The 113,946-nt window shown below is 70.1% G+C and carries 108 protein-coding genes, 1 tRNA gene, 1 pseudogene and 2 CRISPR repeat arrays (1 of these 112 only partly in view); of the genes and pseudogenes, 59 read left to right on the top strand and 51 right to left on the bottom strand.

Annotation, left to right across the window (positions count from 1 at the left end):
* On the top strand, positions 1–462 hold the 3' portion of the coding sequence (gene kstR / locus IEY17_RS19620) for a cholesterol catabolism transcriptional regulator KstR (RefSeq protein WP_188989932.1). The gene continues 147 nt to the left of window position 1, outside the view; the window shows 462 of its 609 coding nt (coding positions 148–609); the start codon falls outside the window, past its left edge; it ends in the stop codon at positions 460–462.
* 228 nt (positions 463–690) lie between these two features.
* Here kstR and IEY17_RS19615 read toward each other — a convergent pair whose 3' ends face one another.
* From IEY17_RS19615 to IEY17_RS19605, 3 genes are all read right to left on the bottom strand, one after another.
* Entirely contained in the window at positions 691–957 is a 267-nt protein-coding gene (locus tag IEY17_RS19615) for a hypothetical protein (protein WP_229680325.1), read from the bottom strand.
* Positions 958–1,159: 202 nt separating this feature from the next.
* Positions 1,160–6,181: a tetratricopeptide repeat protein gene (locus IEY17_RS19610; RefSeq protein WP_188989877.1), complete on the bottom strand. Its 5,022-nt coding sequence runs from the start codon at positions 6,179–6,181 to the stop codon at positions 1,160–1,162.
* A gap of 244 nt (positions 6,182–6,425) precedes the next feature.
* Complete coding sequence (locus IEY17_RS19605) at positions 6,426–7,613, bottom strand: lysozyme (RefSeq protein WP_188989875.1); 1,188 nt, start codon at positions 7,611–7,613, stop codon at positions 6,426–6,428.
* Between the two features lie 301 nt (positions 7,614–7,914).
* Here IEY17_RS19605 and IEY17_RS19600 point away from each other — a divergent pair, with 301 nt between their 5' ends.
* Complete coding sequence (locus IEY17_RS19600) at positions 7,915–10,296, top strand: Tex family protein (RefSeq protein ID WP_188989873.1); 2,382 nt, start codon at positions 7,915–7,917, stop codon at positions 10,294–10,296.
* Between the two features lie 61 nt (positions 10,297–10,357).
* Here the strand turns inward: IEY17_RS19600 and IEY17_RS19595 are convergent, their stop codons facing one another.
* Both IEY17_RS19595 and IEY17_RS19590 read right to left on the bottom strand, forming a co-directional pair.
* Complete coding sequence (locus IEY17_RS19595; protein WP_188989871.1) at positions 10,358–10,555, bottom strand: DUF397 domain-containing protein; 198 nt, start codon at positions 10,553–10,555, stop codon at positions 10,358–10,360.
* Positions 10,555–11,409: a helix-turn-helix domain-containing protein gene (locus IEY17_RS19590; protein WP_188989868.1), complete on the bottom strand. Its 855-nt coding sequence runs from the start codon at positions 11,407–11,409 to the stop codon at positions 10,555–10,557. The genes IEY17_RS19595 and IEY17_RS19590 overlap by 1 nt, the downstream gene beginning before the upstream one ends.
* A gap of 135 nt (positions 11,410–11,544) precedes the next feature.
* Here IEY17_RS19590 and IEY17_RS19585 point away from each other — a divergent pair, with 135 nt between their 5' ends.
* Genes IEY17_RS19585 through IEY17_RS19575 form a run of 3 tightly spaced genes read left to right on the top strand, consistent with a single transcriptional unit; the run spans position 11,545 to position 12,262 of the window.
* Entirely contained in the window at positions 11,545–11,784 is a 240-nt protein-coding gene (locus IEY17_RS19585; RefSeq protein WP_188989866.1) for an HC3 family zinc finger protein, read from the top strand.
* The gene (locus IEY17_RS19580; protein WP_188989864.1) at positions 11,781–11,966 is read left to right on the top strand and encodes a hypothetical protein; all 186 of its coding nucleotides are present in this window, start codon (positions 11,781–11,783) and stop codon (positions 11,964–11,966) included. Before IEY17_RS19585 ends, IEY17_RS19580 begins: the two co-directional genes overlap by 4 nt.
* Positions 11,966–12,262: a hypothetical protein gene (locus tag IEY17_RS19575; protein WP_188989862.1), complete on the top strand. Its 297-nt coding sequence runs from the start codon at positions 11,966–11,968 to the stop codon at positions 12,260–12,262. Before IEY17_RS19580 ends, IEY17_RS19575 begins: the two co-directional genes overlap by 1 nt.
* Positions 12,263–12,460: 198 nt before the next feature.
* Here IEY17_RS19575 and IEY17_RS19570 read toward each other — a convergent pair whose 3' ends face one another.
* Positions 12,461–13,282: a class I SAM-dependent methyltransferase gene (locus IEY17_RS19570; RefSeq protein WP_188989860.1), complete on the bottom strand. Its 822-nt coding sequence runs from the start codon at positions 13,280–13,282 to the stop codon at positions 12,461–12,463.
* Between the two features lie 53 nt (positions 13,283–13,335).
* On the opposite strand from IEY17_RS19570, the gene IEY17_RS19565 reads away from it, so the two are divergent.
* Positions 13,336–13,935 carry a TetR/AcrR family transcriptional regulator gene (locus IEY17_RS19565; protein ID WP_188989858.1) on the top strand — a complete coding sequence of 200 codons (600 nt, stop codon included), beginning with the start codon at positions 13,336–13,338 and terminating at the stop codon, positions 13,933–13,935.
* A 101-nt stretch (positions 13,936–14,036) separates the two neighbouring features.
* On the opposite strand, the gene IEY17_RS19560 is transcribed toward IEY17_RS19565, so the two are convergent.
* The 4 genes from IEY17_RS19560 to IEY17_RS19545 form a co-directional block, all read right to left on the bottom strand.
* Entirely contained in the window at positions 14,037–14,399 is a 363-nt protein-coding gene (locus tag IEY17_RS19560; RefSeq protein ID WP_229680324.1) for a winged helix-turn-helix transcriptional regulator, read from the bottom strand.
* A 195-nt stretch (positions 14,400–14,594) separates the two neighbouring features.
* Positions 14,595–16,118: a tripartite tricarboxylate transporter permease gene (locus IEY17_RS19555; protein WP_188989856.1), complete on the bottom strand. Its 1,524-nt coding sequence runs from the start codon at positions 16,116–16,118 to the stop codon at positions 14,595–14,597.
* A gap of 1 nt (position 16,119) precedes the next feature.
* Positions 16,120–16,656, bottom strand: coding sequence for a tripartite tricarboxylate transporter TctB family protein (locus IEY17_RS19550; RefSeq protein WP_188989855.1), 537 nt, complete (start codon positions 16,654–16,656; stop codon positions 16,120–16,122).
* Positions 16,653–17,639 (bottom strand): Bug family tripartite tricarboxylate transporter substrate binding protein, encoded by a 987-nt coding sequence (locus IEY17_RS19545; protein WP_188989853.1) that lies wholly within the window; start codon positions 17,637–17,639, stop codon positions 16,653–16,655. The genes IEY17_RS19550 and IEY17_RS19545 overlap by 4 nt, the downstream gene beginning before the upstream one ends.
* Positions 17,640–18,021: 382 nt before the next feature.
* Between IEY17_RS19545 and IEY17_RS19540 the strand changes: the two genes are divergently transcribed.
* The 5 genes from IEY17_RS19540 (at position 18,022) to IEY17_RS19520 (ending at position 22,774) form a co-directional block, all read left to right on the top strand.
* Positions 18,022–18,225: a hypothetical protein gene (locus tag IEY17_RS19540; RefSeq protein WP_188989851.1), complete on the top strand. Its 204-nt coding sequence runs from the start codon at positions 18,022–18,024 to the stop codon at positions 18,223–18,225.
* Between the two features lie 126 nt (positions 18,226–18,351).
* Complete coding sequence (locus tag IEY17_RS19535) at positions 18,352–19,929, top strand: sensor histidine kinase (RefSeq protein WP_373289908.1); 1,578 nt, start codon at positions 18,352–18,354, stop codon at positions 19,927–19,929.
* On the top strand, positions 19,926–20,615 hold the full coding sequence (locus IEY17_RS19530) for a response regulator (RefSeq protein ID WP_188989849.1): 690 nt from the start codon (positions 19,926–19,928) through the stop codon (positions 20,613–20,615). The genes IEY17_RS19535 and IEY17_RS19530 overlap by 4 nt, the downstream gene beginning before the upstream one ends.
* Positions 20,616–20,764: 149 nt before the next feature.
* Positions 20,765–21,562, top strand: coding sequence for an SAM-dependent methyltransferase (locus IEY17_RS19525; RefSeq protein ID WP_188989848.1), 798 nt, complete (start codon positions 20,765–20,767; stop codon positions 21,560–21,562).
* Between the two features lie 105 nt (positions 21,563–21,667).
* The gene (locus IEY17_RS19520) at positions 21,668–22,774 is read left to right on the top strand and encodes an acyltransferase family protein (RefSeq protein WP_229680323.1); all 1,107 of its coding nucleotides are present in this window, start codon (positions 21,668–21,670) and stop codon (positions 22,772–22,774) included.
* A 90-nt stretch (positions 22,775–22,864) separates the two neighbouring features.
* Here the strand turns inward: IEY17_RS19520 and IEY17_RS19515 are convergent, their stop codons facing one another.
* The 3 genes from IEY17_RS19515 to IEY17_RS19505 form a co-directional block, all read right to left on the bottom strand.
* On the bottom strand, positions 22,865–24,232 hold the full coding sequence (locus IEY17_RS19515; protein ID WP_188989844.1) for a S28 family serine protease: 1,368 nt from the start codon (positions 24,230–24,232) through the stop codon (positions 22,865–22,867).
* A gap of 199 nt (positions 24,233–24,431) precedes the next feature.
* The gene (locus IEY17_RS19510; RefSeq protein ID WP_188989842.1) at positions 24,432–25,382 is read right to left on the bottom strand and encodes a coiled-coil domain-containing protein; all 951 of its coding nucleotides are present in this window, start codon (positions 25,380–25,382) and stop codon (positions 24,432–24,434) included.
* 264 nt (positions 25,383–25,646) lie between these two features.
* Positions 25,647–26,222 (bottom strand): TetR/AcrR family transcriptional regulator, encoded by a 576-nt coding sequence (locus tag IEY17_RS19505; protein WP_188989840.1) that lies wholly within the window; start codon positions 26,220–26,222, stop codon positions 25,647–25,649.
* A 442-nt stretch (positions 26,223–26,664) separates the two neighbouring features.
* On the opposite strand from IEY17_RS19505, the gene IEY17_RS19500 reads away from it, so the two are divergent.
* From IEY17_RS19500 to IEY17_RS19490, 3 genes are all read left to right on the top strand, one after another.
* A complete protein-coding gene (locus IEY17_RS19500; RefSeq protein ID WP_188989838.1) occupies positions 26,665–28,158 on the top strand; it encodes an aldehyde dehydrogenase family protein in 1,494 nt (497 codons plus the stop codon).
* A 168-nt stretch (positions 28,159–28,326) separates the two neighbouring features.
* Positions 28,327–29,877 (top strand): APC family permease, encoded by a 1,551-nt coding sequence (locus tag IEY17_RS19495; protein WP_188989836.1) that lies wholly within the window; start codon positions 28,327–28,329, stop codon positions 29,875–29,877.
* Between the two features lie 17 nt (positions 29,878–29,894).
* Positions 29,895–31,445 carry a GMC family oxidoreductase gene (locus IEY17_RS19490; RefSeq protein WP_188989834.1) on the top strand — a complete coding sequence of 517 codons (1,551 nt, stop codon included), beginning with the start codon at positions 29,895–29,897 and terminating at the stop codon, positions 31,443–31,445.
* A 121-nt stretch (positions 31,446–31,566) separates the two neighbouring features.
* On the opposite strand, the gene IEY17_RS19485 is transcribed toward IEY17_RS19490, so the two are convergent.
* From IEY17_RS19485 to IEY17_RS19465, 5 genes are all read right to left on the bottom strand, one after another.
* The gene (locus IEY17_RS19485) at positions 31,567–32,001 is read right to left on the bottom strand and encodes a hypothetical protein (protein WP_188989832.1); all 435 of its coding nucleotides are present in this window, start codon (positions 31,999–32,001) and stop codon (positions 31,567–31,569) included.
* A complete protein-coding gene (locus IEY17_RS19480) occupies positions 31,998–32,471 on the bottom strand; it encodes a hypothetical protein (protein WP_188989830.1) in 474 nt (157 codons plus the stop codon). The genes IEY17_RS19485 and IEY17_RS19480 overlap by 4 nt, the downstream gene beginning before the upstream one ends.
* A 66-nt stretch (positions 32,472–32,537) precedes the next feature.
* A complete protein-coding gene (locus tag IEY17_RS19475; protein WP_188989828.1) occupies positions 32,538–33,434 on the bottom strand; it encodes a WXG100 family type VII secretion target in 897 nt (298 codons plus the stop codon).
* On the bottom strand, positions 33,431–33,775 hold the full coding sequence (locus IEY17_RS19470) for a type VII secretion target (RefSeq protein ID WP_188989825.1): 345 nt from the start codon (positions 33,773–33,775) through the stop codon (positions 33,431–33,433). Before IEY17_RS19470 ends, IEY17_RS19475 begins: the two co-directional genes overlap by 4 nt.
* 138 nt (positions 33,776–33,913) lie before the next feature.
* Positions 33,914–34,456, bottom strand: coding sequence for a DinB family protein (locus IEY17_RS19465; protein WP_188989823.1), 543 nt, complete (start codon positions 34,454–34,456; stop codon positions 33,914–33,916).
* A gap of 193 nt (positions 34,457–34,649) precedes the next feature.
* On the opposite strand from IEY17_RS19465, the gene IEY17_RS19460 reads away from it, so the two are divergent.
* The 6 genes from IEY17_RS19460 to IEY17_RS19435 all read left to right on the top strand — a co-directional run bounded on the left by IEY17_RS19460 (position 34,650) and on the right by IEY17_RS19435 (position 40,600).
* Complete coding sequence (locus tag IEY17_RS19460; protein WP_188989821.1) at positions 34,650–35,696, top strand: phosphotransferase family protein; 1,047 nt, start codon at positions 34,650–34,652, stop codon at positions 35,694–35,696.
* A 69-nt stretch (positions 35,697–35,765) separates the two neighbouring features.
* A complete protein-coding gene (locus IEY17_RS19455; RefSeq protein ID WP_188989819.1) occupies positions 35,766–36,977 on the top strand; it encodes an acyl-CoA dehydrogenase family protein in 1,212 nt (403 codons plus the stop codon).
* A 70-nt stretch (positions 36,978–37,047) separates the two neighbouring features.
* On the top strand, positions 37,048–37,803 hold the full coding sequence (gene fabG, locus IEY17_RS19450; RefSeq protein WP_229680322.1) for a 3-oxoacyl-ACP reductase FabG: 756 nt from the start codon (positions 37,048–37,050) through the stop codon (positions 37,801–37,803).
* Positions 37,803–39,017: an acyl-CoA dehydrogenase family protein gene (locus IEY17_RS19445; RefSeq protein ID WP_188989815.1), complete on the top strand. Its 1,215-nt coding sequence runs from the start codon at positions 37,803–37,805 to the stop codon at positions 39,015–39,017. The genes fabG and IEY17_RS19445 overlap by 1 nt, the downstream gene beginning before the upstream one ends.
* Positions 39,014–40,129 carry an acyl-CoA dehydrogenase family protein gene (locus IEY17_RS19440; protein ID WP_188989813.1) on the top strand — a complete coding sequence of 372 codons (1,116 nt, stop codon included), beginning with the start codon at positions 39,014–39,016 and terminating at the stop codon, positions 40,127–40,129. Before IEY17_RS19445 ends, IEY17_RS19440 begins: the two co-directional genes overlap by 4 nt.
* 18 nt (positions 40,130–40,147) lie before the next feature.
* Entirely contained in the window at positions 40,148–40,600 is a 453-nt protein-coding gene (locus tag IEY17_RS19435; protein ID WP_188989811.1) for a MaoC family dehydratase, read from the top strand.
* Positions 40,601–40,654: 54 nt separating this feature from the next.
* On the opposite strand, the gene IEY17_RS19430 is transcribed toward IEY17_RS19435, so the two are convergent.
* The 5 genes from IEY17_RS19430 to IEY17_RS19410 all read right to left on the bottom strand — a co-directional run bounded on the left by IEY17_RS19430 (position 40,655) and on the right by IEY17_RS19410 (position 44,946).
* The gene (locus IEY17_RS19430; RefSeq protein WP_188989809.1) at positions 40,655–40,975 is read right to left on the bottom strand and encodes a nucleotide pyrophosphohydrolase; all 321 of its coding nucleotides are present in this window, start codon (positions 40,973–40,975) and stop codon (positions 40,655–40,657) included.
* A 52-nt stretch (positions 40,976–41,027) separates the two neighbouring features.
* Positions 41,028–42,584: an AbgT family transporter gene (locus tag IEY17_RS19425; RefSeq protein ID WP_188989807.1), complete on the bottom strand. Its 1,557-nt coding sequence runs from the start codon at positions 42,582–42,584 to the stop codon at positions 41,028–41,030.
* 137 nt (positions 42,585–42,721) lie between these two features.
* Positions 42,722–43,345 (bottom strand): TetR/AcrR family transcriptional regulator, encoded by a 624-nt coding sequence (locus IEY17_RS19420; protein ID WP_188989806.1) that lies wholly within the window; start codon positions 43,343–43,345, stop codon positions 42,722–42,724.
* Positions 43,346–43,424: 79 nt separating this feature from the next.
* Complete coding sequence (locus IEY17_RS19415) at positions 43,425–44,198, bottom strand: SDR family oxidoreductase (RefSeq protein WP_229680321.1); 774 nt, start codon at positions 44,196–44,198, stop codon at positions 43,425–43,427.
* Entirely contained in the window at positions 44,191–44,946 is a 756-nt protein-coding gene (locus IEY17_RS19410) for an SDR family oxidoreductase (RefSeq protein ID WP_188989802.1), read from the bottom strand. The genes IEY17_RS19415 and IEY17_RS19410 overlap by 8 nt, the downstream gene beginning before the upstream one ends.
* A gap of 373 nt (positions 44,947–45,319) precedes the next feature.
* Between IEY17_RS19410 and IEY17_RS19405 the strand changes: the two genes are divergently transcribed.
* The 3 genes from IEY17_RS19405 to IEY17_RS19395 all read left to right on the top strand — a co-directional run bounded on the left by IEY17_RS19405 (position 45,320) and on the right by IEY17_RS19395 (position 47,763).
* A complete protein-coding gene (locus IEY17_RS19405; RefSeq protein ID WP_188989800.1) occupies positions 45,320–46,309 on the top strand; it encodes a chitinase in 990 nt (329 codons plus the stop codon).
* A 172-nt stretch (positions 46,310–46,481) separates the two neighbouring features.
* Positions 46,482–47,066 (top strand): DNA-binding protein, encoded by a 585-nt coding sequence (locus IEY17_RS19400; RefSeq protein WP_188989798.1) that lies wholly within the window; start codon positions 46,482–46,484, stop codon positions 47,064–47,066.
* A gap of 40 nt (positions 47,067–47,106) precedes the next feature.
* Positions 47,107–47,763 (top strand): RES family NAD+ phosphorylase, encoded by a 657-nt coding sequence (locus tag IEY17_RS19395; RefSeq protein ID WP_188989796.1) that lies wholly within the window; start codon positions 47,107–47,109, stop codon positions 47,761–47,763.
* A gap of 63 nt (positions 47,764–47,826) precedes the next feature.
* Here IEY17_RS19395 and IEY17_RS19390 read toward each other — a convergent pair whose 3' ends face one another.
* Positions 47,827–48,810, bottom strand: a complete 984-nt coding sequence (locus tag IEY17_RS19390; protein ID WP_188989924.1) for a TerC family protein — start codon at positions 48,808–48,810, stop codon at positions 47,827–47,829.
* Between the two features lie 558 nt (positions 48,811–49,368).
* Between IEY17_RS19390 and IEY17_RS19385 the strand changes: the two genes are divergently transcribed.
* Both IEY17_RS19385 and IEY17_RS19380 read left to right on the top strand, forming a co-directional pair.
* Positions 49,369–52,167 (top strand): alpha/beta fold hydrolase, encoded by a 2,799-nt coding sequence (locus IEY17_RS19385; protein WP_188989794.1) that lies wholly within the window; start codon positions 49,369–49,371, stop codon positions 52,165–52,167.
* A 70-nt stretch (positions 52,168–52,237) separates the two neighbouring features.
* Positions 52,238–53,170, top strand: a complete 933-nt coding sequence (locus IEY17_RS19380; RefSeq protein ID WP_373289907.1) for an ABC transporter permease — start codon at positions 52,238–52,240, stop codon at positions 53,168–53,170.
* A gap of 22 nt (positions 53,171–53,192) precedes the next feature.
* On the opposite strand, the gene IEY17_RS19375 is transcribed toward IEY17_RS19380, so the two are convergent.
* From IEY17_RS19375 to uvrB, 3 genes are all read right to left on the bottom strand, one after another.
* A complete protein-coding gene (locus IEY17_RS19375) occupies positions 53,193–53,510 on the bottom strand; it encodes a hypothetical protein (RefSeq protein ID WP_188989793.1) in 318 nt (105 codons plus the stop codon).
* Positions 53,511–53,693: 183 nt separating this feature from the next.
* Entirely contained in the window at positions 53,694–54,134 is a 441-nt protein-coding gene (locus IEY17_RS19370) for a VOC family protein (protein WP_188989791.1), read from the bottom strand.
* A gap of 212 nt (positions 54,135–54,346) precedes the next feature.
* Positions 54,347–56,503 carry an excinuclease ABC subunit UvrB gene (uvrB, locus tag IEY17_RS19365; RefSeq protein WP_308424008.1) on the bottom strand — a complete coding sequence of 719 codons (2,157 nt, stop codon included), beginning with the start codon at positions 56,501–56,503 and terminating at the stop codon, positions 54,347–54,349.
* 109 nt (positions 56,504–56,612) lie between these two features.
* Between uvrB and IEY17_RS19360 the strand changes: the two genes are divergently transcribed.
* Positions 56,613–57,044, top strand: coding sequence for an SPW repeat protein (locus IEY17_RS19360; RefSeq protein ID WP_188989789.1), 432 nt, complete (start codon positions 56,613–56,615; stop codon positions 57,042–57,044).
* A gap of 126 nt (positions 57,045–57,170) precedes the next feature.
* Positions 57,171–57,743 (top strand): ribonuclease FAU-1 family protein, encoded by a 573-nt coding sequence (locus tag IEY17_RS19355; RefSeq protein ID WP_188989787.1) that lies wholly within the window; start codon positions 57,171–57,173, stop codon positions 57,741–57,743.
* A gap of 36 nt (positions 57,744–57,779) precedes the next feature.
* Here IEY17_RS19355 and coaE read toward each other — a convergent pair whose 3' ends face one another.
* On the bottom strand, positions 57,780–58,970 hold the full coding sequence (gene coaE, locus IEY17_RS19350; protein ID WP_188989785.1) for a dephospho-CoA kinase: 1,191 nt from the start codon (positions 58,968–58,970) through the stop codon (positions 57,780–57,782).
* Positions 58,971–59,060: 90 nt separating this feature from the next.
* On the bottom strand, positions 59,061–60,551 hold the full coding sequence (gene rpsA / locus IEY17_RS19345) for a 30S ribosomal protein S1 (protein ID WP_188989783.1): 1,491 nt from the start codon (positions 60,549–60,551) through the stop codon (positions 59,061–59,063).
* 270 nt (positions 60,552–60,821) lie between these two features.
* Here rpsA and IEY17_RS19340 point away from each other — a divergent pair, with 270 nt between their 5' ends.
* The 4 genes from IEY17_RS19340 to IEY17_RS19325 all read left to right on the top strand — a co-directional run bounded on the left by IEY17_RS19340 (position 60,822) and on the right by IEY17_RS19325 (position 65,390).
* The gene (locus IEY17_RS19340) at positions 60,822–61,679 is read left to right on the top strand and encodes a class I SAM-dependent methyltransferase (protein ID WP_188989780.1); all 858 of its coding nucleotides are present in this window, start codon (positions 60,822–60,824) and stop codon (positions 61,677–61,679) included.
* Positions 61,680–61,740: 61 nt separating this feature from the next.
* Positions 61,741–62,673 carry a GNAT family N-acetyltransferase gene (locus IEY17_RS19335; RefSeq protein WP_188989778.1) on the top strand — a complete coding sequence of 311 codons (933 nt, stop codon included), beginning with the start codon at positions 61,741–61,743 and terminating at the stop codon, positions 62,671–62,673.
* A gap of 45 nt (positions 62,674–62,718) precedes the next feature.
* Positions 62,719–63,369, top strand: a complete 651-nt coding sequence (locus IEY17_RS19330) for an ATP-binding cassette domain-containing protein (protein ID WP_188989776.1) — start codon at positions 62,719–62,721, stop codon at positions 63,367–63,369.
* Positions 63,366–65,390 (top strand): YhgE/Pip domain-containing protein, encoded by a 2,025-nt coding sequence (locus IEY17_RS19325; protein WP_188989774.1) that lies wholly within the window; start codon positions 63,366–63,368, stop codon positions 65,388–65,390. Before IEY17_RS19330 ends, IEY17_RS19325 begins: the two co-directional genes overlap by 4 nt.
* 56 nt (positions 65,391–65,446) lie before the next feature.
* Here the strand turns inward: IEY17_RS19325 and IEY17_RS19320 are convergent, their stop codons facing one another.
* The 5 genes and pseudogenes from IEY17_RS19320 to polA form a co-directional block, all read right to left on the bottom strand.
* Positions 65,447–66,823, bottom strand: a complete 1,377-nt coding sequence (locus IEY17_RS19320; protein WP_188989772.1) for a hypothetical protein — start codon at positions 66,821–66,823, stop codon at positions 65,447–65,449.
* Between the two features lie 212 nt (positions 66,824–67,035).
* On the bottom strand, positions 67,036–67,662 hold the full coding sequence (locus IEY17_RS19315) for a hypothetical protein (protein WP_229680334.1): 627 nt from the start codon (positions 67,660–67,662) through the stop codon (positions 67,036–67,038).
* Positions 67,663–67,702: 40 nt separating this feature from the next.
* Positions 67,703–67,849, bottom strand: a pseudogene (locus IEY17_RS25535) (MerR family DNA-binding transcriptional regulator); the annotation flags it as partial.
* A 43-nt stretch (positions 67,850–67,892) separates the two neighbouring features.
* On the bottom strand, positions 67,893–68,312 hold the full coding sequence (locus IEY17_RS19310; protein WP_188989770.1) for a VOC family protein: 420 nt from the start codon (positions 68,310–68,312) through the stop codon (positions 67,893–67,895).
* 232 nt (positions 68,313–68,544) lie between these two features.
* Positions 68,545–71,238: a DNA polymerase I gene (gene polA / locus IEY17_RS19305; protein WP_188989768.1), complete on the bottom strand. Its 2,694-nt coding sequence runs from the start codon at positions 71,236–71,238 to the stop codon at positions 68,545–68,547.
* Positions 71,239–71,327: 89 nt separating this feature from the next.
* On the opposite strand from polA, the gene IEY17_RS19300 reads away from it, so the two are divergent.
* Positions 71,328–71,750: a PaaI family thioesterase gene (locus IEY17_RS19300; RefSeq protein ID WP_188989766.1), complete on the top strand. Its 423-nt coding sequence runs from the start codon at positions 71,328–71,330 to the stop codon at positions 71,748–71,750.
* Here the strand turns inward: IEY17_RS19300 and IEY17_RS19295 are convergent, their stop codons facing one another.
* Positions 71,751–72,362 (bottom strand): ANTAR domain-containing response regulator, encoded by a 612-nt coding sequence (locus IEY17_RS19295; protein ID WP_188989764.1) that lies wholly within the window; start codon positions 72,360–72,362, stop codon positions 71,751–71,753.
* Positions 72,363–72,744: 382 nt separating this feature from the next.
* Here IEY17_RS19295 and IEY17_RS19290 point away from each other — a divergent pair.
* Positions 72,745–72,818 (top strand) — tRNA-Leu (locus IEY17_RS19290).
* Between the two features lie 87 nt (positions 72,819–72,905).
* A CRISPR array of direct repeats spans positions 72,906–73,486; the repeat unit is 30 nt; unit sequence CGGACCACCTCCACGTGCGTGGAGAGCACG.
* A 287-nt stretch (positions 73,487–73,773) separates the two neighbouring features.
* On the opposite strand, the gene IEY17_RS19285 is transcribed toward IEY17_RS19290, so the two are convergent.
* The 6 genes from IEY17_RS19285 to IEY17_RS19260 all read right to left on the bottom strand — a co-directional run bounded on the left by IEY17_RS19285 (position 73,774) and on the right by IEY17_RS19260 (position 76,434).
* The gene (locus IEY17_RS19285) at positions 73,774–74,100 is read right to left on the bottom strand and encodes a colicin immunity domain-containing protein (RefSeq protein WP_188989762.1); all 327 of its coding nucleotides are present in this window, start codon (positions 74,098–74,100) and stop codon (positions 73,774–73,776) included.
* The gene (locus IEY17_RS19280) at positions 74,066–74,719 is read right to left on the bottom strand and encodes a colicin D domain-containing protein (RefSeq protein WP_188989760.1); all 654 of its coding nucleotides are present in this window, start codon (positions 74,717–74,719) and stop codon (positions 74,066–74,068) included. The genes IEY17_RS19285 and IEY17_RS19280 overlap by 35 nt, the downstream gene beginning before the upstream one ends.
* Positions 74,635–75,375 (bottom strand): WXG100 family type VII secretion target, encoded by a 741-nt coding sequence (locus IEY17_RS19275; protein WP_188989758.1) that lies wholly within the window; start codon positions 75,373–75,375, stop codon positions 74,635–74,637. The genes IEY17_RS19280 and IEY17_RS19275 overlap by 85 nt, the downstream gene beginning before the upstream one ends.
* A 66-nt stretch (positions 75,376–75,441) precedes the next feature.
* Entirely contained in the window at positions 75,442–75,732 is a 291-nt protein-coding gene (locus tag IEY17_RS19270) for a WXG100 family type VII secretion target (RefSeq protein WP_229680320.1), read from the bottom strand.
* A 176-nt stretch (positions 75,733–75,908) separates the two neighbouring features.
* Positions 75,909–76,226, bottom strand: a complete 318-nt coding sequence (locus tag IEY17_RS26140) for a molybdopterin-dependent oxidoreductase (RefSeq protein ID WP_373289903.1) — start codon at positions 76,224–76,226, stop codon at positions 75,909–75,911.
* 55 nt (positions 76,227–76,281) lie between these two features.
* On the bottom strand, positions 76,282–76,434 hold the full coding sequence (locus tag IEY17_RS19260; protein WP_188989939.1) for a hypothetical protein: 153 nt from the start codon (positions 76,432–76,434) through the stop codon (positions 76,282–76,284).
* Between the two features lie 937 nt (positions 76,435–77,371).
* Between IEY17_RS19260 and IEY17_RS26135 the strand changes: the two genes are divergently transcribed.
* The 12 genes from IEY17_RS26135 to IEY17_RS19200 all read left to right on the top strand — a co-directional run bounded on the left by IEY17_RS26135 (position 77,372) and on the right by IEY17_RS19200 (position 88,673).
* Complete coding sequence (locus IEY17_RS26135) at positions 77,372–77,632, top strand: HD domain-containing protein (RefSeq protein ID WP_373289902.1); 261 nt, start codon at positions 77,372–77,374, stop codon at positions 77,630–77,632.
* Between the two features lie 220 nt (positions 77,633–77,852).
* Positions 77,853–80,222 (top strand): CRISPR-associated helicase Cas3', encoded by a 2,370-nt coding sequence (gene cas3, locus IEY17_RS19250; protein WP_188989754.1) that lies wholly within the window; start codon positions 77,853–77,855, stop codon positions 80,220–80,222.
* On the top strand, positions 80,219–80,569 hold the full coding sequence (locus IEY17_RS19245; RefSeq protein ID WP_188989752.1) for a hypothetical protein: 351 nt from the start codon (positions 80,219–80,221) through the stop codon (positions 80,567–80,569). The genes cas3 and IEY17_RS19245 overlap by 4 nt, the downstream gene beginning before the upstream one ends.
* A complete protein-coding gene (gene casA / locus IEY17_RS19240) occupies positions 80,566–82,182 on the top strand; it encodes a type I-E CRISPR-associated protein Cse1/CasA (RefSeq protein ID WP_188989750.1) in 1,617 nt (538 codons plus the stop codon). Before IEY17_RS19245 ends, casA begins: the two co-directional genes overlap by 4 nt.
* Positions 82,183–82,193: 11 nt before the next feature.
* Positions 82,194–82,787 (top strand): type I-E CRISPR-associated protein Cse2/CasB, encoded by a 594-nt coding sequence (gene casB, locus IEY17_RS19235; protein ID WP_188989748.1) that lies wholly within the window; start codon positions 82,194–82,196, stop codon positions 82,785–82,787.
* Positions 82,784–83,989, top strand: coding sequence for a type I-E CRISPR-associated protein Cas7/Cse4/CasC (gene cas7e, locus IEY17_RS19230; protein WP_188989746.1), 1,206 nt, complete (start codon positions 82,784–82,786; stop codon positions 83,987–83,989). The genes casB and cas7e overlap by 4 nt, the downstream gene beginning before the upstream one ends.
* Positions 83,986–84,732, top strand: coding sequence for a type I-E CRISPR-associated protein Cas5/CasD (gene cas5e / locus IEY17_RS19225; RefSeq protein ID WP_188989744.1), 747 nt, complete (start codon positions 83,986–83,988; stop codon positions 84,730–84,732). Before cas7e ends, cas5e begins: the two co-directional genes overlap by 4 nt.
* Positions 84,723–85,412: a type I-E CRISPR-associated protein Cas6/Cse3/CasE gene (gene cas6e, locus IEY17_RS19220; protein ID WP_188989742.1), complete on the top strand. Its 690-nt coding sequence runs from the start codon at positions 84,723–84,725 to the stop codon at positions 85,410–85,412. The genes cas5e and cas6e overlap by 10 nt, the downstream gene beginning before the upstream one ends.
* Positions 85,413–85,486: 74 nt before the next feature.
* Positions 85,487–85,756: a type I-E CRISPR-associated endoribonuclease Cas2 gene (locus IEY17_RS19215; protein ID WP_188989741.1), complete on the top strand. Its 270-nt coding sequence runs from the start codon at positions 85,487–85,489 to the stop codon at positions 85,754–85,756.
* Between the two features lie 18 nt (positions 85,757–85,774).
* Positions 85,775–86,107: a CRISPR direct-repeat array (repeat unit 28 nt; unit sequence GTCCTCTCCACGCACGTGGAGGTGTTCC).
* 305 nt (positions 86,108–86,412) lie between these two features.
* Positions 86,413–87,444 (top strand): AI-2E family transporter, encoded by a 1,032-nt coding sequence (locus tag IEY17_RS19210; RefSeq protein ID WP_229680319.1) that lies wholly within the window; start codon positions 86,413–86,415, stop codon positions 87,442–87,444.
* A 127-nt stretch (positions 87,445–87,571) separates the two neighbouring features.
* Positions 87,572–87,904 carry a carboxymuconolactone decarboxylase family protein gene (locus IEY17_RS19205; RefSeq protein ID WP_229680318.1) on the top strand — a complete coding sequence of 111 codons (333 nt, stop codon included), beginning with the start codon at positions 87,572–87,574 and terminating at the stop codon, positions 87,902–87,904.
* A 169-nt stretch (positions 87,905–88,073) separates the two neighbouring features.
* Positions 88,074–88,673 carry a COG4315 family predicted lipoprotein gene (locus tag IEY17_RS19200; protein WP_229680317.1) on the top strand — a complete coding sequence of 200 codons (600 nt, stop codon included), beginning with the start codon at positions 88,074–88,076 and terminating at the stop codon, positions 88,671–88,673.
* Between the two features lie 19 nt (positions 88,674–88,692).
* Here the strand turns inward: IEY17_RS19200 and IEY17_RS19195 are convergent, their stop codons facing one another.
* Positions 88,693–89,103 (bottom strand): DUF7144 family membrane protein, encoded by a 411-nt coding sequence (locus tag IEY17_RS19195; protein WP_188989737.1) that lies wholly within the window; start codon positions 89,101–89,103, stop codon positions 88,693–88,695.
* Positions 89,104–89,171: 68 nt separating this feature from the next.
* Between IEY17_RS19195 and IEY17_RS19190 the strand changes: the two genes are divergently transcribed.
* Entirely contained in the window at positions 89,172–89,930 is a 759-nt protein-coding gene (locus IEY17_RS19190; RefSeq protein ID WP_229680316.1) for a DedA family protein, read from the top strand.
* A gap of 121 nt (positions 89,931–90,051) precedes the next feature.
* On the opposite strand, the gene IEY17_RS19185 is transcribed toward IEY17_RS19190, so the two are convergent.
* The 5 genes from IEY17_RS19185 to IEY17_RS19165 form a co-directional block, all read right to left on the bottom strand.
* The gene (locus IEY17_RS19185; protein ID WP_188989736.1) at positions 90,052–91,062 is read right to left on the bottom strand and encodes an aldo/keto reductase; all 1,011 of its coding nucleotides are present in this window, start codon (positions 91,060–91,062) and stop codon (positions 90,052–90,054) included.
* Between the two features lie 318 nt (positions 91,063–91,380).
* Entirely contained in the window at positions 91,381–92,178 is a 798-nt protein-coding gene (locus IEY17_RS19180; RefSeq protein WP_188989734.1) for an SDR family oxidoreductase, read from the bottom strand.
* Positions 92,179–92,237: 59 nt separating this feature from the next.
* Entirely contained in the window at positions 92,238–93,002 is a 765-nt protein-coding gene (locus IEY17_RS19175; RefSeq protein WP_188989732.1) for an SDR family NAD(P)-dependent oxidoreductase, read from the bottom strand.
* Positions 92,995–94,332 carry an MFS transporter gene (locus IEY17_RS19170; RefSeq protein ID WP_188989730.1) on the bottom strand — a complete coding sequence of 446 codons (1,338 nt, stop codon included), beginning with the start codon at positions 94,330–94,332 and terminating at the stop codon, positions 92,995–92,997. Before IEY17_RS19170 ends, IEY17_RS19175 begins: the two co-directional genes overlap by 8 nt.
* Before the next feature lie 34 nt (positions 94,333–94,366).
* Entirely contained in the window at positions 94,367–95,458 is a 1,092-nt protein-coding gene (locus IEY17_RS19165) for a zinc-dependent alcohol dehydrogenase (protein WP_188989728.1), read from the bottom strand.
* Between the two features lie 159 nt (positions 95,459–95,617).
* On the opposite strand from IEY17_RS19165, the gene IEY17_RS19160 reads away from it, so the two are divergent.
* From IEY17_RS19160 to IEY17_RS19130, 7 genes are all read left to right on the top strand, one after another.
* Complete coding sequence (locus tag IEY17_RS19160; RefSeq protein ID WP_188989726.1) at positions 95,618–96,412, top strand: IclR family transcriptional regulator; 795 nt, start codon at positions 95,618–95,620, stop codon at positions 96,410–96,412.
* Between the two features lie 75 nt (positions 96,413–96,487).
* A complete protein-coding gene (locus IEY17_RS19155) occupies positions 96,488–97,336 on the top strand; it encodes a transketolase (protein WP_229680315.1) in 849 nt (282 codons plus the stop codon).
* Positions 97,333–98,349: a transketolase family protein gene (locus IEY17_RS19150; RefSeq protein WP_188989722.1), complete on the top strand. Its 1,017-nt coding sequence runs from the start codon at positions 97,333–97,335 to the stop codon at positions 98,347–98,349. Before IEY17_RS19155 ends, IEY17_RS19150 begins: the two co-directional genes overlap by 4 nt.
* Positions 98,350–98,527: 178 nt before the next feature.
* Positions 98,528–98,992, top strand: a complete 465-nt coding sequence (locus IEY17_RS19145) for a MarR family winged helix-turn-helix transcriptional regulator (RefSeq protein ID WP_188989720.1) — start codon at positions 98,528–98,530, stop codon at positions 98,990–98,992.
* Between the two features lie 105 nt (positions 98,993–99,097).
* Positions 99,098–99,397, top strand: a complete 300-nt coding sequence (locus IEY17_RS19140; RefSeq protein WP_188989718.1) for a hypothetical protein — start codon at positions 99,098–99,100, stop codon at positions 99,395–99,397.
* Positions 99,398–99,731: 334 nt separating this feature from the next.
* Positions 99,732–100,178, top strand: a complete 447-nt coding sequence (locus IEY17_RS19135) for a hypothetical protein (RefSeq protein WP_188989716.1) — start codon at positions 99,732–99,734, stop codon at positions 100,176–100,178.
* A 56-nt stretch (positions 100,179–100,234) separates the two neighbouring features.
* The gene (locus tag IEY17_RS19130; protein ID WP_188989714.1) at positions 100,235–100,900 is read left to right on the top strand and encodes a winged helix-turn-helix domain-containing protein; all 666 of its coding nucleotides are present in this window, start codon (positions 100,235–100,237) and stop codon (positions 100,898–100,900) included.
* A gap of 22 nt (positions 100,901–100,922) precedes the next feature.
* On the opposite strand, the gene IEY17_RS19125 is transcribed toward IEY17_RS19130, so the two are convergent.
* The 4 genes from IEY17_RS19125 to IEY17_RS19110 are packed head-to-tail and all read right to left on the bottom strand — an operon-like array spanning position 100,923 to position 106,361.
* A complete protein-coding gene (locus IEY17_RS19125) occupies positions 100,923–102,584 on the bottom strand; it encodes a right-handed parallel beta-helix repeat-containing protein (protein WP_188989712.1) in 1,662 nt (553 codons plus the stop codon).
* Positions 102,584–103,297: a helix-turn-helix transcriptional regulator gene (locus IEY17_RS19120; RefSeq protein WP_188989710.1), complete on the bottom strand. Its 714-nt coding sequence runs from the start codon at positions 103,295–103,297 to the stop codon at positions 102,584–102,586. Before IEY17_RS19120 ends, IEY17_RS19125 begins: the two co-directional genes overlap by 1 nt.
* Positions 103,294–104,574, bottom strand: a complete 1,281-nt coding sequence (locus IEY17_RS19115; RefSeq protein ID WP_188989708.1) for a hypothetical protein — start codon at positions 104,572–104,574, stop codon at positions 103,294–103,296. The genes IEY17_RS19120 and IEY17_RS19115 overlap by 4 nt, the downstream gene beginning before the upstream one ends.
* An 11-nt stretch (positions 104,575–104,585) precedes the next feature.
* A complete protein-coding gene (locus IEY17_RS19110) occupies positions 104,586–106,361 on the bottom strand; it encodes an AfsR/SARP family transcriptional regulator (protein WP_188989706.1) in 1,776 nt (591 codons plus the stop codon).
* A 34-nt stretch (positions 106,362–106,395) separates the two neighbouring features.
* On the opposite strand from IEY17_RS19110, the gene IEY17_RS19105 reads away from it, so the two are divergent.
* The 6 genes from IEY17_RS19105 (at position 106,396) to IEY17_RS19080 (ending at position 113,879) form a co-directional block, all read left to right on the top strand.
* Positions 106,396–107,082 carry a response regulator transcription factor gene (locus tag IEY17_RS19105; RefSeq protein WP_188989704.1) on the top strand — a complete coding sequence of 229 codons (687 nt, stop codon included), beginning with the start codon at positions 106,396–106,398 and terminating at the stop codon, positions 107,080–107,082.
* Positions 107,079–108,326 carry a sensor histidine kinase gene (locus IEY17_RS19100; protein ID WP_188989702.1) on the top strand — a complete coding sequence of 416 codons (1,248 nt, stop codon included), beginning with the start codon at positions 107,079–107,081 and terminating at the stop codon, positions 108,324–108,326. The genes IEY17_RS19105 and IEY17_RS19100 overlap by 4 nt, the downstream gene beginning before the upstream one ends.
* 81 nt (positions 108,327–108,407) lie before the next feature.
* Positions 108,408–110,297 carry a fibronectin type III domain-containing protein gene (locus IEY17_RS19095; protein WP_229680314.1) on the top strand — a complete coding sequence of 630 codons (1,890 nt, stop codon included), beginning with the start codon at positions 108,408–108,410 and terminating at the stop codon, positions 110,295–110,297.
* Entirely contained in the window at positions 110,282–111,253 is a 972-nt protein-coding gene (locus tag IEY17_RS19090; protein WP_188989698.1) for an AAA family ATPase, read from the top strand. Before IEY17_RS19095 ends, IEY17_RS19090 begins: the two co-directional genes overlap by 16 nt.
* Entirely contained in the window at positions 111,250–112,392 is a 1,143-nt protein-coding gene (locus tag IEY17_RS19085; protein WP_308424007.1) for a DUF58 domain-containing protein, read from the top strand. Before IEY17_RS19090 ends, IEY17_RS19085 begins: the two co-directional genes overlap by 4 nt.
* A complete protein-coding gene (locus IEY17_RS19080) occupies positions 112,389–113,879 on the top strand; it encodes a transglutaminase TgpA family protein (RefSeq protein WP_188989696.1) in 1,491 nt (496 codons plus the stop codon). Before IEY17_RS19085 ends, IEY17_RS19080 begins: the two co-directional genes overlap by 4 nt.
* Positions 113,880–113,946: the final 67 nt, after the last annotated feature.

Raw genomic sequence — 113,946 nt, 5'->3', positions numbered from 1 at the left:
GTGGCCGAGAGGGCCGAGGTCGCACTGGGCACGCTCTACCGCTACTTCCCGTCCAAGATCCACCTGCTGGTGACGGCCCTGGCCAGGGAGTTCGAGCGGGCCCAGGAGAAGCTGGGCCGCACCAGGATTCCCGGTGAAACCCCTTACGAGCGGGTCATGTTCGTGCTCAACCGCACGACCCGGACGATGCAGCGCAGTCCGCAGCTGACCGAGGCGATGACGCGGGCGTTCATGTTCGCCGACACCTCGGCGGCGGCCGAGGTCGACACGGTGGCGGCACTGGTGGAGCGGTTGTTCACCAACGCCATGACTGACGGCGAGCCCACCGACGAGCAGCAGGCGATCGCCCGGGTGATCGGTGACGTGTGGCTGTCCAACCTGGTCGCCTGGGTGACCCGCCGGGCGTCGGCGTCGGACGTCTCGAACCGCCTGGAGCTCGCCGTCCGCCTGCTGCTCGCCTGACGGTCGAGCTGTCCTCTTTGGACGAATCGGGACCGGACACCGTGGTCACATCCCGAGACTGAGAAACCTCCCGACCCCAAGATTTTCTTCAAGTTGGGAACTTTCTGGGATCCCGAGTTTGCCCAGAGTTGGGAGTTGGGATCTGCCAGGTTCAGGGACGCTGGTTTCGCCGTGTCGGGGCAACGAAAAGCGGCGCCCTGCGAGGGGCGCCGCTGCGGACAGGGAGAATCAGCTGTCGGCGAGCTGCCGGTCGACCTGGTCAGCGAACGACCGCAGGCCGTCCAGCAGCGCCGAGTACTCGCCGCAATCGCGGCTTTGCTGCAGCCAGTGGCGCAGCATCGCGACCTCGTGACGGACTCGCGAAACCTCCGCGTAGTCGGTGACGTCCAGGCCGTCGACCTCCCAGCGCAGGGTCTGGGCGGATTCCAGTGCGGTGAGCACTGGGAACAGTGGCGTGTCCACGGGACTGCGCAGCTGGGGCGTGGTGTGGGGCAAGTGGCTCTCCAACCGTTTCGCTCAAGGACTCATCCTCCCGAAGGTCGGTGACTCTCCGTATTCACCACCTCCCGGACTGCGACCAGCATGCCCGCGCGCGACGCCCCGCCGCCTGGGCCTTTGGTCCCAACTTCGAGGGACCAGCGAGCGTTTCCGTGACTCGCAGTCGTCGAGCACCGCCGCAACGGAACGTGGGGGGCGGTCACCCCAGCTCGGCCAGCAACCGGCTCGCCTGCTCCGCGAACGACGGGTCCTGGGTCCGCACGGCGCGGTCGAGCAGTTCGCGCGCCTGCTCGATCTCCCCGCGCCGGTAGCGGATTTCGCCGACCCGGTAGGCCGCCTCGGCGACCAGCTCCGGGTCGTCGGTGCGGGCCAGGGTGTACTCGTAGTGCTCCAGCGCCTCCGCGTACTCCTCGCGCCAGTAGTGCAGCTCGGCGAGGTGCGCGGCGGCCAGCGCCGCGGTGGGGTGGCCGAGGTCGACCAGGGCGAGGAACCACGGCCGGGCGGCGTCGAGGTCGCGGCGGCGCTTGGCGATCACGCCGAGGTTCATCGCGGCCCTCGCCGACAGCTCCGGGTCGTCGGACTCCCACGCGCGCAGGCTCCACTCGCGGGCTGTCTCGTCGTCCCCGGCCTGGAAGGCCATCGCGGAAAGCTCCAGCAGCGCCTCCCCGGCGTAGCGGTCCCCCGGCGCGGTCTCGACCAGCCGCAGGTAGGTCTGCCGGGCCTGCTCCAGGTCGCCGTTCTGCCGCAGCGACTGCGCCAGCGCGTAGGTGGCCATCGGGGAGAACCGCTCGTCGTCACCGCTGGCGGCCTCACGGAACAGCTCGATGGCGGCCGCGGTGTCGCCCGCCTCGCGCCGCCGGAGCCCCAGCATCGCCTTCATCGCGGTGCCGAGGACCTCGTCCGGGCGCCGCATGAGTTCTTCGGCGGCCTCGGGGTTCGCGTCGCCGAGCAGCTCGACCAACCGGTACTTCGCCACCGGGGCGAGCCGGTCGCCGCCGGTGGCCAGCACCCGCTCGTACGCCTGACGCGCGCCCGCGGCGTCGCCGCGCCGGGCGAGCACGTCGCCGAGGGCGAGGACGGTGGCCGGGTCTGGATCGGGGGCGCCGAGTTCCACCGCGCACCGCAGATACACCAGTGCCGCGTCGTCGTCCCCGGCTTCGACGAACTCGGTGGCGGTGTCGTGGGCCCACTCGGCGACGTGGCCGACCTCGACCACCTCGGCGAGCCGCCGCAGGGTGTCGGCCGCGGCACTGTGTTCCCCGGCGGCGCGCTGCTCGTCGAGGATGACCCGGATGTTGTTCAGGGCGTTGTCGACCAGGTCGTCGTCGGCCCCGTGGGCGGTGCGCACGAACGCCGCGACCGCACCGGCGAGGTCGCCTTCGTCGTAGCGGATCAGGCCGAGCCCGAACTCGCCGCGCGCCGCGATGCTCGGCACGTCGCAGCGGCTGACCCGCTCGAACTCGACCTTGGCCGCCGCGTCGTCGCCCTGCGCCAGCAGCATTTCGCCGAGCCTGCCGCGCGCTGCCGCGGAGTGCTCGGGCACGTCGAGTTCGGCGGCGCGGCCGAACCAGCGGATCGCCTCGGTCTGGTCGCCGTCGGCCACGGCGCGCTCACCGAGCAGGTTCATGCCGATGATCGCGATCTCCGGGTGGCGGGACGTGCTGGCCCGCCGCAGCAGCGGTCCGGCTTCGCTGCTCAGCTCGCCGATCTGGGCGATCCGGTGGTGCAGGGCGGTGCCGAACTGCTGCGGCGTGGTGGCGGAGCGTTCGGCGTTCTCCCACGCCTCGTCGGCCGCCGCGACGTCACCGTCGCCGTGGTGGAGGTGTCCGAGGAGCAGTCCGGCGTCCACCGCCGCGACACCCGCCCCGGCGGCCACGGCGTGGCGGCACGCCGACTTGGCGCCTTCGCGGTCGTGCAGGCGGAGCAGGAGTTCGGCCATGAGCACCCCGGCGCGGCCCACCGCCTCGGCGGCGTCGGCGGTCAGCGCCCGGCGGTACCAGGACAGCGCGAGGGCGTGCTCCCGCCGCTGTTCGGCCAGCTCGCCCAGGGCGATCTGCGCCCTCGCGGCCAGGTCGGGGTGTCCGCGGTCGGCGACCATCCGGAAGAACGCACCAGCGTCCGGGTCGTCGTTGTCGGCCAGACCTCGCCCGAATTCCAGCCCGAGTTCCGAACACACCCGCAGGTCGTCACCGGTCGCGGCGGCCAGGATCGCCGATGCGGTGTCCAGGTCGGTCCACGCGGCGCACCAGAAGTTGGCGATGCGCGCGGATCCGAAGTGCTCGCCGATCGCCGCCCGGGCGCCGTCCAGGTCGCCTTCCTGCAGCAGCCGGTGGGCACGCTGCTCGGCGGTCTCGGTGCCGCGGTGCTGGTGCACGTACGGGGTGACGTCCGGGTCGTCGATGCGCAGCGCCTGCTCGTAGGCGGCGTTCGCCCCGGCCTCGTCACCGCTGTCGCGCAGCAGGTCGCCGAGGTCCAGCGCGGCCTGCGCCCGCGCCTTGGGCACGTCGGAGGCCATCGCTCGTTCGAACGCCTCCCGCGCCGGTCCGGTCCGCCCCTGCCGCGCGAGCAGGGAGCCGAGGTTGCGGGCGGCGAACGCCGCCTCGACCGGCGTGCCCACGGCCTCGGCGCGCTGGAACGCCTCGATCGCCCCGTCGAGGTCCCCGCGCTGCTGGCGCAGTGCGCCGAGATCGTGCGCGGCCTGGCCCGCGCTGCGGGTGCTGCCGGCCGCGACGTCGGCCAGCAGCGCCTCGGCCCGGTCGAGTTCTCCGCTGCGCCGCAACAAATCCGCGAGGCTGCACCGGGCCACTGCGGCCTCGTCGGCGGCATCGCCGCGGGCGGCCTGCTCCCACGCGGCGACCGCGCCGTCGACGTCACCCTTCTCGCTGCACAGCGCGCCGAGCAACAGGTGAGCCTGCTGAACCTGCCCGGCGTGCCCGGCTTCGATCACCAGCCGCAGCGCCCATTCGGTGACGTCGATTGCGCCGCGGGCTTGCAGCCGGTGCGCGAGGTTCAGGCACAGCTGCGTGGCGCTGCCGAGGGCCTGTTCGTCGTCGGCCAGCGCCAAGAACCGCTCGCGCGCCTGCGCGTGCTCGCGGCGCAGGGCGTGCATCCCGAAGGCCGCGATCGGCGCGGCGGCGGAGGCGGACGCGGCGGCCGAGGTGAACAGCTCCAGCGCGCCGTCGAGATCGTCGGCCGCGACGCACTCCGCGCCGAGCAGGTACGCCGCGCGGGGACCGATCTCCGGGTGGCCACTGGCGGCGGTCCGGCGGTAGAGGTCCAGCAGGGAGTCGTGCCGGTTCCAGGTGCGGTACAGCAGGGCGAGCTTGTCGAAGACCTCGGTGCGCACGGCGGGGTGCCCGGTGGCCTCCGCCGCCTCGTACGCCGCGATGGTGCCGTCGAGGTCGCCGTGCTCCAGCAGCAGGTCGCCGAGATACGCCGCGGCCCACGGCCGCAGCGCCGGGTGCCCGTCGCCGACCACGCGGTGCAGCAGCTCCAGCCCGTCGTCGATGCGCTGCTGCCGGATCAGCCAGGTGGCCAGCAGGTGCCCCGCCCTGGTCCAGACGAGGCGGTTGGGCGAGTCCACCAGCTGGGTCAGTAGTTCCACGCCGCGCGCGACCTCACCGGTCATCAGCCGCTCGGCGTGTACCAGCCGCGCCAGGTCGAGGGTGGGCTGCGGGGCGCTGGTGAGCAGTTCCTCCAGCGGGATGGCGTCCTCGTACTCCAGCTGGAACAGCGCCTGCAGCACCGGGGCGGCGCCCGGTTCGTCCAGCAGCGCACCGCGCAGGGCACCGTCCTGGGCCAGCGAGGTCTCCGCGGAGACGGCCGCCCGGTGCAGCGCGCGGCGGGCCCGCTCGGTCTCGCCGTGCACGGCTTCCAGCAGGCCCAGCGAGTTGGCCGACATCACCGACCAGATCCGCACGTCCATGTCGATGACCTGCTGGTAGGCGCTGCGCGCGGTCGACAGGTCCCCGACGCGGGCCGCGTCGCGCGCCCGGAAGGCCAGCTGCCGGGCGTCGTCGCCGACCGGGTCCTGCTGCGCCTCCATCACGTCCATCATGGACAGTGCGAGTTCGGCCTGGTGCGCCACGTGCGGGTCGTCGGCCTCGGCGGCGCGCCGGAACGCGTCGGCGGCCGCGGCCTGGTCGCCGTGCTCGTAGAGCAGCACGGCCTGGTTGTAGGCGGCCAGCGGCGCCTTCTCCGGGTGGTCGGATTCGGCGACCCGGCCGAAGGTTTCGATGGCCCCGGCCGTGTCGCCCTCGTCGCGTTGCAGTTCGGCGAGCACCCCGAGCGCCTCCACCGAGTAGCGCGGGTGCCGGGTGTTGATGACCCGCTGGTAGGTTTCGCGGGCCTGGTCGGGGCGGCCGAGGCGGTGCTGCTGCATGCCGAGGTGGATCAGGGCGTGCAACCGGACCTCCGGGCGCGGGTCGTCGGCGGCGCGCCGGAACGCGTCAGCCGCGGCGGCCGGGTCGTCGAGGTCCTCCAGCACGCCGCCCAGCAGCACGTAGCCCCAGCCGAGGTGTTCCGGGTGCCGGTAGGCGATCATGCGCTCGGCCATCTGCCGCGCCGTCTCGGGCTCGTCGACGTGCAGCGTGTAGAGCTTGGCCGCGCCCAGCGAACCGTAGTTGGGGTGCCCGCTGTCCAGCAGGCGACGCAGGATCGGCTCGGCGTCGTCGTCGCGCCCCTGCTCCAGCAGCGAGCACGCCTGCTCGTAGGCGACCTGCAGGTACTGCTCGGCGGAGCGCTCGCCGGGCGCGGGCAGGTCCAGTTCCGCGGCGATCTCCACCACGCTGGGGTCGTTGCTGCTCATCGCGCGGTCCCGTGCCTCACGCGCCCCGGCGGCGTCGCCGAGCATGTGCAGCACCTGCGCCAGGAGCGCGTCAGCGCGCCCGGCCGCGTCCGGGTCGGCGCCCTCGGAGGCGAAGCGCAGCACGGCCTGCGCCGCGGTCAGATCGTTGGCGTCGAACAGCAGCAGTCCCAGCGAGATCGCCGCGAGCTGGGCGTAGATGGGGTGCCCGGAGTCGATCGCCCGCTGGTACATGGCGCGGGCTGCGGCGGTGTCGCCGCGTTCGTCGAGCAGGGCACCCAGCAGGCAGGCGGCGTGCACCGCGGCGTCGAAGTCACCGTCGGCCAGCACGACACGCAGCTCGGCCTCGGCAGCGGCCTGATCACCGGCGATCCACAGCTGTCGCGCCTGGGCGACCCGTTGCTCCCACAGTGACATGCCGCGCCCTTCGATCAGGTGATCATCGATCGCGGCGAGGATATCTGCCCGTCACCCGACGTCGGCGCAATCCCCGCATCGCGGCCGATCACCGGGTGCGCAGGGCAATCAGCGACCCGCGCCGCGCGTCCCACGGCATTGGCCGACCAGACACTGGAGTCCACAGAGGACAAAAGGGGGCGGGCCGCCCGAGGTGGTCCCGGACGGCCCGCTCCGTCGTCGGTTCCGACGCGAACATCGGGGCTCAGCGAGCCAGTCGCCGGAGGCGCTCGATGCCCTCCTGGTACAGGTTCAGGTCGGTGTAGCCGCTGATGCCGGCCACCCTGCCCTTGTCGGTGTACTGCCAGAAGTCCCAGCCGTCGAAACCGGTGGGCACCGTCGGGCTGTCCACGCCGTAGGAGGCGAGCCACAGGGCGTGGTGACCGAAGCTGTCGGTGCCGCCCATGCACTGTCGCCAGAACGACGGGTTGGCGTAGATGATCGCGTCCTTGCCCGTGCGCTCCTTGACCTTGTCGGCGAAGGTCTTGGTCCACTGGTGCATCTCCGCGACCGACAGGCCGTAGCAGCCACCGGTGTTCGGGTCGATCTCCAGGTCCAGCACCGGCGGCAGGGTCCTGCCGTCGGCCTGGTAGTCGGCCACGTCCAGGAACCGCTGCGCCTGCACCTCGGCGGAGGACGAACTCGGCCGCGCGAAGTGGTAGGCGCCGGCGATCAGCCCGGCGTCCTTGGCGCCGTGGTACTGCTGGCTGTAGCGGGGGTTGGTGAAGCTGGTGCCGTCGGTGGCCAGCACGAAGGTGAACTTCTTGCCGTCCGCGGCGACCTTGCTCCAGTCGATGTTGCCGTTGTGGTTGGACACGTCGATGCCCTGGACCGGCGGGCCGATGGGGGCCTCCGGCTCGGGCAGCGGAGCCGGCGCGGGCTGCTGCTCGGGGGCGGGCTGCTGCGCCGGGGTCGGCTGCTGTTCGGGCTGGGCCGCGGCGGCCTGCGCCGGGGTCGCCTCTTCGGGCGCCACCTGCGCGGGGGCGGCCGTCGCGACGTCGGGCTCCTCGGAACCGGCGACGACGCTGCCGATCACCAGGCCCACCACGCCGACGGCCGCGAAGGCGGCACCGGCCTGCATCGAGCGGGTCCGCGTGGGGACCTTCGCCGCCGCCGCGCGCGACGCCATCCGCTCCCCGAAGCGCCACACCACGGGTACGTTCTGGATGCGCCGCACCAGTGGCGCAAGCCACATCAGCAGCCGTTGGACGAGCGGCAGGAGCCACTGGCCGACGCGGTTCGCCACCGGCCGCACGCGATCCGCTGCGGTGCGCAGGGCCTGGTCAGCCTTCAGCGCCGCGCCGCGCCACCCGCGCTCGGTCGCCTCCGTCGGGGTGGAGGCGAGGTCGTTGTGTTCGGGGGATCTTGGTTGGTCGGAGGATTCGGGGTTCACGGGGCCCCACACTCCATGACGGAGCGTGTGCGTGCATCGCGGTTTGTACGGGGGCAGGTACCTAGTTTAACCCGATAGGGCTACATTCCCCAGTCGGTCCGTCACTGCCCGTGATGGAACCCCAGAACTGGCCTGAACCTGTCGGCCAATATAGCGGCCTCTGTCACACCGCGAAAACCCGTCCTCCGCCGCCGACGGCCGATCCGGCTTCAGCACGGTCGGTGATCGCACGGCGGCGCTGCGCGAGGCTCCGACACGCCGACGTGAACGCCCGTGGGTCAGGTCGCGGGTGTCGGGCAGAATGCCGGTCGGATCTGGCGAAGATCGCAGAGAAGGCGGATACAGCATCGTGACGACTGTTCATCAGAAGATCGCCGAGGAGCTCGGCGTCCGCGAGCGCCAGGTGCAGTCCGCCGTCGAGCTGCTCGACGGCGGGGCGACTGTGCCGTTCATCGCCCGCTACCGCAAGGAAGCGACCGGCGGCCTCGACGACGCCCAGCTGCGCACGCTCGAGGAGCGGTTGCGCTACCTGCGCGAACTGGAAGAGCGGCGTACCACGGTGCTGGAGTCGATCCGCTCCCAGGGCAAGCTGACCGAGGAGCTGGAGGCGCAGATCAACGCCGCCGACTCCAAGGCCCGGCTGGAGGACATCTACCTGCCCTACAAGCCGAAGCGGCGCACCAAGGCGCAGATCGCCATCGAGGCGGGCCTGGAACCGCTGGCCGACCAGCTGCTCTCCGACCCGACCAACGACCCGCAGCAGACCGCCACCGGTTTCGTCAACGCCGACAGGGGCGTTGCCGACGTCACCGCCGCGCTGGAGGGCGCGCGGTCGATCCTGGTGGAGCGCTTCTCCGAGGACGCCGACCTGATCGGCGAGCTACGCGAGCGGATGTGGACCCGCGGCCGCATGGTCTCCAGGGTTCGCGACGGCAAGCAGGAGGAAGGCGCGAAGTTCGCCGACTACTTCGAGTTCGACGAGGCGTTCACCGACCTGCCCTCGCACCGCATCCTGGCGCTGTTCCGCGGCGAGAAGGAAGAGGTGCTGGAGCTGTCCCTGGAACCCGATGACGGCTCCGACCAGGTCGGTCCCACCTCCTACGAGCTGCGCATCGCGCAGCGGTTCGGCATCGCCGACCAGGGCCGTCCGGCCGACCGGTGGCTGTCGGACGTGGTGCGCTGGGCGTGGCGCACCCGCATCCTGACCCGGCTGAGCGTGGACCTGCGGCTGCGGCTGCGGCAGAACGCCGAGGACGAGGCGGTGCGGGTGTTCGCGGCGAACCTGCGCGACCTGCTGCTGGCCGCCCCGGCGGGCTCGCGCGCCACGATGGGCCTGGACCCGGGCTACCGCACCGGCGTGAAGGTCGCGGTGGTCGACGGCACCGGCAAGCTGGTGGCCACCGACACGATCTACCCGCACCAGCCGCAGCGCCAGTGGGACCAGGCGCTGGCCACGCTGGCGAAGCTCGCCGAGCAGCACGCGGTGGAGCTGATCGCGATCGGCAACGGCACGGCGTCCCGCGAGACCGACAAGCTGGCCGGTGAGCTGATCAGCCAGAACCCGCAGCTGAAGCTGACCAAGATCTCGGTGTCGGAGGCGGGCGCGTCGGTGTACTCGGCGTCGGCGTACGCCTCGCGCGAACTGCCGGGCCTGGATGTGTCACTGCGCGGCGCGGTGTCGATCGCCCGCCGCCTGCAGGACCCGCTGGCGGAGCTGGTGAAGATCGACCCGAAGTCCATCGGCGTCGGCCAGTACCAACACGACGTGTCCGAGGCGAAGCTGTCGCGCTCGCTGGACGCGGTCGTCGAGGACTGCGTGAACGCGGTGGGCGTGGACGTGAACACCGCGTCGGCGCCGCTGCTGACCCGCGTGTCGGGCATCAGCGAGACGCTGGCGGAGAACATCGTCCACCACCGCGACACCAACGGCCCGTTCCGCACCCGTCAGGCCCTCAAGGACGTCGCCCGGCTGGGCCCGAAGGCGTTCGAGCAGTGCGCGGGCTTCCTGCGCATCCCCGACGGCGACAACCCGCTGGACGCCTCCGCCGTGCACCCGGAGGCGTACCCGGTGGTGCACCGCATCCTGGAGAAGACCGGCAGCGAGATCAACGCGCTGATCGGCAACAGCCGGGTGCTGAAGTCGTTGCGACCGCAGGACTTCGTGGACGACAGGTTCGGTCTGCCCACGGTCACCGACATCCTGGCGGAGCTGGACAAGCCGGGCCGCGACCCGCGCCCGGAGTTCAAGACGGCGTCCTTCGCCGAGGGCGTGGAGACGATCGCGGACCTCAAGCCGGGCATGACACTGGAGGGCGTGGTCACCAACGTGGCCGCCTTCGGCGCGTTCGTCGACGTGGGCGTGCACCAGGACGGCCTGGTGCACGTGTCGGCGATGTCGAAGAACTTCGTCAACGACCCGCGCGACGTGGTGAAGTCCGGCGACATCGTCCGCGTGAAGGTCCTGGACGTCGACATCCCCCGCAAGCGGATCTCGCTGAGCCTGCGCCTGGACGACGAACCCGTCCCCGGCGGCAAACCGGACCGCGAAGCGGGCCGAGGCGGCCGAGGCGGAGGCGGCAAGGGAGGCAAGAACCGCGGCCAGGGCCGCGGCGGCCAGCGCCGCAACGACGCGCCGAGCGGCGCCATGGCAGAAGCCCTCCGCCGCGCTGGCTTCGGCAACTGAAACGGGGTGAGGGGCACTCTTCACCACGAAGAGTGCCCCTCACCCGTTCCACATCGCGGGATCAGCGCTCGAAGCGCCCGTCCTTGATGGCAGCGACGAATAACTGCCACTGCCGACCGGTCGTGGTGAAGTACCCGCCATCCGGGTCCTTCGAGTCCCGCACCGCCGCGCCGCACGTCGCGGGCGCGACCTCGACGCAGGTTTCTTGATGCGTAGACCGGCTGGACTTCCGCCAACCCGTTGGTTCAGCTACCGACATCAGCTGAGTTCTCCTTCGACTGCTTCCAGATACTGGGTGATGCGTTCGCGCGACGCCTTCGGGCTCATCGCACTTCGCCGAAGGCTATCCGCAGCTTGGCAATAGTCGTTGACGTCCTTCAGGTTCCGGAGAAACACAGATGTCCGGAAATGCTCCAGGTGAACGATCGGCCGCTGATCATCGAACTCGAACACGATGAACGACCCAGCATGCGCTGGATGCCAAGAGGTCGCGCCCGATGGCAAGATCTGGATCGTCACGTTGTCGCGCCTCGACATCTTGAGCAGGTAACGAAGCTGATCAGCCATAACGTCCGGACCGCCGATCCGCTCGCGTAGCGCTGCCTCTGCGATGAGCGCGACAAGTTGCGGCCCGCCCTCTTTGTCAAGAACTTCGCGACGGCTGAGCCGGAACGCGACTCGTGTTTCTATCATTTCGGGCGGCAGGGTAGCCATCACCGCTCGCATGTACTCCCGCGTCTGCAACATCCCCGGGAAGACGAGGACCTGCACCTCGGTGATCCGCGTAGCGGCGCGCTCGAACTCGATCAGCGTCGCAAGTTCCTCGCGAACACCAGGGATTCCAGACGTCAGCCAGTTGAGATCACGGACGGTGCGCGCCATCTTGACGATGCGTTCTTTTTCAGCGCCAGTTACGCCGAGCGCTGTCAGGAGACTCGCGGTGTCCTCTGGCGACGGTGGCTTCACCCCAGACTCGTAGCGCCAGATCGTCGTGTGCCCCACACCCAGGCGCCGTCCCAACTCGCGAACCCCCAGCCCCGCTGCTTCCCGGAGTTGCCGCAGCTCAGCACCCAACACACGGGCACGCGGATTTGTCTTGGCGGTTCGGGACATGAACCGATCCTAACCAGCGAAGATCTAGGCAAGAACCCTCAACCAGGTGATTGCCAGCGCGGTTCAACATCGACAAAGTGGTTCCAGGAACCACTAATCTGTTCTGGGAACCACCATCGACACTCGGGGGTCTCGATGTATCCGTTTCACTGGGTGCCTGCTGCTGGGCAGCGGCATGCGAGCTTGGACGCGCATCCCGATGGGGCGTTGGCCTATCCGAGCGGGACCGGGGTGCGGACGCTGTGCGGGTCGCAGCTCACCGCGGACAACTCGAAGTTGGCGTGGCTGTGGGAAACCTGCGCCGAGTGCAACGCCGAAGCTCGGCGGATCTCGGCCGAACTCCAACTCCCCACCTCACGGGGCCTGCGCGGATGAGCGAGCGCACGCGAGGGCTCGCGACGTTGCTGCGCCGGACCCAGTGGTTGCTGGACGACCTCGCGTTCCACGTCGGCTCGGGACGGCTCGATGCCGGGGAGTTCGAGGAAGCCAGCGCAGCTCTCGAAGAAATCGTCCTGCTGCTCAAGGAGAACCGACCCGAACCGGAGAGGACCGCGTGATGCACCCGTTCTGGATCAGCCTCGCCTGCCTGGCATCCCTGCTCACCGGCATGACGCTGATGTACGCCTACCGCAGACGTCTCCCCCAGCACGCGGAAGCGGGCGAAGGCGCGACGAACGTCTGGCAGCTCATCGAGCACATCGAAGCAGAAGCCGCCGAACGAGCCAGACCTCGCGGCAGGCACCGCCTCCGCGAGCCAGTCGAGGAGTCCACAACGGACACTGTCCCGCTCTGGCCGGAACCCCCACCGCTGGATCTCCAGCAGCGCGTCCTGGAATCCCTCAGGCGCCTCTGAACCCGGTTCGATGCCACCTTCCCCCAGGGCATCGGACCGAGCGGCCGGGCGGAGCTCCCCTCCCACCCCGCCCGGCCGCACCCCCTCAGCTGAGCGACCAGGCAAACTCGGCGGTCGGTCCCGGTGGCGAGGTCTCTCTGGAGAACTGCCAGGTGCTTGGATCGCCGCCCGTCCCTGGCGGCGGTTGTAACAGGACGGTCAGGGGGTGCGCACCGCCGTGACCGCCACCGTGGTGTACGGCATCGTGAAGCTGCCTCCCAGCTCGTCGATCGCGGCGCCGACCCCGTCCAGCACCCGCGCCAAGGCGTCCGGCGGGACCTGGGTGAGGTTGCCGAACGTCGGCAGCTGGTCCAGCCACTCGTCCCGGGTGTAGGACCGCTGCCAGTCGAACCGCCACTGCTGCGGGTCGCTGAAGCCACCCGCATCCCGGATACCGTCGGCGGCCCTGGTGAACAGTGGTTGGTACCCCTGAAGGGCCGTCCCCGGCCGGGCGTCGCGGACGGCGAACGGGGAGTCGGGCACCACCTGCCGGTAGATGGCGGTGAAGGCTTCCGTCACCTCGGCCGGGGGCTCACCGACGTGCCAGAACGGCGCCAGCAGACCGCCGGGCCGCAGCACCCGCGCCGCCTTGGCCGCTCCGGCGACCGGGTCCACCCAGTGCCAGGCCGTCCCGGCGATCACCGCGTCGAACACCCGACCGGCCGGATCCCAGGACTCGAACGTCGCCACCTCGACCTCGACGCCGCTGTCCCGCGCGAACTCGGCCATCCGCGCGTCGGGTTCGACGCCCAGCACCGCGCACCCGGCCGCCTGGAACTGCCTTGCTTCGATGCCGGTGCCGCAGCCGACGTTGAGGACGTCGCGGCCGGGGCTGGCGGCGAGGACCCGGTTCACCAGGGCGTCGGGATAGCGGGGCCGAGCCCGGTCGTAGCGTTGTGCGTCCACGCCGAACGATTCCGCAATCTGCCGGTGCCGGTGCGGATTCTGCTCGGGCGAGCGTTCCGACGGTATAATGGGCATGCGCCCACTATAGTGGGCACGTGCCCACTTCGCCAGGAACGGGGGAATGTTCGGTGCCGACCGGGGTGCACATCCGCGACGTGCGCGAGCAGCTGTTCGCCGCCGCCGAACGAGTCCTGCTCCGCGACGGGCCCAACGCGCTGACCAGCCGGGCGGTCACCACCGAGGCAGGCTGCGCAAAGGGTGTTTTGCACCGGCACTTCGCCGACTTCGACGCCTTCCTCACCGAACTCGTGCTCGACCGCATCGGCCGGATCGACGAGCAGGCCACCGCCCTGCGCGAGTCCGCCGGCACCGGCACCGTCGCCGGCAACCTCGCCGACGCGCTGACCGCCCTGTTCGGACCGGTCGCGGTGTCGATCGTCGGCCTCATCACCTTCCGCGACGAGCTGCGCACCCGGCTGCGCCAGGCCCGATCCACCGGCGGAGTCCCGCTGTTGTCCGAAGCAGCTGCCATGATCGCGGCCTACCTCACCGCCGAACGCGAACTGGGCCGCCTCACGCCGGACGCCGACGTCGACACCCTCGCCCCCACGCTCGTCGGCGCCGCGCACCTGCTGTTCGCCGACCGGGAAAGCACCCCGCCGCAACCGGCGACCGTCCACAGGGTCGTGACCACGGTCCTCGCGGGCACCACCCCGCCGCAGCCCTGAGTGCCGGTCCCCGCCCACACGAGGACATCGCGCCGGCCACGCCCGGAGGCGCTCCTTTGTGGAACGCCTGGCTCGGGCACCTCCGCCTGCCCGGTCGCGCCTCAGGGGCGGTCGTGGTGGCTGCGGTGTTCGACGATCTCGTCGCGGTGGTCGACCGCCCACTGCACGAGCGACAGGACCGGGCCCAGCAGCGACTCGCCGAGCGCGGTCAGCCGGTAGTCCACGCGCGGCGGCACCGCCGCCTGCACCGTCCGGTTCACCAGCCCGTCGCGTTCCAGCTTGCGCAGCGTCAGCGTGAGCATCCGCTGGGAGATGCCGCGCACGCCGCGTTGCAGCTCCCCGAACCGCTGCGGACCGTCGCGGAGCTTCCCGATGACCAGCAGGCTCCACTTGTCGCCCACCAGCGCCAGGATCTGCAGCACCTCCCAGTCCACCGCGTCCTGCGCTTCCCCGGCAGCTGCCACTGGTTACCTCCTCGAGCGCGACGAGAGAACGTGCCGCCCGGTGCCCGCGCCACCAGTACCGAACGATGCGGCTACGCACGAACAGTAACCAGCGAACCCGGGCGAGCGGAACACCTCGGGACCGTGCCGACAGTGATGGCCCGGTCGCGACGGGGGAAACAGCGACCGGGCCACCCGGGTGGACGCCTCGGGGTGCTAGGCGTCCACCTTCTCCGCGGGCGATTCCGCGGCCTGCGCCTTCCGCTGCGGAATCACCCGGGCGACCAGCGGCCACAGCAGGATCAGGGCCACCACGCAGTAGACGACGACGGAGAACGGCGTGTTGACCAGGCCACTGACGTGGCCGTCGCTGATCTGCAGGGCGCGACGCAGCTGCTGCTCGGCGGTCGGGCCGAGGATCACCGCGATGATCGCCGGCAGCACCGGCAGCCCGTAGCGGCGCATCGCCAACCCGATCAACCCGATGACGAACAGCAGCAGCAGATCCAGCGGCTGACCGCCGACCGCGTACGCGCCGACGCTGGCGAAGAACAGGATTCCGGCGTACAGGTACGGGCGCGGAATCTGCAGCAGCCTCGCCCACACCGGGGCCAGCGGCAGGTTCAGCACCAGCAGCAGCACCGAGCCGATGAACATGCTGGCGATCAGCGCCCACACCAGGCCCGCCTCCCGCTGGAACAGCAGCGGCCCCGGCTGAATGCCGTACTGCTGGAACGCCGCCAGCATCACCGCGGCCACCGCCGTGGTGGGCAGGCCCAGCGTCAGCATCGACACCATGGTCCCGGCGGCCGAGGCGCTCGCGGTGGCCTCCGGACCGGCCACGCCCTCGATCGCGCCCTTGCCGAACTCGTCGGAGTGCTTCGACAGCTTCCGCTCGGTCACGTACGACAGGAACGTCGGGATCTCCGCGCCACCGGCCGGGATCGCGCCGAACGGGAAGCCGATCAGCGGACCGCGCAGCCACGGCTTCCAGGAGCGCCGCACGTCCTCCGCGCCCAGCCACGGCCGCCCCACCGGGATCGGCTGCCCGGCCGTGCGGCGCAGGTGCGCCGCCACCCACAGCGACTCACCGATGGCGAACAGGCCGACCGCCACGATCACCACGTCCACGCCGTCGGACAGGTGCAGCAGGCCGAACGTCAGCCGCTGCTGGCCGGTCATCTCGTCCAGGCCGATCAGCCCGATGGTCAGGCCGATGAGCAGGGAGGCGAAGCCGCGCACCCGGGACTTGCCGAGCACCGAGGTGACCGCGATGAACGCCAGCACCATGATCGCCAGGTAGTCGGGGGCGCCGATGTTGACCGCCAGCGACGCCACGGTCGGCGCCAGCAGCACCAGCAGCGTGATGCCGACGATCGCGCCGATGAAGTGCCCGATCGCCGCCGCGGCCAGCGCCTGCGCGCCGCGGCCCTTGCGGGCCATCGGGTTGCCCTCGATCGCCGCCACCACCGCGGCGCTCTCCCCCGGCGTGTTGAGCAGGATCGACGTCGTCGACCCGCCGAACATCCCGCCGAAGTAGATGCCGGCGAACATGATGAACGCGCCGGTGGGTTCCAGGGCGTAGGTCACGGGCAGCAGCAGGGCCACCGCCATGGCCGGGCCGATGCCGGGCAGCACGCCGATCGCGGTGCCCAGCAGGACCCCGATCGCCGCCCACACCAGGTTCATCGGCGTCAGCGCGGTGGCGAAACCGTCGAGCAGCAGGTTCAGCGATTCCATCTCACAGCACCCCCATCAGCGGGCCGCCGGGCAGGGGGACACCGAGCAGGTTGTTGAACACGAAGAACGTCACCACCGACAGCGCGGCCGCCACCAGCGGGTCGCGCACGGTGTTGCGGCTGCCCAGCGCGTAGGCGCAGCCCCAGAACAGGATCATCCCGGACAGCGGGAAACCGATCAGGTTGATCAGCGCCGCGTTGGCCAGGAACGCCGCCGACAACAGCAGCACGGTGCGCCAGTCACTCGGCTCGGACAGGTCGACGTCCTCGCCGGTCTCCGACTCGCCGCGCCCGCCGCGCAGCACGTCGCGGGCCAGCAGGACCGCCACGACCAGCAGCAGCGCGCCGACGATGGAGGGCACCGTCTTCGGGCCCACCGGACCGCGCTGCGTGAAGTCGGTGGAGATCGTCGCGGCGTCGACGAGCACCAGCACGCCCAACGCCGCCAGCAGCGCGCAGATACCGAGCTCGGACCGGCCCTTCAGCCAGTTCCGCCCGCTCCGCGGCTCGGTCCGTTCCGCGGTGACTTCGGTTGTCATGCCAGCCCCAACTCCTTCAGCACCGAGGCGACCCGCTCGTTTTCCTGGCGCAGGAACGCCCCGAACTCCTCGCCGCTCTGGTGGGCCCCGGTCCAGCCGTTGCGCCGCATCGCGTCCTGCCACTCCGGGGTGTCGTGCAGCCGGTCGAACAGCGTCACCAGCTTCTGGCGGTCGAGGTCGGACAGTCCGGGCGGTGCCACCACGCCACGCCAGTTGGTGAACGTCACGTCCACCCCGGCCTCGGTGAGCGTCGGCGCGTTCACGCCGGGGATGCGCTCCGGGCCGGTCACCGCCAGCACCCGCAGCTCGCCGGCCTGGATCTGGTCCCGGTACTCGCCGATGCCGGAGACACCGAAGGCGACCTGGCCGCCGAGCACCGACGCCAGCAGTTCCCCGCCGCCGTCGTACTGCACGTAGTTGACCTGCTTCGGGCTCAGGCCGATGGCCTTGGCCATCAGCATCGGCGCCAGGTGGTCCGGGCCGCCCGGCGACGAGCCGCCGCCGACCGGGACCTCGCCCGGCCGGGCCTTCCAGTCCGCGATGAGCTGCCCGAGGTCGTGGTAGGGCGAGTCCTTGCCGACCACGACCACGTTCGGCTCCTCGACGAGCTTGGCGATCGGGGTGGTGTCCTGCAGCGACACCGGCGAGTGGTTGGTGTAGACGCTGCCGACCACGCCGAGGCCCATCGACATCGCGAGCTTGCCGTTGCCGCGCTCGTTGACCACCCGGCCCAGCCCGACCGTGCCGCCCGCGCCGGGCAGGTTGAAGACCTCGACGTTGCTCTGCAGCCCCGCGTCGTCCATCGCCTTGACCGCGGTGCGCGCGGTGATGTCGTAGCCGCCGCCGGGCGAGTTCGGCACGAGCACCCGCAGCCCGCGGATCTGCGCCTCGGCGCTCGTGTCGCTGCCGGTGCTGATCAGTGGAGGCACCAGCAGCACCAACAGCACGGCTGCCACCACAGCCAGCGCACTGCGTAGGCGCATCGGGCAATCCCGCCTCTCCGTTGTGGTCGGAACGTGAGCTGCGTCATGGTTGCCACACGACGGCTGCCCTGTCTCGCTTTCGCACGTATCGACACTTTTGTTCGTTGTGTAAGCACACCGGCGAAAACCTGCGTCGACCTGCGAAAACGGCGAAACTGAATCGAATCGGCCGGAGGAGGGCGAGGATGTCCGGAAGCCGACCCGCACCGCGTGGGGTGTGCCCGACCTGCGGCGGCAGGGGGTATGTCAGAAAGCCCCGCTCGTTCCTGTCGCTGCGGACCGGTGAGGCGTCGACGACGCTGGTGTCGGCCCCGTGCCCGCAGTGCCGGGAGGAGCCGGGCTGGCAGCGGGGGTTCGATCCTCCCGTGTGAGGATCGGGATCATGACCGAGCAGCAGGAGCCGAGGCCGACCGGCCCGAACGCCGTGTGCCACACGTGCGGCGGGATGCAGAAGATCGCCGCGCCCCGGCTCTACGCGGTGCAGGCCACCACCGACGTCACGACCGGCATGACCCTGGCCGAGTGGCGCACCTGCCCGCAGTGCGGCGGCCGGGGGTACCTACCGGGCCTGCAGGCTCCCGCCTGAATGTTCGGCCGCTGGAGAAGACCGGCACTTCGGGCGCGGACCCCGCTCTGACCTGGGGTGCCGTGCGACCGGGCGAGGCGGCCGGTTACCGTTCCGCTGCCACCGGCGGTGGAGGAGGTGGACGCGGTGCTGCGGGTGCAGGGGTCGCTGTCGCGGCAGCTGCTGAGTTGGCAGCTGGTCATCATCGGCCTGCTGCTCGCCTCCGTCGCGGTGTTCTCCGTGGCGCAGACCGACACCGCGTTCCGCGCCACCGAGGGCCGCAAGATGCTGTCGGTGGCCGAGGACCTCGCCGCCACCGAGGGGGTGCGGACCAGCCTGGCCGACCCGTACCGGCGTGACGCGCTGCCGATCTTCGCCGAGAGCGCCCGCAGCCTCTCCGGCGCCGACCACGTGATCATCGCCGACGGCCGCGGCACGGTACTCACCTCACCGGACCCCGGCCAGCGCGGGCAGCCGTTGGAGCTGGGCGAGAGCACCGTGCTCAGCGGCCGGTCCTGGGTCGGCGAGGTGCGCATGGACGGCGTCGACTCGCTGGTCGCGCACGTGCCGGTGATCTCCGACGACGCGCGCATCATCGGCGTCGTCGCGGCCGGCCGCAACACCCCCGACCTGCTGCAGGGGCTGCGGCAGGCACCCGAGAACCCGCTGGCGCTGCTGCTGTTCGCGACCGTCCTGGGCGTGGCCGGGTCGGTGCTGCTGGCGCGGCGGGTCAAGCGGCAGACACTGGGGCTGGAGCCGCAGGAGATCACCCGGCTTGTCGAGCACCGCGAGGCCCTGCTGCACGGGGTTCGGGAGGGCGTGCTCGGCGTCGACCAGCAGAACCGGATCACGCTGGTCAACGACCAGGCACGCCGCCTGCTGTCGCTGCCGGACGACTGCGTCGGCCGCGACATCGACGCGCTGGACCTCAACGACCGGGCCCGCGACGTGCTCACCGGGCGCACCGGCGGCGTGGACCAGATCGTGCTGCGGCGCGGCAGGGTCGTGGTCCTCAACCGGATGCCGATCTCCTCGGTGGGTGCCGTGGTCACCATGCGCGACCGCACCGAACTCGTCGACCTGCAACGGGAACTGGCCGTGCACCGGGACACCACCGACACGCTGCGCGCGCAGGCGCACGAGTTCAGCAACCACCTGCACACCATCTCCGGCCTGGTCGAACTCGGCGAGTACGACGAACTGCAGCGCTACGTGCAGCGCATCAGCCACCGCCACGAGCAGTGGCACGCCGAGGTGACCGCGCGGGTGCACGACCCGGCCACCGCGGCGCTGCTGATCGCCAAGTCGAGCCTGGCGGCCGAACGGGGCGTGGGGTTGCGCCTGCACGAGGGCAGCTACCTGGCCGAGGTCGACGAGCAGCTGTCGGCGGATCTGGTGACCGTGCTGGGCAACCTGGTGGACAACGCGCTGGACGCACTGGAGGGCGCCCCGGTGGACGCCGACCGGTGGGTCGAGGTCGAGCTGCGCTGCACCGACGAGGTCACCGTCGTGGTGCGCGACTCCGGCCCCGGGGTGGCCCCGGGGATCGTCGAGGAGGTGTTCCGGCACGGCTTCACCACCAAGGCCGCGCGGGGCGGCGAACGCGGCCTGGGGCTGGCGCTGACCCGGCAGATCTGCCGCCGCCGCGGCGGTTCCGTGGAGGTGCACAACGCGCACGGCGCGGTCTTCACCGCGCGGTTGCCGCTGGGAGGAGCGGAGAAGTGATCAGGGTGCTGGTGGTGGACGACGACTTCATGGTCGCCAAAATCCACAGTGGATACGTCTCGCGGGTGGCCGGTTTCGAGGTCGCCGGGGTCGCCCACACCGGTGCGGACGCGGTGCGCGCCGTCGAAAACCTGCGTCCCGATCTGGTGTTGCTGGACATCTACCTGCCGGACGTGGACGGCCTGTCGGTGCTGCGGCAGCTGCGCGCCAGCTCCGGCGCGGACCCGGACGTCATCGTGATCACCGCGGCCCGCGATCTGGACACGGTGCGCGGCGCCATCCGCGGCGGCGCGCTGCACTACCTGATCAAGCCGTTCAGTTACGAGGCGCTGCGCGACAGGCTGGAGGACTTCCGCGCGCTGCACCGCAAGCTCAGCGAGCTGCCCGGCGACTCCCCCGCCGCGCAGCAGGATGTGGACCAGCTGTTCGGCAGCCGCCACCGCCGCGCCGCGCCGCCGCCGAAGGGTCTGGCCAGCGAGACCGCCGAGATCGTCGAGCGCATCCTGCGACAGGCCACCGCCGCGGGCGGCGACCTGTCGGCGGCCGAGTGCGCCGACGCCACCGAGCTGTCCCGGGTGAGCGCGCGCAAGTACCTCGAGCACTTCGTTGACTCCGGCCGCGCGGAGGTCCGGTTGCGCTACGGCGGCACCGGCCGCCCGGAACGCCGTTACCGCTGGAACTCCTGACCCCCGCGACCGGGGTGCGGCGTCCGGCAGGCGGCGAAGCCGCTTGCCACCCACGCGAGATGCCGCGGGTCTCAGGCACGAGTACCACCATCCTGTTCGCTCCGCAACCGTGCGACTACTCTGCGCACCAGACGGTGACCGGAGGTGCGATGGCGGAGCACGCCCAGATCCCCTACGAACTCAACCCGGACCGCCCGAGCGGCGCCCGGGCCCAGAACTTCCTTCTCGGCGGCAGCGCGAACCTCGCCTCCGACCGCGCGCTGGCCCGGCGGGTGCTGGCGGTGGCCCCGGAGATCCGGCTCTACGCGCTGGCCGGCCGCGCCTGCCTGCACCGGGTGGTGCGGATGTGCCTGGCCGCCGGGGTGCGGCAGTTCCTGGACATCGGCTGCGGCATTCCCACGGACGGCAACACGCACGAGATCGCGCAGCGGGCCGCCCCGGAAGCGCGCGTGATGTACATCGACAGCGAGCCCGTCGCGGTCACGCACGGCGAACTGCTGCTGGAGGGCAACCCGAACGCCGCGATCGTGCGCGCCGACCTGCGGGACACCGCGCGCGTCCTCACCGAGACGCGGCGGCTACTGGATCTTGCGCAGCCGGTCGCGGTGCTGATGTTCTCGGTGCTGCACTTCGTCCCCGAGGAGGACGACCCGGCCGCACTGCTCACCCGCTACCTCGACGCCGTGCCGTCCGGCTCGTACCTGGCGCTGACGCACCTGACGGCCGACCACGCGCCGGAGACCATGCGGGCCGTGTTCGCGCTGCTGCAGGAGAGCCAGCTCCCCGGCACGCCGCGCAGCCGCGCCGCGCTGGAGAAGCTGCTGGCGCACCTGGACCTGCTGGAGCCGGGAATCGTGCCGATCACCGAGTGGCGGCCGGACCCGGCCGACCCCGAGCTGAAGCTGACCCGCCCGTTGGGGTATGCGGCCGTGGCCCGCAAACCGTGAGCAACGCAACAGCGGCCCAACAGCCCAGCGCACTCGGCCGTTCGCCCTGATCAGGGCCGACCATTCCCGAAATATCGCCACAAAACCCCTGCTACGGTGGCGGTCGTGCCCGAGACCACCGCAGCGCGAGCCAGCAGAGCCCCGGGCCGGAGCACCCGCAAGATCAGCTGGGACTCGATCCGCACCGGCTGCGTGGTGCTGGTCATGCTCTACCACGCGACGTTTCTCAGCACCTACCTGCACCCGGAGCTGACACCGCGGAGGCTGGTGTTTCCGTACCAGGTTGGTGCAAGCCTGCTGCTGGTGATCTCGGCCTACTTCGCGTGCGTGACGATCAGCCGCGGCCCGCTGCTGCGCTACTGGTGGGGGCGTATGGCCCGGCTACTGCCGTCGTTCCTGGTCGCCGTGGTGGTGATCTACGCGGTGATGCGGTGGGCGGCGATCGAGGGCTGGTTCTTCCCGGGCCCCGCCGATCTGGTGTCAAACCTGCTGATGCTGTGGAACTGGAAACCGGCGGACTACTGGTTCATCGACGGGTCGCACTGGACGGTGCCGCTGCAGCTGATGGGCTTCACCGCCGCGGCGCTGCTGTTCCGCACCAGGTGGGGGCACGGGAGGCGGATCATCGCGGTGCTGTGGGCGGCGGTGCTGGTGCCGATCGCGCAGTGGCCGCTGCGGGTGTCGAACCCGCCGGAGACCTACCGCACCCTTGTGGACGGCATCGGTGCGCACCGCTGGCACCTGTTCGTGGTCGGCGTGGCGATCTGGTTGTGGTCAACGCGGCGCATCGGGCTTCCGCACTTCGGCGGGTTGCTCGCCGCCTGCATGCTCGCGCAGGCGCTGCACAACTACTCCGAAACACCGGAGGGCCTGGTCGCGGACTGGGGGTCGACGGTGGCGGTGTGCGTCGGCATGGTGGTGGTCGCGCTGGTGGCGCGGGGGCCGGACTGGAACCGTGTCATCCCCGGCTGGCTGGCCGGGCGCATCCAGTGGTTCGCCGGGATCTCCTACGGCGTGTTCCTGATCCACCAGACGATCGGCTACATCGTCCTGCGAGAACTGGACGATCTGGGCGTCGACACCCTCGTGCAGACGGCGGCGATGGTGCTCACCGGAGTGCTCCTGGGCTGGGTGCTCACGCGCGTGGTGGAGCGCCCGGCGCACCGGTTCCTGATGCACGCCTACGACTCCCTCGCCACCCGCCGCACCTGATCGGGGCACGGGTGAAGGGCACCTGCTGCCGTATCCGGCTCTGCAGGGTGAACTGGTCCCCGGTGCCCTTCACCGGTCGCCGGCGCGCCGCTAGATCGGGCGGCGGGTGAGCAGTTGCGCGTCGAGCGGCGTGACGCGGTGCGCTCCGGGCACCACGTCCGCCCAGCGGCGCACCGCCGATTCCGCTTCGGCGCGCTGCTCCGGCGGGAGCCCGGCGATCTGCGCGCCGTGGTTGGCGCCCGGCACCAGGTAGCGGTAGGAGTCGCGGGTACCGGGGCCCAGTTCGAAGGGTTCGGCGCTCCACGGGTCGCGCTCGCCGTAGACGAACATCAGTTCCGCGCCCTGCTCGCGGACCCACGCATCGACCTGCCGCATCACTCCCTGTTCGAACCGCATCGGGATCTCCCGGGGAACCAGGTTGCGCGGCTGGCTGAGTTCCCGGTGGTGCAGCAGGTCGGCCAGCGGTTCGTCATTCACGTGCGGCCACCCGAGCTGCGTGCCCGACTGGTAGTAGTACGGCACGTAGGGTTCGATGCCCTGGTCGGTGTAGAACGAGAACTGCACGGTCTCGTCGAAGAAACGGTAGATCTCGTCGGTGCTGGCGGTGGTCGCGGGCACCTTCGCGCAGTCCTGCTGGCCGCGGTACTGCCAGAACGCGAACGGGGCGTCGAGCACGACCAGCTCCAGACCGCGGTCGATGTCGCCGATGATCCGGTCGAAGGTGAGCCCCTCCGCGTCGGCGGAGGCGCGGAACGTCGCCAGCATCTCCTCCCGGCGCAGCAGCGCCTCCCGCTGCACCGCGGTCAGCGCGGCCCGGCACGCCGGGTCGGTGCCGACCCTGGCGAGGAACTCGTCGTAGCGGTCCTGGTCGTTGTCCACGTCGTTGGGCGCCACATAGGCGACGGTGCCGTCCACATCGTCCGGGTAGAAGTACCGGTGGTAGACCGCGGTCATACCGCCCTTGCTGGCCCCGGTGGTGATCCATTCCTGCTGGTAGACGGCGCGCAGCGCCTGCACGACGCGGTGCTGGTCGGTGGCCGACTGCCAGATGTCCAGATCGCTCCAGTCGGCGGGCTCGGGCCGCGACGGGGTGAAGAAGCGGTGTTCGAGGTCCACCTGGTTGCCGTCGACCAGCCGGGTCGGCTCGGTGCGGTTCATCGTGCCGGGCAGTTCGTAGCCGCTGGTGTGCAGCACCGTCGGCCGATCCAGCCCGCGGTGCAGCAGGGTCAGCCGCTGCTGGAAGGTGCCGACGTCGGGGTGCCGGTGGTCAGCGGGCTGGGTGAAGGTGAGGTCGAACAGCCGGAATCCCGATTCGGCGGGCCGCTCCGCCACGATCGTCAATCCCGGCACGGCCTCCAACCGTTGCCGGATGTCGTCCGCCGGTGCCGCACCCGCTTCTACGCCGATGAACAGCACCCCGAGAGTCGCGAGGAACGCGATCAGACCACGCCATCTCATGCAGCCTCCTGCGAGGATCGAGAACGCCGTAGAAACGGGGTGATCATCTCAGATTTTGGAACGTTCCCGACGTATGCTCCCCGCAGACCACCGCAGCCGGTGAAATCCGGTGCACAAGGGCGCTGTTACGGCACATCGCGCAGCGGGGGCGGCAGCTTCCCAGGAAAACTGGCGCCCCGCTGACCGTTCGACGGGCGCCTCAGGCGCGGCTGGGTGCGGTGGCGTGCTCCGGTACCGGTTCCTCGGCGCGCTGCTGGGGCACCTCGACCTCGCTGGTCGGCACCTGTCCACTGCGGACGGTCTCGCTGACGTAGGCGTCGGCCGCCGCGCTGGCCGCGCCGGACTCGGTCGCCGCCAGGAACGGCTCTGCCGCCGCCAGCACCTGCTGCGCGGCCCGCACCCGCTCCGCGACGTCCTGCCGCATCCGCAGCATCGTCTCGGCGTACTCGTCGGCCCGCCGGATCCGCCGCTCCGCCTCGAGGGTGGCCTCCCGCACGCGTCGCTGCGCCTCGGCGCGGCTGGCCTGCTCGCGCTCGGCCAGGATGCGCATCGCCTCTTCCCGGCGCGCCGCCATCGACACCTCGAAGTCGTACTCGACCTGGGTGCGCCGCTGCTCTGCCTCGGCGTCCAGTCGCCGCCGGTTCTGCTCGGCCTCGCGCGCCATGCGCTGCACCTCCTCGCGGGTGCGCGCCAGCATCTCGTTGCGCTGCTGCTCGGACTGCCGCCGCCACTCGTCGGCCTCGGCGACCAGCCGCTCGTAGCGGGCGCGGAGCTCGGCCGCGGCCTGCTCGGACCGGGCCCACTCGTGCTCGGCGGCGGCCTTGGCGGACGCGATGATCTCGTCGGCCTCATCCTGCGCCAGCCGGACCATGCGGCGTAACCGATCGGTCAAGGCGGCGGCGTCGATCGGTGTGCGGGCCTGCTCGTCGAGCTGCTTCTTGAGCGACTCGATCTCGGCGCGCGCCTGCTCCAGCTGCGCGGACAGATCCGCGACCTGGCTCAACGCCGAGTCGCGATCCTCGGTCAGCAACCGGATTTCGGCCTCGGACTGCTGGATGTAGAACTTCACCTGCGATCGCCGGTACCCGTACCACACGGTGTCGAAGTCCGCCTTCAACGGCACGAGTTCACGCTCATCGCTGTGCCCCATGGTCTCACCCCACTCGGTTGATCAGCAGTGCTGAGAGCGAGCCACGCCCCGACGCGGCAAGTCCGTTGTACACCGGGAAAGCGTCCGACGGTGTGCTCCGCCGAGCTGAACCGATCGCCCCTGGTTGGGACGCACGGTGCCACGGATCGCTGGTCGCCATTGTCCACCGTCGCGGCGAGTGAGATCAACAGCGCGAATTCCACCGCGGTGCAACGGTCATCCGTTGTTGACCCACCGGACACCGGTGGGAAACCGCTGCTGGAATCAGGTTTTGGCGCCAGGTGCCAGCACCCTGCGGAAGATCGTCTCGATTTCATCTCGGCTCGGCACCGATTCCCGGACGATGCCCTGCAGCAGCAGGCCGCAGAAGACGACCGACAGCGCGCGGCCGGTGGCTGGATCGGTGTAGGCGGCGAACAGCTCGGCCAGCGCGGTGTCCCATTCCTGGCTGACGTGGCGCAGCGCGGGCCGGTGCAGCGCGGCGATGTAGAGCTGGTGCTCGACGGCGGTCTGCGCCCGCGCCGGGCCGAGATAGTGCAGCACCAGGTCGGTGAGCGCCTCGGCGAGGTCCGTGCCGGATTGGAGCCCGTCGGCCCACTGCCGCAGGTGCTCGACGTCGTCGGCGGCGGCCTGCCGGAGGGCGCTGGCGAGCAGGTCGTCCAGCGTCGCGAAGTAGTAGGTGGTGGATCCCAGCGGAACGCCCGCCGCGGCGGCCACGGCGCGGTGCGTGAGCTTCTCGACCCCGCGTTCGGCGACGACGGTGATCGCGGCGCGCGCGATGCGCTCCCGCCGGGCGGGGTCCTTGCGGCGGGCTGCGGGTGCGGGCTGGGTGGTCGACATGCGCTCGGGCATTCCTCCGTGCGGTGCGCGTCCGGTGCACCCCCAGCCTGCCATGCCGGACCCCGACCACGGTGCGGCCCATGTCACCGCCGCGGCGTTCCCGCAGTTCACCGGGCGACTTTCGAAGTCGCAACGAGTACGTCGAAACTGGTTATGTACAGATGTACATCTACGGTGTTAAGGTCTTCGGCGAACATGCGCCGGTGAATGCCGGCGGCATTGCACGAATACGCGCCACGGCCGCCACCGAATGGGCCCCAGGAGGTGAATTCCGCAGCACGTGTGCCGACAGCACCCGTTCGGCAGAGTGCGCGGCCCGGCGCCGGTGACGCATTCGCGTGGCGATGCGACGACGCTCGATGCATTGTGAGCAGGCCGCCACCGCGGTCACCTCCGGCTGCTCACGCCACAAAAAGCACAACAGACATCACGGGGAAAACTCATGTCGCACGCTGAGAATTCGGCGCCCACGCTGTTCATCGACGGCGAATGGGTCCGGGCCGCCGAGGGCCGCACCCGGGAGATCCGCTGCCCGGCCGACGGCACCCTGGTGGCCACCGTCGACGAGGCGGGACGCGCCGATGCCGAGCGCGCCATCGCCGCCGCGCGCCGCGCCTTCGACGACGGCGCCTGGGCGGCCACCTCGCCGTGGGAACGCGGTGACCTGCTGCTGCGGGTCAGCGACATCCTGGTCCGGGACAAGGCCGAGTTCGCCCGCGCCGAGTCGCTGGACACCGGCAAGCGCCTGGTGGAGAGCGGCTACGACATGGACGACATCGCGGCCTGCTTCCGCTACTTCGGCAAGATCGCCGGCACCGACGCGGGCCGCATCGTGGACACCGGCTCGCCGGACTCGATCAGCCGCGTGCAGTACGAGCCGGTCGGCGTCTGCGGCATGATCACGCCCTGGAACTACCCGTTGCTGCAGGTGGCGTGGAAGGTCGCCCCGGCACTGGCGGCAGGCAACACCTTCGTGCTCAAGCCCAGCGAGCTGACGCCGAGCACCGCGATCCTGCTGATGCGGGCGCTGACCGAGGCCGGACTGCCCGCCGGGGTCGGCAACCTGGTGCTGGGCACCGGTCCCGAGGTCGGCGCGGTGCTCGCCGAGCACCCCGACGTGGACCTGATCTCCTTCACCGGCGGGCTGCACACCGGCCGCCTGATCTCGGCCGCCGCGGCGCCCACGGTGAAGAAGGTGGCGCTGGAGCTGGGCGGCAAGAACCCCAACATCGTCTTCGCCGACGCCGACTTCGACACCGCCGTGGACTACGCGCTGACCGCGGTGTTCCTGCACTCCGGGCAGGTGTGCTCGGCGGGTGCGCGGCTGATCGTGCAGGACGAGATCCACGACGCGCTGGTCGACGAGATCGTCCGCCGCGCCGAGCGCATCCGCATCGGCGGGCCGTTCGACGACGACGCCGAGACCGGGCCGCTGATCTCCGCCGCGCACCTGCGCAAAGTCGAGGACTACGTGGCCAAGGCGATCGCCGAGGGCGCCGTGCTGCGCACCGGTGGCCGCCGCCCGGAGGGCGAGCGCTACGCCAACGGCCACTACTACCTGCCGACCGTGCTCGATGAGGTGCAGCAGGGCTCCTACGCGGTCACCGAGGAGTCCTTCGGGCCGGTGCTGACCGTGGAGCGGTTCACCGACGAGGACGACGCGGTGCGCATCGCCAACGACACCCACTACGGCCTGGCCGGCGCGGTGTTCACCGGCGACCCGGGCCGGGGCCAGCGGGTCGCCAACCGGCTGCGCCACGGCACCGTCTGGATCAACGACTTCCACCCCTACCTGCCGCAGGCGGAGTGGGGTGGCTTCAAGCAGTCCGGCATCGGACGCGAACTGGGCCGGTCCGGACTCGGCGAATACCAGGAAGCCAAGCACATCTACCAGAATCTGCGGCCCGCACCGCAGCGCTGGTTCTCCGGAGAATAAGGGAGGAATCGCTCGATTCCGCGCGCGGCGGTCATGGTGAACCGCCGCGCGCGAGCCGCGGCCGATCGCGCCGCCTCTCTGATCATTTCTCGCGCGACGCAAGCAACCACCCGATCCTCATCTTTCCGCATCCGGCGGGGAGAGTGCGGGCGGGAAAGGAGTTCGGGCATGAGCGCGCCCAATTATGACGCCGAGCTCAACGAGTTCGGCTACACCAACAGACTGAAAAGATCGCTCGGCGGGTTCCACACCTTCGCCGCCGGGATCAGCTACATCTCGGTGCTCACCGGCACCTTCCAACTGTCCTACTTCGGGTTGTCCTACGGCGGGCCTGCCTACTGGTGGTCCTGGCCGGTGGTGTTCGTGGGGCAGTTGCTCGTGGCGTTGAGTTTCGCCGAGCTGGCATCGCGATACCCGATCGCCGGGTCCATCTACAACTGGGCCAAGAAGCTGGGCGGCCAGCACGTCGGCTGGCTGGCCGGGTGGATGATGCTGCTGGCCTCGATCGTGTCGATCTCGGCCACCGCGCTGGCCTACCAGAACACCCTGCCGCAGATCTGGTCCGGCTTCCAGTTCGTCGGCGACGGCAGCAGCAGCGTCGACCAGGCCGTCAACGGCATCATGCTGGCGCTGGTGCTCATCCTGTTCACCACGCTGGTCAACGCCTTCGGCGTGAAGCTGATGGCCCGCATCAACAGCGTCGGCGTGTTCATCGAGCTGGTCGCCGCGGTGCTGCTGATCGGGGCGCTGGCGCTGGTCGCGGTGAACCCGCCGACCGTGGTCATGAACACCGCCGGCACCGAGTCGGCCTTCGGCGGCAGCTACCTGGCCGCGTTCCTGGTGGCCGGCATCGCCTCGTCGTATGTGATGTACGGCTTCGACACGGCCGCGTCGCTGGGCGAGGAGTCCATCAACCCGCACCGCAACGCCCCCAGGGCGATCCTGCGGGCCCTGATCGCCTCGTTCATCCTGGGCGGGCTGATCATCCTGCTGGGCCTGATGGCGGCCCGCGACCTGTCCGCACCCGAACTCACCGAGAGCGGTCTGCAGTTCGTGCTCAACGACGCGCTCGGCCCGATCGTCGGCCGGCTGTTCCTGCTGGCCATCTTCGTGGCGATCACCGTGTGCGTGCTCGCGGTGCACACCGCGGCGATCCGCATCGCCTTCGCCATGGCCCGCGACAACGCGCTGCCCGCCGGGTCGCTGCTGGCCCGGGTGAGCCCGCGGTTCCAGACCCCGGTCCTGCCGGCGGTGCTGATCGGGGTGATCGCGGTGGCGCTGCTGCTGGTCAACATCGGCCAGCCGCAGATCTTCACCGCCATCACCAGCCTGGCCATCATCCTGATCTACATCTCGTACCTGCTGGTCACGGTGCCGATGCTGATCGCGCGGCTGCGCGGCAGGTGGTCGGCGCCCCGGGAGGAGGCCAAGCGGACCGGGCGGTTCAGCCTGGGCAAGCTGGGCCTGCCCATCAACGTCCTGGCCGTGCTGTGGGGCGTGGGCATGACGATCAACCTGGCCTGGCCGCGGCGCGAGGTCTACAACGCCGAACCGCCCTACCACTGGTACCTGCAGTACAGCTCGGTGCTGTTCGTCGGGATCGCGGCCGTCGGCGGGTTCGCGTACTACTGGTTCGTCCAGCGCCACAGGGTGGGCGTGCTGGCCGAGCACGCCGCGCAGTCTACTTCGGACATTCCAGCCAAGACCCCGGTCGCCTGAGCGGAAAGGGAGAATCGATGACAGACACGTTCGACTACGTCGTGGTGGGCGGCGGCAGCGCGGGTGCGGCGGTCGCGGCCCGGTTGTCGGAGGACCCGGACGTCACCGTCTGCCTGCTGGAGGCCGGTCCGTCCGACGTCGGCGACAAGGCGATCCTGGAGCTCAAGCGCTGGATGGCGCTGCTGGAGTCCGGCTACGACTGGGACTACCTGGTCGAACCGCAGGCCAACGGCAACTCGTTCATGCGGCACGCGCGGGCCCGGGTGCTCGGCGGCTGTTCCTCGCACAACTCCTGTATCGCGTTCTGGGCCCCGGCCGAGGACCTCGACGAGTGGGAGTCGATGGGCGCCACCGGGTGGGGCGCCAAGGACATGTTCCCGCTGTTCAAGCGGCTGGAGACCAACGACGGCCCGGGTGACCACCACGGCCGCAGCGGCCCGGTGACCATCCGCAGCGTGCCGCCGAAGGACCCGTGCGGTGCGGCGCTGCTGGAAGCCTGCGCGCAGCAGGGCATCCCGACCACCGAGTTCAACTCCGGCCGGACCGTGGTGCACGGCGCCAACTGGTTCCAGATCAACGCCCGGGAGGACGGCACCCGCGCGTCGTCGTCGGTGTCGTACCTGCACCCGATCATGGGCAAGCGGCCGAACCTGGAGGTCCGCACCCAGGCGTGGGTGAAGAAGGTGACCTTCGACGGCACCCGCGCCACCGGCGTGCAGTACCTGGACCCCGACCTCATCCACACCCGCACGGTGGCCGCGCGCCGCGAGGTCGTGCTGTCGGCCGGGGCCATCGACACGCCGAAGCTGCTGATGCTGTCCGGCATCGGCCCGGCCGAGCACCTGCGCGAGGTCGGCGTGGACGTGCTGGTGGACTCCCCCGGCGTCGGCTCCACCCTGCAGGACCACCCGGAGGGCGTGATCGGCTGGGACGCCAAGCAGCCGATGGTCACCGACTCCACGCAGTGGTGGGAGATCGGTATCTTCACCACCACCGAGCCGGGCCTGGACCGGCCGGACCTGATGTTCCACTACGGTTCGGTGCCCTTCGACATGCACACCGTGCGGCAGGGCTACCCGACGTCGGAGAACAGCTTCTGCCTGACCCCGAACGTCACCCGCGCCCGCTCCACGGGCACGGTGCGGCTGCGCAGCCGCGACTTCCGGGACAAGCCGAAGGTCGACCCGCGGTACTTCACCGACCCGCACGACATGCGGGTGATGACCGCGGGCATCAAGCTGGCCCGCGAGATCGTGGCGCAGCCGGCGATGCGGGAATGGGCCGGGGCGGAGCTGTACCCGGGCCCGGACGTGCGCACCGACGACGAGATCGCCGACTACATCCGGCGCACCCACAACACCGTGTACCACCCGGCGTCGTCGGTTCCGATGGGCGCCGCCGACGACCCGACCAAGCCGCTGGATGCGCGACTGCGGGTCAAGGGCGTGCAGGGTCTGCGGGTGGCGGACGCCTCGGTGATGCCGTTCCTGGTGACGGTGAACCCCAACATCACGACGATGGCCATCGGCGAGAAGTGCTCCGACCTGATCAAGGAGGACAACCGCTGATCAGCTGACCAGCGGCGGGCGCCTCCGCACGCACTGCCAGACCGGAGGCGTCCGCCGCTCACCCACAGGTGCCGCGCGATGTCGCGCGATGTCGCGAGCCCCCGCTGGAGGCTGACGCCGCTCAGGACCCCCGGCGCACCAGCACGGCGGCGGAGCCGAGGAGCGGCAGCACGACCAGGGTCGCCAGCCCGTACTCGAACGCCGACGAGCTGACGAACGACCGGAACGACGCGCCACCGCCCTGCCACACCGTCACGGGCCAGTCGCAGGTGACCTCCGCCGGCCCGGAGAACCAGCGCGCCACCTCGATCTGCTCGCGTCGCCGGACCGGCTCGACCACCCGTCGCGGCCCGGCCTCGGGCACCACCGTGCAGGTCGCGTGCCGGGGGAAGTCGAGCACCAGATCCCCGTCGGTCCACCGGTACGGCTCGTCGTCGACCGCCGAACCCGACAGCGACCCGACGACGATCAGCGCCACCCCGACCAGCCCGAAGAACGCGCTGAGCAGGACGAGCAGGCAACCGGGCAGCAGCGATCGGCGGCGTGGACGGGTCACCACTGGCTCGGCCGATCCATCCAGCCGCCGCCGTAGCCGTCCGAGTCGTCCCAGTCCGGCTCGGTGGCCCGCGGGCTCGGCTGGTCCTCCCGCGGCGCGTCGTCCGCCCTGGCGGCGATCACCGCGTCGACGTCGTGGCCCTCGCGCAGCATCGTGTAGGCCGCCTGCGCGTCCGGCAACCCCGCCGAAAGCGCCTGGACCACACCAGGATCGTCCAACGCCTGGCCGGAACGGATGTCCTGCCAGGTCAGTTCGCCGGCGTCGATGCGGCGCTGCAGCTCGCGCAGCTCGGGCGCGGCCTGGTCACCGCGCGCGAACTGCTCGACCTCGGCGAGTTCCTCGTCGGAGAGCTCCGAGGGCTTCTCCCGGAACTGCTCGGCCAGCCGCGATGCCTCGTCGGCGATGCGGTTGGCCCCGTCCAGGGCGGCGTCCAACTGCTCGACGAGCTCTCGCAGCTGCGGATTGTTCAACGGATGTGACACTCGTCGCGTCCCTTCCTCCCGGCTGTGGCGTCGTTCGGTGACCGTAGCGGGCGGTCAGGCTCCCCCGCCGGTCCCGCCGCCACCGCCTGATCCACCGGTGCCGCCGCCACCGGTGCCGCCCGATCCACCGCCCCGGCCGCGCAGGCTGCCGAGGGCCGGCCCCGCCGTGGCCATCGCCGCCCCCATCGCGCCGGACTTCACGGCCTTGCGGCCGTCGTCGTACTTCTGCTTGGCGTCCTGGGTCTCGTCGAGGACGTTCATGGCATCGTTGACGCTGTTGACGTCCTTGATCTTCATCAGTGCCGTGCCCATCGCCACGACGCCGTCGATCATCGACCTGACGCCCTCGATGATCACCCCGACCTGGATGATGATCTTGCGGATCATGTCGACGATGTCGATGACCTTGACGATCTCCAGGACGACCGTCGCCCAGCCGGCGGGCCCCAGCGCCGCCTTGATCGCCAGCTTCATCAGCTCGCTGATCAGCAGGTCCAGCAGGGACAGCGCGATGCCGCACAGCATCCGGCAGCTGTCGGCGGTGCTCTGGAACTTGTTGCTGATCAGCATGGCGATCTGCGAGTCCGCCTCGATGGCGACGGTCCACACCACGCTGATGTGCTTTTCGAAGTTCTGTGCGGCTTCGCCTTCCCAGTGCGGTTCCAGCTGGCCGAGCCCCGCATTGAGGTTGTTGCGCACCGCGTCCAGCGCCTTGGCGATGTTGTTCCAGGCCGCCGCGTTCTGGTCGATCTTCTCGAAGTCCCCCAGCAGCGGCTTGATCAGGGTGTCCACCAGGTTCTCACCGGTGACCTTCTCATAGACCCAGTTGACGCCCTGCAGCTTCCAGCCGGCGGCCTCGATCAGCTCCTTGGTCGACTGCCGGCCGGGCCGGTCCGCGGCCGCGGCGTTGAGCTCCGCGACCGGATCCTTGGTGTCGGCGTATCCGCTCACTTGCGTCCCCTCAGGCTGGTGGCCTCGCCCATGATCGACTCGACCTCCTTGATCCGCTCGGAGTTGGTCTGGTCGCCCTTCTCGTAGACGTCGGCGGACTCCTTCAGCGCCTCGGCCACTCCCTTGAGCCGCTCGTTGCCGAACTCCAGCGTTTCACCGAAGAGCCTGCCGACCGCGATGACGACCGGCTGAAGCAGCGCGAGCAGCCCGGTGAAACCGCTGGTGTCCGACCCCCTGGTCTCGGCGTGCTGGCGAATGGCCAGGAAGTGCTGCGCGTTGCGCTCCAGCATCTCGGCGTAGCCGCGCAACTCCTCGGGTTTCACCCTGAACTTCTCGCCCATCGCCCCTCCACGTCGTCGCGAACCAGCACGTTGGACGCGCGCACCGAGCATGAGGTTCCCACCGGCGCCGGGTTTTTCCGGCGGTTCGCCAGGAAAACGGCACGGTGCCAGGATCGGGCAGGTGGCCGGGTCGGTTCGCTACGCCCGGGTGAAGTGGCGGCCGCCGCCGGAGGCCCGGTAGAGGTCGCGCAGCAGCAGGACCTCGGCCCCGTGGTGGAACAGCTCCCGGTTGAGGTGCAGCACGAGCGCCAGGTAGCTGCGGTCGGCGTACGGCCCCTCCGCCGGTCCCACCGGTCGCGCCCAGCCCTCCGCGTCGAGCGCGGCGATGCCGTTGCGCCACAGGTCCTTCTGCTGGTCGAGGTAGGACAGCGCGGCCGCCGCCGAGCCCGGGTGGTCGTGGTTGTCCATCCGGTAGGAGCCGTCGCCGAAGTGGTTGCTGGCGCGCAGCGCGAAGACGTGTCCGGCGAGGTGGCACAGCCGCCAGGCGATCGTCGTGACCGGCGGCGGCACCGGCTCGGGGAACGCGAAGTCCATCGCCCAGCCATCCTCGACCCGGCGCACCGACCAGCAGTCGGGCACCGGCTCCCAGAAGTACTCCGCGTCGGTCAGCCCCTCCAGCCGGGGCCGCCACATCGTCCAGTAGAAGTCGAGCTGGTCCAGTGCCTCGCCGCGCCAGTCCATGGCGGCAGCCTAGGACATCACCACCCCCCGCGCCGCCCGTCCGGCCGCCCCCGGGTGGGGACCACCGCAGTGCCTCCGACCGCGCCTCAGGCGGTGGCCGGAGGCTCGCCCGCTCGGGGTCTAGCGCAACATACCGTCTAGTCGGTACGGTCCTGGGTGTGGATTCCCGAGCCGCGGTCAGCAAGGAGAGCTGATGAACGCCCCACCGTCGCCCGGCGAGCCGCCCGGCCTCGACCTGGAACGGCTGCGCGCGCACCTGGACGCCGAGCTGCCCGGGCTGCTGCGCGGCCCGCTGACCGGCGAGCTGATCCAAGGTGGACGGTCCAACCTGACCTACCTCGTCGGCGACGGGCACGGCCGCTGGGTCGTGCGCCGCCCGCCGCTCGGCCACGTGCTCGCCACCGCGCACGACATGAGCCGCGAGCACCGGGTGCTGTCCGCGCTGGCCGGGACGCGGGTGCCGGTACCGCGGACGCACCTGCTGTGCGAGGACGACAGCGTGCTCGGCGCGCCGTTCTACGTCATGGAGTACGTGCCCGGCACGGTGTTGCGCAGCCCCGAGCAGACCCGGCAGCTGGACCCGCGGCAGCGCGCCGACCTGTCCTGGCAGCTGGTCGACGTGCTCGCCGACCTGCACGCGATCGACCCGGAATCGGTGGGCCTGGGCGAGTTCGGCCGCCCGGTGGGCTTCCTGGAGCGCCAGGTGCGGCGCTGGAGCACGCAGCTGGCCGCCTCCCGCAGCCGCGACATCGACGGCATCGACGAGCTCGCCGAACAGCTCGCCAGGTCGGTGCCCGCCACCCACCGGGCCGGGATCGTGCACGGCGACTACCGGCTGGACAACGTGATCGTCGGCGACGACCAGCGCATCCGCGCGGTGCTGGACTGGGAGATGGCCACCGTCGGCGACCCGCTCACCGACCTCGGGCTGCTCGCCGTGTACTGGGAGGGCTTCACCGGAGTCGAGCGCAACCCCATCACCCAGGGCGTCGGCCCCGAGTTCGGCTTTCCCACCGCCCGGCAGCTGCTGGACCGCTACGCCGAGCACAGCGACACCGACCTGTCCGGACTGGACTGGTACGTGGCCTTCGGGTTCTTCAAGATCGCCGTGATCCTGGAGGGCATCCACTACCGCTTCATCCACAACCAGACCGTCGGCGGCGGCTTCGAGCACGTCGGTGCGCTGGTCGCACCGCTGGTGGCGCAGGGCCTCGCCACCCTCGTCGGGCAGGCGCGATGAGCGGCGCTCCCCTTTCGCTCACGCGTGCCGACCGGGTGCGGATGTCTCGCGCGAGACAGGAGGACTGAGATGGATTTCGCCTACGACGAGCGCACCGAGGAGCTACGCAGGCAGCTGCTGGACTTCATGGACTCCCACATCTACCCCGCCGAACCGGTGTTCCTCCAGCAGCTCGCCGAGGCCGAGGACCCGTGGTCGGCGCACCCGCCGATCATGGCGGAGCTCAGGGCCGAGGCCCGCCGCCGCGGGCTGTGGAACCTGTTCCTGCCGGGCGAGCACGGCGCCGGGCTGACCAACCTCCAGTACGCCCCGCTGGCCGAGATCATGGGCCGGTCGGTCCGGCTGGCCCCGGAGGCCACCAACTGCGCCGCGCCGGACACCGGCAACATGGAGGTGCTGGCGCTGTTCGGCACCGAGCAACAGAAGCAGCAGTGGCTGAAGCCGCTGCTGGACGGCGAGATCCGCTCCGCGTTCTGCATGACCGAACCCGACGTGGCCTCCTCCGACGCCACCAACATCAACACCCGCATCGAGCGCGACGGCGACCACTACGTGATCAACGGGCGCAAGTGGTTCTCCTCCGGCGCAATGAGCCCGCGGTGCGAGATCCTCATCGTGATGGGCAAGACGGACCCGAACGCCGAGCGGCACCGCCAGCAGAGCCAGGTGCTGGTGCCCAAGGACACTCCCGGCGTGCACATCAGGCGCAGCATGCACGTCTTCGGCTACACCGACGCCGACCACGGCGGGCACGCCGAGATCGTCTTCGACAACGTGCGGGTGCCGGTGGAGAACATCATCGGCGGTGAGGGCGAGGGCTTCGCGATCGCCCAGGCCCGCCTCGGCCCCGGCCGCATCCACCACTGCATGCGGGCCATCGGCATGGCCGAGCGCGCCCTGGAGCTGATGTGCCGGCGCGTCAACGAGCGCGTCGCCTTCGGCAAGCCCCTGGCCGACCAGGGCGTGGTGCAGCACTGGATCGCCGAGTCGCGGGTCAGGATCGAGCAGGCACGACTGCTGGTGCTCAAGACCGCGTGGCTGATGGACACCGTCGGCAACCGCGGCGCGCACACCGAGATCCAGGCGATCAAGGTGGCGGTGCCGGAGATGGCGACGTGGGTCATCGACCGCGCCATCCAGGCCCACGGCGGCGGCGGGGTCAGCCAGGAGTTTCCGCTGGCGAACCTGTACGCGCACGCCCGCACCCTGCACATCGTGGACGGTCCCGACGAGGTGCACCGCCGCTCCCTCGCCCGCCAGGAGCTGAGGAAGTACCAGTGATCCCGCAGCGGAACGCCGATGACGGCACCGCAACGCACAACACCACACCCTGCCTGAACGAGGAGTGCCCATGGCTGACAACCGTGTCGCGATCGTCACCGGTGCCGCCCGCGGCATCGGTGCCGCCACCGCCAGGCGCCTGGCCGAGGACGGCTTCGCGGTGGCCGTCATCGACCTCGACGAGAAGCAGTGCGCCGACACAGTGTCGGCGATCGAGTCCGGTGGCGGGCGGGCGCTCGCCGTCGGCGCCGACGTCAGCGACGCCGCCCAGGTGCAGGCCGCGGTGGACCGCGTCGCCAGCGAACTCGGCGCCCCGACGGTGCTGGTCAACAATGCCGGCGTCATCCGGGACAACCTGCTGTACAAGATGTCCGAGGACGACTGGGACACGGTGCTGAACGTGCACCTGCGGGGCTCGTTCCTGATGGCCCGCGCGGTGCAGAAGTACATGGTCGAGGCCGGGTGGGGCCGCATCGTGAACCTGTCCAGCACCTCCGCGCTGGGCAACCGCGGCCAGGCGAACTACTCCACGGCCAAGGCCGGGCTGCAGGGCTTCACCAAGACGCTGGCCATCGAACTGGGCAGGTTCGGCGTCACGGTCAACGCCGTCGCACCCGGTTTCATCGCCACCGACATGACCCGGGCGACCGCCGAGCGGATCGGCGTGGACTTCGAGGAGTTCGCCAAGGCGGCGGCCGCGACCATCCCGGTGGCCCGGGTCGGCCAACCGGAGGACATCGCCAACGCCGTGTCGTTCTTCGTCGACGAGCGCTCCGGTTTCGTCTCCGGCCAGGTCCTCTACGTCGCCGGCGGACCGAAGGCGTGATGGCCGTGGACGCCGACGAACTTCGCGACCGGGTGCGGGAGTTCCTCACCGCCCACGACCCGCAGCGCACGGACCGCCTGGAGTTCCTGCGGGCCCGCTTCGACGCCGGGCTGGCCTGGGTGCACTTCCCCACCGGGCTCGGCGGACTGGGTGCGGCCCGGGAGCTGCAACCGGTGGTGGACGCCGCGTTCGCCGAGGCGGGTGCGCCGGACAACCGGCCGCAGCACAACAGCATCGGGCTCGGCATGGCCGCGCCGACGATCCTGCGGTTCGGCAACGACGAGCAGCGCCGCCGCTACCTGCGTCCGCTGTGGACGGGCGAGGAGATCTGGTGCCAGCTGTTCAGCGAACCGGGCGCGGGCTCGGACCTCGCCGCGGTGGCCACCCGGGCGGTGTGGGACGGTACCGCCCGCGCGAGCGGAGCCAGGCGCGGGGGCGAGTGGGTCGTCGACGGGCAGAAGGTGTGGACGTCGCTGGCGCACCAGGCGCGGTGGGCCATCCTGCTCGCCCGCACCGACCCGGACCAGCCCAAGCACCAGGGCCTGACCTACTTCATCTGCGACATGACCGCGCCGGGCGTGCAGGTGCGGCCGCTGCGGCAGATCACCGGTGAGGCCGAGTTCAACGAGGTGTTCCTCACCGGCGTGCGGATCCCGGACGCGCAGCGCCTCGGCGAGGTCGGCCAGGGCTGGCAGGTGGCGCTGAGCACGCTGATGAACGAGCGGGTGGCCATCGGCGGACGCGCGCCCGCGCGCGAGGCCGGGCTGATCGGCGTGGTGGCCGACGCGTGGCGGAACAACCCGGACAAGCGCACACCCGGCCTGCACGACCGCCTGCTGCGGCTGTGGGTGGAGGCCGAGGCGACCCGGCTGACCAGCCTGCGGGTGCGCCAGCAGCTCGCGGTCGGCGACCCGGGCCCGGAGGGCTCCGCGCTGAAGGTGGCCTTCGCCGAGCTCAACCAGGCACTCACCGGGTTCGAGCTGGAGTTCCTCGGCGAACCGGGGCTGGCCTACGACGACTGGACGTTCCGCCAGCCGGAGTTCACTGATTTCGCCAAGCGCGGCCCCGGTTTCCGGTACCTGCGCGCCAGGGGCAACTCCATCGAGGGCGGCACCACGGAGATCCTGCGCACCATCATCGCCGAACGGGTGCTGGGGCTGCCGCCGGAAATCCGAACCGACAAGGACCGGCCATGGAAGGAGTTGCCGCGATGAGCGCTCCGGATCTGCTCTACAGCGAGGTCGAGGAGGACCTGCGGGCCAACGTCCGGCGGCTGCTGCGCGACCGCTGTGACTGGACCGCGGTGCTGGCCCGCTGCGAGACCGACGAACCCTACGACCTGGCGCTGTGGCGGACGCTGGCCGGGGAGCTGGGGCTGGCCGCGCTGCTGGTGCCGGAGGACCTCGGCGGCGCCGGGGCCGGGGCCCGCGAGCTGGCCGTGGTGGCGGAGGAGGTCGGCCGGGCGGTGGCGCCGGTGCCGTTTTTGGGCAACGTGCTCACCACCGCCGTCCTGGTGCCCTGCGGCGAGCAGCCGCGGGTCCGGGAGATCCTGCCGCAGCTCGTCGACGGCTCCCAGCTGGGCACCGTCGCGGTCGGCCTGACCACCGTGCCCTACGGCGCCTTCCCGCAGGCGGTGCAGGCCGACGGCGCGACGCTGACCGGCGCGGTGTCGGCGGTGGTGGATCTGGAGGTCGCCGACTTCGTCGTGGTCCCGGCGCTGGACGCTGACGGACCGGCGCTGTACCTGGTGGACACCTCGGTCGCCGGGGTGACCCGCACCCCCACCACCCCGCTGGATCTGACCCGGCGGTTCGGCGCCCTGGCGCTGGACGCGGCGGTCGGCGAGCGGATCGCCGGCGGGGCCGACGCGGCGCGAATCCTGCGGCAGGCGCTGGTCACCGCAGCCGGGGTGCTGTCCGCCGAACAGGTGGGGCTGGCCCAGCACTGCCTGGACTCCACAGTGGAGTACGCGAAGACCCGCTACCAGTTCGGCCGCCAGATCGGCTCGTTCCAGGCGGTCAAGCACCGCCTGGCCGACCTGTGGACCGGGGTGAGCACGGCACGCGCGGTCGCCCGTGGTGCCGCCGACGCGCTGGCCCGCGGCGAGGAGACCGAACTGGCCGTCGCCCTCGCGCAGGCGTACTGCTCGGATCTGGTGGTGCTGGCCGCTGAGGAGCACCTCCAGCTGCACGGCGGCATCGGGATGACCTGGGAGCACCCGGCCCACCTGTACCTGGGGCGGGCCAAGAGCTCCCAGCTGACCTTCGGCATCGCCGAAACCCACCGGCAGCGCATCGGCGAGCTCGTCGACCTGCCCACCCCCTGACACCGAGGAGGTCCGCACGTGCGAGTGTTCACCAGCAAAGAGGACGTCATCGCGGCCAAGGGCGAACAGCTGGGCACCAGCGAGTGGCTGACCATCACCCAGGAGCAGGTGAACCAGTTCGCTGAGGCCACCCTGGACCACCAGTGGATCCACATCGACGTGGAGCGCGCGAAGCAGGGCCCGTTCGGCGGCCCGATCGCGCACGGGTTTCTGACCCTGAGCCTGCTGCCGAAGCTGAACTCCCAGACCTACCGGTTCGAGGGGGTGAAGATGGGGATCAACTACGGCCTGAACAGGGTCCGCTTTCCCAGCCCGGTCCTGGTGGGCTCCCGAGTCCGCGCCACGACGGAACTGGCGGACGTCGCGGAGGTCGAGGGCGGCCTCCAGCTGACGATCAAGTCGACGATCGAGATCGAAGGCGCCCCCAAACCCGCCTGCGTCGCCGAAAGCCTCAGCCGCCTCGTCTTCTGAGCAACCGCATCGGAGTGCGGGGACGCCTCCGCCGAACTCCAGGGATGCCCCTGCTCAGACGGTTGGGGGAAAGCGAGTCTCGTTGCGCTCGATCTTCGCGTAGGCGGCATCGATCACATCGATGCCGCACACGTCGGCCAGGCGAACGAGGTAGAGCAGCACGTCCGCGGCCTCGTCCGCAAGCCGCTCCCTGAGCGGACCTTCTGCCAGAGCTGCCTTGATTCGGTCGTCATCCAGCCACTGCAGCTCCGCTATCAGCTCGCCAGCCTCTCCGCTCAGAGCCATCGCCAGGTTCCTCGGCGTGTGGTACTGCTCCCAATCACGGGCCGCCGCAAACTCCCGCAACCGCGACCGAAGCCCCGCAACACTGTCCATGCTGCCCACACTATCCATCGGCTGCGCCTCGACCCCGCGGCGCACCGTGGCATCACGGGCCGATGCGGATGTCCATGCCGGGGCCCAGGGGGAGGTCCGCGACGTAGAACACCGTCAGGATCAGGGTCCACACCAGCCAGAACGGGGCCACGAACGGGACCATGCGGGCTACCAGGGTGCCCATGCCCGCCGCCGGTTCGTAGCGGCGCAGGTAGCCCAGGATAATGATCATGTACGGGTTCAGCGGCGTCATGATCTGCGTCGCCGAGTCACCAACCCGGAACGCCGCCTGCGCGAAGCCCGGCTCGAAACCCAGCAGCACGAACATCGGCACGAACACCGCCGCCAGCAACGTCCACAGGCTCGACCCCGAGATGATGAACAGGTTCAGCACCGAGGCGAGCACCATGAACCCGAGGAACGCCGGATAGCCGTCCAGATTGAGCGCGCGCAGCAGGTCCGCGCCCGAAACCGCCACCCACGCACCGAGGTTCGTCCAGGTGAACAGGGCGATGAACTGCCCGAGCATGAACGCCAGCACCAGGAACCCGGTCAGATCGCGCAGCGCCTCCGTCATCAGCCTCGGCACGTCCGCCGCCCGGCCAATCACACCGGTGATCGCGCCGTGCACGATCGCCGGGACCGCGAAGCCCAGGAAGATCAACGTGGTCACCGAGTCCAGCAGCGGCGACTTCGGCAGGAACCCACCCGCGTCGTTGCGCAGCGGCGACCCCGGCCACAGCACCAGCGCCAGCACCAGCCCGAACGCCACCAGGAACGCCACGCCCGCCCAGACCAGTCCGCGCCGCTGCGCGGGCTCCAGCTGCGCCCGGACCTCGGTGGTGACCTCACCGGCCGTCTCCTCACGCGGCACGCCGGTGCGCGCCAGACGCGGTTCGACGACCTTGTCGATCAGCAACCCGGCCAGCAGTCCGAGCAGGATCGACGACACCACGTTGAAGTAGTAGTTCGACACCGGGGTGACCGCGGTGCCGGGATCGGGCAGGTTTTCGGCGACCTTGTTGCTGATTCCGGCGAACAGCGCGTCCAGGCTGGTCACCACCGGCGCGGTGGAGTAGCCCGCCCCGGCGGCGGCGAAGGCACCCAGCAACCCGGCCACCGGGTGGCGTCCCGCGGCCTTGAACACCATCGCGGCCAGCGGCGGCAGGATGATCATGGAGGAGTCGGCCATGACGCTCGCCGAGATCCCCACCAGACCGACCGCGTAGGGCAGCACCCGGCGCGGCGCGCCGCCGAAGCACGCCCGGACCAGCGCGGTGAGCAGCCCGGTGCGCTCGGCCAGGCCCACCGCAAGCATGATCGTGACCACGGTTTCCAGCGGCGGGAAGCCGATGAAGTTCTCCGCCATCTTGGTGAACAGGAACTCCAGGCCCTCGCCGGTGAACGCGCCGCGGATCGGAGTGGCTTCGTCGGCCCCGGGGACGTGTACCACCACGCCGAAGGCGGAGACCACCGTGGACACCACGGCCACCACCAGGAACAGCAGGCCGAACAGCAGGAAGGATTCGGGGAGCCTGTTGCCGATCCGCTCCACCAGGTGCAGCACCCGGTCGACCCTGGACACCTCGGCGCGGGTGTGACCGCTCATGCTCGCTCCTGCCGCCGGACCGGTGATGCCGAGCGGTAGCCAACCCGTCCGACCATTCGCCGCGCAAGATCCGGCGGCACGGTGATCGATCAGCAGTGGACCGCGCGTGGCGGGAGCCGCTCACGCCGCCCGGGACATCAGGGGCGCAGGGACGCCAGGAGGAGGTCCGCGAACTCCTTCCCGACCTCCTCGCCGGTGAGCTTGCCGTCCTTGCGGAACCAGGTGCCCAGGTGGTGCACCGCGCCGAAGAAGAAGTCCACCACCAGGTCCGCCGACTTGTCCGCCCGGAACACCCCGGAGCGCTGGCCCTCCTCGATCAGTGCGCGGACCCGCTCGTGGTAGCGGCGCCGCTCCGCGCGCACCTCCGCCTGCTTGTCCGGATGCAGCAGGTGCATGGAGCGGAAGAAGATCACCGTGTCGTCCAGGTTGGCCGCCGTCGTCGCCACCACGTCGGCGGCCACCGCGTGCAGCCGCTCGTCCACCGGCGCGTCGCTGTCCGCCGCGCTTTCCATCCGCGCGTGCTGATCACGCAGCACCCGGGCGTAGATCTCGTACAGCAGGTCGTCCTTGGAGCCGAAGTAGTGATACATCGCCCCCTTGGTCACCCCGGCGGCGTCCACGATCTGCTGCACCGAGGTCATCTCGAAACCCTGCTCGGCGAACAGCCGCGTGGCCACCGCCAGCAGCCGCTGCGGAACCGGTTCGACCGAGTCACCGACCGCCGCCCCTGCGGTGGTGCGACCGTTCGCCGCCCGCGCCATCTCTACCTCCCGTGTCGACCCCACCAAGCGTATCGACCGGCCGGTCCGCCACGGTGCGGACCGGCGGCCACGCCCGCGGTCACCGGACCTTGCGCTGGAGCCTGCGCATGCCCGCCTGCCACCGCTGCGGGTCGCCGGCGCGCAGCGCGTAGTACTCGGCGACCTCGGGGTGCGGCAGGATCAGGAACTCCCCGCTGTCCAGCGAGTCGGCGACCACGTCGGCCACCTCCTCCGGTTCGAGCGCCCCGTCGTCCAGCAGCACCTTGCCCGCCGTGCCGCTGGTGCCGAGCATGTTCGTGCGCACGCCCTGCGGGCACAGCGCCTGCACGGTGATGCCCTGGTCGGCGTAGGTGATCGCCATCCACTCGGCGAACCCGAGCGCGGCGTGCTTGGTCACCGAGTACGGCGCCGCGTTGAGCATGGTCAGCAGCCCCGCGGCCGACACGGTGGCCAGGAAGTGCCCGCGGCCCCGCTCCAGCCAGTGCGGCAGCACGGCGCGCGCCGCCCGCACGTGGGCCATCACGTTGACCTCCCACGAGTCCGCCCAGGCGGCCTCGTCGGCTTCCGGTCCGCCGTCGCGGGCGATGCCGGCGTTGGCGCAGAAGAGGTCGATCCGCCCGTGCTCGCCCAGCGCCGCGTCGACCAGCGCCCGCACGCCGTTCTCGCTCGCCGCGTCGCCGGGTACCGCCAGCCCGCCGACCTCCTGCGCCACCCGCCGCACCCCGTCGGCGTCCACGTCGCCGAGCACCAGCTTGGCGCCCCGCCCGGCGAACGTGCGGCTCATCGCCGCGCCGATGCCGTTGCCCGCACCGGTGATCACCACGACCGCGTCAGCCAGCTGCACCTCACACACCACCCCGCAGCGTGACGCCGCCGTCGAGCACGAGGACCTGGCCGGTGATCCAGGACGCCTCATCAGAGAGCAGGAACGCGGCCGCCCCAGTGATATCGGAGGGCATGCCCAGCCGCTGCAGCGGGTAGTTCGCGGCGACCTCGTCCTCCTTTCCCTCGTAGAGGGCCGTGGCGAAGCGGGTCTTGACCACGGCCGGAGCGATGCCGTTGACCCGGACGCCCGGCCCGAGCTCCACGGCGAGCTCCTTGGTGATGTGCACCAGCATCGCCTTGGTGGCGCCGTAGAACCCGATGCCCGGCGCGGGGCGCAGGCCGGCCACGGAGGACACGTTGAGCACCGCGCCGCCGTGCTCGGCCATCCACGCCCGGTACGCCTGCTGCGTCCAGGACAGCGCGCCGAGCACGTTGACCTCGAAGGTCTTGCGCGCGACGCCGTGGTCGAGTTCGATCAGCGGCCCGTAGGCGGGGTTGATGCCGGTGTTGTTGACCAGCAGGTCGACCCGGCCGAAGGTCTCCAGCGTCTTCGCGACGGCCTCGGCCTGGTGCTCCTCGTCGTCGGCCTTGCCGGGGACCCCCAGGGCGTGCTCGGGGCCGCCGAGCTCCTGCACCGCCTCGGCCAGCGGTTCGGGTTTGCGGGCCGTGACGGTGACCTTCGCGCCCTCGGCCACCAGGCGCTCGGCGATCGCCAGGCCGATGCCCCGGCTCGCACCGGTCACGATGGCCACCCGGCCGTCGAAACGCTTGTTCATCGAATCCCTTCCTTCCACCGTTGAGCCGCGGCGGTGTCGCGGGGCCGGCGCCACAGATCCGGCCGGTCGCGGTCCGGGGTCCGGGTGGCCCCGGCGGCTGCGGCGCGAACGCCTGGAGCACTCGAACCGCGGTTCGATCTCCGGCCGAGTCGTCGTGGCGCGCCGACCACGGCCGCTCACCCAAGCCACACCTCCGCACCGAGACCGACCAGTCGGTACGTTCAGTCAACGGCGCGCGTCCCAGTCTCGTCAACCCTCGGGCGGCAGGCGCTGCGCCGGGCGGAGCAACCCGGCTTCGCAACATCGCCAACACCTTGACCGCACAAGTGGTCCAGTCCATTTTCGGGGACATCCCCGACCCACGGAGGACCACATGTCCCGATGCAGACCAGCCGTCCTCGCCGTGGTCACCCTGGCCGCCCTCGGCCTCGCCCCGACGTCCGCGGCGGAGCCCGCGGCGGAGCCCGCGGCACTACCCAGGCACCAGCTGACCGGCTACTGGCAGAACTTCGTCAACTCGGCCACGCCGCTGCGGATCAGCGACATCTCCCCGAACTACGACGTCATCGCCCTGGCGTTCGCCAACGCCGACCCGGCCCGCCCCGGCGCGGTGACGTTCACCGTGGACCCCGAGCTGTCTCGCGCCCTCGGCGGCTATTCCGATGAACAGCTCAAAGCGGACATCGCCGCGAAGAAGGCCGAGGGCAAGACATTCGTGCTCTCCGTCGGCGGAGAAAAGGGAAACGTCGACCTCGGCAGCGAGGCGAACGTCGCAAATTTCGTCGACTCGGTCGGAAAAATTTTGACCGATTACGACATTGACGGGTTGGACATTGACCTGGAGCATGGACTGAACGTCCCCAACATCACCAGCGCCCTCCGTCAGCTGCGCGACCGGATCGGCGACTACTTCGTGCTGACGATGGCCCCGCAGACCCTCGACGTGCAGCCCGGCGGCGCGTACCTGCAGCTGATCGAGAACGTCAGGGACATCCTCACCGTCGTGCACACCCAGTACTACAACTCGGGTTCGATGAACGGCTGCGACGGACAGGTCTACAACCAGGGCTCGGTGGACTTCATCACCGCACAGGCGTGCATCCTGCTGGAAACCCTGCGCCCGGACCAGGTTTCCCTCGGCCTTCCGGCGACACCGTCCGCGGCCGGCAGCGGCTACGTGGACCCGGGCGTGGTCAACGACGCGCTCAGCTGCCTGACCTCGGCCACCGCCTGCGGCCAGTACACCCCCGCACAGCCGCACCCCGAGCTGAGCGGGGTGATGACGTGGTCGATCAACTGGGACGCCACCGCGGGCAACTTCTTCTCCGACCTGGTTCGAGCCCATTTGGACACGCTGCCGTAGCACGACAAGACTCCGGCGGGGTGTTTTTTCCCACCAATAAGGCAATGCGCACCCCGCCGAGCGGCGGACCAGTCGGTCACGGTCCGCGATCCACTTGCTACGAAAAGTGATATTTCGCACTGGTGCGCACGTTCGCGCACACATTTCCGGATTCTCGCGCTACCCTGGAGGCATGTCAGCCGCGCTGGAGACCGTGTTGGCACGTGCCGGTTTAAAGGTCACTGCCAACGAATTCCTGACCCTGGTCGAGGACGCCGCGAAGAAGCTCACCTCGCCGCAGGTGGACCCAGCCGCGCACTTCACCGACGCCGAACGGGATGCGCTCAGCGAGGCCGGGCTGGACCTGGCGCCGTTGAGCGACTCCGAAGTCGACCCCCGCGCGCGCACCGTCGCCGAACAGGCCGTGCTGCGCGACACCGCGCTGTCGGTCAACCAGGCCGCCGAGCGGGTGGGCGTGGACAGCAGCCGGATCCGCCACCGCATCAGCGAACGCCGCCTGATCGGGTGGAAGGACCGCGGCGGATGGCGGCTGCCCGCGTGGCAGTTCACCGACACCGACGTGCTGCCCGGGCTGGACACCGTCCTGGCCGTCATGCCCGTCGACCAGCCCGCGCTCGTGCTGGCCAACTTCATGACCACGCCGCAGGAGGACCTCGAGATCGGGGACCGCCCGGCGAGCCCGCGCGAGTGGCTGTTGGCCGGCGGCGATCCGCAGCGCGTTGCCGAGCTCGCGGCCACCATCGGCACCCCGGCGTGAGCGCACCACTCCACCGCCCAGATCTGAACCCAGGAACTCCATGGCACGGCTACCACAGCCGCCTGCGCCAGCGGTGCTGCAGGCGATGCTCCGGCGCACCGAGGACGTGATCGCGGTGCCCGCGGGCACCCGCCTCGTGCGCGTCTTCACCTCCGGGGGCAACCACCCGCAACAGTGGAACACCTTCCGCTACGCCGGGCCGCTGCCGCACGCCCGGTTCGACCCGCACCTGCCGAACAGCCAGGGCGGGCCGACGGTCACCCGGGAGCACGGGGTGCTGTACTTCTCGCTGTCCGTACAGACCTGCATCGCCGAGGTGTTCCAGGCAACGTCCACAGTAGATCGACGGACCCGCAATCCGTACCTGGTGCTGTTCCGTCCACGGCGGACCCTGCGGCTGCTGGACCTCACCGGCCTGTGGCCCACCCGCGCGGGCGCCTCGCAGGCCATCAGCACCGGACCGAAGCTACGCACCCAGGCGTGGGCCCGCGGCATCCGCGCGGCGTACCCGGAACTGGACGGGCTCTGGTACCGCTCGTCAATGGATGCGGGCAATCCGTCGCTGTGCCTGTGGGACCCGCCGGCGGCGACGGCGCTGCCGGACTCCCCCGACGTGCTGTTGCCGCTGAGCCATCCGGGGCTGGACGTGCCGCTGGGGCGCGTGTGCAAGGAACTCAGCTACACGCTGCTGGACTGACGACCGGGACCGGTCGAAACAACGCGAAGGGCACCCGGTCAGGGCGCCCTTTCGTGCGTCGGATCAGGCGTTGTTCCCCGCCCGCTGGGCCTGCTCGTGGGCCAGGGCGTCCTTCTTGGACTTGGTCAGACTGGCCCACGTGGTGATGCCCAGCACCAGGACGATCACCGACAGCGACATCCAGTTGCTGATCTCCAGCCACTCGGGCGTCACGTGGTACTCGTGGAACGCGTGCAGCACCAGCTTGATGCCGATGAACCCGAGGATCACGGCCAGGCCCACCGACAGGTAGATCAGCTTGTCCACCAGGCCGCCGAGCAGGAAGTACAGCTGCCGCAGCCCCATCAGGGCGAACGCGTTGGCGGTGAACACCAGGAACGGGTCCTGGGTGATGCCGAAGATCGCCGGGATCGAGTCGACCGCGAACAGCAGGTCCGCACTGCCGATCGCGATGATCACCACGAACATCGGAGTCAGGTGCCGCCTGCCGTCGATCTTCACCGTTGACCTGGCACCGTGGTAGTCCTCGGTCACCGGGAACACCTTGCGCACCCAGCGCACCACGGCGTTCTCCCGGTACTCCTCGTCCTCGTCCTTCTTGCGGACCATGCTGATCGCGGTCCAGATCAGGAACCCGCCGAAGATGAAGAACACCCAGACGAACTGCGCGATCAGCGCGGCGCCGATCGCGATGAAGATGCCGCGCATCACCAGCGCCAGCAGGATACCGATCAGCAGTACCCGGTGCTGGTGAATCGACGGGACCGCGAAGCTCGACATGATCACCATGAAGATGAACAGGTTGTCGACGCTCAGCGAGTACTCGGTGATGTACCCGGTGAAGTACTCGATCGCGAAGTGGGAGTCGCCCAACAGCCACACGCCGACCCCGAACAGGATCGCGCAGCCGATGTAGAAGGTGACCCACTTGGCCGCCTCACCGGTGGTGACCTCGTGCGGCTTGCGGTCCACGATCACCAGGTCGAGCAACAGCAGCAGGGCCAACCCGCCGAGCGTGGCGACCCATACCCACCACGGGACATCCATCCGGTCGACCGCTGGTTGCGCCTGCTGGGCGAGCAACGTCACGGCACCCATCCATCACCTCCGGTTCAGGGCACAAGCCGTTGACCGGAGGTCTCTTCCACCGGCCTCAGACCGGTCGACGGCACCGGGCTTGTCCAGGCAAGGTCCGTGATGACGACACCGTCGCGAAGGAATACTCCCCTCCACCACTCGCCAAGATTGTCACTTATGCGCGGGTGCGGACACCAGCCGGGGGATGCACAAGCAACGAACATCACGCGGTGACCGTACGGGCACCAGCCCCTCCAGGCAAAGCGGACAACTACTGCATCACCCCGACGGCGGCAGCTGTCCGGGGGTGCCGTTCGGGTTCTCCGACGCGGCTTCGCGCCAGAGGGTTCTCACCCGGCCCGCCGGTCGTTATGATCATGCGCCGAACCGCACGCGGGGATGCGGCACGACCTCGGCGCGGGCACAACGACGTGTCCGGTTGCTGTTTGGTCTCTGGTTCATAGCGTCTTGTCTTCGCCCGCGTCTGGATGAAAACCGGTGCCGCTCTCGTCCCCTACTGTCAACAGCGTGTCCTCCCCCCGTCGCAAGGGCCTCGTGCTGATCGCCCTTTCTTGCATCGCGCTGGTGATCTTCGGGGTGTTCGCGTGGTCCGGCGACGAGCGGCCCGAGGCGGCTCCGGCGGCCCCGCGGGCGGCGCTGCTGGACGTGTTGGACGGCCCCGGCGGCAGCGAGCGCGTCCAGATCGACGTCACCCTCTACGCCCCCGCCGACACGCCGGCCCCGGCGGTGCTGCTGGCGCACGGCTTCGGCGGCAGCAAGGACGACACCGCCGCCCAGGCGCAGGAGCTGGTCCGGCGCGGGTTCACGGTGCTGACCTACTCCTCCCGCGGTTTCGGCCGCAGCACCGGCCGGATCGCGCTGAACGCCCCCGAGTACGAGGTGGCCGACGCGCGCCAGCTGCTCGACTGGCTGGCCCGCCAGCCAGAGGTGCTGCGCGACGGGGAGGGCGATCCGCGGGTGGGCGTCACCGGCGGGTCCTACGGGGGCGCGCTGAGCCTGCTGCTGGCCGGCACCGATCCGCGGGTGGACGCCATCGCCCCGGTGATGACCTACAACGACCTGGCGCAGGCGTTGCTGCCCAACACCGCCACGCGCGACGAGTTGCCCGCCGACACCCCGGCCGCCGGGGCCCCCGCCGACCAGGGCGTGTTCAAACAGGCGTGGGCGGGGCTGCTGTTCTCCGCCGGCACCGCCCCGCGCGAGCACGGCCGAACCGCGGTGGGAGTCGACGGCCCGTCCGGCACGCGCCCCGGTGAGCAGCCGCTGACCTGCGGTAACTTCACCCCGCAGGTGTGCGCGGCCTACACCGAGGTGGCGCAGACCGGCCGCGCCGGGCAGGCCACCCTGGACCTGCTGGAGGCCGTGTCGCCGAAGCGCGTCACCGGCAACATCCGCGTTCCGACACTGCTGGTGCAGGGCGAGCGGGACACGCTGTTCGGCCTGGAGCAGGCCGACGCGAACGCCCGGCAGATCGCCGCGGCCGGCGGCAAGGTCAAGGTGATCTGGTTCGCCGGCGGGCACGACGGCGAGCCGCCGGGCCCGGCGTTGCGGGAGCGCATCGCCGACTGGTTCGCCTTCCATCTCGGCGGCGTGCCACCGGTGCCGGATCCGGGCACCGGTTTCGAGTACGACGTCGCCGGCCAGCAGCAGCGCAACGGCAGGACCCCGGTGCGGACCGTGGCCGCGCCCGCCTATCCGGGGGTGGGTGCGGAACGCGCTCCGCGCTTCGCGCTCCCGCTGCACGGCGCCGCCACCCAGGTGGTCAACCCGCCGGGCGGCAGCCCGGCCAGCACCAGTTCGCTGCCCGGCGCGGGTGCGGTGCTCGACGCCGCGGGCAGGTTCGGGCAGTCCCTGGCCCGCGACCTGCCGGGCCAGGTGGCGGTGTTCCGCACCGATCCGCTGGACAGCCAGCTGCTGGTGTCCGGTTCACCGCAGGTCCGGCTGTCGGTGGCGTCGGTGCCCGGCCAGCCCACCACCGGGGACGCGGTGCTGTTCGCCAAGCTTTATGACCTGGGCCCCGACGGGCAGCGCAGGCTGCTCGGCAACGCGGTGTCGCCGATTCACGTGGTGAACCTGCCACCGGACGGCACCCCGGTCGAGGTGGAGGTGGCCCTGCCCGGGGTTGTACACCCGCTGGAGACCGGCCACCGGCTGGAGCTGGCGGTGACCACCACCGACCAGGCGTACGCGGTGCCGAAGGAACCCGCGGTGCACCTGGTCGGGCTCGCCGGGGGCGGCGCGATCTCGGTCCCCTCGGTGCGCGGCACCACGGGCGGCGCCGCCACGGTGCCGGTGGCGCCGCTGGTCGGGATCGGGGTGATCGCCGCGTTCGCGCTGCTGGCCTGGCTGCTCTCGCTGATCCTCCGCAAGCACACCGACGACGTCGACCCGCTGCTGGCCGAGACGCCGCTGGTGATCGCCGGGCTGGGCAAGTCGTACCCGGACAGGGGCACCGCGGTGCAGGACCTGTCGATCCGCGTGGAGCGCGGCCAGATCGTCGGCCTGCTCGGGCCCAACGGCGCGGGCAAGACGACGACGCTGCGCATGCTGATGGGGCTGCTGCATCCGACGGCCGGGCAGATCCGGGTGTTCGGGCACCGCCTGCTGCCCGGGGCGCCGGTGCTGTCCCGCGTCGGCTCGCTGGTGGAGTCGCCCGGATTCCTGCCGCATCTGTCCGGCCTGGACAACCTGCGCTACTACTGGGCCGCGACCGGGCGGCCGATGCTGCAGGCCCGCTTCGACGAGGTGCTGCAGATCGCCGGGCTGGGCACGGCCGCCCAACGCCGGGTACGCACCTACAGCCAGGGCATGAAGCAGCGGCTGGCGATCGCGCAGGCGATGCTCGGCCTGCCGGAGCTGCTGGTGCTCGACGAACCGACCAACGGCCTGGGTCCGCCGCAGATCCACCAGATGCGCGAGATCCTGCGCCGCTACGCCGCCACCGGGCGGTCGGTGCTGATCTCCAGCCATCTGCTGGCCGAGGTCGAGCAGACCTGCACGCACGTGGTGGTGATGCACGAGGGCCGACTGGTGGCCGCGGGCAGCGTCGCGGACATCGTCTCGGTGGACGGCGAGGCGACCTTCCGGGTCGACGAACCGGAGAAGGCCGCGGAGGCGCTGCGCACCATCGAGGGCCTGGGCGTGGTGGAGACCGACGGCGACCTGGTGCACGCCGACCTGGCCGGACACTCGGCCGCGGTGGCGGTCAACGTGCTGGTCGCCTCCGGGATCTCGGTGCACCAGGTGGGACCGCGGCGCCGGTTGGAGGACGCGTTCCTGCAGTTGGTCGGCGAGGAGGCCCGATGAGCGACACTCCGTTGCCCGCTCATCACAAGCCGACCGGTATGGGTGCCCCGCACGACATGGAGGAGAGCCGGTGAGCGACGGGAACTCCGGGCGCGCCAGGGTCGGGCGGCTGGACACCGCCGAGACGGCGGTGGTCCGCTCCAACCGGGCGCAGCCCGTGCAGCCGGACGGCGCGGTGGAGGGCTACCGGGCGGGCCGGACGCTGCCGGTGCGGGTGGAGCTGGCCCGCCAGCTGCGCCGTCGCCGCACCCGGCTGGCGCTGGGTTTCCTGGTGGTGCTGCCGCTGTTGCTGCTGCTGGCGTTCGAGGTCGGCGACGACGGGTCGCGGGGCGGCCGGACACTGGCCGACATCGCCACCGCCAGCGGCCTGAACTTCGCGGTGTTCACCCTGTTCGCCGCGACGAACTTTCTGCTGGTCGTGGTGGTGGCGCTGTTCTTCGGCGACACCGTGGCCAGCGAGGCGTCCTGGTCGAGCCTGAAGTACCTGCTGGCGGCGCCGGTTCCGCGGGTGCGGCTGCTGCGGCAGAAGGCGGTGGTCTCGGCGCTGCTGTCCGGCTCCGGGCTGGTGCTGCTGTCCGCCGTGTCGGTCGCGGTGGGCGTGCTGTGGTACGGCACCGGGGACCTGGTGAGTACCACCGGTGAGGCGGTGCCGTTCCCGGCCGGGCTGGTGAGCATCGCGGTCGGCACGCTGTACCTCGCGGTGCACCTGACCTGGATCGCGGGGCTGGCGCTGTGGTTGAGCGTGAGCACCGACGCCCCGCTCGGCGCGGTCGGCGGGGCGGTGCTCGTGTCGATCCTGTCGGAGATCCTCGACCAGATCTCGGCACTCGGCGATCTGCGCACCTACCTGCCGACGCACTACTCGACGGCCTACGCCGACCTGCTCAGCGAGGACGTCGACTGGTCCGGGATGGCGTACGGGGCCTTCTCCGGTCTGGCCTACGCGACGGTGTTCGTGGTGCTCGCGGTCTGGCGGTTCCGCCGCAAGGACATCACCAGCTGAGGCGCCAGGCGGGTTCTGCGCGCTACGCGGGCGCCGTGAACAGCCGACCGGGCAGGGCCAGCACTTCGTCGAGGACCGAGCAGGTGGATCCGGTGGTCTGCCAGAGGACCGCGCTCCGCCCGACGTGGTTGTCGTGGCGGCGCACCCGTGCCGCGCGGGCGTCGTCCTCGGCCCGGACCTCCACCAGGTCCACCACGTCGGCCTGGGGGCGCACGTAGATGAGGGCTTCGAGTTCGCCGTTGGAATCGCGCACCGGCGGCATCAGCCGGAACCCGCGCGCGACGAGCTCCCGCAGCCGTCTGCTGGATTCGTCCGCGTGTTCCTCAACTGACGAGGTCATCGAAATCACCGTCCTTGGCACCATCCGCCGTTGCGTGCCCGCGACCATAGCACACGATATGTGATCGTATGATCACTCTTCGTACTCGGACGATGTTCCCGGCCCGGGATCGGCGAGCGACGGGTCATGATCTCCCAGCCGATCATCGTCTCGTACCCGCGGCGCCCGTACAGGTCGGTGGGCTCACTGCACGCAGAACTCGTTGCCCTCCGGGTCCTGCATGACGACGCAGTACCCGTGGGGCTCGTCCACCTCGCGCTGGTACGTCGCGCCGAGCGCCTTCAGCCGGTCCACGTGCTCGGCGATGACACGCCTGCGTTCGGCGGCGTCGTGGTGCGCCGGTCCGCGCTGGCTGACGTTGACGTCCAGGTGCACCCGGTTCTTGGCGGTCTTGCCCTCGGGAACCCGCTGGAAGAACACGCGCGGCCCCTTGCCCTCCGGGTCGATCACCGCCGAGAAGGCGTCCCACTGCTCCCGCGGCAGGCCGATCTGCTGCGCGAACGTCTCCCAGGAGTCGAACCCGGGTGGCGGTGGCTGCACCTGGTACTCCAGCGCCGCGGCCCAGAACTCCGCCAGCCGCGCCGGGTCGTGCGCGTCGAAGGTCACCTGGAAACCGAGCCCCACCGGAAACCACCTCCGCCGCGCAAACTACTCCCGGCCACCGACAGCTGCCCGTCGGCGACAACGGCCGGACGCACACCGGGTCCGGTGGCGTCCGGTCAGTCGAGTGCTCAGGACGAGATCCGCGACCGGTACTCGGTGACGAAGCCGTCGACCGCGATCGGTGCTGCTGCGTCGCCAGACCGCCGCAGACCCGTGGTGTCCTGCCAGGCGCCTCACTCGATGCCGGCGGCGTCCATGCCACGGAGCTCCTTCTTGAGGTCCTGGATCTCGTCGCGCAGTCGGGCCGCCAGCTCGAACTGCAGCTCGCGGGCCGCGTTCATCATCTGGTCGGTGAGCTGCTGTACCAGATCCGCCAGCTCCGCCCGCGGCATCACCTTGATGTCCCGGTCGGCCAGCAGCCCGGCGGTGGCCACCGCCTCGCCCGTCGGCTTCCTGCCGCGCGAGACGTTGCGACCCGAGCCACCCACCGGCACCGACTCGTCGGTGTCGTCGGCCTCGCTGTAGACCCGGTCCAGGATGTCGGCGATCTTCTTCCGCAGCGGCTGCGGGTCGATGCCGTGCTCCTCGTTGTAGGCGATCTGCTTGGCGCGGCGCCGGTTCGTCTCGTCGATGGCGTGCCGCATCGAGTCAGTGATCCGGTCGGCGTACATGTGCACCTGGCCGGAGACGTGGCGGGCCGCGCGGCCGATCGTCTGCACCAGGCTCGTCCCCGAGCGCAGGAAGCCCTCCTTGTCCGCGTCGAGGATGGACACCAGCGACACCTCCGGCAGGTCCAGACCCTCGCGTAGCAGGTTGATGCCGACCAGCACGTCGTACTCGCCCAGGCGCAGCTGCCGCAGCAGCTCCACCCGCCGCAGGGTGTCGACCTCGGAGTGCAGGTACCGCACCCGGATGCCCAGTTCGAGCAGGTAGTCGGTGAGGTCCTCGGCCATCTTCTTGGTCAGCGTGGTCACCAGCACCCGCTCGTCGCGCTCGGCTCGCACCCGGATCTCGTGCACCAGGTCGTCGATCTGGCCCTCGGTCGGCTTGACGATCACCTCCGGGTCCACCAGCCCCGTCGGGCGGATCACCTGCTCGACGAACTCGCCCCCGGCCCGTGCCATCTCGTACGGGCCCGGGGTCGCCGACAGGTACACCGTCTGGCCGATGCGGTCGGTGAACTCCTCGAAGGTCAGCGGCCGGTTGTCCAGCGCGCTGGGCAGCCGGAAGCCGTGCTCGACCAGGGTCCGCTTCCGCGAGGCGTCGCCCTCGTACATGCCGCCGACCTGCGGCACCGTCACGTGCGACTCGTCGATGATGAGCAGGAAGTCGTCCGGGAAGTAGTCGAGCAGCGTCGCCGGCGCCGACCCGGCCGGGCGGCCGTCGATGTGCCGCGAGTAGTTCTCGATGCCGGAGCAGAACCCGACCTGGCGCATCATCTCGATGTCGTACTGGGTGCGCATGCGCAGCCGCTGTGCCTCCAGCAGCTTGTTCTGCTTCTCCAGCCTCGCCAGCTGCTCCTCCAGTTCGGCCTCGATGCCCCGGATGGCCTTCTCCATCCGCTCCGGGCTCGCCACGTAGTGCGTGGCCGGGAAGATCCGCAGGTCGCGCACCTCGCGGACGATCTCGCCGGTGAGCGGGTGCAGGTAGTACAGCCGGTCGATCTCGTCGCCGAAGAACTCCACCCGCACCGCCAGCTCCTCGTAGGCGGGGATGATCTCGACGGTGTCGCCGCGCACCCGGAACGTGCCGCGGGCGAAGGCGATGTCGTTGCGGGTGTACTGGACGTCGACCAGCGCGCGCAGGAACACGTCGCGGTCGATCTCGCCGCCGACCTCCAACGGGATGGAGCGGTCCAGGTACGACTGCGGCGTGCCCAGGCCGTAGATGCACGACACCGAGGACACCACCACGCAGTCGCGGCGGCTGAGCAGGTTCGACGTCGCCGAGTGCCGCAGCCGCTCGACATCCTCGTTGATCGAGGAGTCCTTCTCGATGTAGGTGTCGGTCTGCGGGACGTATGCCTCGGGCTGGTAGTAGTCGTAGTAGCTGACGAAGTACTCGACCGCGTTGTCCGGGAAGAACCCGCGCAGCTCGTTGGCCATCTGGGCGGCCAGCGTCTTGTTCGGTTCCAGCACCAGCGTGGGCCGCTGGACCCGCTCGATCAGCCAGGCCGTGGTGGCCGACTTGCCGGTACCGGTGGCACCGAGCAGCACCACGTCCTTCTCCCCGGCGTTGATCCGCCGCTCCAGTTCCGCGATCGCCTGCGGCTGGTCGCCGGCGGGCTGGTAGTCGCTGACCACCCGGAACCGGCCGTCGGTGCGCGGGATGTCGGAGACGGGCCGGAACTCAGAGTGGGCCAGCACGGGGTGCTCAGTCGCGAATGCCACGACACCCAATGTACGAGCCCACCCCGACAACGCGCTTCGTCACGGGTTCCCAATCCTCATCCAGGGAAGATAATGAGTTACGTCACTCCATTCACGGGGAGGTGGTGAGATGTCGAGCAGCACTCCCATCGCCGGCCACCCGGACCTGGCCGAGTTGCGCATGCGGTACGAGCGAGCCTCGGAGACCCCGACCGCCCAGATGGCGGACGGGCTCACCGTGCTCGGCGGGCTGTTCGTCGCGTTGTCGCCATGGATCACCGGGTTCGCCGGCACGACTCCGTCGCTGGCGCTGAACAACCTGGTCACCGGCCTGACCGCCGTCATGCTCGGGCTCTCGTTCGCGGCCGCGTACCACCGCACCCACGGCATCGCCTGGACCTGCCCGGTCCTCGGCGCGTGGGTGATCGTGTCCGTGTTCGTGATGAGCGGAACCGCCGTGACGCTCAGCACCGTGCTGTGCAACGTCATCGGCGGGGCGGTCCTGGTCCTCGCGGGCCTGGGCACCATGGCCCCGGCCATGGCCAGCCGCGCCTCGAGCTGATCGGCTGATGAACGGAGGTCGCAACGCAGGTGGAAGCACGACAGCGGGCGCGAACTCCGCCGACGGCGGGGTCCGCGCCCCCGCACGCCGGTCCCGCTCGACGGCCGGTTCTTCTAGGGTGACGGCGTGACCACGCAACGCGAGATCGCCGAGTCGCTGGGCCTGCCCGTCCACCCGCCCAAGGTCGAGGTCTTCGACCTGCGCACCAGCACCAACACCGATCCCAAGGGCCACGTCCGCCCCGTGGCGCGCTACCGGCAGGAGCCCTTCGGGCTCTACCTGGCCCGGCCGATGCCCGGGCACCCGCGCATCGCGGCGCTGGAGTCGTGGCTGCTGCCCGCGCTCGGCCTGCGTGTCACCCGCTGGTACTGGCATCCCGGCTGCGCCGACGACGTGGACTACTACCTCGACGTCGTCGACATCGAGCCGGACGCCCACCGATGGCGCACGGTCGACCACTACCTCGACATCGCGGTGCGCGACCGGCGCGCCGCGGAACTGCTCGACATCGACGAATTCGTGCTCGCGGTGCGGGCCGAACTGCTGGACGCGGAAACGGCGGAACGCGCGATGGCCCGCGCCTACACCGCCGTCAACGGCCTGGCTCGGCACCAGTACGACCTGCCGATGTGGTTGCGCGACAAGGGATTCCAGCTGTCGTGGCACGGGCAACCCGTCGAAGATCCCGTACCTCAGTGACCGCTACCGCCAACCCGGTGACATTCGGCACGGTCTCTAGGGAGTCCAGCCCGTTCGCTCCGCCCAGCGCCAGGCCCGGGGGAGCGCTGCGGCGAACCAGGGTTCCTTCGCCTCGGCGTAGGCATCGCGGTCGGGGTTCGCCGCGTGCTCCGCCGCGAGCGTCCGCTTGAGCGCCAGGTACTCCTCGCGGGCCGCCGCGTCCGCGCGCAGCCACGCCGGGAACAGCAGGGCGACACGCTGCCCGGGCGAGCCGTCCACACGCACGTGCAGGTTCGCGTGGCGGCCCGGGTCGGCGGAGGCGTGCACCCGCTTCTCCCACAGCACCAGGTCCGGCGCGAAGGTGTGCGGAGTGTCGCGGCGGAGGTGCGGCACCACCGGGAAGCCCGCCTCGCCCAGTGGCTCGGCCAGCGCGTCGGCGTCCGCCAGCGACCGCACGGTCAGCTGCAGGTCGATGATGTCCTTCGCCGGAAGGCCAGGCACCGACGTCGAGCCGACGTGGTCGACCCGCACCGCCCGGTCACCCGCCGCCCGTTCGATCCGGGCGATCAGCCGCTGCGCCTGCCGCGGCCACTCCGGGTCCGGCTCGACCAGCTGCGGCGCCGGCTTCGGCGGATGCCTCCGCAGCCGCACGTTCTCCTCATACGGCACCAGCCGGTCCCGCCACAGCGCGTCGACCGCGGCGTGCAGGTCCGCGACCGAGCCGGTGTTGTCCAGCCACACGTCGGCGACCGCCCGCCGCTGCTCGTGGGTGGCCTGCGCGGCGATCCGGGCCCGGGCATCCGGCTCGGTCAGCCCGCGGTCGACCAGCCGCCGCACCCGGTCGGCCACCGGCGCGTCGACGATCACCACCAGGTGGTAGTGGGGGGCGTAGCCGACCTCGACCAGCAGCGGCACGTCGTGCACCACGACGGCGTCCGCCGGCGCCTGCGCCATCCGCTCGGCGGTCAGCTTCTGGATGCGGGGGTGGGTGATCGCGTTGAGGTCCGCGCGGGCCTGGTCGTCGCCGAAGACCTTCTCGGCCAGTGCGGGCCGGTTGAGTGCGCCGTCGGCGTCCAGCACGTCCGCCCCGAACCGCTCCACCAGCTCGGCCAGGGCCGGGCTGCCCGGCTGCACGACCTCCCGGGCGAGCACGTCGGCGTCGATCACCATCGCGCCGAGTTCCCGCAACCGCCGTGCCACCGTCGACTTGCCGGATCCGATGCCGCCGCTGAGTCCCACCCGCAACACGCCGCCCATCTTGCCACCCGCGCGCACGACAGCGGCCCCGCGCCGTGCGAAGGCGCGGGGCCGCAGGTGGTCAGACGTCAGCCGTCGGACTCACGCACCGCCGGAGAGCTTCTCCCGCAGCGCGGCCAGCTGCGCGTCGCTGGCCAGCGAGCCGCTGTCCTGCTCGTCGGAGGCCGAGGAGTAGTTCCCACCGGTCTGCTCGTCGCCGCCGGCGGCAGCCGCCGCGGCGGCCTCGGCGTCGGCCTGGCGGGCCTTGGTGACCTGCGCGATGTGCTTCTCGTAGCGGGCGTGCGCCTCGGCGTACTGCCGCTCCCACTCCTCGCGCTGCTTCTCGTAGCCCTCCTGCCACTCCTGGGTCTCCGGGTCGAAGCCCTCGGGGTAGATGTAGTTCCCCTCGGCGTCGTACTCGGCGGCCATGCCGTACTGGGTGGGGTCGAACTCCGAGTCCGGGCTGAAGCCCTCGTTGGCCTGCTTCAGCGACAGCGAGATCCGGCGGCGCTCCAGGTCGATGTCGATGACCTTGATCATCACCTCGTCGCCGACCTGGACGACCTGCTCCGGGATCTCCACGTGGCGCTCGGCCAGCTCGGAGATGTGCACCAGGCCCTCGATGCCCTCGTCGACGCGGACGAACGCACCGAACGGCACCAGCTTGGTGACCTTGCCCGGCACGATCTGACCGATCGCGTGGGTGCGGGCGAACTGCCGCCACGGGTCTTCCTGGGTGGCCTTCAGCGACAGCGAGACGCGCTCGCGGTCCATGTCCACGTCGAGGACCTCGACGGTGACCTCCTGGCCGACCTCGACGACCTCGCTCGGGTGGTCGATGTGCTTCCAGGACAGCTCCGAGACGTGCACCAGACCGTCAACGCCACCGAGGTCGACGAACGCACCGAAGTTGACGATGGAGGACACGACGCCCTTGCGGACCTGGCCCTTCTGCAGCTGGTTGAGGAACTCGCTGCGGACCTCGGACTGGGTCTGCTCCAGCCAGGCGCGGCGGGACAGGACCACGTTGTTGCGGTTCTTGTCCAACTCGATGATCTTGGCCTCGAGCTCGCGGCCCACGTAGGGCTGCAGGTCGCGGACGCGGCGCATCTCGACCAGCGATGCGGGCAGGAAGCCGCGCAGGCCGATGTCGAGGATGAGGCCGCCCTTGACCACCTCGATGACGGTGCCGCGCACGGGCTCGTCCTTCTCCTTGAGCTCCTCGATGGTGCCCCAGGCGCGCTCGTACTGGGCGCGCTTCTTGGAGAGGATCAGCCGGCCTTCCTTGTCCTCCTTCTGGAGAACAAGCGCCTCGACGAAGTCGCCGACGTTGACGACCTCGGCGGGATCGACGTCATGCTTGATCGACAGTTCGCGGGAGGGGATGACGCCCTCGGTCTTGTAGCCGATGTCAAGCAGCACCTCGTCGCGATCGACCTTGACGATGGTGCCCTCAACGATGTCCCCATCGTTGAAGTACTTGATGGTCTGGTCGACGGCGGCGAGGAAGTCCTCCTCCGTCCCGACGTCGTTCACTGCGACCTGCGGCTTGGTGGCGGCTGCAGTCGGGACGGTGGTGGTGTCGGTGGACATCAGGTGGGTTGCTCCGGTACGGATAGTTTGGTCGTTGGATCTACAGTTGTTGCCACGCCCCGGGTCGGTTCCGCTGCTACCACCATCACATCCGTTCCCGGGTTACCCGGCCAGGACAGGCGGACGACGAAAGACCCACGGCGCGGGCGGTATCGTACGCGCTTTCTCGATCGCCGGGCAAACCGCGGTACTCCCCGACCACCGGTCGACCCCGGACGACGACAATGCTCCACGTCCGAGGCAGTACCCACCAGGGACGAAGGAGATTCCTTGACACCAGCCGACGGCCCCGAAAGCGCCGAGGTCCAGGGTAGCTCCGCGGAGCGCCTGTTGGGCACCGCGGGTGTGACCAAACGCACCGCGGGTCCGGCCGAGTCGCGTTCGGCCAGTCGCCGGTGGTGGGACGCCGACGCCGACGCCTACCAGTCCGAGCACGGCGCATTCCTCGGCGACGACGACTTCGTGTGGTGCCCGGAGCGGTTGCGCGAGGCGGATGCCCGGCTGCTCGGCGACGTGCGCGGCAGGCGTGTGCTGGAGGTGGGTTGCGGCGCGGCGGCGTGCTCGCGCTGGCTGGCCCGGCAGGGCGCGCGGCCGGTGGCGCTGGACATCTCGGCCGGGATGCTGCGCCACGCCGCGGCGGGCAACGAGCGCTGCGGGATTGGCGTGCCGCTGGTGCAGGCCAGCGCCGACGGCCTGCCGTTCGCCGCCGACTCCTTCGACCTGGCCTGCTCGGCATTCGGCGGGGTGCCGTTCGTGGCCGACGTCGGCGCGGTGTTTCGGGAGGTGGCCCGGGTGGTGCGCCGGGGCGGCCGGTGGGTCTTCGCCGTGACCCACCCGATGCGGTGGATCTTTCCTGACGATCCGGGGCCGACCGGGCTGACGGCGACCCACTCCTATTTCGACCGCACGCCGTACGTGGAGGTCGACGACCTGGGCCGCGCGACCTACGTCGAGCACCACCGCACGCTGGGCGACTACGTGCGGGCACTCAGCGGCGCGGGAATGCGGTTGGTGGACCTGGTGGAACCGGAGTGGCCCGCAGGGCACACGCGCAACTGGGGACAGTGGAGTCCGCTGCGCGGGCGCCTGTTCCCGGGCACGGCGATCTTCGTCTGCGCGCTGGATTGACCGCCGCGACAGCGGCGCGGGCTGCATAGTGCTGGGTGGAGCCGAACGTCGAGGAGCAGCGGTGGCAACTGCCCAGGACCTGGTGCGGACGCAGTGCGCGCGGTTCGCGACTGTGGATCCGCAGCTGCCGGCCACCTACCCGGTGCCGGAGGGCGAGCCGATCATGGCGCACACCCGGGACGGGTCTCCGGTGGCGGGGATCGTCGCACGCACCGTGAACCCGCCGGGGTCGATGCCGACCCTGTGGCAGACCGAAGTCGTCCTGGAGTTGTTCCCGCTGGTCGGCGCGCACCCCCGGGAGGGCATGGACGCGTTGCTGCACGCGTGGCGGACGTGGCTGGCCGAGCGCGGCGCGCCGGAGCGGGACTCCTCGTGCGTGGTCACCTGGCCCAGCCGCGACGTGCCCGCGACCAGGGCCCTGCTGGACCACGGGTTCGTTCCGCTGTCCTGTCTTGCTGTGCGTCGGCCCACCACCGAGACCCGACTAACGAAACTGTCTGGTACCGTAAAGGTGCGTCGCGCCGGACCGGCCGACCTGGACGCCGTCGTCGAGCTCACCCTCACCGAGCTCGAGTACGCCGCCCTGGTCGGTGCGTCGGTGTACCGCCCCGACGCCCCGCGGCTCAAACGGACCGCTGCGCACATGCGCCTGCACTCCAGCGATCCGGTGTGGCTGGCGGAGCGGGACGGCACACCGGTCGCGGTCGCGGAGTGCGGCTGGGTCGACACCGGCGGGTCACCCGGCAGCCACCGCCTGCACCCGGGCATGTGGGCCTACGTCAACTGCCTGTCGGTGCACGAGCAGGTCCGCGGCACCGGCGTCGGCCGCCAGCTGATGACCTGGGTGCACGACGAGTTCGCCCGCGCCGGGGTCCTCGGCAGTTTCCTGCACTACAACCCACCGAACCCACTGTCCTCGGTGTTCTGGCCCCGCCAGGGCTACCGGCCACTGTGGACCACGTGGGAGGTACGACCGGCCACCGCGCTGCGCTGACACCCGCCCGGCCGGCGCACCGGTCGAGAGAGTCAAGGAGTCGGCGTGGAGATCGTCGCCACCGGCGTCGAGGTGGCCGGAGCCCACGGCCAGCTGCTGGCACCCACCTCGCTGCGCGCGAGGTCCGGTCGGCTGCTGCTGGTGGCCGGGGACCCGAACTCCGGGCGCACCGCGCTCGCCCTGGCGCTGTCCGGCAGGCTGCGCCCCACCAGGGGCGAGGTGCGACTGGACGGCACCGCGGACCCGAGCGCGCTGCGGCGCGCCGTCGCCGTCGTCGACGCCCCGCAGATCACCGAACCCGAGGGCGCACTGCCGGTGCGCGACGTCGTCGCCGAAGGGCTCAGCCTGGCCGGGCGACGGTCCGGCCGCCGCGCGGTGCGCGCCTGGCTGCAGGCCCGCGAACTGCCCGCCACCGAGCGCTTCGAGAACCTCGCCGGGCTCGCGCGCACCAGGCTCCTGGTGGACCTCGCCGTCGAGTCCCGCGCGGTACGCGCGCTGGTCCTGGACTGCCCGGACCGCCACGGCGGCGACCCCGCCGGCTGGTACGAGCTGGCCGCCCGGCAGGCGGCGCGCGGACTGGCCGTGGTCGCGTTGTGCTCCCCGCACTCCGCCGACAGGCTCGGCGTCTTTCCTGCCCGCATCGGCGCGGACAACCCCGAACCATCCACTTCGGACACCGCTGAAGGTCTACGATGACAACGTTCCGGATCGCCGCCACCGAGCTGCGCCGCCTCACCTCGGGCAGGCTGCCCAAGCTGGCGCTGCTCGCGGTCACCCTGGTGCCGCTGCTGTACGGCGCGATGTACCTCTACGCCAACTGGGACCCCTACGGCCGGCTCGGCTCGGTGCCCGCGGCCGTGGTCGTCGCCGACACCGGCGCCCAGCGGGAGGACGGCAGCCGCCTGGACGCGGGGCAGGACGTCTACCAGGAGCTGATCGACTCCGGCACGTTCGCCTGGCACCGCACCGACGAGCGGCAGGCCCGGGAAGGCGTGGCCAGCGGCGAGTACACCTTCGCGCTGGTGATCCCCGGTGACTTCTCCGCGGCGCTGCTGTCCCCCGCCGACTTCGAACCGCGGCAGGCCACGCTGCGGCTGATCACCAACGACGCCAACAACTACCTGGTCGGCACGATCGCCGACAAGGTGGCCTCCGAGGTCCGCAAGAGCGTCGCGGCCAGCGTGGGCAGCGACGCGGCGAACCGGTTCCTGCTCGGCTTCAGCACCGTGCACGACAAAACCGTCCAGGCCGCGGACGGCGCGGGCCAGCTGGCCGACGGCGCCGGGCAGCTGCACGACGGGCTCGGCCAGGCACAGCAGGGTACCGCGCAGCTCGCCACCGGGGCACACCAGCTGCTCGACGGCCAGACCCGGCTCGCCGACGGCGCCGACCAGCTCGCCGACGGCACCGGCCAGCTGCGCAGCGGTCTCGCCCGGCTGCGCAGCTCGACGGCCCAGCTGCCGGAGCAGACCGCGCGGCTCGCCGACGGTGCCGAGCAGGTCGCCGCCGGCAACGAGCAGCTCGCCGCCAAGGCCGACGTGCTCGGCGGCGTCTCGCAGAACATCGTCGACAACCTCGACCAGGCCCGAAACCGCGTCGCCGACCAGCTGCGCCAGGCCGGGGTCGACGAGGCGACGGTGCAGCGCGTCATCGCCGGCCTCGACCAGCTCACCAGCCCGATCACCGAGGCCAACGGCACGGTGCAGACGCAGGTCGGGCAGCTCCGCGCGCTGGCCGACGGCTCCCGCCAGGTCGCCGAGGGCAGCCGCAGGCTCGCCGACGCGATGCCCACCATGACCGGCGCCCTCGGCCAGCTCGCCGACGGTTCGGCCCAGGTCGACGACGGCGCGAACCAGCTGCGCGCCGGCCAGCAGCAGGCGCTCACCGGCACCCGGCAGCTCGCCGACGGCGCCGACCGGCTCGCCGGGGGCACCCGGCAGCTCGTCGACGGCTCCGGGCGACTCGTCGACGGCTCCACCACGCTCGCGACCGAGCTGGGCAGGGGCGCCGACGACATCCCGCACCCCGACCCGCAGACCCGCAACGCCACCGCCGACACCATCGGCGACCCGGTGGCCATCGACACCCAGGCGCAGGTCAGGGCCGACACCTACGGTGCCGGGCTGGCACCGTTCTTCATGGGCCTGGCGCTGTGGATCGGCGGCTTCGTGCTGTTCCTGCTGGTGCGCCCGCTGTCCACCCGCGCGCTGGCGGCCGGTGTCGCGCCGTGGCGCATCGCCCTCGGCGGCTGGCTGCCCGCGGCCCTCGTGGGCGTCGCGCAGGCGGTGCTGTTGTTTGTGGTCGTGGTGTTCGGCGTGGGCGTGCACCCGGCGAACCCCTGGTCAACCCTCGGTTTCCTGATCCTGACCTCGTTCGCGTTCACCGCGGTGGTGCACGCGCTGAACGCGGCGTTCGGGCCGAAGGGCAAGTTCATCGCCCTGGTCATCCTGGTGCTGCAACTGGTGACCGCGGGCGGCACGTTCCCGTGGCAGACGATCCCGGAGCCGCTGCACCCGCTACACCAGGTGCTGCCGCTGAGCTACGTCGTCACCGGCCTGCGCCACCTGCTCTACGGCGGCCCCGCCTCGGCGGCGGTGGCCAACTCGGTGGCGGTGCTGGGCTGCTACCTGGCGGCGGCGCTCCTGCTGAGCACGATCGCGGCCTGGCGCCAGCGCGTCTGGACCCCGAGCCGCCTCAAGCCGGAACTGTCCCTCTGACGGCCGGCAGTGCCGTGGGGCCGTCGACCCCCACGGCACCGCCGCGCTCCAGGCGGTCAGGCGAGGATCTCGCCGGCGCAGACCGTCCGCGAACGGCTCACCCGGGCCGCGTCGCCCGGCAGCGCACCCACCGGCATCGGAAGACTCCCGGGTTCTCCCCACCGGCCCCCGCCGGCGAGGAAGATCCGCCGCAGGCACAGCAGATCCCTGACCGCCAGCAACACGCACAGCTCGAAAACGGCGCGGTCGACGCGCCCCTCCTGGCCCACGACGGCCGCCCGCCACTCCGGCGGCACCACCTCGTCCAACGGGAGATCCTGGGCCGAGTCGTAGAACCGGCCGCTGCCCCAGCACGCGGTGTAGTCGCCGGCCAACTCGCCGAGCGCGGCCAGCACCGCCCAGCAGCCCGCGTCCGCACAGCGGAACTCCAGGCTGCCCAGCACGAGCTTGACGACCTGCTCGTGGTGGGCGGAGTAAGCCCCGCGCAGGGCCGCGCGCAGGCGCCGGGCCTGAACGGTCCCGTAGTCGTCGCCGGCCAGCAGCTTCCGCAGCTCCCGTTCGCTGACGACCGGGTACAACGCCGCCCGCACGGTGTCGTCGGGGTGGGCGAGAGCAGCTCGCACGAGCTTGTGCAGCACCGCGTCCGCCCGCTGCCTCGAGGACGGATGCGCGGGGTTGTCCTGCTCGAGCCGGTGCTCCGCCCGAGTCCGGATCCGGTGCAGCAGACCGACCAGGATGCTGCCGAGCAGATCGGTGATCTCCATCCGACGCCCGTGGCACAACGCGCTCAACAAGGTCAGCCGCAACGCCCGCGGATGGTGCACCAGCTCGTCCGGCCCGGAGCACACCGCCTGGGAGAACCATGCCTGCACCAGCGTCGCCGGGACGTCGTCGAAGGCGTCGGTGGGCAGGCACAACGACCTGATCTGCGCCAGCTTGTCGATCTCCCTGACGAGATCGCTCAGGCACTCCCGGTCCGCCGTGTCGTCCAGGTTGGTCAGCAGCTCGACGGGCAGCCCCAACGCGTGCAGTGAGGCCAGACCGTCGATCTGCCGGACGAGCTCGCCCAGGCGGATGCGACTCACGTCGGCCTGCAGCGCGCCGAGCAACTCCCGCTGGTTCCCGACCAGTGTTTCGAGCTGCTCGGCGGCCGCATCACCGATCCGGTCGACGATGCGGTCGCAGAGCAGCGTCTCGAAGTCCTGTAGAGCGCGCCCCGCCATGTCGTGCGCCTGCTCGGCGTCGGCAGCCCGCGCGCCGTCAGCCCCCAGCCGCGCGATCAGGGCGGCGGCCACCTGCTCCCGGCCGTGACCGGTGTGGACCAGCTCCTCGGTCAACCACACCAGCCACTGCCGTTCGTCACCCAGCTCCATCAACGCATGGCCGGCCTCGTCCTGATGTGCGTGCTCCCGCGTCAACTCCGCAGCGGACAATCCCACTCCCACCGCGCCCCCTGCTCCCTGCACACGGGCGTGAACCGTTTCTCAAGGGAACACACGCTAGCTCTCGCACCCGCAACACGATCGAGCGATCGGAGCGTGCGGAGGCCGGTAGGTCCGGGAGCGAGGAACCACGGGAGTTTCACCCACACCGCGCCGCGTGGGCGGCCAGCGGGACCGGGCCCGCGTCCTGCGCGCATCGCTCGTCACCCGGTCAACGGGACGGCGACGTGCATGCCGACCACCTCGCCGTCCTCCACCCAGCCGATCTGGCGCAGCGACGCCAGGTCCAGGTCCACCCCGCGCCGTTCGGCCTCGCACAGCAGCGCCACGACCGGTGGTGGAACGGCGGAATCGACCAGCGGCAGCGGCTCGTCGTGCCGCCAGCTCACCACCAGCTCCGTCCCGGCGGGCAGCACACCGCCGACCACCGTCCACTCCGCGACGGCCCAATCCGGCGGCACCGCACGAGCGACCGGCCAGCAGCACACCAGCTCCACATCGTCCTCAGTGGACCCGGCGCGCACCGACGACCAGAACGGGCCGGTCGGCTTGTTGTCCGCGGCCACCAGCGCCTGCCACAGGGCGGCGAAGGCGGCGTTGGCCCGCTCGTCGTCCTCCTCGGCACCCGACACCGGCAACACCACACCCGCCCACGGCTGCGCCGCCACCTCGCACTCGCGAGCCTCCCAGCTGCGCTCGCACTCCAGCAGCGCGCTCGCCGCGGCCAGCGCGGCGTCCTGCCGCCGCCGCTGCTCGGCCAGCCGCGCCCGGTGCTCGGGCGAGCACCACCGCCGCCTCCGCGCGCCTCCGCACGGCCCGCCCGGCCTCATCCAGGCCGACGTCGGCGGCTCGCAGCGCCCTGAGCCGGATCGCCTGCTCCAGCTGACCCGCCGAGTAGCGGCGGTAGTTCGACCACGGATCCACCGCAGCCGGGGTCAGCAGGCCCTGCCTGTCATACAACCGCAGCGCCTTCGGGCTCAGGCCGGTCAGCTGCGCGAACTCCCCGATGCTGAACATGCGGCCAGTGTGGACCCTGCCCTCGGGGCAAGGTCCACCAACGCTACTGCGCCTCCAGCGCGGGCTCGGCCTCCGGCGCGTCGTCGTAGCGGGCGATCTCGATCAGATTGCCGTCGGGGTCGCGCAGGTACAGCGACGTGATCGGGCCCTCCGCGCCGGTCCGGCTGACCGGGCCCTCCTCGATGCGCACGTCGTTGGCGCGCAGGTGCTCCTGCACCTCGCTGAGCGCGTTGCCGGTGATGAAGCAGAGGTTCGCCGAACCGGGCACCGGGTGCATCGCGGTCGGTTCCACGAGTTCGCTGGCGGCGTGCAGCTTGATGGTCTGCCGGCCGAAGCTCACCGCCCGCCGGTCGTCGGGGAACGTCACCGGCGTCATGCCGAGGATCTGCGTGTAGAACTCCAGTGCCCGATCGACATCGGCGACGGTGAGGACCAGGTGGTCCACTCTGTCGACGCTGATCATGATCCTCCTCGGGGTTGGCGCGCCACGCGGTTGTTCGGGGGAAGCCGCGCCTCTTTTGCGCCCAGCAGCCGTCGCCACCGAACGCGTAGGGCAGGCTATCCGCATCGAGCCGCGGCGGGTTCGGGCGGCCCCGCCGACGGTGATGTCCACCATGCAACGCACCGCAACCCGGCCGAACGCGCGCGGTGCGGTCTTCGTAACGGACCCGCAACCTCACGTGGCCGCGCCCGGTTCAGTGGGCGGCGGCGCCCCAGGAGCGGCCGACCCCCACCGACACCTCCAGCGGGACGTCGAGCTCGTAGGCCGCCCCCATCTGCTCCCGCACCAGCTTCTCCACCTCGTCGCGCTCCCCGTCGGCGACCTCGATGATCAGCTCGTCGTGCACCTGCAGCAGCATCCGCGACCGCAGGTCATTGTCCCGCAACGCACGGTGCACGCCGAGCATCGCGACCTTGATGATGTCGGCCGCGCTGCCCTGGATCGGCGCGTTGAGCGCCATCCGCTCGGCCATCTCACGCCGCTGCCGGTTGTCGCTGGCCAGGTCGGGCAGGTAACGGCGCCGACCGAGGATCGTCGAGGTGTAGCCGTCCTTACGGGCCTGCTCCACCACCTCCCGCAGGTAGTCCCGCACCCGGCCGAACCGGGCGAAGTAGGCGTCCATCTGCGCCTTGGCCTCCTCGGCGGAGATCCGCAGCTGCTGCGCCAGCCCGTACGCGGACAGGCCGTAGGCCAGCCCGTAGGACATCGCCTTGACCCGGCGGCGCAGCTCCGGGCCGACCTCCTCGATCGGCACCCCGAACGCCCGCGACGCCACGTAGTTGTGCAGGTCCTCGCCGGTACGGAACGCCTCGATGAGCCCCTCGTCGCCGGACAGGTGCGCCATGATGCGCATCTCGATCTGGCTGTAGTCGGCGGTCATCAGCTCCGCGTAGCCGTCGCCGACGACGAAGACCTCGCGAATGCGGCGGCCCTCCTCGGTGCGGATCGGGATGTTCTGCAGGTTCGGCTCGGTCGACGACAACCGACCGGTGGCCGCGATGGTCTGGTTCAGCGTGGTGTGGATCCGGCCGTCGTCCGAAATGGACTTCACCAAACCGTCCACAGTGGTCTTCAACCGGGTGGCGTCGCGATGCTCCAGCAGGTGCTGCAGGAACGGATGCCCGGTCTTCTCGTACAGCGTCTGCAGCGCCTCGGCGTCGGTGGTGTAGCCGGTCTTGGTGCGCTTGGTCTTCGGCATGTTCAGCTCGTCGAACAGCACCACCTGCAGCTGCTTCGGCGAACCGAGGTTGATCTCCTTGCCGATGACCCCGTACGCCTCCTGCGCGGCCTGCTTGACCCGGGCCGCGAAGTGCGCGCCCAGCTCGGCCAGCTGCGCGGCGTCCACGGCGATGCCGGCCGCCTCCAGCTCGCTGAGCACCACCAGCAGCGGCAGCTCCAGGTCGGTGAGCAGCCCGCGGCTGTCGATGCGGTCCAGCTCGGCATCCAGGGCTTCGGCGAGCTCGGCCACCGCCCGGGCCTTCACCAGCTCCGCGGCCGCGGCCTTCTGCTGGGTCTCGGCCTCGTCCTCCAGCAACGACAGCTGGCCGTCGTCCTCGCCCCGCTCGACGCGCAGTTCCCGCTGCAGGTAGCGGACCACCAGGTCGGGCAGCTCGAACGACCGCTGGCCGGGCCGCACCAGGTAGGCCGCCAGGGCGGTGTCGCTGGTCAGACCCGCCAGCGTCCACCCGCGGTCGCGGATGGCGTGCAGCGGGCCCTTGACGTCGTGCGCGGCCTTCGTCGCGGCCGGGTCGGCCAGCCACGCGGCCAGCGCCGCCTCGTCCTCAGGGGTCAGCGACGCGGCATCCACATAGGCGCCCGCCCCATCGGCGGTGGCCAGCGCCACACCGGCCAGGTCGCCGCGCCCACGCGCCCACTGCCCGGTGAACGACAGGCCGACCCGGTTGCCGTTGCGGGCGTGCTTGTCCAGCCACGCGCCCAGCTGCCCGGGCTGCACGACGCCGCCGGAAATCTCGAAGCCCTCCTCGACCTCGGGTTCGGCGCTGGACAGGGTGGCGAACAGCCGGTCCCGCAGCACCCGGAACTCCAGCTCGTCGAACAACCGGTGCACCGCGTCACGGTCCCAGGGGCGCACGGCGAGCTCGTCCGGCGTCGACTCCAGCGGCACGTCCCGCACCAGCTCGGTCAACTGACGGTTGAGCAGCACCGACGACAGGTTGGCCCGCAGCGCCTCACCGGCCTTGCCCCTGACCTCGTCGACGCGGTCGACCAGCTCGGCCAGCGAACCGAACTGCTGGATCCACTTGGTGACGGTCTTCTCCCCCACGCCGGGGATCTTGGGCAGGTTGTCCGACGGGTCGCCGCGCAGCGCGGCGAAGTCGGGGTACTGCTCGGGCGACAGTCCGTACTTCTCCCGCACCTTCTCCGGGGTGAACCTGGTGAGCTCCGAGACGCCCCTGGTGGGATAGAGCACGGTGACGTCGTCGGTGACCAGTTGCAGCGCGTCCCGGTCGCCGGTGCAGATGGAGACCCGGTAGCCACCGGCCGTCGCCTGGGTGGTGAGGGTGGCGATGACGTCGTCGGCCTCGTAGCCCTCCTTGCTCAGCACCGGGATGTGCAGCGCGCCCAGCACGTCCTGGATCAGGCTGACCTGGCCGCGAAACTCCTCGGGCGTGGCGCCGCGGTTGGCCTTGTAGTCGGTGAAGGTCTCGCTGCGGAAGGTCTTGCGCGAAACGTCGAAGGCCACCGCGAGGTGCGTGGGCTGCTCGTCGCGGAGCAGGTTGATCAGCATCGAGGTGAAGCCGTAGACCGCGTTGGTGTACTGCCCGGTGCCGGTCTGGAAGTTCTCCTTCGGCAGGGCATAGAAGGCGCGGTAGGCCATCGAGTGGCCGTCGATGAGCAGCAGGCGTCGGTCCTCGGAATGCGTCACGGCGGCGAGTCTAGGCTGACGTGCTGACAGGCGGTGACCGGAGGCGACAGGAGGGAACAGTGGTAAGTCCGCTCAACAATGGTGAGACGATGACCAGCGAGAACGACCGGTTGAACCCGGTGCTGCGAGCCGCTGACGAGCAGCTCACCGAGCGGATGGGCATTGAGATCATCGAATCGGGACCCGATCGGGTGGTCGCGACGATGCCGGTCCAGGGCAACCGCCAGCCGTACGGGTTGCTACACGGCGGGGCGAACGCGGTGCTGGCCGAGACGGTGGGGTCGGTGGCCGCCGCCCTGCACGCCGGCGCCGGCCGCATCGCGGTGGGTCTGGAGCTGTCCTGCACCCACCACCGCGCGGTCACCGAGGGGGTGGTGACCGCCGTCGCCACGGCCCTGCACCGGGGCATGACGACGGCGACCTACGACATCACGATCACCGACGAGCAGGGGCGGCGGACCTGCTCGGCGCGGCTGACCTGCGCGTTGCGCAAGCAGCCGCCCCGGCGCTGATCAGGAGAGGTTCTCCAGCACCGCCTGGGCGACGGCCTTCATCGTGGTCCGCCGGTCCATCGCGGTGCGCTGCAGCCAGCGGAACGCCTCCGGTTCGGAGAGGTTGTGCTTGGTCATCAGCAGGCCCTTGGCACGCTCGATGACCTTGCGCGCCTCCAGCCGCTCGGTGAGGTCGGCGACCTCGGCCTCCAGCGCCTGCACCTCGGTGAACCGCGACACGGCCAGCTCGATGGCCGGCACCAGGTCGCGCTTGGCGAACGGCTTGACCAGGTAGGCCATCGCGCCCGCGTCCCGCGCCCGCTCGACCAGGTCACGCTGGCTGAACGCGGTGAGGATGACCACCGGGGCGATCCGCTCACCGGCGATGTTGGAGGCGGCCTCGATGCCGTCCATCTTCGGCATCTTGATGTCCAGGATCACCAGGTCGGGGCGCAGCTCCTCGGCGAGCCGGACGGCTTCCTGCCCGTCCCCGGCCTCGCCGACGACCTGGTACCCCTCCTCGCGGAGCATCTCGACGAGGTCGAGTCTGATCAACGCCTCGTCCTCGGCCACGAGTACGCGACGTTCGACGGGCTTGGCCTCGCGTGGGTCCTCGGCAGCCGGCGTCGTCACCGGGATCCTCCAGTAGAACTCGGGTCCGCCGATGCGGTTTCGCACCGGAAACCGCAGCTTACCGGGTGTTCTTTGACGGCGACGTAAACCTGCGACGTGACCATGGCGACATCGATTCAGACCCGGGCCCCGCGCCGCCGCTGGAACAGCAGGTGGATCTCGAGGATGCCGGCGGAGCGGGCCCCGCTGCGACGGGGCTCCGACGCCGAGGGTGACGATCACCACCCGGATCACCAGCAGCGTGGTTCCCGTCCGGAAGCCCCACGCATCAACCGGAACTTCGGCCCCTCTAGTTCCTTCCAGTCCGTCCCCGAGGACACGCGTATGCCGAGCACCCGGTGCGCGAGGATGATCAAGCCTGGCGTATGCTTTCTTCCAACCAGCCCCGGTAGCCCAATCGGCAGAGGCAGCGGACTCAAAATCCGTCCAGTGTGCGTTCGAGTCGCACCCGGGGCACGTACAAGATGCACAGCCAGCCAGCCCGTTCACACGCTGGACCAGCCTCGGCTGTCGAGTAGTCTCGCTGCCTGGCGGCCGCCGCAATCAATCACCTCCACGTGCGTGGAGAGCACGACAACCCGGAGGCCGCCGAGACGATCCCGCACGGACCACCTCCACGTGCGTGGAGAGCACGTCGACCGCATCGCCCGCAAGCTCGGCATCGCCGGACCACCTCCACGTGCGTGGAGAGCACGCTGTGGGCGGTAACGGTGAACATGGTGACGTCCGGACCACCTCCACGTGCGTGGAGAGCACGGACCGAATACACCGACGAGCAGAAACAGGAGCGGACCACCTCCACGTGCGTGGAGAGCACGTCGAACCACTACTACAGCCGTGTCGGCCCGGACGGACCACCTCCACGTGCGTGGAGAGCACGCCAGGCAGGCGAGGCGCCCCTCGTGGCCGGGCGGACCACCTCCACGTGCGTGGAGAGCACACCACGCGGACCCATTTCTCTTCGCGCAGCACCGGACCACCTCCACGTGCGTGGAGAGCACGTCCCCACCCCGTGGAAGCAGATCAACCGCTACGGACCACCTCCACGTGCGTGGAGAGCACGAGTTCGACGAGTACGTCGAGGCGTGGAACGACGGACCACCTCCACGTGCGTGGAGAGCACACTTCGCGAACTGCGGTTTTAAGAGCGTGCTTGTTCATTTTGGCGCGTTGGTGGGGGTTGGCGGGCCCGGAGTGCTGGCGTTGGTTCATTTGGGTGAGTGCTATCGGATGGGCGGTGGTTTGGTCAGGGGAAGTGGCTAGCGTACGGCGCACTGGGAACCGTGCTGGCCGTTCGAGTCGCACCCGGGGCACGTACACGCTGCACAGATGGATTACGTGCTTTGTGCATGCGACCTTCCCTTCCGCCTGTTCTCCGAGCTGGCTCCCCAGCTCGCGGAGCGCCTGCGGGTCAGCCATCTACCAAGGTGAGCTTGTCAAGCGCGCAGGCGGCGCGGGCGCGTAGCTGTTCGTCGTCGAGATCTTCTGGGCTGTCGTGAAGGGCAGGGTCGGCGACGTAGGCGTCGACGTCAGCGAAGAGTCCGTCGAGGGTGTCGAAAGTATCTTCGTCGAAGTGTGCGGTTTCGGCCTTGAACATGGCGAGGTAGCGCGTCTCAAACTCGTCGGCGGTGATGCGACGTTCGATGAACGAGCGGATGAGCTCGATGTAGGGCTGGAGTGATGCGTGCATGGTGCCTTCCGGGTTATCCGCCGCCAAGCTTGCCTCGGGTGATGACATTGTTCAATTGTCCCCCGCTCAGCCGCCAGCCAGTCCAGAACTCGCCGCTGGGCTTCTGCACGACCGCCAGACCGGTCTGTCGGTCGAAGTACAGAATCGCTGGCTCGCCGTGGTAGGTACCTACCTTGGACTCGGTGGTGGGGCTCTTGACGAAGTCTTGCAGGGCCTCGTCGAACTTTTTGAAGCCCTCCGCTCCGCGGGGTTCGGTCACGCCGAAGTCCGCGGCGTGTTTGTACTTCTTCTCCAGCTGGCCGCGCTCGGTCTTCAGTTCCGGCAGCTGTGATTGCCCGCCACCCGTGGAATTCCCGACGCTGGTGGCTTCGGCCTGGGTGGTGTTGGGGTCGGGGGTGTTGTTGATGGCCATGGTCAGCGCAGCGCCGGCTTCGGCGGCGGCGACGGTGGTGACCGCGCCACTGATGGCGATGACGAAGTCGGCGGCGACCGCGGCCAAGCGGGCGGTGGCACTGTCGATAACCACCGCGCCCGCGCTTCCGCCGATCGCCGTGCCGCCCAGTGGGGTGGTCAGCAGGGAGGCTATGAAACCGACACCGGTGGCCGCAGCGAGTTCAAGGCTGGTTTCTTCGACGATGTCGCCGATCTTGTCGCGGGTGTGCTCCACCGGGAGGCGTAGTCGCCACAGCTGTTGGCCACTGCGGCGCACGCGGCGGGCAGGCTGGTGAGCAGCGCGCTGTCTTTGACGGCGACGCGCTGCCAGAACTCTTCCAAAGCGTCGAGGTCTTCGGCGACGTTGTTGGCCGCAAGCGACAGCAACTGCGCATGCAGATCATCGGCGATTGCCTGCACCCCGTCACGGGTGGCGGCGAACGCGGCCGCGAGCTCGTGCATTCGGGCAACGTCCCCGCTGGGGTAGTACGGCACCACCCAGTCACTGATCGTGGCCAGCAGGTTCGTATCACCATCGCCCAGCACCGCGGGAGGCTCTGCCGCGGCGGGGCAGGTGTCGGGCCATAACGGCGGGAAACCGCCACCGGGATCGGAGCCTGCGGATTCGGCGTCGGCTCGGCGGTGGTTTTCGGCGGATTCGGCCAGGCCACGAGCGATCCCGCCCAGCAGCTCGTGCAGCCGGACGAACCCGCTGAAGATAGCGCGCACGGCAGGGGTGTAGGAGGCGTCGAACTTCTGCGCAGGTTCATCGTGCCCGGCGGCGCCGGTGAGTTCCCGGAGCCGGTTGTCCAACGTCCGGTAGGTCTGCATGACCGCGTTCTGGCCATCCCGGAACTCCTGCGCGACCCGGTAATAGTCCTCCGGGCGCACATCAACCGGCGTCGCAGGCCCCGGCTCGGGCGCCGGCGCCAAGGGCGGTGGTGGGGCGGTCACTACTCAGACTTCCCAGATCTTGGCGTTCGTCCGCACCGCCGAGGCATGGTTGCCGTGCGCGGTGACCAGCAGCCGATGCATCTCGCGCACGTTCACCCGCATCTCCGCGACCTCCCGGTCCCACTCCGTTTGCGCCGCCTGATAGGCGTCGGCGGCCTCCCCCGTCCAGGACGCCAGCAGCCGCACCACCACGGCTTCCAGGTCATTCAGCCGGAGGTCAATCTCATCGACGGCCTTCCGCAGCGCCTCTTCACCGGCTTTTAGAGCGCGGAAGTCCACCACGATCTGATCCACCTGCACTCCCCCAGTTCGTCAACGCCCCGATGAGCTTCGAGGTGACCGACCGCCGAATCTCACACACGCTACGATCCCGCACAACCGATTCAGCGAAAATCACATCCGAGATCGCTCAATAGCACTAACTCTCCAGCAGTAAATCGTGATGTTCATGGTTCGTGGGTTCGTTGCCGCTAATAGTGCGCCTGTTCGCTGCGGTATTGAGGTCGTCGTCGCCAATAGGAACGCCGCACGACATGCCGAACGGGCTGTGTGGGAGCAATGACCAGCGCGGCGAACTGGCAACTGCGGTTGCATGTCGCCGAGACCTGGCCGTACAGGCCGGATACGACCGTTCGAACCGGGAACCCATGCTCGTCCGGCAGCGGCTCGTCGTTCATCGCGACCGCCAGCAGCGCTCCTCGGTCGGGTTCGAGCAGTACGTCGAGCGGGGTGCCCATGGTGTAGCCGTCAGCGCTGGTGGTGAACAGCTGCTGCGCCTCGGGCCGCAACCCCCCTCGAGGAGCAGGCCGCGCATCGGCACCCCGGTGAAGACGGCGCCGCAGATCAGCGCACTCGGCGGATGCGGAAGCGTTTCGGTGGTTGTCGCCGGGCCAGCGTCTTGCTGGCGGAGATGTCGGTCGGGACGATCGACCAAGCGCTGACGGCGGCGTTGGCTTCGAAATTCAATATGCTGCGGCTGCATGCGCCGGCGAACAAGGTGCTCCTGGTCGACGAGGCACACCTACGATCCGTACGCTCAGGCCCTACTGGGGCGGCTGCTGGCCTGGTACGGCCGAATGCAGGTGCCGGTTGTGCTGGTGTCGGCCACGCTGCCACGCCATATCCAGGCCGCGCTGACGCGTAACTACCTGGCCGGAAACGGCATCCAACGCGGAGGTCGAGCCCGCACCACCGTAGGACTCGCGTGCGCACACCTCGTCGATCAGATCACTCCACATGCGTGGAGAGCACGGGACTCCTCCCTATGAGTTGAACCCAACGACCGGACCAGCTCCACATGCGTGGAGAGCACGACGGCGGGAATCATCCCCTCAACAGCCTGGGAGGACCACCTCCACGTGCGTGGAGAAGAGCACCTGGGCTTTGGGATCGCGTCCAGGAGCTGCGCGGACCACCTCCACGTGCGTGGAGAGCACTAGTGATGGCTTCCCCTGGTGCTGCCAACCAGCGGACCACCTCCACGTGCGTAGAGAGCACTTTGGAAGAAAGCGGGTCATAGCTGTACCCGCCGGACCACCTCCACGTGCGTGGAGAGCACGTCGTCCTTGATCTGCTGGTAGACGCCGAGCGCGGACCACCTCCACGTGCGTGGAGAGCACGCGACGATGCGCGGCTGCACGTGCTCGTTTGCCGGACCACCTCCACGTGCGTGGAGAGCACTGGTCGAGGAGGTGCTGGCGCGCCTCGAGGAGCGGACCACCTCCACGTGCGTGGAGAGCACACTTCGCGAGCTGCGGTTTTAGGAGCGTGCTTGTTCATTTTGGCGTGTGGGTGGGTTGGCGGGCCTGAAGTACTGGTGTTGGTTCATTTGGGTGAGTGCTATTGGATAGGTGGTGGTTCTGTCAGGGGATGTGGCTAGTGTACGGCGCGCTGGGAAGCGTGGTGGCTAGTTGACGTTGGACTGGGGGCGTACGTGGTAGTGGATCTCCGGCTGTGGGGCAAGGAGCGCGGGCTGGGCGGGGCTTGTTATCCCGTGGTATGTCATGGGTTGGATACCGCGGCGGCGGCGCGGGTGCTGTGGCGGCATACGTCGTGGGCACCTCGACATCGTCGTCCCCTCCCTTGCCCGCTCTCGCGACCGCCCATGAGCGCTTGGCCCCGCAAACCCAGAGCGAGGCAGGCCCCGCTGGAGGCCCACCCACTTTCCCAGGTCCTGCCCCACAACCCCACTTGACAAAGACATAGAGGCACCGCCCGACGCGGCATGGAGTAACGGCCTGACGCATGTGATCCGAGTAGGTCGGCCGCCGACGAAGGTAGGACTGCTCCATTTGGGGGGTTTCTTTGGTTGAATTCGATGCTTCGGCCACGGGTGTCAGGGGCGGTGGGCATCATGTGGCGCGGTTGATCAACAAACTGTGCGTTGTGGGATGGCGCGAGACTGGGGTAGGTGCGTGTTCGAGATCAGTCCCGATGCTCGGGTGTTGGGCCCGTGGGGCAAGGCGGGTAAGGCCAAGGTTCCGCATCCGTTGGTGTGCCATGTGATCGATACGGCTGCGGTGGCAGAGCAGCTCTACGACGTGTTGTTGGGGCCTGAAGTGCGGCGTGCTCTGGAGACGGGGCTGGCTTCACTGGGGGATGTACGGTCCTGGGTCGCGGTGTTGTGCGGTCTGCACGATATCGGCAAATGCAGTCCGATCTTTCAAGCCATGCGCCCGGAGCTGGTCTGCTATCTCGGTGAAGAGGCGCGCGAACTGGTGGAAAATCTCCACGAGAGCTCGAAAGATCCGCAGGTGAAGACGATGCACGGCACGTTGACGGCGGTGCACCTGCGTGACTGCCTACCGGCCTGGGGTGCGAGCCCTGAGCTTCGTGATGCTCTCGCCTATGGGCTCGGTGGGCACCACGGTTCGCTGCTGTCGGCCCATGCGGTGCAGCGCGCGAGTGACAAGAGGCGACATCACGGCGAAGGGCCTTGGCGCGAGTTGCGGGCCGAGCTGGTGCGGACGGTGGCGGAGCTTTGGGAGCTCGGTGATCCTGAACGGGCTGCGTGGCATGCGGCGTCGCTGGACGTGCCGGGGATGGTGGGGATTGCCGGGCTGGCGTCGGTGTCTGACTGGATCGCCTCCGACGTCATGAATTTCCCGTTCGCCGAGCTGCCGCTGACCGACCTGGGTGCCTACCGCGACCGGGCCCGGGCGCAGGCGGCCACGGCGGTGGTCGAGCGCTTGCGGTGGAAACCGTGGATTCCGCCGGTGGACACGTCCTATTCGGCATTGTTCTCGGGTCAACGGCGGCCGTTGCAGGAGGCTGTCGAGGAACTGGTTGCTGGCCGGGACGAACCGGGGGTGCTGGTGATCGAGGCGCCAACCGGTGAGGGCAAGACCCGTGCTGGGTTTCAGGCTGCGGCCGCGCTGGTGCGTCAGCTGGGCTTGTCGGGGATGTACTTCGCGCTGCCGACCCGGGCTACGGCTGCCCAGGTGCACGCCGAGCTGGCGAAGGCCGGCAGCGCGCTCGGCCTCGAGGAGCCGCCGAACCTGGTCCAGGCCGGTAGCGATCTCGCTCCGTTGTCAGTGGACGAGGACGGTGATGGCGAGCATGACGGGCACGAGTGGTTCACGCGCAAACGCGGACTGTTGTTCCCGGTCGGGGTGGGCACGATCGACCAGGCGCTGCAGGCGGTGATCCGCTCCCGGCACGTGTTCGTGCGGTTGACCGGGTTGTCCGGCAAGGTCCTCGTCCTCGACGAGGTGCACGACGTTGATGCGCACATGACCACGCTGCTGCGCCGGTTGATGTGGTGGTGCGGCCGGTTCGGGGTCCCGGTCGTGCTGATGTCGGCCACCCTGCCTGCCGGCGATCGTGAACACCTCATCGCGCAATGGCGTGCAGGACGTCGCGGCCTGGGCCCCGCCAAGGCCGAGCCGCTTCCGACCGAACCTGGTGGTCAGCAGGTCAGCTGGACCGGCGCGTGCGGCGAGCCGGAGCGGCGGCGGATTGGGCTGTCGGAGATTAATGCTCGGCGTCCTGCAGTGGCTGTGCACCACCTGCCTGAGGAGGAGCTCACCGGTTGGCTGCGTGAGCGGGTGAGGTTTGGCGGATGTGCGTTGGTCATCCGGAATTTGGTGCGCGACGCGCAGCAGACGCACGAAGCTCTTGCTGAAGAGATCAAGACCTGGGATCGCAAGCCGGAGTTGAGGTTTCTCACCGGGCAAACCCCGAAGGCACAGCGCGCCGGCATCGAGGACTGGTTGCGCGCGAACTTCGGGCCCGAAACCGTGGACCGTCCGCACGCCATCGTCATCGGAACCCAGGTGCTGCAGCACAGCCTCGATCTCGACTTCGACCTGTTGGCCAGCGACCTGGCCCCGATCAACGAGCTCATCCAGCGGCTCGGACGTATCCACCGCCACCTGCGTGCTAAGGCGCGAATGATCCCGGAGCCGGAGTTCGCGCTTGTGCAACCACCCGAGGGTAAGGAAGGTCCAGTATTCGCGCGAGGATTGCACAACGTCTACCATTACGCGCTGCTGCTACGGACGTGGAATGTGCTGTGGGGCCGCGCAGAGCTGAAGCTGCCATCGGAGACCGCAGACCTCGTCCACCACGTCTACAGCGCCCCTGCGCAAGTGCAGGGACCGCTGCGGCGACGCGTCGAGAAAGCCGAACTCAGCATGTCCACCCAGGACAACGATGACGAGTCGAGGGTGCGCCGCTTCTACCTGCCAGCGCTGCGGCCCGGCGATTCCGTGCGCGACCTGACCTACCAACCCACCGTCGCGGCCCGCACCCGCAAGGACACTCCATGGAAGGAGCGGACGTGACCGACGGCGACACGCTCCGGCTCGAGCCGTTCACCGTCGTGGTGCTGCTGCCGGGAGATCCACACCCCCGTGCACTCGACGGCACTCCAGTCAACCTGTCCGACGCCCACGACCTCACCGACGCCGAGCAGCAGGCACTGCTCGACTCGTCCGTGCACATCTTTCCCGACGACCTCACGGAACGCTCCTACGAGGCGGTGGCCGAGCTGCCGATTCCGCGCTGCTTCAGGCGCTCGGGCTGGCTGCAGGACCACCACGCACTCGTGCTTGACGAGGCCGCCCGGACTGGCCCGGTGCGCTTCGAGCTTCACGAGATCTACGGGTTGTGCATCGAGGAGGACGAGTGACCCGACCATCGTTCGACCTCACCACCGAGCCGTGGATCCCCGCGCTCGGCCTGGACGGCCAACCGTACGTGTTGAGCCTGCGTGAGATCTTTTGCCGCGCACACGAGCTGCGGTGGTTGGATGCCGAAGCGCCACCGATGACCGGAGCGCTGCACCGGCTTCTGCTGGCGGTGCTGCACGCCAGCCTCGACGGACCGCGCACCCCGGAGGACTGGGGTGCTCTCTGGGAAGCCATGGAACTTCCGAGCAGACCGGTACACGACTATCTCGACAGACACGCCGGTGGATTCGACCTTTTCGACAGGCAGCGACCGTTCCTTCAGTGCCCCGCTCTGGCGTCGGTGCGCGCGCGGCCAGCCGCGCAGTTGGTGCATTTCCGGTCGGTCGGCAACAACGGCACGCTGTTCGACCACACCACCGCTGCCGAACCGCTGCGGCTGTCCTTCGCCGAAGCCGCACGGTGGCTGGTGACGGTTCAGTGCTATGATCCAGGCGGGACGAAAACTCCCTATAAGAAAGTGAAAAACTCGTCCGCGGGCCTGGGTAACAGGTTCGGCATGGTCCTGGTTGAAGGCAACACGCTGAAGGAAACCCTGCTGCTCAACGCCCACCGCTTCGACCGCGACTACGGTCGGCCTTGGAGCTCGGCCTACGAAGACCGGCCGGCCTGGGAGTCTGAGCCCCCGCAGCCGGAACCGGATACGCGCGAGCCCTACGGTTGGCTTGATCTGCTGACATGGCCAGCTCGGCGAGTGCTGTTACATCCGACCGCTGACGCCCGTGAGCCGGAGGTCGATGGCGTGGTCATCACCCCGGGCACGACGATCAAGAAAACGGGTCTGCACGGCGCCGAGCTGATGGCTGCCTTCGAACGGCCGCATGCGAAATCCAAGAACAAGAATTCTTCGCAGTGGAATTGGAATCCGGTGCGGCTGGGGGAGCTGCGCGGCATTTGGCGCCACGCGCGGACGTTGCTGCTGGCCGAGGACGAGCAACAGCACCAGCGACCCATGGTGCTCGATCACGTCGCCGATCAGGTCGAGCGAGGGACCTTGTCGCGGCACGCGGTGTTTACCATCCGGGTATTCGGCCAGCAGCTTGATGACAACGGTGGCGGCTCGGTCTACACCTGGCTGCAAGAACAACTGCCCGCGCCGGCCGCGCTGCTGACCGCGCGTCATCCCTGGCTCGGCGGAATACTCGGTAGCTGCGTCGCGCTGGCTGATGGGATCGGTGACGCGTTGACCAGCTTGGCCAAGGACTGCCGCAAGGCTTTTCATGCCGAGCATTCCGCCGAGGTCAAGCGCAGCGCGAAGCACAACTTCGGCCTCGTCCAGGACTATTGGCCGAAACTACCGTCGGCATTCGCCACGCTGCTGCTCAGCCTCGGCTTGGCTGTCGACGACGAGAGCTCGCCCAAGCCACCGGTTTTCGAATGGAAGCAGACGGTGCGTGCCCACGCCACCGCAGCCGCTGATCAGCTGATCAATCAGCTTCGGGAACGCCAGGCACGGCACCTTTACGAGATCGCCGGAGCGTATGCGAATTTTGAACGCGAAATCGCCAGGTGTTGCCGGACCTTCGACCGCCAGATCGCCGCATATCTGCCGTAAGACGGAGACCCATGACCACTACTGAGAAGCCACCGGTGCACCAGCGCCGTCGGGCGTTCATCGACAAACTCGACAGACTTGCCCGGGACCTGGCGTCCGGAGACAAGCACCTCGTCGGGCAGGCTCGCCGGAGCTTTGCCCAGCTGCGACGGTCGGTCAGCGGACAGCGATACGAACACGAGGCGATGTCACTCATCTTCGAGTTCGATCCGCCGCGGGAGGAGGAGCAGATCTGGCTGACCATCGCCGGATTGTTCGCGCTCAACCCGCAGACCAGCAGCGCACCACTCCGGCTGGGTGCCGCGCTACGTCGGCTCGACCAACGACGCCCGGGCACCACCGCACAAAAACGACTGCGTCAGCTACTGGCCGCCGACGCGAACTCCTTGCCACAGCACCTGCGCTCGACCCTGCAGCTGCTGGCCAGCCACGACATCGTAGTCGACTTCCGCTCACTGCTGGACGATGCGGTAACCCTGCTGCGGCCGCATCGCGACGAAGAACAGGAGCGCAACACCCGGTGGCGGTGGGCACGGGACTTCCACCGGCAGGAGAACACGAACACCACCAACAACAACGACCTTTCCCAGGAGAATGACGAGTGATCCTCGAACTGCACCTGCTCCAGTCCTTCCCGGTCAGCAACCTCAACCGCGACGATCTCGGACAACCCAAGACCGCCACCTTCGGTGGCGTACCCAGGGCACGGATCTCCAGCCAGTCCCTCAAACGAGCGGCGCGGGACGAGTTCGACCAGCACGGCCTCGACGCTGCCGACCTCGGACAGCGGACCAAACGGCTGGAACTCGAAGTCACCAAGCTGCTCAGCGATCCTGATCACGGCTACGGCCGTGCCGCTGAGGCTACCTCACCGGTCGTGGCCGCGGCGTTCAACCAGTTCCGTTTCAAGACCGAGGCTACCGGCTTTACCAAGTATCTTTTGTTCGTCGACAAGAACACAGCCCGGCTGCTGGCTGAGTTCTGCAATGAGAACTGGGACGCACTCTCCGCGTACGCCGCGAAGGCGCAGAAGGAACGCGAGGCCAAAGAGGCCAAGAAGTCCAAGAAGACCACCAGCACGGGGGACAGCGAGAACCCCGTCGAGAAGATCGCCAAGATCGCAACGGACAGCAAGCTCAAAGCTATCGCCAAGGACATTTTCTCCGCGCGGCGGGCAGCCGATATCGCCCTGTTCGGGCGCATGATCGCCGACAACACCGACCTCAACGTCAACGCCGCCTCACAGGTCGCACATGCGATCTCCACACACGCCGTGGCGACAGAGTTCGACTACTACACCGCGGTCGACGACCTCAAGCGTGACGACGAGCCCGGTGCGGACATGATCGGTACGATCGACTTCAACACCGCATGCTACTACAGTTACGCCAACCTCAACCTCGCGCAGCTCACCGAGAACCTGCAGGGCGACCACGAGCTCGTTGCCCAGGCAGCGAAGGCGTGGCTCGGCGCCTTCATTCATTCCACTCCCAGCGGCAAGCAGACCACCACCGCCGCCCGCACCATGCCTGAGACCCTGCTGGGCACGGTACGCACCCGCGGTGCGTGGAACCTGGCCAACGCCTTTCTGCGCCCTGTCACCGGCACCGACGTGCTCGGCAGCTCAACCAAACGGTTGTTCGCCCACTTCCAGACGCTACGCGCTTTCTACGGCACCACTGACCTGCGCACCGTGGCAGGCGCCGCGCTGAGCTGCAGCAGCGATCCGCTGCCCGCTGAGGACACCGTCGCCGACGTCAACGAGTTCACCAACCGGCTGCTGACCACCGCGCTGGATGCTGCATGACCCACACCCTCGCCCTGTGCCTGGACGCGCCCATGCAGTCCTGGGGACTGCGCTCCCGATTCCAAAGCCGCGACACCGCACACGAACCCACCAAGTCCGGAGTCATCGGACTGCTCGCTGCCGCACTCGGCATTCCACGCGATCTCGACCGTGAGATCCAGCGCCTGGCCAAGGTACGGATGGGGGTGCGCGTGGACCGCGAAGGACTCGTCGAACGCGACTTCCACACGGTCAACAACGTGCCCAACACCGAGGGGGCGAACCCTCGCACCGTCATCAGCCACCGCTACTACCTGGCCGACGCGGTCTTCCTCGTCGCCCTTCAGCATCCCGACCGCGATGAACTACTGCGCTGGCACGCCGCCCTGCTCAACCCGCACTGGCCGATCTACCTGGGCCGCAGAGCCTTCGTCCCCGCACGGCCACTCGTTGCACCGGCTCCCGACAGCCCTTGGCTCGGTATCGCTGACGCGCCCCTCGAAGATGTGCTCGCTCAGCATGATTGGCTGGAAAACCGGACCGCACCGCACCAACGCCTGGCAAAAGCAGTGAGTGACGGAGACGAGCATTTCCTGCGCACCCTCGTTGACACCAGCCCCACCGACGAACTCGCCGAACCGCGCAGGGACGTCCCCGTCTCCTTTCACCCGCGCAACCGCCTGTTCGAGACCCGCTCCGTACGCGCCGGACACGTCCAGCTCACCGCATCCATGATCCACACCGGAGCACACCCGTGTACCTGAGCCGCCTCATCCCCGACACCACCTCGCTCGCCTTCCGCCGCGACTACGCCGACCTGCACCACATGCACCGGACCGTCATGTCCGCTTTCCCCGATATCACCGACGAAACATCCGCCCGCGCGCACCACGGGGTGCTCTGGCGACTGGACCCCGGCCGCACCGGTTTCATCCTCTACGTCCAAAGCCGCACCCGGCCCGACTGGAACCACCTCGGCAGGAACTACCTCACCCGCCCGGCCGAGATCCGCGACCTTTCCGCCGTACTCGAAGCGCTACAACCCGCGCGTACGCTGGCGTTCCGGCTCCTGGCCAACCCCACCAAACGCCTCCGCCTCATAGACCAACGCGCCCCCGAGCACAAGGGACGCCGCGACAACCGCTACCCGATCCGCAAGCCGAGTGACCAGATCACCTGGCTAATCAACTGCGGTAAAAGGTACGGCTTCACGATCCCCACAGGCTCCGACGCCCGTCCCGACGTAGCGGTCACCCCCTCCCCACGACTCACCGGATATCAAACCGGCAAGCGCACCAACAAACTCACCGTCGATTCGGTCCGCTACGACGGACATCTCGTCGTCACCGACCCCGACGCTCTCGCCAACGCCCTGGTCACCGGCATCGGCCCCGCCAAAGCCTACGGCTGCGGCCTGCTCTCTCTCGCCCCACCACACCGCTGAGGTTGACTCGCTGGAACGGCATCTGGTTGTGCGCGAAAAGGCAGTGACGATGTCCTCCTGGTTGGTTCAGATCGATGTCTCCCCGCGCTGTACCCGCCTGTTCACCTGCGGGCTGCTCAAGCGCCGCGACCTGCGTCGCGACCTCTGCAAGGCGGGGATATGGGTGCGGTACAACGTCGCCCGCCGACGTCTACATCCACCCCGACAACAACGAACAGCGCTACACCATCAAAACCGCCGGCCGACGCCGCCGCCACATCATCGACCACGACGGCCTCCAACTCATCGCCTACACCCCCGAACCCACCACCCAAGACCACCAAAACGAGCAACTACCCTTCTAAAACTCCAGGTCGCAAAGTGTCCTCTCCACGCACGTGGAGGTGTTCCGTGTTTCTGCCGAGGCGATCGATACGTGTGCACGTCCTCTCCACGCACGTGGAGGTGTTCCAGGTACTACTGACCTCGGTGGGCTCCTGACCGCGTCCTCTCCACGCACGTGGAGGTGTTCCGTCGTCGGCATTGGAAAGCAGGAGCCGCTGATCGTCCTCTCCACGCACGTGGAGGTGTTCCGGTCTTCCGGTTCCCGGCGAATCAGCCGGTCTGGTCCTCTCCACGCACGTGGAGGTGTTCCGGACAAGATCCCTCTGATCTCGGGAGACGGTTTGTCCTCTCCACGCACGTGGAGGTGTTCCGTCGTGGCGTCGGATAGCGACCGGGCCACGTGTCGAGACGGTCGACGTGACCGAGAGCCGCCCCCTGGAGCGTTACGAGGGCCCCCGGGCGTCGTTGCCCGCTCGGTCGCGGCGGCGGCCTTGGGATAGTCGGTTCGATTCCGGCGGGCGCCGCAGTACTGGCCTCGGCTGTGGCGACCTGTGCCGGGCCATCGCGTTGTCGTCCTGCGGGGGCTTCGAGCAGCTCGTAGATTTGCGGGGTGGGGGGAACGAACGATGCGCCGACAGCGTCCGTCGGGGGCCGTGCCGATCAGCTGCCACGTGGCGTGGTGGTGCTCCTGGGGATGGCCGCGGCGGTCGTCGTCGCCGGCGGTGTGAAGGCCGTTGGCTGGTTGATCGCGCCGACCTTTCTCGCGATGGTCATCGTCATCGCGACCACTCCGGTTCCGACGTGGCTGGTCCGGAAGGGATGTCCGCGGTGGCTGGCCACCGTGGTGCTGGTTGCCCTGGTGTACGCGGTGCTCATCGCCTTCGCGCTGGTCGTGGCCGTCTCGGTGGCTCGTCTGGCCACGATCCTGCCGCAATACGCGCAGCACGCTGACGCCCTCGGCGCCGAGGTGACGCAGGCCCTGGCGAGGTTCGGCATCGGGCCGGAGCAGGTCAAAGCAGCCGCCAGCAAGGTCAACTACGGGCAGTTGGCCGGGTTCCTCGGCACGTTGCTGTCCGGCCTGGCCGGAGTGAGCACCAACCTGGTGTTCCTGCTGGCGCTGCTGCTGTTTCTGGGTATCGAGACCAGCGGGGTCGGCCGTCGGCTGGCCATCGTGTACGCCGCACACCCGCGTATGGCCGGGGCGCTGGACGGCTTCGTTCATGGGACCCGCAGCTACCTGGTGGTCTCGACGGTCTTCGGCCTGATCGTCGCTGTGCTGGACACCGCGCTGGCGCTGCTCGGGGTGGCACTGCCGATCCTGTGGGGCCTGCTGGCGTTCATCACCAACTACATCCCGAACATCGGTTTCATCATCGGACTGATTCCCCCGGTTCTGCTGGCGCTGCTCCAGGGCGGCTGGCAACTCGCGCTGACCGTGGCCGGGGTGTACATCGTGCTCAACTTCGTGGTGCAGAGCCTGATCCAGCCACGCTTCGTCGGTGACGCCGTAGGGCTGTCGGTCACCGTGACGCTGCTGTCGCTGGTGTTCTGGACCTGGGCGGTCGGGCCCTTGGGTGCCGTGCTCGCGGTCCCGTTGACATTGCTGGTCAAGGCGCTTCTGGTGGACAGCGACCCGCGGGCGACGTGGGCGAACGCCTTCCTGGTCTCCGACCGGGTCACCGCCGAGCAAGCCCGGCGCGCCGGTTAGCCACCGGGACGCGATGTCGTCGCGCGGGAGGCTTTCGGCTCTTTCTCGGACTCACCAGCCGTCGAACCATGGAATGCGTACGTGGCCGATGACGACTTCGAAAGGCTGAGCAACTATGACTTCTTCAGTGGCCGAACAACAGCTCGATGCGGTGGCGCACGGTGACGTGCCGGTCCTCGAAGAGCTCGCTCAGATGCACATCAACACACTGCCGAATTCAGGGCTCGACGAACGGACCTACCACCTGGTTCGTCTCGCCGCGCTGATCGCGATGGACTCAGCCCCGGCGTCCTACCTGGCGAACCTCCAGGTTGCCCGTGATGCGGGAGTGACCGTTGAGGATGCCCAGGCCGTGTGCGTGGCGATCGCACCGATCGTCGGCAGCGCGCGGATTGTCTCGGCCACCGGAAACGTCCTTCGCGGGCTTGGCCTCGGTGCGGCGATCAGCGAACAGAAGTAGCGCGAAGGAGGGCGCCTGTCGGCGCCGGTTCCACCACTGGTGACCACCGTCGCTCATCTGTCGCGCGACCGGCCGACCGTGTCCAGGGCGTCCGCACCTGGCGGGGGGCGCCGCCCTGGAACACGCCTGAGGGCGAGCCGTGCCCGCAGCAGCACACCGTCGGGTGCCGTTGGATGCTGCGTTGATCACCTGTACAGACCAGGCGGATGAGGTGCCTGGCATGACTCGACACCACACGACTGTGCTGAACAGCCGGCGCTTCCGCGGGGGATGGCTCGCCTGTGGGGCACTGTCCTTGGCCGCGCTCGCGTGTTCGCCCGCCGAATCCCCGGACGGTGTCGGGAGCGGGCTGCCACCACCACCGACGACGGCTGCACCGGTCACGGGTGGCGTCGTCGTGGTCCAGACCCATGAGGTTCCGCACCTGGGTGCCGTGCTCACCGGCCCGAGCGGCCGCACCGTGTACCTGTTCGACAAGGACCGGGACTCGCAGCCGACCTGTGTCGGCGGGTGCGCCTCGCCGTGGCCGCCCTTGACGACAACCGGACCGCCCGCTGCCGGTCCCGGCGTGAACCCCGCTCTGCTCGGTACCACCAGACGCCCGGACGGCAGGACACAGATCGTCTACAATGGACATCCGCTGTACTACTACGAAGGCGATGACCTACCGGGCGAGGCCAACGGTCAAACGGTGATCTCCAACAACGGCACCTGGTACGTGGTGTCGCCGGCCGGCGACAGAATCGCGCCGGGCGGAGGCGATTACTGACACAACTGCTCCTCGCTGGCTACCGGCGGGCGACTTCCCGGCCATGCGCGACCAGTGCGTAGATCACGACCAGGTCGAGCACGATGACCAGCGTCGACCACAGTGGATACGCCGAGAAGAACGCGATGTTGGCCAACACGCTGATCACCGCGAAGGCGATCGCCAGGGCACGCGCCCACGTGCGCCCGCGGAACACGCCGAACCCGACCAGCGCGAAGACCGCGCCCATGATCAGGAAACTCCACGCCACACCCGAGTAGCTGATCTGGACCGCACCCCCGGAGGGCGTGAGGAACGTGGTCCCCGAGCGGCCGAACGCGATCACACCGTTGATGAACTGGATGATGCCGATCAGGAGCAGAACCGTGCCCGCGAAGTACACCCATCCCACCCAGCCGGTCCGTGCCCCGCGTGCTCCGTGCGTTGCCATGATCGTCATCCTCTCGATCGCGAGCCATACGGCTCCCAGCCCCTGCCTGGCACTCACCCAGCACCACCGTGCCGCATCCGGAAAGCCACGCCCCAGGGGCCAAAGGCCCCGGCAGCAGAGCACGTGCGCGGCGCAGAATCATCGTGCCGGGCATTGGACCGAACTCGCCTGAACCAGCGATCGAACTCCCATCGGCTGCCGAGGTACCAGCGATGCCTTTCGAAGAGTTTTTTCTCAGCGCGCCGCCGGTGGCGAACGTCGATGAGCGCTACGGCGTATGGGCGTATTTCGCGATCTTCGCGCTGATGCTGTGTTCGTCGGCTGGAGTCCCGTTCATCGGGACGTTCGCTCTCGGTGGTGGCGCCGTGCTGGCCAGCCGAGGAGAGCTCGACCTCGCAGCCGTGCTCGTCGCTTCGATTCTCGGCGGTGAAATCGGCGGCATCGTCGGCTACCACATCGGTTTCAGGTGGGGTCGTCGCATCATGGAACGCCCCGGACACAGGCAGGAACAACGCCAACGACTTCTGACCCGTGGTGAACAGCTCTACCAGACCTGGGGGCGGCTCGCCGTCTTCGTGACCACGGCGATGATCTCCGGAGCCGCGCACATGAAGTTCTCCCAGTTCGTCGTGTGGAACCTGATCACCACCACGGCTTTCGTCCTCGCCGTCGGACCGGCGTCCTACGGGGCGGGCAAGATCGCCCACGGCCACCACGACGCCACCAGCATCGCCTTCCTCGTCTTCGGCCTGGCGGTTGCCGTCGTGCTCATCTGGTTCACACGTCGCCGCCGACGTCGCGACAAGCCGGTCACTGCGGCATCGTGACGGGCCAGGGACCCGATTCCCCGGCGTAGCCATGCATGCCGGGGCACGGTGCTCTCGATCGCTCTGCAGCGGGTCGGGAGCACCGTGCCCGATCATCATGAGGTGATCGTGTGCCGACCAGTCAGCTGACCGGGACCGGCGCGTTGTGCGCGATGAGCTTCTGCTCACGCAGGGCTTCCCAGAAGGCCGGCGGGATGTCCTCGGTGAGTGCGCTGAGGTCCTCGGCGATGCGGCTGGGGCGGGTCGCGCCGGGAATGACCGCGGCGACGGCCGGGTGGGCCAGCACGAACTGGAGGGCGGCGGACTTGATGTTGATGCCGTGCTCCTGTGCCAGTCCCGTGATGCGGTTGACCTTCTCGATGATCTCGGCCGGCGCCTCGGCGTACTCGAAGTGGCGGCCGCCGACGAGGACGCCGGAGCTGTAGGGACCGCCGGCGACGATGTCGACGCCCTGCTCGACGGCCGCAGGCAGCAGCCGCTGGAGGGCGCGTTCGTGGTCGAGGAGCGTGTAGCGGCCGGCCAGCAGGAACGCGTCCGGCCGCGGTTCGTCCAGGGCCAGCGTCATCTCCAGCGGCTCGACCCTGTTGACGCCCAGGCCCCATGCCTTGATGACGCCCTCGTCCCGCAGCCGGGTCAGGGCACGGAAGGCGCCGGTGCGAGCGCTCTCGTAGACGCCGACCCACTCGTCGCCGTAGAAGTCCTGGGCGACGTCGTGGACCCAGATGATGTCGATGCGGTCGGTCCTGAGGCGCTTGAGGCTGTCCTCGACGGAACGCAGGGTGGCGTCCGCGCTGTAGTCGTTGACGATCTTGTTGGGCAGCCCGTGTTCGAACAGGGCGCCCTTCTCACCCAGTTCGCGGCCCGCGGGGTCCTCGATCTCGTCGAGGATGACACGGCCGACCTTGGTCGACAGGACGAAGTCGTCGCGGGGCTGCTGGGCCAGGACCTCGCCGAGGCGGATCTCGGCGAGACCGGCGCCGTAGAGCGGCGCGGTGTCGAAGTAGCGGATGCCCTGGTCCCAGGCGGCCTGCACGGTGGCGGCGGCCTCGTCGTCGGGGATGGCGCGGAACATGTTGCCCAGCGGGGCGGAACCGAAGCCGATACGGCCGGGAAGCAGCGACGTGATGCTCACGGGAAACCTCACTCAGTTACTCGCGGGTGCGGGTCGCGGGCTCATGGTCATGAGCTCCGTTGTGCCGATGCCGAAGGCACCGACGGCGAGCGCCGGGAGCACGAGTGGCATGGCAACGGACCTCCCGCAGATAACCCGCACTGACTCCTTACAGGCACCGACAATATTTGCACGCGCGGGTTAAACGCAAGGGAATACTGGTGTTGCGCGCCTCATACCAAGGCGAACGATGCGCGGCGGCCTGCCCGGTCACCAAGCCGGGCAGGCCGCACGCTCCGGTTTCGTTCGTGAGTACCCGTGTTCGACGACGTCCGAGGGCTACCGCGCGCTCGGGAGCGGCGGGGTGGCCTGCTGGGTGTTGCCCAGGGACTGCAACCTGGTGGCGACCAAGCTGATCTCGGCCATGTTGGCGCGGTTGGGCAGGCTCACCGCGCACAACGCGGCCTCGGCCACGTCCTCGGGTTGCAGGCACAGCGCACGCACCTCGTCCGGCGGCGGACTCGGACGCCGGTCGAGGATGGGGGTGTCGACGATGCCGGGCAGGATGGTGCAGACCCGGACCCCGTGGACGTGTTCGTCCCGCGACGCGCCGCGCGCGAGGCCCAGCAGTGCCGACTTCGACGCACCGTAGGCGGCACCGCTGTGGTCCGGCCAGGCGGCGGCGATGCTGGAGATCAACACGATGTCACCCTGCCGTTGGCGGATCTGGTCCATCGTGGCCCGCATCAGCCGGAACACCCCGGTGAGGTTCGTCTGCACCACCTCGTCGAAGCTCTCGTCGGTGAGCTGGTGGAACCGGCGGTCCGTGATGTTGATCCCCGCCGCGCAGACCAGGATGTCGATCGGATCGTCCTCGGCCAGTTTCCCGGTCAGCTCATCCACCGCCGCCTTGTCCGTCACGTCGATCGGGTGCGGGACGAACGTGCCCGCTTCCAGGGCGTCCGGCGCGACCGACCGCAGGGCCTCCACCCGACGACCGATGCCGTGCACACGAGCACCCGCGGCGAGGAACCGCCGGGCGATCCCGGCTCCGATCCCGCTGCCGGCACCGCTGATCAGGGCCACCCTCCCGGCCAGCGGTCGGTGCGCGTCCGCCCCACCGGGCGCTCGCGCCACATCAGCTTCCGCAGACAATGCTTTCCTCCAGTGGTGTCGATGGGTTTCGCGGCCGGGTTCTAGAAGGTTCCGTCGATCGTGATTCCACCGTCGACCCGCAGGGTCGTACCGTGCACGAACGACGCCTCCGGGGAGAGCAGGAACGAGATCGCCTTCGCGATCTCGGCCGGTTCGGCCAACCGCCGCAACGGTGTTCGCCGGATCAGCGCCCGCTCGTCCAGCGAGCCCGAACGCAACCCACTCCGGACCATCTCGGTGGCGACGTAGCCGGGCGCCACGGCGTTGACGCGGATTCCAGCCGGCCCCCACTCGACGGCGAGCGTCCGGGTGAGTCCGAGCACGCCGCTCTTGGCGGTGGCGTAGGCGAGACGCCCCGGCAGACCGAAGGTCGATCCGACCGAGGCGATGTTCACGATGCTCGCGCGTTCGCTTTTCGCCAGAAAGGGATAGGCGCCGCGGGAGCAGTGCATCGCCCCCGTGAGGTGGACGTCCAGCTGCTGCGCCCAGCTGCGGCTGTCGAAGTCCTCCGCCGGCTGGCGGGAGATGACTCCGGCGTTGTTCACCAGGGCGTCGAGGCGGCCGATTTCCCGATCGATCGCCTCGAACATGGACTGCACGCTCGCCTCGTCGGTGACGTCGACGCGGACCGCGAGGTGTTCGACCGTGTCCCCGGTGTGCTTGGGCAGGTCGGCGACGCGGTCGCGGGCGGCGTCGAGGTCGAGGTCGGCCACCACGACGCGCCAGCCCTGCTCGGCCAGCACCTGCGCGGTGGCCGCCCCGATTCCGCGTGAGGCCCCGGTGATGACAACGGTGGGTTCAGGCATGCGCGGACTCCCGGTCGGCCGTGCTGAGCCGAGCCCGCCGGTACGGGTCGGGGCTGAACAGCGCGGTGATCACGGTGATGAGGGCCATGGCGGTCATGTAGATCGCGATGTAGGTGAAGCCGCCGCCGTCCACGGCCAGCAGGGCGGTCGCGATGAGCGGGGACAGTCCACCGGCGAGCACGCTGGCGGCCTGCTGGCCCAGCGAGGCGCCGCTGTAGCGCACCTTCGGCGGGAAGAGTTCGGCGTAGTAGGCGGGCTGCGGGCCGTAGACCGCGTGGTTGGCGACGTTGATGCACACGATGAGCGTCAGGTAGATCAGCGGAATGTACCCGGTGCCCAGCGACCAGAAGAACGGCCAGCTCAACGCTGCCATGAGAACGGAACCGAACAGCACCACCGGCCTTCTGCCCACGCGGTCGGACAGCGCTCCCCACAGCGGGAGACTGAACAGCCCCAGCGCCGCCGAGATGATGACTCCGAGGAGGAGGTCGTCGCGGTCCAGCGAGAGCACCGTCGTGCCGTAGGTGAGCAGGAAGGTGGTGTGGATGTAGAAGGTGCTGTTCTCGGCGAACCTGATCCCGGCGGCGCGCAGGATGTTCACGGGCTGCGTCCGGAGCACGGACAGCAGCGGCTTGCGCTCGATCTCGCCCGTCTCCTTCAGCTCCTGGAACACGGGCGACTCGGTCACCCGGAGCCGGATCACCAGACCGACGATGATGAGCACGGCGGAGGCCAGGAACGGGATTCGCCAGCCCCAGCTCGCGAACGTCGAGTCGGTCATGGTCGACGACATGCCGATGAACGCGACGTTGGCGATGAGCATCCCCAGCGGGACGCCCATCTGCGGCCAGCTGCCGTAGAAGCCGCGGCGGCGCGGTGGCGCGTGCTCGACGGCCATGAGGGCGGCGGCTCCCCATTCGCCGCCGACGCCGAACCCCTGGATCATGCGCAGCGCGACGAGCAGCAGGGGTGCGGCGATGCCGATGGAGTCGTATCCGGGCAGCAGGCCGATGGCGAACGTGGCGCCGCCCATGAGGGCCAGCGACAGCACAAGCATGGACTTGCGGCCCAGTTTGTCGCCGTAGTGGGCGAAGACGATGCCGCCGACGGGGCGGCAGGCGAAACCGACGGCGTAGGTGCTGAACGCCAGCAGGGTGCCGACGAAGGGCGAGGTGCTGTCGGGGAAGAACAGCGTGTTGAAGACCAGTGCGGTGGCGATGCCGTAGATGAAGAAGTCGTACCACTCGATCGCGGTGCCGATCATCGTGGCCCACGCGACGGTGCGAATACGGCTGGGTGGGGCTGCGGGGGTTTCGGATGTGGTTCTCATCAGCAGCTCCTTTGCTGCCCGGGGGGATGGTTGATCAGTCGGGTTGGACGGTTTCTTTGAGGAAGGGGCTGGGTTCGCGGGCAAGCTGCTCGAGCAGCCGCCCCGCGTGAGCGAGCGGCCACCGCCGCTTGAGCCCGTCAACTGGCCGGAGAAGTCCGCTCGCCAGGAGGCTCATGGCTTGGTGGAAGTCGCGGCGCTGATACATCTGGACGCCGACCAGCTCCCGCTCACCGCGTTGCAGCGCCACCCCGTCGACGTGGAGTTCCTGCGGGCTGATCCCGACCAGGACGGTTCGTCCTCCGCGGCACGTGGTGGCCAGTGCCTCGGTCGTGGTCGGTTGGGAACCGACACAGTCGAGTACCACATCCGCGCCTTCGGGGCGGATGGTACCGGCGACCGCTTCCCGCACACTGCGCCCGGCGGAACTGATGCAGTTCGGGATGCCGAGCAGGGTGGCGAGCTGAAGCCGCTGCTCGCTGCGGTCCACGATCACCACGGTCTCGACGTGTTCCGCCAGGAGGACCAGGGCGCAGAACACCCCGATCGGCCCGGCGCCGAGCACGACGACCTGATCATCCGTGCGGGCGGCGGCGCGGTGAACCGCGTGGACGGAGACCGCCAGCGGTTCGATGAGCACCCGCAGCTCGGGTGGGACCTCGGGCGGGATCGGCAGCAGGTGTTCCGGTTCGACGGTGATGAACCGGGCCATCCCACCGTCGATCTGGGCGCCGACGAACCGCATGTGCTCGCACAGCTGTTCCCTGTCGCGCGCGCAGTTGTAGCAGCTGCCGCAGCCACGCGGGGGTACGACCACGACCGGGGTTCCAGGCTCGAGGGTGCGTTGGTGGTCGGCCGCCACCGCGGTGCCGACGGCTTCGACCACTCCCCAGGTCTCGTGCCCAAGCACCATGGGTGGCTTGAGCACGGCATGCCCGCCAGACCACATCTTGACGTCGCTGCCGCACAGCCCGGTCTCGCGCACGCGGACCCGTACCTGGTCCGGCGGCACCGCGCCGAGCTCGGTCTCGACCAGTTCCACGCGTCCAGGGGCACGGACGCGCACCTGGCGCTGCCCCTCCTGGCCGCGGTGCGCTGCGGGCGAGGGTTTCTGGTCCGCCCTTGTCATGGCACCTCCATCCATCGGGAACGCCGGAGAGTTTGAATCACCCAGTGGACACTTGTCCAGAGGGTGGACAAATTTGTTCCATCGTGGTGCCATGTGTCCACGCAGTGAGCCGACTGGGAGACTGGAGCCACCGATGACGCAAGGAGGACAAGGAACCCCATGTCGGCTTCACCGAACGCCGCGCAACCGGCTCAGCTCCTCGGCAAGGTCGCTGCCGTTCTGGAGGTACTGGCGGCCCGGGAGCAAGCCACCACCGCCGAACTCGCCACCGCGGTCGACGAGCCACGCAGCAGCATCCACCGGCTCATGCAGGGCCTTGACCGGCTCGGCTGGGTCGAGAGTGGTGAAGGACGCGGCCAGTGGCGCCTGGGCCTGCAGCTGTTCCGGCTCGGCTCGAACGCCGTGCGGCATTTCGACGAGCGGCGCCTCGCGCTGCCGCACATGCGGGAGTTGCGTGCCGCGACCTCGCAGACGGTCTACCTCTGCATCCGGCGGGGTCTCGACGCCGTCTGCATCGAGCGGCTCGACGGTGAGTGGGTCCAGAGCCTCGCACTGCAACTCGGTGGTTCCCTGCCACTGCACCGCGGGGCCGCCCCGCGCGTGTTGCTGGCCCACTCCTCCGCCGAGACGGTCGAGGCGGCCTGTCGGCAGGCCGCCGCCGACCAGGACGAGCAGCGCGCGCCCGAGATCGCAGCGGCCCTACGTGAGCAGCTGGAGCAGATCCGCGCAGCTGGTTATGCCATCTCCGACGAGGACGTCACCCCGGGAATCGCCGCGGTCGGAGCACCGATCTTCGACTACTCCGGCGAGATCCGCGCCGCCCTGTCGGTCAGCGGCATCCGCAACAGCATCCTGGGCCCGCAGGCCGGAATCGTCGATCTCGTCGTCGAGACCGCCGCCAAGATCTCCCATCACATGGGACACGCACAACCGCCAGCCCCATCCGCGACCTGACCCGCACCCCGTCTCTCCCGAGCCACGGTGCCCGGTCGTTGGTGGGCCGGCACATCAATGAGACAAGGAGAGACGGTGACAAGCTCAACAGAGCTCGACCAGGAACGGATACAGCTGCTCGAAGAGCGTGCCCGTTTCGTGCGCACCGAGACGGTGCGGCTCATCGACATCGCGAAAACCGGGCACTACGCCTCGACCTTCTCCTGCGCGGAGATCTTCGCGGTGCTCTACTACGACATCCTCCGGCTCAGGCGAGGAGAGCCGGACTGGCCGCAGCGAGACCGGTTCCTCCTCGGCAAGGGCCACGCCGCCGTCGGGCTGTACCCGTTGCTGGCCGACTGGGGCTTTGTGGACCATGAGGTCCTCAACGGATACACCCGGCTGGGCAATCCGCTGGGGGACCACCCGGACATGGTCAACGTCCCGGGCATCGACTTCTCGTCGGGGTCGCTCGGGCACAACCTCTCGGTCGGGCTCGGCATGGCTCTGGGTGCCCGCTACGCGAGCGAGCCGTTCGACGTGTACGTGCTGCTGGGCGACGGTGAACAGGAAGAGGGGCAGGTGTGGGAGGCCGCCATGGCCGCGGCCCACCACGACGTGCGCAACCTCATCGCCATCGTCGATCGGAACAAGTACTCCCTCGACGGGCCGACCGACGAGATCAACCAGGTCGAACCCCTCCCCGACAAGTGGCGCGCCTTCGGGTGGAACGTGCACGAGGTCGACGGGCACGACATCGTGGCCCTCACGACGCTGCTGCGCAGCATCCGGGACGGCGAGCGGACCGCTCCCACCGTGGTCATCGCGCACACGGTCAAGGGAAAGGGAGTCAGCTTCATGGAGGAGGAGTTCGGCTGGCACCTCGGCTGGCTGGACACCGAAGACGAACGCGACGTCCACCGCGAGTTGGAGGCCCGGAAATGAGCACGATCACTGCGGACACCCCGGTCGGGGGCCTGCCCGGACGACGCGGAAACTCCTGGCAGCTCACCGACCTTCTGGAACAGGCGCCCGGGTTCACCGCGCTGTCCAGCACGCTGGCGGACCTGACCGATGAAGGTCACCCGATCGTCGTCGGCACCGCGGACCTGAAGTTCTCCAACGGACTCGTCCGTTACCAGCAGCGGCATCCCGACCGGTTCCTGCAGTTCGGCATCTCCGAGCAGAACATGGTCTCCGCCGCCGCCGGCCTGGCCGCCACCGGACTGCAGGTCCACGTGGCGACCTTCGCGAGCTTCCTCGCGCTGTTGTGCGCGGAGCAGATCCGCACCGACACGGCGTACACGAAGCTGCCCGTGCGGCTGATCGGCCACCACACCGGAATCACCCTCGGCTTCTACGGGACCTCGCACCACGCGACGGAGGACCTGGCGATCACCCGCAGCATCGCCAACCTCACCGTCGTGGCCCCCGCAGACCCCCGGCAACTCTCGTGCATGCTCCGGGCGAGCGTCGACGTGCCCGGCCCGATGTACTTCCGCATCGGCCGCGGACGTGACCCGGAGGTCTACGGCGCCGAGGACCTCGCGGACTTCTCGCTCGGCCGCGCCATCCGACACGGTGCGGGTGAGGATCTGGCCATCATCGCAACCGGTTCCATGGTGCATCCCGCGCTCGCGGCGGCAGAGCGCCTGCGCGCGGAAGGAGTCTCGGTCGGGGTCGTCGACATGCACACCATCAAGCCGTTCGACACCGACACCGTCGTCGACGTGGCCCGAGCGGCGCGGAACGTGCTGACGGTCGAGGAGCACAACGTCATCGGCGGGCTCGGCAGCGCAGTCGCCGAGGCCCTCGCCGAAGCAGGCGTCAGCGTCAACTTCCGGCGGCATGGGATTGCCGACCAGTACAGCCTGGTCGGCCCGCCCACGCACCTCTACCGGCACTACCAGCTCGACGCCGACGGTATCGCCGCGGTGGCGCGGCAACTCCTCGGGTGAGCGACGGGGTTCGCGGGTGGCAGCGGAGCCGCCCGCGAACCCCACCCCGGCGGCCGGATACGCACCGGAAGAACACGATCAGGCACCGAGTGCCACCGTTACTCATTGCACGGGCGGGCAATTGCAGCTTTGGTCTACCCTGGGACCCGGACGCCGCGCACGGAGGAGCCACGCACCGATGACCGCCACCGACCCCGCCCTCACCGCCCTCGCCCAGGGCTGGTGCGCCCTCTCCCTGCTTCACGGCCGGATCGAGGCCCACATCGAGCGCGCCCTGCAGGCCAAGCACGACCTGAGCGTGCGCGAGTACTCCCTGCTCGACGTCCTCAGCCGCCAGCACGACGGCGAGGGAGGTCACCTGCAGATGAAGCAGGTGGCCGACGCCGTCGTCCTCAGCCAGAGCGCGACGACCCGCCTGGTCTCCCGCCTCGAGGACCGCGGACTGCTCTCCCGCTACCTCTGCCCCACCGACCGGCGCGGTATCTACACCGACGTGACGGACGCGGGCCTGGCACTCCTGGAAGCAGCCCGGCCCACCAACGAGGCGGCCCTGCGCGAGGCGCTCGACGAAGCCGCGCAGAACCCCGAGCTCGCCCCGTTCGTCAAGGCGGTCGAATCGGCACGGGGCGCGAGCCCCGAGTGACTGAGGACGCACCGCGGCACCCGCGGTCGCACGGGCCGGTGCGGGATCTCGGGTCCGATGCGACGCGGTCCTGCCATGATGGGCCCGGCCGGGAGGTGCAGCGGGATGTACTTCGTGATCAAGTGGAGCGGGTGGGGACCGCTGGTCATCCCGCTAATGCTGGTCGGTGTCGTCTTCGGCGCTGCCGCTCAGGAACTGTTCGGTGGGACACCGCTGGTCACGGACACATGCTGGGTTCTGGGCTTTCTCGTCAGCGCGGTGCTGATCCGGACGATCGGCCGCAGGCTCAACCGCTTCGGCACCAGGCACACCCTGTACGACGTTCCGATGCAGCACTGGTCGTGGTTGGCGGTGACGTGCTCGGTGCTCGCCCTGGGCATTGTCATCCTGGTCCGCACCGTGTAGCGAGCCGGGATCTGGCTGCGCCGGACGCTGACCACGCCGCCGCGCGCCAGCCCTGGCGGTTCTGCGAGGATGCGCTCATGGACGACGGTGAAACGGCCCGCCCCCAGGTGCGAGCAGGCGGTGGTGCCGTGTGCGCCCACATCGGCATCGGCACCGACGACGCACAAGCGCGCAGAGCACGCGACCGACTGGCAGACGCGCTCGCCGCATACCGGACGGCTCTGCTCGAGGCCGCGTCCACCAGCGGGTCGGCATGGGGTGCCGGCCCTCAATGATGGCCTGTTCCGGTCAGAGCCGGACCGGTCCCGGCAGGCGCGCGGCTATCTTGTGCGGCATGAACCCGCTTCGACAGCCCCGCCCCTGGGTGCGGCTCGCGTCCGTCGCCGCGCTCGGCTTCGCGCTGTGGCTGCTGCTGGTCCCCCGGATCGCGCTCTACTTCGTCGACGATGGTGGCGAGCCCTACTCCGTCCGGGTCAAATACGCCTGGGGTCGGGGCACCAGCGACCAGCTCATGATCCTGCCGGCCGACCTGTTCGGCGAGGAGGACCCAGCAGTCGGCGACGGCGGGGTGGACGGGGTGGTCACCAGCGTTCGGCTCAACTGCGGTCTGGTGTTCACCTCGGGAGACAACGAAGCGGACAGCCCCCACGGCGAGGCGGTGTGCTCAGCGGTCGAGACGCCGCGACTGATCGGCGGAATCGGACTCGGCGTGCTCGGCATCGCGGGATTCGTGCTCGCCGGCCGGCTCCGGTCGACCCGCGATGACGAGGAGCTCGTCTAGCAGGCGCCCCAGCGTTGGCGGTACCCGGTTCGCCGCGGTCCGCTAACGTCGATCCGGTGCGCGTGCTGGTGACGGAGGACGACGAGAACCTGCGGGTGGCGGTGGCGGCCGCCCTGCGCGGCGCGGGATTCGCCCTGGACACCGCGGCCGATCTCCCCCAGGCGGACGAGGCGCTGGCCGTCAACGACTACGACTGCGTCGTCTTCGACCGGATGCTGCCTGCGGGCGACGCACTCGGCTACGTCGAGCGCCGCAGGCAGGCCGGCTGGGGTGTGCCGGTGCTGTTTCTCACCGCACGCGACGCGGTGCACGATCGCATAGCCGGGCTCACCTGGGGCGACGACTACCTGGTCAAGCCGTTCGCCGTGGCGGAACTGGTGGCCAGGGTGCGCAGCCTGTGCCGCCGCGGCGACCTGCCGGCGCCCTCGGTGGTGCGGTGGCAGGACCTCGAGGTGGACACCGGCGGGCACGAAGCCCGGCGCGGCGACACCCCGCTGCGGCTGACCCGCAAGGAGTTCATCGTGCTCGAACGGCTCGTCGCCGCAGCCGGCAACGCGGTGGGGCGGGCCGAGCTGATCGCCGCCGCGTGGGACGAGTTCGTGCCCCCTGCCTCGAACGTGCTCGACGTGGTGATCGCCCAGCTGCGCCGCAAGCTCGGCCCGCCGCCGGTGCTGCACACCGTGCGTGGGGTCGGCTACGTGCTCCGCGAACCCAGCGGCTGACAACACCTCGACGATCCGCCCGTCAGCGGGACCGCCCGGCGTCGATCGCGGTCAGCACGTCGTCGACGCGGATACCGCGCAGCTCGGCGGTGTTCGGTATCCGGCCCAGCCTGCGCAGGCGCCCGGCCTGGGTCTTGCGCATCCGCTCGAACAGCCTCCTGGCGTCCCGGGCGTTACCGAAGCCGGGAGCCGCCGAGATCCGGCGGAAATACTCGGTGAGGGCGGGCTCGGACCGCGGGTCGAGCTCGTAGTCGCTGTCCGCCACCATGCGGCTGATGATGTCGACGAGCTCGTGCGGGGTGTAGTCCTCGAATTCGACGGTCTTGGCGAAACGCGAGGACAGGCCGGGGTTCGCGGCGAGGAACTGGCGCATTTCGGCGGTGTAGCCCGCGACGATCACCGCGATCTCCTCGCGATGGTCCTCCATCAGCTTCACCAGCGTGTCGATGGCCTCCTGGCCGAAATCGCCGCCACTACCCGACTGCCGGGACAGCGTGTAGGCCTCGTCGATGAACAGCACGCCGCCGAGGGCCTGCTCGAACACCGTCGCTGTCTTCTCCGCCGTGTGGCCGATGTACTGGCCGACCAGGTCCCGGCGCGACACCTCGCGGAACTCACCTTTCGGGAGCACCCCGAGTTCGCGCAGGAGTTTGCCGTAGATCCGCGCGACCGTGGTCTTGCCGGTGCCCGGTGCGCCCGCGAAGACGAGGTGATGGCTGAGCGCGCCGACGGACAATCCGGCTCGCGCACGCCACGAGTTCACCTGGATCTCGTCGATCAGCGAACGGACCTCGGCCTTGGCGCCGCGAAGTCCCACCATGCCGTCCAGTTCCGCGAGCGAGGCGTCCAGGGGGCTCGCGCCGCCGCCGTGATCGGTGGGTTCCGACATGACCTGCGTGGTCGCGGTGGTCGCGAGCCGGATGGCGGGCTCGGCGGTGTTGTCGATGTCGCACCCCTCGATCGAGCCCCCGCAGTTCGGCCCCACGTCGATGCCGACGCCGCGGGCGTCGCGCACGGAGGTGCGGCGCAGCGCGGGCTCGCTGCGGTGGGCGACCGCGATGGCGGCCTGGCCGGTGCGCGCGATCCGGCAGTTGTCCACCACGGGCCGGGCGTGCTGGTAGATGTAGAGCCCGCGTTGCCCGCACCCACTCACCTCGCACGAACGGATCACGGGATCGGCACCGAGTCCGATGATCATCCCGTCCGCGGCGATGTTGTCGATGACGACGTTCTCCACCGCTCCGGACGTGCCTTCCAGCACCAGCCCGTGTTCCGCGCCGGTGATGGTGACGTCCCTGATCGCCACGGGGCCCGGCCCCCTGACCGCCACGGCCGGTCCGCGGTCCGCGCGCACGGTGCAGTCGGCGATGGTCAGCTCGGCGTTGTCGGCCTGCACCGCGGCGGCGTCCCCGGCCTGCACGGTCAGCCCGTGCACGGTGAGCGCACCACCGCGCGCGAGCAGCACCGGCACGTCGGCACCGGTGCCGTCAAGCAGCACGTCCGCGCCCTCGGCCGCGCGCAGGGTGAGGGTGCGGTCGACGAGTTCCAGCGTCTCCGCATACGTGCCCGCGGCGATCGACACGCACGTGCCGTCGGGGGCGCCGAGGATCGCTTCGCCGACGGTGGCGTAGGCACCGTGCTGGCCAGGATCGACCAGGACGGTGCGACCGGCGGATGTCGTCATCAGCTCGCCTTCCCCGTCAGCCAACCGCGGTCGGCGGCCTTGACTCCCGCCTGGAACCGGCTGCGTGCGCCCAGCCGGTTCATCAGGCTGGACACCATGCGGCGCACGGTGCGCACGGAGACGCCGAGGGCCGCTGCCGCCGACTCGTCCGTGCAGCCCGCGGACAGCAGCGCGAGCAGCTCCCGGTCGCGGCCCGCCAGCTCGGTGGTGTCCGGCGGGTCGCTCGCGGTGAGGGGTACCGCGGCGGGCCAGAGGTGCTCGACCAGCTCGGTGATCGTCTCGACGACGCTGGGCAGGTGGAGTACGGCGATGTCGTCGGGCCTGCCCGGCCGCTCGTTCGGCAGGATGGCGACCACACCGTCGACGACCAGTGCTTCGATCGGGACCGTGGGAATCGTGCGGATCTCCGCCCCGGCCTGCGCCAGCTTCCCGAGACGCCGCGCGGGTTCGGCGGCGGTGCGCACGTGGTCGGGGACCAACATGCGGTAGCGGACTCCGCGCCGCAGGTTGGCGTGGTCGATCCGGCGGCACGCCGCGACCGGACCACCCGGCCCCCCGGAAAGCGAGCTGACGACGAGCACCTCCCGCTGCGCGGCGGCGAGCCTCGCGTCCACCCGGGCGTGCCGGGACACCAGTGGCTGCGACGAGTCCCCGCGCAGGACCGCGAGCCGACGCGGCACCTCGCGGACTTCGGGCACGGTTGGGGTGATCATGGGTTTCCTCCGATCGGCAACGACGCGGCGACAGCCGGCGCGTGCTCGTTGTCCATTCGTTCCAGCCGCATCCCTCGTGCCGGTATCCGCAGCAGCCGCTCGGCGGCCGCGTCGGCGGCGGCGTCGGTGGTGGCCGCGACGCGCAGCACCGCGGTGTGCTCCGGCACGGTGATCGCGATGGTGCGGGCAGCACCGGGAGCGGCATCAAGCAGCTGGTACAGCGTGTGCAGGCGGGCCCGCAGCGGACGTGCGCCGAGGCCGGTGAGCCGGACGCCGACCTGCGTGATCGGCCCTGCGCGCCAGTACCGCCGTTCCTCCCGGATCGTGCCTCGGCCCGGTCCGGTGTGGGTGAGCGCGACCAGCGTCGCGAGTACCTCCGGCTCGGTCAGCGCGGCGATGCCCATGCCGGCCCTGCGGAGTGTGCGGTGCAGTGTGCGCACCGTGCTGTTCAGCGCGGCCAGCAGCTCGGTGTCGTCGGCGAAGCTCGGGTCGCGCAGCGCCCGCACCGCCAGCCACGCGCGGGTCTGGTCCGCCTGCCGTGGACCGCGGTGCAGCACGAGCTGCAGCCGGATGGCGGGCTGCGCTGCCCCAGGTTCGCGGGTGTCCGCCAGCAGCGCCCCCGACAGCGCGACCTCGGCCAGCGCAGCCGGGCCGGTGCCGACCGGTCGCAGGATTGCGAGCAGCTCCTCCCGGCGGCTCACCGCACCGGCGGTTGTTCCGGCGAGTTCGACGGTGCGCACCACGGCGCCCGGTGCCAGGACCTGCAGCAGGACGCGGCCGCCCGCGGCTTCGGGAAGCTCGAGGGCGCGGCGCCGCAGCAGCCACCGCGCTCGCAGCGTCAGTTCGTCGGAAAGCCAGCGGCCCCGCACCCGCACCGCGGTCCAGGCCAGCAATGCCGCTGCGGCCAGCACGCAGGCCACCGCCACCGGCCACGGCCCGCCGATCCCGAGCAGCGCCAGCACGACAGCCAGCTGCCAGCACACGATGCGCAGCACCGGCAGGTCGAGCGGGTTCCGCTCCGCCGGTCGCTCGGGCGGCGGTTCGGCCGCCGTCGGTGCCGCGGCGGGGGCCGACGGGACGGCCACCGGTTCGGTCCGCCCGACCCGCGGTGCCCGGGCAGGCCGAGCCTGCCGCGTCGCGGTGGTGCGCGCGGTGGCCCGTGCGGCCGCGACGGTCGCGACGGGCCGCCCGGTAACCTGTGGCGCTGCTGTCGCGGCGGGTTCCGACCGCTGGTGCTCGCCCGCAGCGGCGAGCCGTTGTTGTTGCCCCGCAGTCATCGTCAGTGTCCTCACGCGACTCGCACGGCCGGGGTTCTCGCCGGGGTGCAGTCCGGGCATCGCGCGTAGTGGCGGATGAGCCGGTGGCTGCGGTACCGCGCGTCCGGAAGAGCGTCGAGCAGACTGCGGTCCACCAGTGCTTCCAGGGTTGGTCGCACGGTTTCCGGTGTGCGGCCGAGCAGCCGCGCCGCCGTGGCCAGGTCGAACTCGTCGGGCAGTTCGCAGAGTGTGTGCAGAACCGAGCGCTGGGCCGCCGGCAGCTGCGCGAACGCGGTTTCCAGCGCACGGCGGTAGCCGTCGCGCGTGCAGGCCAGGACCCAGCACGGGCCGGCGCGGAGTGCACCGGCCAGCGACTGCAGCGTCCACAGGGGACGGGCGTGGAGTTTGGCAGCCACGTCGCGCACCGCGGCCGGTATCCCGCCGCAGAGCCGCACGGCGGCCGCGACCGCATCGTCGCCGCCGCGCGGGTCGACCGCGTCGTGTGCACGCACGCCCGCCGCGGCCCGGAACATCGCCACCGCGTCCTGTTCGACGAGCGGGCCGAGACCGATTCGCACGGCGCCGTCGATGTGCCAGTCGCGGTTGCGGGTGGTGACCAGCGTCAGGCTGGACCTCCCGGCGGGCAGCAGCGGCTCGATGTGGCCGAGGCCCTCGGCGTCATCGAGCACCAGCAGCACCCGGCGGCGTGCGAGCTCCGAGCGCCACAGTGCGGCACGGTCGTCCACCGAGTCCGGGATGAAGGCGTCGGTGACACCGATGCGGCGCAGGAGCCGGGCGAGCACATCGGCGGGATCCGGCGCTCGCGCGGCGGGCGACGCTGCAGCGCGGTCCGCGGCGGCGCGAGCACGCAGGTCGACGAAGAACTGGCCGTCGGGGAACGCGTCGGCGAGCCCATGTGCCGCGTGCACCGCGAGAGCGGTTTTGCCGACGCCGGGCATGCCGTCCACCAGCACCACGCCGCCGACTGCCCGGCGGATCGCGGCCAGTTCGACCGTCCGAGCCGTGAAGTGCGCCACGTCGCCCGGCAGCTCCCGCCGGGTGGTCGCGGTGGTCTCGCCCAGGGCGGCACGGTAGGCCGTGGTCAGCGCACGGCCCGGAGGTACGCCGAGCTCGGCGGCCAGGATCTGCTGGGCACACCCGTATGTGCGCAACGCCTCGGTGCGTCTGCCCAGCGCGTGCAGCGCGCGCACCAGGCTCGCCCACGATCCTTCGCGCAGCGGATCGTCCTCGGTGAGCGCCCGCAGCGTGTGCACTGCTTCCCGGGTACGGCCGAGCGCCAGCTGCGCTTCGGCGAGTTCCTCCCGCAGCTGGTGGTGCAGCTCCGCGAGCCGGTCGGCCGCGCAGCTGACGGCACGCGCCACGCCCTCGAACGGGAGTCCGCGCCACCACCGCAGCGCCGCTTCGAGCTCCGCGACCGCGGTGGCGAACTCACCGGCATCCGCCGCTGCGCGCGCCCTGGCCGCATGCTCGGCGACGCGGTGCGCGTCCAGCTCTCCCGGCTCGACCCGCAGCCGGTAACGGCCTGGCGCGCTCTCGATGCGCGGCTGGCCACCTGCCGCGGGCAGCATGCGCCGCAGCCGCCACACGTAGGTCTTCAGGTTGGCCTCCGCGGAGGCGGGCATGGCCGTTTCGTGCCATGTCGCGTCGATCAGCTCGGTGCTGCTGACCCAGGCGTTAGGGTGCAGTAACAGCGTCGCCAGCACGGCCGCGATCTTGCCGCGGCCGAGCCGGTACACCCCGCCGTCGGGGTCGTGCACTTCCAACGGCCCCAGAACGTGGAAGATCATGCCCCGAGGATCCCGCCACGAACATGAGGTTCCGATGACAGCGACAGCGCGTGTGCTGGTGGTCGAGGACAACGAGGATCTGCGGGTGGCGGTGACCACCGAGCTCGCGGCCAATGGTTTCCACGTCGACGAGGCCGCCGACCTGGCGTCGGCCGATGCCGCGCTCACCGACGGCGTCCACGACTGCGTGGTGTTCGACCGGATGCTGCCCGACGGTGACGCGGTGAACTACGTGCACCAGCGCAGCCAGCAGGGCTGGACCACCCCTGTGCTGTTCCTCACCGCCCGCGACACCGTCGCCGACCGGGTCGCGGGCTTCGAGCACGGCGGCGACGACTACCTGGTCAAGCCGTTCGCGATGGCCGAGCTGACGGCCAGGGTGTTCGCGCTGTGCCGCCGCTCCGGTAGGCGGCGACCCGCGGTGCTGCGCCACGCCGACCTCGAGCTGGACAGCGCGCGTCGGCAGGCACGACGAGCCGGCGTCCTGCTCACGTTGAGCGACAAGGAGTTCGGCGTGCTCGAGTACCTGATGACCCGCCCCGAACGGGCCGTCACCCGCGCCGAGCTGATCGAGCACTGCTGGGACACCAGCACCGACCCGATGTCCAACGTGGTCGACGTGGTGGTGCGCAGATTGCGGGCGAAGTTGCGGGGACCCGAGCTGATCCACACGGTGCGCGGTGTCGGCTACCGGCTCGGTGGCGGGCGGAGCGGGTCGTGACCTCCTCCGCCGACCGGCTGCGCCGACTGCGCCGGCTGCTCACCCTGCTGTTCACGGTGCTCAACGCCGCCGGGTTGCTCGTGCTGGCATGGCTTTTCGTCGCGCAGGACCGTGAGCACCGGGAACTGCGGATGGATGCCGAGCTGAAGCTGGTGACGGCGGCGGCGGCGCGGCTGCTGCAGTACCACGGCGACACCGTCATCACGGCGTTCCTCGGTCAGGACCAGATCGACACGAGTTGTCCCGAGTTCGCGGTTCTCCCCGCCCGTACGGGCGGTTTTGAGCCGCACTTCAGCCAGCGCGACTGCGCACCGGTGGATCCGGGTTCCCTGCAGTGGCTCGCGCGGGAAGCGACCACCAGCGGCCGGTTCGTCGAGGGCTACGTGCCCGGTACCTCCAACGGCCTGATCCGGGTGGTCGCCCAGCCGTTCCTCAGTCCGGGTGGCCAGTACGTCGGCGCGATCGTCGCCGCCAGTGACGCGACCGCCGAACTGGCCGGGCACCGCGGTGTCGTGCTGTGGGTCGTCGGCGGCTGCGTGCTGCTGGTGGGTGTGGTAGGCGTGACCGGCCACGTGCTGTCGGGCAGGGCCATCCGGCCCGCGGTCGCGGCGCTGGAACAGCAGGAGGTGCTGCTCGCCGAAACCGCCCACGACCTGCGCACTCCCGTGGCCGCGCTGCGAGCGCTGGCCGAAACGGCCTGGCGCAATCCCGCGGACCGGCCCGACCTGCTGCCCCGCACGGTGCGGCTGGCGGCTCGGATGGGTTCCATCATCGACGATCTGCTCGTCCGGGCGAGGCTCGCGGCCGGGGTGGAGAAGCTGGCCATCCAGCCCGTCTGGCTGGATCAGCTTGTCGCGGGCGTCGTCGAGGAGACCTCCGCCCCCGACGCCCAGGTCACCGTCACCACGGCACCGACGAAGGTGAACGCCGATCCGGGCCTCGTGCAACGCGCCGTCGGTAACCTGCTGGACAACGCGCTGCGCCACGGCCGCCAGCCGGGCTCGCCGGCGATCGTGCACATCACGGTCGCGGGCGGCCGGGTGACCGTGGCCGACCACGGTCCCGGGATCGACGCCTCGGTCGCGGAGGAGACCTTCGACCGGTTCACCAGCGGCGGCGGGTCCAGCGGTCTGGGCCTGTCCATCGTGCGCTGGACCGCGCAGGCCCACGGCGGGTTCCTGCGCGTCTACAACGCGGAGGAGGGCGGCGCCATCTTCGAGCTGGAGTTCCCGGTCGCGCAGTAGCGGGCCACGTGTGCTGGGCCGTCCGAGTTCTTGTACCCGATGTGGACCCGCCGTGTACCGGCGTGTCCTAGGCTCTCACCCGTGACGAGGAGGAAGCTGCGGCACCGCCTACCGGTGGCACTGCTTGTGGCAGCCTGCGTGGGCACCGTGGCGATCGCGGTCTCCGGTGCGAGCGAATACCCGCGAGGGTTGGATTTCGCGCCGTCCGGGCACTGGATCGCGAACCCGGATCTGGACATCGCCTTCCACGTCAACGGATCCGCCAAGTCGGTGGACGTGCAGGCCCCCGTGGACATCGACCCGGGCAGCCGCGTCTACCAGGGGGAAACCAGCGCGTACGTGGTGGGCCAGGGGCGGATCACCGAGTTCGGCAAGTCCACGCTGAAGGTCGAGCGCACCATCACGCCACCGACCGGCGAGCTGCCGGTCGGCATCGAGGCGCCCGGCGGGCCGTACCTCGTCTACCGTGAGGCCGGAACCGTGGTCCGGCTCGGCGATCGGCCCGCGACGATTCCCGCGGGGCGGGGTCTGGGCGACCCGGTGGTCACGCCGGACGGCACCCTCTGGTTGCACCGGCGAGCGTCGGGCGTGCTGTGCAAGCTTCCCAGGGACGCGGAGCAGGTGTCCTGCCCCACCGCGACGCCACCGGGCCGAAGCGGTGCGCTGACCGTGGTGGGCCAGCAGGCTGCCTTCGTCGACACCACCTCGGACACCGTGCGGGTGGTGGCGGATGGGCGGCTCGGCGACCCGGTGGCCCTCGGCGTCGACCTGCCGGCCACGGCCGAGGTCGGCTCCGCGGACGCGGCCGGGCGCATCCCGATCCTCGACCCCGCCAAACACCAGCTGCACCTCCTCGACGGCGGGCGGCTGCTCACCGCACCCGGCCCGCCGCCCGAGCCGGTGACGGTCCAGTTGCCCGACGGTGAGTTCACGAGCCCGGAGCCGAGCGGTTCCTCGGTCGTCCTGCTTGACCTGCAGGGCAACGCCGCGCACACGTACACCAGCGACGGCAGGCCGCAGGGGGTCACCCCCATCCCTCCGGAAACCGGGGAGCCGAGGCTGACGCGCGGCGAGGACGGTCGTGTCTACATCGACGGCGACAAGGGCGGGCACGTGATGGTCGTCGACACCGACGGCACGGTGAGCCAGGTGCCGCTGGTCGGCGAGGAAGAACCGGACGGGGCCCGGAAACCGCAGGCCCCACCGGCCGAGCCGGAACCGGAATCCACGTCGCAGCCCGAGCCAACCCCGGATCCGTCCGTGCTGGCCGAGCGGTCGCGGACCCGAGAACCTGACCCGGTTCCCAGTCGTGAGCAGTCACAACCGCTGCCGCCGCCGCGTCCCAAGCCGCCGCCGGAGCACAAGCCGGTGCCGGCGAGCCCGCCCGGCATCGCACCGGACCTCACGGCCACGCCGCAGGGCGACACCGTACAGGTCTCCTGGGGCGCCGCCGACCCCAACGGCGCGCCGGTGACCGCCTACCACGTGTCGTGGCAGTCGGCGGCTGGTACGGGCAGCCGCACGGTTGCCGCCAGCACCCGCTCGACCGTCCTTTCCGGACTCATCAGGGGCGCCAGCTACACGGTCACGGTCGTCGCCGAGAACAGCGCCGGTCGCAGCGCCCCGGCCACCACGCGGGTGACGGTGCCCGACGACGGCGCACCAATCGTCACCGTGACCCGTGGCCGCACGGAATCCCACGACGCCGGCTGCCGACCGCCGGAGTGCGGCCTGATGCTGTTCACGTTGACCGGTTTCGAGCCCAACACGGACTACACCGTCACGCCGTACTCCAACGCCCCGGGCTATCCGGGTGACAACCCCGAGGACGGGTGCACCACCGACGGCAACGGTTTCTACCAGGATCAGGCGTTCCCGTTCGCGCAGGTCGGCTACGAGGTGTGGGTTGTGGTCGAGGGCCCGGACGGGCAGCGCTACGAGTCCAACCACTACACATGGGAGTCGGGGTGAGCCGCACGCGAGCCAGTGAGGTGGCCAGGCTGATCACCGAGAACGTGCAGCAGGTGATCCGCGGGAAACCGGAACTGGTGCGGCTGGCGATCGCCGCGCTGCTGGCCGAGGGCCACCTGCTGATCGAGGACGTGCCCGGTCTCGGCAAGACCACGCTGGCGCGGTGCCTGGCCCGCAGCATCGGCGGCGGGTGGAGCCGCATCCAGTTCACCCCCGACCTGTTGCCGGGCGACATCACCGGGGTCACCGTGTACCACCAGAAGGAGGAGCGGTTCGCCTTCCACCCCGGCAGCGTGTTCGCGAACGTCGTGGTGGCCGACGAGATCAACCGCGGCACCCCCAAGACGCAGTCGGCGTTGCTCGAGGTCATGTCGGAGCGGCGGGTGACCGTGGACGCCGTCACGCACGAGGTGCCCCGCCCGTTCCTCGTTGTCGCCACGCAGAACCCGATCGAGATGGAGGGCACCTACCGGCTTCCGGAGGCGCAGCTCGACCGGTTCCTGATGCGGCTGTCGGTGGGCTATCCGGACGTGGCCTCCGAGGTGCTGGTCATCATGAGCGACTGCGCCGGGGTCGACGCCGATGACCTGCCGGCCGTCGTCGACATCGACACCCTGCGCGGGGCTATTGCGGACGTCCGCCGTTCGTACCTGGACCGCGCTGTCGTCGAGTACGCCGCCAGGCTCACCGCGGCCACCCGGAACCACGCGGCCGTCCGGTTCGGTGCCAGTCCGCGGGGCAGTATCGCGCTGGTGCGGACCGGGCAGGCCCTCGCCGCGATGGCCGGGCGCGGGTACGTCACGCCCGACGACATCAAGGCCGTCGCCAAGCCGGTTCTCGCCCACCGCCTGGTGTTGACCGCGGAGGCCGAGCTGAACCAGCGCAGCAGCGACGAGATCATCGCCGAGGTGCTGGCCGCGACACCCGCGCCGGCGATCAACGCGGTCGGCAGGTGACCGTGCGTCCCACCCGGCGCGGCATCGCGGTGCTCGTCCTGGCCGTGCTGCTGGTCGCGTGTGGACAGTGGGCGGGTTTTCCGTTGCTGCGTGCGCTGGGTGGGATGCTGCTGGCCGCGGTGCTCGCCGCTGTCGCGGTGACCGCGCGCCGCGTGCGGGTGACCGTGACCCGCTCGGTCTATCCGGACCGGATCGAGCGTGGCAAACCCGCGCTGGCGCGGCTGCGGGTGCGCAACCCGGTCGGCACGCGCCAGCCGGCGTTCCTCGCCACGGACACGGCGGGCGGTGCGACGCAGACCGTGCGGATCCGCCCGCTGCAGCCCGCTGCGGAGGCCACCTACCACTACGAGCTGGCCGTCCGAGCCCGTGGCAAGGTGACCGTGGGGCCGTTGCTGCTGCACCGGGTCGACCCGTTCGGGCTGGCCACCAACCGGTTGCCCACGGGCGAGACGGCCACGTTGTGGGTGCACCCGCGGCAGTTCCCCGCCCGGGCGCTGGTGAGCGCTCACCTCCGGCACCACCACGAGGGAGCCACCACCGACGACCCGCTGCGCGGCTCGATGGACCTGCGCGACGTGCGTGAGTACGTGCCCGGTGACGAAGTGCGGCACCTGCACTGGAAAGCCACCGCGCGCACGGGCAGGCTGATGGTGCGCGACCTCGCCGACCCGCAGCAACCGCGGTTCACCGTGCTGCTGGACACCCGCCTCGGCGCGTTTTCGCCGCAGGTCTTCGAGGAGGCCGTTGACCTCGCGGCCTCCCTGCTCGCCGCGTCGGCGCGCGCGGGACAGCACAGCAGGCTCGTCACGTCGTCCGGGCTCGACGTGCCGACGCCCGGCGGCACCCTGGCCGCGCGCAGCCTGCTCGACGCGCTCAGTGAGCTGGCGCGGGGCGACGGGGAGGCCCTGGTGCCGGGGGCGTTGTCCGCGAGCCGCGGGTTCGGGGGCTGCCTGGCGGTGGTCACCTCGGCGGGCAGCGAGATGTCGTCGCTGGCCTGGTTGCGGCACCGCTACTCCGCGATCTTCGTGTTCGCGCTCGGCGGCGACGGACGCGGTGCCCGCGCGGTGACGGGGGCGCGGGTGCTCGTCGCCGACAATGCCGAACAGGCCGTGCGCCGGTGGAACGAGGTGATCGGATGACGCGGCTTCCGGGCCTGCCGACGGCCTGCGTGGTGCTGGCGGCCGTCGTCGCGGGACTGCTGTTCGCCCCCGTTTTCGGCGTGCTGCCGCTCATCCTGCCGCTCGTCGTCCCCGCCGCGGTGGCGTTCGCGGTCACCGTCGTCAGCTCGCGCCGCGACGCGGTGGTGCCGTGGCGCCCGGTGCTGGCGCTGCTCGCGGGCCTGCTTGCTGTCGTCGAGACCCTGCTGCTGCCCACGACGGTGGCGGGCGTGCCGACCGGCGAGACACTCCGCGCACTGGTCACCGGGGCGACGCAGTCGTGGCGGCTCGCACTGCAGTCGACCTGGCCGGCCCGGCCGGAACCTGAGCTGATGCTGTTCGTTCCGCTGCTGACACTGCTGGGCTGCGTGCTCGGCGTCGAGCTGCTCGACCGTTGGGGAGCGTTGCCCGCGCTGTTGCCGAGCTTCGCGGTGGTCGTGCTCAGCCAGTGCTACCGCGCCACGACCGGCGTCGCGGCGGTGCTGGCCGCCGTGGCGTACGCGGGCGCGGCCGGGACGCTGCTTGTGACCACCGGGGCCGATCAGGCCACCGAGAAACGGAGCCTCGGGTCGGTTCGGCTCGCCGCACCCGCGGTGGCGCTCGCCGTGGTCGCCGCGATCGTTGGTGGTCTGCTGCCCTCGGGCGAGGCCCGGTACGCGCTGCGGGACAACCAGTTCGCGCCGCTGGAAGACAGCAGCGTGACCAGCCCGCTGGACGAGCTCGCCGACCGGCTGACCCACCCCGACATCCCGGTGTTCACAGTGGACGCAGACGCGGGGGTGGACCGGTGGCCGGTGGTGGTGCTCACCGAGTTCGACGGCGTCAACTGGACTCCCGGAAACCGGTACCGCAGGCTTGGTGCCGCACTGCGGCCTGGGCCCGAGATCGCCGTACCCGTCAAGCGGAGGTCCGCTGACATCGACCTGGTCGATTCCGGCGGGCCGTGGCTGCCGAGCCAGCCCCTGCCCGCCGGGGTGGAGGGCGTCGAGCCGCTCGTGGAGGAGCGGCAGGGCTCGCTGCTCCTCCCGCACGCGGCGCGGCCGGTCGGCTACACGCTCAGCTGGTGGGAACCGCAGGTCGACCGGAACGCCCTGCAGGGCGCGGCGATCGATCGTTCCCTGGCCGCCGAGACGGGCGGAGTCGGACAGGTGCCGCCGGGGATCGCCGAGCTCGCCGATCGCGCCGTTGCGGTCCGGCCGACGTTTCAGGCCGCGGTGGCGCTGGAACGCTTCCTGCGTACCGAGTACCGGCTCGCCACGGGGCAGCACCTGCCCACCGGTCACTCGTGGCCGCAGCTCAAGGAGTTCCTGCTGGACAGCAAGCGCGGCACCAGCGAGCAGTTCGCGGCCGCCTACGTCGCGCTCGCCCGGATCAAAGGGATTCCCGCGCGGCTCGTGGTCGGCTTCCGCGCCCCCGTTACCGTTTTCGCGGCTCTGATCTTGGAGCTCTGGTCGCCAGGCTCGGCATGACTTTGTCCCCCAGTCGAACGGATGATCCGGGGGGTGGTGTCACCGGGCCTGGTGGCATCGGTGGACC

Origin of the sequence: Saccharopolyspora thermophila (genome assembly GCF_014646075.1) — a bacterium.
In the GTDB taxonomy this organism is placed as follows: Bacteria; Actinomycetota; Actinomycetes; order Mycobacteriales; family Pseudonocardiaceae; genus Saccharopolyspora; species Saccharopolyspora thermophila.
This window is presented reverse-complemented; position numbering and strand designations above follow the sequence as displayed.

Excerpts from the sequence above, each read along its gene's own strand:
- IEY17_RS19495 (WP_188989836.1), top strand. The coding sequence starts at position 28,327 with ATGAGCGCGCCCAATTATGACGCCGAGCTCAACGAGTTCGGCTACACC.
- rpsA (WP_188989783.1), bottom strand. The coding sequence starts at position 60,551 with ATGTCCACCGACACCACCACCGTCCCGACTGCAGCCGCCACCAAGCCG.
- IEY17_RS19420 (WP_188989806.1), bottom strand. The coding sequence starts at position 43,345 with ATGGCGCGGGCGGCGAACGGTCGCACCACCGCAGGGGCGGCGGTCGGT.
- IEY17_RS19375 (WP_188989793.1), bottom strand. The coding sequence starts at position 53,510 with ATGACCTCGTCAGTTGAGGAACACGCGGACGAATCCAGCAGACGGCTG.
- IEY17_RS19580 (WP_188989864.1), top strand. The coding sequence starts at position 11,781 with ATGAGCGAGCGCACGCGAGGGCTCGCGACGTTGCTGCGCCGGACCCAG.
- IEY17_RS19105 (WP_188989704.1), top strand. The coding sequence starts at position 106,396 with ATGACAGCGACAGCGCGTGTGCTGGTGGTCGAGGACAACGAGGATCTG.
- IEY17_RS19135 (WP_188989716.1), top strand. The coding sequence starts at position 99,732 with ATGAACCCGCTTCGACAGCCCCGCCCCTGGGTGCGGCTCGCGTCCGTC.
- IEY17_RS19110 (WP_188989706.1), bottom strand. The coding sequence starts at position 106,361 with ATGATCTTCCACGTTCTGGGGCCGTTGGAAGTGCACGACCCCGACGGC.
- IEY17_RS19595 (WP_188989871.1), bottom strand. The coding sequence starts at position 10,555 with ATGTCGGTAGCTGAACCAACGGGTTGGCGGAAGTCCAGCCGGTCTACG.
- IEY17_RS19145 (WP_188989720.1), top strand. The coding sequence starts at position 98,528 with ATGACCGCCACCGACCCCGCCCTCACCGCCCTCGCCCAGGGCTGGTGC.
- IEY17_RS19405 (WP_188989800.1), top strand. The coding sequence starts at position 45,320 with ATGTCCCGATGCAGACCAGCCGTCCTCGCCGTGGTCACCCTGGCCGCC.
- IEY17_RS19120 (WP_188989710.1), bottom strand. The coding sequence starts at position 103,297 with ATGATCACCCCAACCGTGCCCGAAGTCCGCGAGGTGCCGCGTCGGCTC.
- IEY17_RS19505 (WP_188989840.1), bottom strand. The coding sequence starts at position 26,222 with ATGTCGACCACCCAGCCCGCACCCGCAGCCCGCCGCAAGGACCCCGCC.
- IEY17_RS19395 (WP_188989796.1), top strand. The coding sequence starts at position 47,107 with ATGGCACGGCTACCACAGCCGCCTGCGCCAGCGGTGCTGCAGGCGATG.
- IEY17_RS19610 (WP_188989877.1), bottom strand. The coding sequence starts at position 6,181 with ATGTCACTGTGGGAGCAACGGGTCGCCCAGGCGCGACAGCTGTGGATC.
- IEY17_RS19440 (WP_188989813.1), top strand. The coding sequence starts at position 39,014 with ATGAGCGCTCCGGATCTGCTCTACAGCGAGGTCGAGGAGGACCTGCGG.
- IEY17_RS19510 (WP_188989842.1), bottom strand. The coding sequence starts at position 25,382 with ATGGGGCACAGCGATGAGCGTGAACTCGTGCCGTTGAAGGCGGACTTC.
- casB (WP_188989748.1), top strand. The coding sequence starts at position 82,194 with ATGACCACTACTGAGAAGCCACCGGTGCACCAGCGCCGTCGGGCGTTC.
- IEY17_RS19540 (WP_188989851.1), top strand. The coding sequence starts at position 18,022 with ATGACCGAGCAGCAGGAGCCGAGGCCGACCGGCCCGAACGCCGTGTGC.
- IEY17_RS19570 (WP_188989860.1), bottom strand. The coding sequence starts at position 13,282 with ATGCCCATTATACCGTCGGAACGCTCGCCCGAGCAGAATCCGCACCGG.
- IEY17_RS19445 (WP_188989815.1), top strand. The coding sequence starts at position 37,803 with ATGGCCGTGGACGCCGACGAACTTCGCGACCGGGTGCGGGAGTTCCTC.
- IEY17_RS19115 (WP_188989708.1), bottom strand. The coding sequence starts at position 104,574 with ATGACTGCGGGGCAACAACAACGGCTCGCCGCTGCGGGCGAGCACCAG.
- IEY17_RS19160 (WP_188989726.1), top strand. The coding sequence starts at position 95,618 with ATGTCGGCTTCACCGAACGCCGCGCAACCGGCTCAGCTCCTCGGCAAG.
- IEY17_RS19455 (WP_188989819.1), top strand. The coding sequence starts at position 35,766 with ATGGATTTCGCCTACGACGAGCGCACCGAGGAGCTACGCAGGCAGCTG.
- IEY17_RS19170 (WP_188989730.1), bottom strand. The coding sequence starts at position 94,332 with ATGAGAACCACATCCGAAACCCCCGCAGCCCCACCCAGCCGTATTCGC.
- IEY17_RS19575 (WP_188989862.1), top strand. The coding sequence starts at position 11,966 with ATGCACCCGTTCTGGATCAGCCTCGCCTGCCTGGCATCCCTGCTCACC.
- fabG (WP_229680322.1), top strand. The coding sequence starts at position 37,048 with ATGGCTGACAACCGTGTCGCGATCGTCACCGGTGCCGCCCGCGGCATC.
- IEY17_RS19080 (WP_188989696.1), top strand. The coding sequence starts at position 112,389 with ATGACGCGGCTTCCGGGCCTGCCGACGGCCTGCGTGGTGCTGGCGGCC.
- IEY17_RS19325 (WP_188989774.1), top strand. The coding sequence starts at position 63,366 with ATGACAACGTTCCGGATCGCCGCCACCGAGCTGCGCCGCCTCACCTCG.
- IEY17_RS19125 (WP_188989712.1), bottom strand. The coding sequence starts at position 102,584 with ATGACGACATCCGCCGGTCGCACCGTCCTGGTCGATCCTGGCCAGCAC.
- IEY17_RS19310 (WP_188989770.1), bottom strand. The coding sequence starts at position 68,312 with ATGATCAGCGTCGACAGAGTGGACCACCTGGTCCTCACCGTCGCCGAT.
- IEY17_RS19140 (WP_188989718.1), top strand. The coding sequence starts at position 99,098 with ATGTACTTCGTGATCAAGTGGAGCGGGTGGGGACCGCTGGTCATCCCG.
- IEY17_RS19515 (WP_188989844.1), bottom strand. The coding sequence starts at position 24,232 with ATGAGATGGCGTGGTCTGATCGCGTTCCTCGCGACTCTCGGGGTGCTG.
- IEY17_RS19425 (WP_188989807.1), bottom strand. The coding sequence starts at position 42,584 with ATGAGCGGTCACACCCGCGCCGAGGTGTCCAGGGTCGACCGGGTGCTG.
- IEY17_RS19590 (WP_188989868.1), bottom strand. The coding sequence starts at position 11,409 with ATGTCCCGAACCGCCAAGACAAATCCGCGTGCCCGTGTGTTGGGTGCT.
- IEY17_RS19490 (WP_188989834.1), top strand. The coding sequence starts at position 29,895 with ATGACAGACACGTTCGACTACGTCGTGGTGGGCGGCGGCAGCGCGGGT.
- IEY17_RS19215 (WP_188989741.1), top strand. The coding sequence starts at position 85,487 with ATGTCTCCCCGCGCTGTACCCGCCTGTTCACCTGCGGGCTGCTCAAGC.
- IEY17_RS19400 (WP_188989798.1), top strand. The coding sequence starts at position 46,482 with ATGTCAGCCGCGCTGGAGACCGTGTTGGCACGTGCCGGTTTAAAGGTC.
- IEY17_RS19470 (WP_188989825.1), bottom strand. The coding sequence starts at position 33,775 with ATGGGCGAGAAGTTCAGGGTGAAACCCGAGGAGTTGCGCGGCTACGCC.
- IEY17_RS19430 (WP_188989809.1), bottom strand. The coding sequence starts at position 40,975 with ATGGACAGTGTTGCGGGGCTTCGGTCGCGGTTGCGGGAGTTTGCGGCG.
- IEY17_RS19525 (WP_188989848.1), top strand. The coding sequence starts at position 20,765 with ATGGCGGAGCACGCCCAGATCCCCTACGAACTCAACCCGGACCGCCCG.
- IEY17_RS19390 (WP_188989924.1), bottom strand. The coding sequence starts at position 48,810 with ATGGATGTCCCGTGGTGGGTATGGGTCGCCACGCTCGGCGGGTTGGCC.
- IEY17_RS19175 (WP_188989732.1), bottom strand. The coding sequence starts at position 93,002 with ATGCCTGAACCCACCGTTGTCATCACCGGGGCCTCACGCGGAATCGGG.
- IEY17_RS19500 (WP_188989838.1), top strand. The coding sequence starts at position 26,665 with ATGTCGCACGCTGAGAATTCGGCGCCCACGCTGTTCATCGACGGCGAA.
- cas5e (WP_188989744.1), top strand. The coding sequence starts at position 83,986 with ATGACCCACACCCTCGCCCTGTGCCTGGACGCGCCCATGCAGTCCTGG.
- IEY17_RS19545 (WP_188989853.1), bottom strand. The coding sequence starts at position 17,639 with ATGCGCCTACGCAGTGCGCTGGCTGTGGTGGCAGCCGTGCTGTTGGTG.
- IEY17_RS19285 (WP_188989762.1), bottom strand. The coding sequence starts at position 74,100 with ATGTCATCACCCGAGGCAAGCTTGGCGGCGGATAACCCGGAAGGCACC.
- IEY17_RS19600 (WP_188989873.1), top strand. The coding sequence starts at position 7,915 with ATGCCGGTCGGATCTGGCGAAGATCGCAGAGAAGGCGGATACAGCATC.
- IEY17_RS19550 (WP_188989855.1), bottom strand. The coding sequence starts at position 16,656 with ATGACAACCGAAGTCACCGCGGAACGGACCGAGCCGCGGAGCGGGCGG.
- IEY17_RS19360 (WP_188989789.1), top strand. The coding sequence starts at position 56,613 with ATGTCGAGCAGCACTCCCATCGCCGGCCACCCGGACCTGGCCGAGTTG.
- IEY17_RS19460 (WP_188989821.1), top strand. The coding sequence starts at position 34,650 with ATGAACGCCCCACCGTCGCCCGGCGAGCCGCCCGGCCTCGACCTGGAA.
- IEY17_RS19165 (WP_188989728.1), bottom strand. The coding sequence starts at position 95,458 with ATGACAAGGGCGGACCAGAAACCCTCGCCCGCAGCGCACCGCGGCCAG.
- IEY17_RS19300 (WP_188989766.1), top strand. The coding sequence starts at position 71,328 with ATGACCAGCGAGAACGACCGGTTGAACCCGGTGCTGCGAGCCGCTGAC.
- IEY17_RS19465 (WP_188989823.1), bottom strand. The coding sequence starts at position 34,456 with ATGGACTGGCGCGGCGAGGCACTGGACCAGCTCGACTTCTACTGGACG.
- IEY17_RS19585 (WP_188989866.1), top strand. The coding sequence starts at position 11,545 with ATGTATCCGTTTCACTGGGTGCCTGCTGCTGGGCAGCGGCATGCGAGC.
- IEY17_RS19410 (WP_188989802.1), bottom strand. The coding sequence starts at position 44,946 with ATGAACAAGCGTTTCGACGGCCGGGTGGCCATCGTGACCGGTGCGAGC.
- IEY17_RS19150 (WP_188989722.1), top strand. The coding sequence starts at position 97,333 with ATGAGCACGATCACTGCGGACACCCCGGTCGGGGGCCTGCCCGGACGA.
- IEY17_RS19315 (WP_229680334.1), bottom strand. The coding sequence starts at position 67,662 with ATGAGGCCGGGCGGGCCGTGCGGAGGCGCGCGGAGGCGGCGGTGGTGC.
- IEY17_RS19090 (WP_188989698.1), top strand. The coding sequence starts at position 110,282 with ATGGGAGTCGGGGTGAGCCGCACGCGAGCCAGTGAGGTGGCCAGGCTG.
- IEY17_RS19195 (WP_188989737.1), bottom strand. The coding sequence starts at position 89,103 with ATGGCAACGCACGGAGCACGCGGGGCACGGACCGGCTGGGTGGGATGG.
- IEY17_RS19555 (WP_188989856.1), bottom strand. The coding sequence starts at position 16,118 with ATGGAATCGCTGAACCTGCTGCTCGACGGTTTCGCCACCGCGCTGACG.